The organism is Mycobacterium sp. D16Q13 (assembly GCF_002013375.1).
Taxonomy (GTDB): Bacteria; Actinomycetota; Actinomycetes; order Mycobacteriales; family Mycobacteriaceae; genus Mycobacterium.
In genome coordinates this window covers 114,351-229,693 of sequence record NZ_MAEW01000014.1, presented here as the reverse complement: position 1 = coordinate 229,693, position 115,343 = coordinate 114,351, and the positions used below count along the sequence as shown (strand labels likewise).

The window sequence follows — 115,343 nt, the reverse complement described above, 5'->3', positions numbered from 1 at the left end:
AGATGTCCTGACCCTCGAAATAGATGGACCCGGCGCTGAGCGGGACCAGACCGGAGATGGCACGCATGGTGGTCGACTTACCGGCGCCGTTGGAACCGAGCAGGGTGACCAGCTCACCCTCCCGAACGTCCAGGGACAACGTGCGAACCGCCTGGATCGGGCCATAGTGGACCCCGACGTTGGTGAGTTTCAGCTGTACGGGAGGCACTTACCTCTCGCTTTCAGTATCGGGCGCGGCCGAGTCGAGCCAACCGGGTCCGTGGAATTCCTCATCGGCCACTCCTAGGTACGCCTCGATCACCGCCGGGTCGTTTCTGACCTCGGCGGGCAGGCCGTCGGCGATCTTCCTGCCGAACTCGAGTACAACGATGCGATCGGTGACGCCCATGACCAGCTTCATATCGTGCTCGATAAGCAGGACCGTGTACCCGTAATCGCGGATGCGCTGAATCAGCTCGATCAGTGATTCCTTCTCACTGGGAGTGAACCCGGCGGCAGGCTCATCCAGACAGAGCAGCTTGGGCTCGGTGGCCAGCGCCCGCGCGATCTCAAGTCTGCGCTGACTGCCGTACGGGAGGTCTTTGGCCTTGATGTCGGCGACATCGGCGATGCCGACGAAGTCGAGCAGCCCCAGTCCCACGTCGACGGCATAGTGTTCCTCGCGCCGGTGCCGTGGTGTGCGCAGTAGCGCGCCCAGCACCGAGGTCTTGTGCCGGGCGTCGGTACCTACCGCGACATTCTCCAGGGCCGTCATCTCGCCGAACAGACGGATGTTCTGGAAAGTCCGGGCGATGCCGCGCCGGGTGATCTGGTGTCGCCGCATTCTGCGCAGCGGTTTCCCGTCGAACACGATGCTGCCCGATGTCGGCTTGTACACGCCCGTGATGGCGTTGAAGCAGGTCGTCTTGCCGGCACCGTTCGGGCCGACCAGACCGAGGATCTCGCCACGCCGGATATCGAAGCTCACCCCGTCGAGGGCTTGCAGGCCACCGAATTTGAGCGTCAGTCCCTTGACCTCGAGCAGCACCTCGGCCTCGGCGGAATCAGTCTCGTCGTCAGGATCCTCGGCCAGGTCCACCGCGGTTTCGGATCCGGTGAGCTCGACACCCTCCGGCTCATCCTCAGGACTGACCTTCTCGTGCTTGGTCATACCGGAGCCTCGGCTTCCTCGGGCTTCTTCGCGCCAATTCGCTCAGATGCCTTGCGCCAGTATGCCATCAGCTTCTGCTGCGCTGGGAACAAGCCCTGCGGCCGGAAAATCATCAGCACAACCAGCGCCAATCCGAAGAACAGATACTTCAGATTCCCGAGGTCCACGCCCTGCACTTGCACGCCGAGAAGACGGTTCGGCAGGTACACGATGATGAACGCGCCGAAGATCACACCGAGCTTGTTGCCCTGCCCACCCAGTACGACGGCGCACAGGAACAGCATCGAGTTGATGATGTTGAAGGTGGGCGAGGCCACGTACTGGACCTGGCCCGCATACAGAGCACCGGACAATCCACCGATGCTGGCACCAATCACGAAGGCCCACAACTTGAACCGAAACGTCGGAACCCCCATCATCTCGGCGGCATCCTCGTCCTCCCGAATAGCCACCCACGAGCGGCCAACTCGGCTGCGCTCAAGATTGCCCATCAGTATCAGCACCACCGCGATCAGGCAGAGCCCGAGCCAGTACCACCACACGCCATAGTTGAGGTGGCCACCCGAATTGCCGCTGGAGAAGACACCGCCACGGACGTACTGCTCCCCCACATGCGGATACGCGATCTTGTGCAGGCCCCGTGGTCCGTTGGTGACCTCCAGATTGTCGGCGAGCAGCCGGATGATCTCGCCGAATCCCAGCGTGACGATGGCCAGATAGTCACCCCGTAGCCGGAGCGTGGGTGTGCCCAGCACGAGGCCGAAGAAGGCGGTGATCGCGACGGCGATCGGCAGACAGGACAACCATGCCCAGCTCGAACTGAAGAAGGCCGATGTCCCCATCCGATTCCACGGACTGTCGGGACTCGTGAGCAACGCGACCGTGTACGCGCCGATGGCGTAGAAGCCGACATACCCAAGATCAAGCAACCCTGCTTGCCCTACAACGACATTCAGGCCTATCGCAATCAGCGCTACCATCGCGAACTGCGCCATCACCGGGCCGAAGGCCGTGTTGGGGGTGTCCAGTAACGGGATCTTCCATACCGGCAGCAGCGCCATGAGCGCGAAACCGATGGCCCCGTACGCCCACTGGACAGGGCGTGCCAGCTCGGACCACCACCGGCGTATCGAGTCACCGGGCGCGAGTGCGCGTGCGGCCGTCATGCCTTCGCCCGCCCGAGGCTCTCACCGAGAATGCCGGTGGGACGGAACATGAGTACCAGCACCAGTAGGACGAATGCCACCACGTCGCGCCATTGTGTGCCGAACACCGCTTGCCCGTAGTTCTCCATCACGCCCAGCAGCAGGCCGCCCAGCAGCGCACCCCGCAGGTTGCCGATACCGCCGAGCACTGCGGCAGAGAATGCCTTGATACCCAACAGGAATCCGCCTGAGTAGATGATGCCCTGCGGCACCTTCAGCGTGTAGAGGAGCGCGGCCGCCCCGGCCAATAGACCACCGATGACGAATGTCGTCATGATGATGCGTTCACGCGATACGCCCATCAGCGTCGCCGTTGTCGGATCCTGCGCGACCGCGCGAATACCACGCCCGAACTTGGTGTGGTTGATCGCGATGTCGGTTAAGAGGGCCAGCACCAGGGCCGCCGCCACCACCACGATGGTGACGTTGGTGAGCGTGGCCTGGAAAGGAATGTGACGGCCGCCGATGTCAAAGGGGCCAAAGGTCCAGACTGGCCTGGGCGTCACCAGGCGGATCGGCTGCTGTGCATTGCTGCCGCCGTATCTCTTCAAGATTTTCGGCAGCACGAAATGCACGAATTCCTGGATGACGAAGGACATTCCGATGGCGGTGATGAGGAACGTCAGTGGCCGCGCGCCGCGGCGCCGCAGCGGGCGGTAGGCGACCGCTTCTAGTCCTAGCGCCGTGGTGGCCGACACCAGCATCGCGACGAGCATCGCAATACCGAGGTACAGCACAGTGAGCGATACGCCCTTGTTATAGGCATTGCCGCCGGGCGTGAAGCCGAGTACGACATCCAGGGCGAAGTACGCCCCGAACATGCCCAGCATGAAGACCTCGGAGTGCGCGAAGTTGATGAGGCGTAACACCCCGAAGACGAGCGTGTAGCCCACCGCGACCAAGGCGTAGATGGCGCCCCACGCCAAACCGTCGATCGTCAGCTGACCGATGCTGTTCCACAGTCCGTGCAGATCGAATGAAATTGTGCTGGCCTGCACACCTGTCTGTGCCATCCACCCCGAAATCATTTGCGGCTGAGCCTAGTCCCCTCGTATGTCCTATGTGACCTTATACACCCAGATAAGCGTCGAGGTTAGCTCTCCGTTCTCGTTCCACTTGTACTCACGCGCCACACCCTGCCCCTGGTAGTTCCGCACCCAATCAACCAAACCGGCCCGCGTGGTCCTTCCGGCGTCAATACCCTTGACCAAGATCGTCGCAAGGTCATACCCCTCGGTGCTGTACGTCCCGGGCTCCTGCGAGAACTTGGCGGTGTACTCCTTGGCGAAGGTGTCCGAAGCAGGCCCGCACGGGCAGGACAGCAGCGCGTCCTTGGCCGAGTCACCGGCCTGCTTGACGAACTCCATATCCTTGGTGCCGTCCGCGGACACGAATGTGGCGGTCACCCCGGCGTTGCGCAACTGCTGCACCAAGGGGGCCGCTTCGGCGTAGTAACCGCCGAAGAAGACCGCGTCCGGTGTGGCGCTCTTGAGCTGAGAGACCGCCGCGGAGAAATCCTTGTCCCCCTTCTTCACCGAGGCGTTGCACTCGGTTCCGAGCGTCCCGCGCACCGCGTTGGCAAGCCCGGAACCGTAGTCGGTGCTGTCGTCGACCACGCAGATCTTCTTGTACCCAAGCGTCTTCTTGAGGTAGTTGGCAACGGCCGGGCCCTGCACCCCATCGTTGGCCAGGCCGCGGAAGAACGTCTTCCAGCCCTGCTGGGTGAGTGTCACGTTAGTGGCCGAGGCCGTCGTCGAGACCAGACCGGCCTCACTGAAGATCTGGCCTGTCGACTTGGTCTCCCCGGAGAAACCCGGCCCGATCAGTCCAATGATGGTCGGGTCGCCGATGATTTGCGGAGCAATGTTGCTCGCATTCTGTGGCAGCCCCTCGGTATCGAACTCGCGGAGTTTGATCTGGCAGCCGGGATTAGCGGCGTTGTGCTTGTCGATGGCCAGTTTTGCCCCGTCGAGGATGTTGATTCCCAACGCCGCGTCCGGGCCGTTGAGGGCACCGGCCATCGCCAGGGAAATGTTGGCGCACTGCGCCTTTCCATCACCGGCAGGATCGGCTGCCGACTTCGCGTTGGACGCGGGGACCTCCGAGCCATCCTGAGCGATCTGCACCAACGGCGAGATCTTCAGGCTGGTCTGGTTTGAATCGTCCGACTGAGTACCGGCATGACAACTGGCCAGGGCGAGGGTCACCGCGCCCAGCATGATCAGACTCGCGCGTGCACGCACGATTACCTCCGGATGGCTGGGGCTGACAGGGCGAAACAAAAACGCTGATCAGAAAACATAGTCAACCGCGGGGCAACGCGCAGTGCTTACTCGAGTTTCAGCTCGGCGCGTCGGTGTCGAGCGTTTCCAGTACCACCTCGGCAACGCGCTTCATGGTGGTCCGACGGTCCATCGCGGCGCGCTGGATCCATTTGAACGCCTCGGGTTCGGTGAGGCCCTGGGTCGACTGCAGGACGCCCTTGGCGCGCTCGACAAGCTTGCGGGTCTCCAGCCGGTCCGCCAGGGTCTGAACTTCCTTCTCCAGGGCGGTGAGCTCGCCAAAACGGCTCACGGCGACCTCGATGGCGGGCACCAGGTCAGTCTTGGAGAACGGCTTCACCAGGTAGGCCATGGCGCCGGCGTCGCGGGCCTTCTCGACGAGGTCGCGCTGGCTGAACGCGGTGAGGATCACGATGGGGGCGATGCGCTTGGCGGCGATCTCCGAGGCGGCGTCGATGCCATCCCGGCGCGGCATCTTCACGTCCATGATCACCAGATCCGGTTTGAGCTCCTCGGCCAGGTCGACGGCTTCCTGCCCGTCCCCGGCCTGACCCACCACGTCATAGCCCTCCTCGTGGAGCATCTCGACCAGGTCGAGGCGGATGAGAGCTTCGTCTTCGGCGACGAGCACGCGGCGCGCGGGGGCCGCCGGTTCGGTGTTCTGAGGGCCGGTCATGGCGACCATTGTGACGCATGTGGTCGCATGTACGGCGATACCCTGGTGAAAGTGATCTACCCCATCCCTTAAGGTTGGAGATCGCGCGACTGGCCGCCGGCCACCAAAACGGCAGTAGCGCCAGGCCCTCGTATCCCAACTGGCAGAGGAAACGGATTCAAAACCCGTGCAGTGTGAGTTCGAATCTCACCGAGGGCACCACGAACTACCGGCATCATGCTTTGATTCCCCGCATGAACCGAGCAACTGTCGGTGTGCTGACTCTTATGGTGTGCGCTTCCGCGGTCGCGGCGTGCCAGACATCCTCTGGCATCACTCGGATACCGGAGACATCGTCGTCAACGGCCACCACGAAGACCTTCGCCGCGTCGACTATCCCCAGGTCCACATCCATCTCCCCCACTACCGGTGCCGACGCGGATGACCCGGCCAAGCGCATCCGCGATACATTCCGAAGCCTGCAAAACCCCGTCGTCGCCGCGACGAAAGACGGCACCGGCAGCTATGAGATCGCGGTACCTCCCCAACCGTCAGCGTCAGGTCCTGCGGCCTACATCGCGGCGCTGTGCACCGGGGGCCCGGCAGTCAACATCTCGCTCGACGGCGCTCCGGTGCCCGGCGGCGGCATCTGTGGAGACGATCCCGGTAAGCCCGGAATTATTGTGATGCTTCTCGCTGTCAGCGCCGACCCGTCAGCCCCCCACACCATCACGGTGCAGGGAGCCGCCGGACAGCGCAGCTGGGTGTCGATGGCCTACGGCCAGATGTACTGACCCCTGCAGCGCAACGCCTAGCCGACGTCGGTGCAGGTGACTCCTGGGTTCTCACAATCGGCGCCGGTCTGTCCGGGCGCGCTGACCCAGCCGCCATCGTCGTCATGTCCCGGAGCGATATTGGATTCGGGTGGGTTGTTGTCGGAACCACAGACCACCCAGGCGTTCTCGCACTGAGCTCCCGCGCCGCCGGGCAGGTAGCCCCAACCGCTGTTTCCGTCGTTGCCCGGCTGATCGACCAAAGATCCGTGCGACGGCGAGTTCGGCGAGCCCGGAACCGGAGGTGCCGGAGACGGATCAGCTGACGCCACCACAGCCCCGAATCCGACAAAGGCAGCAGCCAGGACGCCAGCCGCAGGCGCCACAACAAGACGAGTGAATGAGTTCATGGGCACCTCTTCAACGGGCGGACAAATACAGGACAAATGTACTCCCACACACAGCTTTTGCAGATGATCTTGGTAGGAACCGCACACCATGTCTAACCCCTGCCGATGCCGCACGTGACGCCTCCTCACGTGCTACTACTGGCAATCATGACCCTCGCAACACTCGTCGACATCCACGAGATCACCGAGCTGAAGTACCGCTATGCACGCACCCTCGACAACAAGTTGTGGGACGAGTTCGCCGACACCCTCACCGAGGATGTTCAGGCGACGTACGGCACCGCGGTGCATGGTGCGCCCCTCGAGTTCACGTCGCGCACTGGCGTTGTCGACTACATGCGGTCATCGCTGACCACCGACATCACCAGCGTGCACACCATGAGTCATCCCGAGATCCAGGTCGACGGCGACACCGCGAGCGGCAGTTGGGCCATGAGCGATGTCGTCATCGTTCCGGCGCATAGCGTCCTGATCACCGGTACCTCGTATTACACCGACCGCTACCGCCGTGATGCGGACGGTAGATGGCGGATCAGTTACATCTCCTATTACCGCCTCTACGAGGCGATGCAGAACACCAAGGACATCGGCTTCAACCTGATTGCGAACCGCTGGTCGCAGTAGCGCCGAGAACCGGGTACCCTATCGCCGGGTCTGGAGACATCCGTACTCCACATAGCTGGCTAAGGAGGGACCGGTGCGCTGCCGCCTGTGTGACTCGACGGAGCTGCTCAGCGTCGTCGATCTGGGTGCCACCCCGCCCTGCCAGAAGTTTCTGCACGCCGATGAGCTGGATCTGCCGGAGCCCACCTACCCCCTGCATCTGAGGCTGTGCCGGAACTGCATGTTGCTGCAAATTCCTGCTCTGATTAGCCCCGAGGACAACTTCACCGAGTACGCATATTTTTCGTCGTACTCCGACAGCTGGGTCGACCACGCGCGTACATATGTCAGCAACTCCATTGCACGCCTGGGGCTTTCCCCGGACAGCGCCGACGACTTCGTTATCGAGGTGGCGAGCAACGACGGCTACCTGCTTCAGCATGCGGTCGCCGCGGGAATCCGCTGCCTCGGTATCGAGCCCTCGGTGAATGTCGGGCACGCCGCGCGAGAGAAGGGCGTTCCGACGCTGACGGCCTTCCTCGACGAGGACACCGCCGCCCGCGTTCGCGCCGAACACGGGCCGGCCCGCCTCGTCGCCGCGAACAATGTGTACGCGCACATCCCCGATCTTCGTGGGTTCACCCGTGCGCTGCGCGGACTGGTCGCCGACGACGGTTGGGTGAGCATCGAGGTGCACCATGCGCTGAACCTCATCGAGCTTGGCCAGTTCGACACCATCTACCACGAGCACTTCCAGTACTACACCGTGTTGGCTGCCCAAAGAGCGCTTGCCGTAGGCGATCTCGAAGTGGTCGATGTCGAACTCCTTGATACGCACGGTGGCTCGATAAGGGTCTGGGCGCGCCCTCGCGAGTGCCGGCCCGAGATCGCACCATCGGTCGCTGAAGTCTTGGAACTGGAACGGCAGGCAGGCCTGCACGAACTGTCTGGCTATGAACGATTCCGCGCGACAACCGAGCGAATCCGCCTGGAACTTCTGCAGTTTCTCCTTACCTGTAAGGCCGAGGGCAAGACCGTCGTCGGTTACGGCGCACCCGGCAAGGGCAATACCTTGCTGAACTACTGCGGCATCCGCACCGACATTCTGGCCTATACCGTCGACCGGAATCCGTACAAGCAAGGCATGTTCAGTCCCGGCACCCGCATCCCGGTGTACTCCCCCGAGCGCATCGACGAAGACAAACCCGATGTGGTGCTTGTGCTCCCGTGGAATCTGGAAGCCGAGATCACCAGTCAATTGCGCCATGTCGGCGAATGGGGCGGAAAGCTGGTCTATCCGCTGCCCCAGCTGCATGTGGTGGAACCGCACGTTGAGCCCGAAGGAGCATCGGTATGAAGGTCGTGCTTTTCTGTGGCGGCTTTGGAATGCGCATGCGCAACGACGCCGGCGACGTGATTCCCAAGCCTCTCCAGATGGTCGGGCCGCGGCCGCTCATCTGGCATGTGATGAAATACTATGCGTACCACGGACATAAAGAATTCATCCTGTGTCTGGGTTACGGCGCCGAAGCGATCAAGGACTTCTTTCTCGGCTACAATGAGGCACAGTCCAACGATTTCGTCCTGGCGGAAGGTCAGGTGCGGCTGTTGAAATCGGATATCGCCGATTGGACGATTACGTTCGCGGACACCGGCGCCGAGTCGCCCATCGGTGAACGGCTCCGACGCGTCCGCCACCACCTGGGCGACGATCGCTACTTCCTGGCCAACTACGCCGACGTTCTGACCAACGCTCCCCTTGATGATCTAGTGGCCAAGTTCCGGGATTCCGGAGCTGCCGCGTCCATGCTTCTGGTTCCGCCGCAATCGTCCTTCCACACCGTGGATGTGAATGAGGGCGGCTCCATCACCGATATCACTGCGGTCTCCAAACTCGACATGTGGGAGAACGGCGGCTACTTCGTGCTCTCCCAAGATGTCTTCGACTATCTGCCTGCGGGCGGCGACCTGGTCGAGGACGCCTGTGGGTCGCTGGCCAAAGAGGGCAGGATGTTCGGCTACAAGTTCAACGGATTCTGGAAGCCGGCCGACACGTTCAAGGAACGTGCCGAACTGGACGAGGGTTATCGCAAGGGTGTGCGCCCGTGGATGGTCTGGGAGCAGGAGCCCGCCACCACGTGATTGAACTCGGCACCGGATCCGTTGATGACATCGCGCTACTGGCGGCCCATTGCGACGATATCGCGATTGGCATGGGCGGCACGCTACTGACTATGGCCACGCGCCGGCCCGGCTTGCGCGTGCGGGCCCTCGTGCTGACCGGCGGCGGAACCGAACGGGAGTCCGAGGAGCGGGCCGCGCTGGCGGCGCTGTGTCCCGGCGCCGAGGTCACCGTCAACGTGCTCGACTTTCCCGACGGACGGGCTCCCGCGCACTGGAACCAGATCAAGGACGCCCTGGCCGCATTTCGCCGTGAGTCCGCGGCCTCGGTGGTCTTCGCTCCGCAGCGCCACGACGCCCATCAGGACCACCGGCTGCTGGCGACCCTGGCGCCCACCGAGTTTCGCGACCATCTGGTCCTCGGCTACGAGATCATCAAATGGGAGACGGACACCCCGACACCCACCGTCTTTCAGCCACTCAGTGATGAGATCGCCCACAGCAAGGCCGATCTCATCTACACGCACTATCCGTCTCAGCGACCGCATGACTGGTTTGATCACGAGACCTTTCTCGCGTTGGCACGAGTGCGCGGTGTGCAGTGCCGCCACCGGTACGCCGAAGCGTTCGTACTGGAAAAAGCAACGATCTCTCTAGGAGCAACGCAGTGAAGGTTCTCGTCACCGGTCATCAGGGTTATCTCGGCACCGTCATGTCGCAGATGGCCGCCGAGGCCGGTCACGACGTTATCGGCCTGGACTCGGGGCTCTTCGCAGAGTGCGTCTTGGGCCCGGCACTGGTGGATCCGCCGTCGATTGCCGTCGACCTCCGCGACGTCACGGTCGATCAGCTGGCTGGTTTCGATGCGGTGATTCACCTGGCAGCGCTCTCGAACGATCCCCTCGGCGCGCTGGCGCCGGACCTTACCTACGACATCAACCACCACGCCTCCGTGCGGCTGGCGCGGCTGGCCAAGGATGCCGGAGTGAGCCGCTATCTCTACGCCTCGACATGTTCGGTGTACGGGTCGGCGGGCGATGATCTGGTCACCGAGAACGCTCCCCTGAAGCCCTTGACTCCGTACGCGGAGAGCAAGGTTCGCGTCGAGGATGATGTCGCCGCTATCGCCGACTCCAACTTCTCGCCGGTGTTCCTGCGCAACGCAACGGCATTCGGTTACTCACCGCGACTTCGCGCCGACATCGTGCTGAACAACCTGGTCGGCAACGCCGTTCTCACCGGCGAGGTCCGCGTCCTTTCCGACGGAACACCTTGGCGTCCTTTGGTACACGCCCGCGACATCGGCGCCGCATTCCTGGAATGCCTCACCGCTCCTCAGGACGTGATTCATTGCGCGGCATTCAACGTCGGCACCGAGGAGAACAACCAGACGGTCGCAAAGATCGCGGAAGCGGCCGTGTCCGCCGTACCCAACTCGACGCTGACCATCACCGGAGAGACGGGCGCGGATCCCCGCTCCTATCGCGTCGACTTCTCCGCGATACGGACAGCACTGCCCGGTTACCACGCGCAATGGTCCATCGAGGCAGGCGCCAAGGAGCTCTACGAGCAGTGCGTCGCCGGCCATCTCACCGAATCGATGTTCCGGCAATCCTTCACCCGGCTCGCCCATCTGAAGAACCTGCGTGAATCGGGAGCAGTTGACGACACTCTGCGACCGGTCACCCGGTGAACCGGTCAGCGTCCGGTCAACGCGGCCCAGCTGCCGGCGGCAGCATCTTTGGCGCTGATGACGGTGACCGGAAGCGGCCAGTCGATGCCGAGCTGGGGATCGTCATGGGCGACCGAGACATCCTCAGCGGGGTCGTGCGGCCGGTCGATGCGATAACAGAGGTCGGCCCACTCTGTCAGCGCTTGATGGCCATGCAATATGCCGGCCGGGACGAATAGGTGCCCAAGGGTGGAATCGTCGAGAGTGAAGCTCTGCCAACGTCCGAAGGTCGGTGAGTGGTGTCGCGCGTCGACCAGCACATCGAAGACGGCGCCGCGCGCACAGCGGATGAGCTTGCTCTCCCCATTGCCGGAACGTCCGTGTAGACCGCGCAATACGCCCTGGCGCGAACGTGACTGGGAATCCTGCAGAAAGTCGGCGGCCCGCACCGCCGCTCCGGCAGCACGCTGGTACTCGTCGAAAATCGCGGCGTCGAATGTCCGGGTGAAGAACCCGCGGTCGTCCTGGTGTGGCGTGGGCTCCATCAGCAGTACGCCGTCAATTTCGGTGGTGTGGATGCGCACTCCGCCATACTGCCGTACCGCGCAAAGATTGTGGTGCCAACGGTGATCAGGTGTCGTTATTGCCAGGGCCACGCGCTGCACCGGGTGTTGGACCTGGGCGCCGTACCAGCCGCCGATCACTTCCCCTCCGCCTCCAGCACACCCGCGACGGACACGGTGCATCCACTGGCGATGATGCTGTGCACGGACTGTGCGCTCGCACAACTCGAGATCGACGATACCGACACCGAGGAGCCGCGGGCCGTCGAGCCGCAAGCCCTGCGGGACCAGGCCGCCGACGCGGTTGCCCGAGCGGAGGCCGCCGGCCTCCTCACCGGACGCGCCGTGTACGAGTTCGCCAGCCCTCATGGCGGCAGCTGGCTGAACCTGCTGTTTCCCAAAGGGTTTGAGATCGCATCTGCTGAGCCCGCAGATCTGGTGCTGGACAGCTTCGGCATGATGCACGATAAGGATCAGGCCAAAGCGATCGGCCTGCGCGCCCGCCGCACCAGCGCAGAGGGTGTGCTGCTTCTGCAATTCCATTCGATAGAGACGATCTTGAGTCTGGGTCAGTGGAACTCGCTGCGGCACGGACATTTTGCGTACTACTCGCTGACCGTGCTGCGCCGAATGCTTGCTGATGTGGGTATGTCCGTCGTAGCCGTATGGGAGTTCGACTTGTACGGCGGCACCCTGATGGTGGCCGCGCGGCATGGTGGGCACCCGGCTCCGCCTTCCGTGGAACGGGTTCTGGCACGGGAGAAGGCACACGGCGCCGAGAATTCAGGCGGCTTCGCCCAGCTGCAGCACGCGGTGGACGAGCAGGTGCAGCGGCTCACCCGCTGGCTTGAAGAACGACACGAGTCCGGACAGACGGTGTATGCGTATGGGGCGCCGTCGCGCGCGGTCGCGCTGTTTCACCGGGCGGGATTGACGACGGACTCGGTGGTGGCGGTCGCCGACGCATCTGTAGCCAAACAGGGGCGACGTATGCCCGGAACCGATATCCCGATCGTGTCCCCCGCCGATCTGGTGGCTGCCGACCCCGCCCACGTGCTGCTTACCCTGCCGGATCTATATGCGGAAGTGCGCCTGCGCTTTCCGGAGCTGGAGGGCCGTTGGGCGACTGGGCTGTGTTAATGCAGTAGCGCGGTCGCCAGCGCCGGGCTGAACTGTCCCCCGGGCGCGTCGGGCGCGGCGCCACAGGGGCCATTTGAGCTGCCCGGCGCGAGAATCCAGAGGTTCATGTCCAGACCGTCGGGGCGCCCCAGCACCGCAGGCGGTGTCCCGAGCACACGGCCAGCGGGGTTGCACCAGTCGAAGTTCCAGTCCGGGTTGCCGTTCTGCGAGGTGTCGACCACATAGCGTGGATCAGGGATACCGAACCACTGTTGCAACGCCGCCCTGATGCGTTGCGCGTACGCGGTGATCTCGGAGGTGGGGGCGAACGATGAGACGTTGACGGAGTACCCCACGTGATCGGAGACGCCGACCTTGGCGAGCAGTGCCGCCATGCGCTCCGGCGTCACCGAACCCGATGAGGTTCCGGCGTCGATGTAGACGCGCGTGTTGGCGTTCCGCGCCGAGAAGGTATCCACCACATACCGGAGGGAGCCGATCCGATCGCCAAAATCAGTGCCCTCCAGGGATTGTCGATCGGCGAACCACAGGGCGTCGGGCTCGACGATCAGCACCAGCCGTGCGTCGCCCACGCGCGCGGACACCCGGTCGACCCATGCCCGGTACACCTGGGGCGTGACTGCGTGGTGCGGTCCCGAGAAGCCGTCATCGCGATCGGGAATGTTGTACAGCACCAATTGCGCGGTGCCACCGGCATCGCGGGCCCGCGTGACGATGTCTGCGATGTTTCGGCTGTCGTCCTCGTCATTGCCGGTCGCCCACATCGCGATCGGGTACCGGGCGATCCGATCCCGGATTGCCCCGGCGCGCGTGTCATCGAGGTGGTCGCGTACCCACCACTGCACGTCGAGGGCACCCGGCACCAGCGGGCCGGTATCGAGTCGGTGCGCCGCAGTGTCCGCGGCGCTGCGATGTTCGAACTTGCTGGAGTCGCGTGTCAGCACCATCGCAGCTATCAGGCTCAACACCGCGAGCGCCGCCGCGCACAGCCACCGTGGACGGCTGTCTCGCACTGCTGCCGCTCCGGTCACAGCGGGGAACGATACAGACCCATTGAGCTCTACACTTGGCCCGTGCCCAACACCGATCCAGCGCCCGCGCCCGTGCGCGTCCTGGCCATTGGACCGGCCCCGGCAAGTCCCGAAAGCCGCGGCGGTATGGCAACCGTCATGGCGCATATGGCGGCGTTGACTGACCCCGCGGTGATGGTGCGGGTGGTGCCCACCTATGTGGACGCCGCGCGGTGGCGTTGGTTGTGGGTGGGCGTGCGCGGAATGATCGTGTCGTCATGGTTCGTCCTCACCGGGCACATCGACGTCCTCCACGTCCATCTCGGTCACGGCGGCAGCGTCGCCCGCAAAGCAGTGCCGCTATGGGCCGCGCGCCTTCGGGGGGTACCGGCACTCATCCATGCGCACAGCTTCGACTTCGCCGGGTGGTACCGCGAGCAGCGGGCCGCGGTGCAACGTGGCGTGCGATGGGGACTACGCGCCGATCAGTGGATCATTCTTGGACGTGACCTGGCCGATGAGTACACGGCCTGTCTGCAGCTCGATCCCTCTCGGGTGTCTGTACTGCGGAACCCGGTGCGCATCCCCGAACAGACCGCGATCTCACCCGGCGGCATCCTGACGGCGGTAAGCCTGGGCAGGCTCGGTCGACGCAAGGGCACATACGACATCATCCGGGCGACATCGGCGCTCGCACCTGAGATTCGCGCAGCACTGCATATCCACCTTGCCGGCGACGGCGAAGTGGAACAGGCGCGCACCGCGGTCACTTCGGCCGGTGTCGCGGATGTGATCACCGTGCACGGCTGGCTGGATGCGGCGTCGGGTGCCGAATTGCTCAGTGGTGCGGACATCTTCGTACTCCCGAGCTATGCGGAGGGCCTGCCGATGGCGCTGCTGGAGGCCATGGCCTCGGCGGTCGCGGTGATCACCTCGCCGGTCGGATCGATTGCCGAGGTCGTGCGCGACGGAGAGAACGGCCTGCTGGTAGCGCCCGGCGATATCGATGCCCTGGCCGCGGCCCTCAGTCGGCTGACCACAGATCAGCAGGAGCGCCGCAGGCTGGCGGCCGCCGGGCGTGAGACGGTGCGCGGTCTCGACATCGCAGACTGGGAGGCGCAGCTAGTGCGGATGTGGAAGTCGCTCGCAGATCGCTAAGAGCTTGGCCGCCGCGTGATCTGCGGTGAAGTTCCGCGCGTAATGCTCCCGCGCCGCCCCGCCGAGGCCTGCGGCAACCGCGGGATCGGCGTGCCGGTCGAACGCCGCGGTGAGACCGGGGGCGTCATCACGATCCAAGGCGACCTCACCGGGCGGCTGAAACTCGGCCAAGGCACCCTCGGTAGAGACGATGACGTTCACGCCCAGCTGCATCGAGAGCGTCTGTACCCCGCTCTGCGAGGCCTGCCGATAGTGCACAACCGAGGCCTTGGCTTGGGAAAGCGGTTGCAGCACATCGCTGTAGCTATATGGACCACGAATCCAGTGCACCGACTCCGGCAGGGTGCCCCTGATGTCTCCGTCGCCGATCAGCACGAGATGATCGCCGCGCCATGCCGGACCCGCGACGTGAGCCTCCCACGCGCGCAGGATGAGGTCGACGTTCTTGTATCCGTTGAGACGCCCGATCAGGACGAAGTCCCGACGTCCGCTGGCCGGAGTGAGGGGTGGTACACGGTGCGGATCAAGATCACTGGTGAGCGGAACCACGCCGACCCGCGATGAAGCGTGCGGGGTGATGTGCTGCGCCACGTAGTGGCTGAACGCCACGCGATGCGCCGCGGTCGCCTCCCATCGGCGAAACGCCGCACGCCGCCATCGAGATACCGCCTCGGACGCGTCGTGTGGCCGATCGTCGTGAATCAGCAGCACCCGCGGCCGGCTGGCGCCAAGTATCTGCCAACGCGGATCACGGACCAGCTCGGTGATCACCACATCGGGTTGGAAAGCCCGGACTTTCGGCACCGCGCGCACCCAGGACGCCCACCCTCCCGGATCCTTGAGCGAGGGCTCGAGCACCAACTCATAGTCCCGTGCCGGCCCGGACTCGGGATGCTGGTCGGAGGTCACCAACAGCACCGAAGCGCCCTGACCGCGCAGGGCCTCGGCATGCACGCGTGCCAATGGCCGCATCCACGGCGACAGCCACAGGATTCTCATCTGATCTCAGTCCTTGAGCGCCGCGGTAAAGGCCTGCTCGTACGAGTCCGCCATAGTCTCGATCGTGTACAGATCGCGCATGCGCTCGAAACCATTGCGCCCCATTGCCGTCAAACGTTCGGGGGCGGCAAGGACGTCTCTGAGCGCTGCGCGCCACGACGGTACGTCGATCGGGTCGACCACCAGGCCACTGTCGTTGTCGAGCATGTCGGGGACCGAGCACACCGCGGAGCCGATGACCGGTACGGCGCGCGCCATCGCTTCGAGGATCACCAGTGGAAAGGCCTCGCTTCGGCTGGGCACGCAGAGCACATCGCAATCGGCCAACGCATGCTCGGGTCCTGGAGACCAACCCCTCCACCGCACACGGTCACGGACCGCCTCGGGAGTGAGCGCTTCCAGACGTTCGCGGTCGGGTCCATCTCCGAAAATGGAAAGCTGCCAATCGTATTCGGCCAATCCACTCAGTGCCTCCACCAGCAGATGCGGGTTCTTGTGTTCGACGATGCGGGACAGCATCACGAAACGCAACGGGCTGCTCGGCACCGGACGCCCGGGCGCGCTCTCGGGAAGTTCTCGGCGGCTGACCACCCCGTTGGGTGCGGTGAAGAAACGTGTACCCACCCGTTGATGTGCCGACACCTCCTCCCAGTGCCGCCGCGATAGCGCGATAAAGCCGTCGGCCCGGCTCATTGCCGCCGCCAGTGGCGCCGAGTATGTTCCGGTTTTCAGCTCAGGCGGGATGTGGGCCGCCACAAGCCATCTGCGTTGCCGTCCGGCTGCGCGCCAGAGAGTCGCCGATCCGGTCTCGGTGTTGGTATCCCCCGATACCAGGATGGCAGGTCCGGGGGCGGTCTCAAAGGCGGGACACCACCAAGGCTGGCGGACCACCCGCACAGTCGGCGGGATATCGGCCACCAACGGACCGAGTCGCTGCATGCACGCGATGGTTACGGAGTAGCCGCGCCTGTCCAGTTCGGTGGCCAGCAATACATGCTGGCGTTCGGCTCCCCCGTACACCAACCGATTCGTGGTCAGGATTATCTGCGGGCGTGCCCCACCGGTTCTGATCCGCGTGGTGCGCGCGCGCCGGGCCCCGGGCTGTATCCGGTCCAGCACGGATGTTCCGGCCAGGTAAAGATCGGCCGTGCGCACTCCCCTCGAGTGTTCGAGTGTCAACGCGATATTGGCCCGCAGTAGATCGTCGGAACGGATGCCGCGCTGCCGATCTCCGGCGACGGTCCCTTTGGCGCTGTGCGTGACACCGGGTTCATCGACAAGAATCAGCCGCCATCCCGCTGACCGAGCACGGAGCTGCCAATCGGCTTCCTCGCCGTACAGGAAGAACTCCTCATCGAAGCCGCCGATCTCATTCCAGGTCCGCCGGTTGACCAAGAGGCAGGCACCCGTGAGGTATCCGTCGACGTCAGTGGGGCGCGTTCGGTACAGCTCCGAGACCGCGCGGCCGCGCAATGCCGGCGCGTAGCCCGCGCGTGACACCAGTGCCCGCAGCAAGGTGGGAGCGCGATGTCCGTTATCCCACAGGGACTCGCCGGGAAGCGGGGTGGCGGACGCTATTGGCGGTGCGGCAGCGGCCACCCCCGCATCGAGCGTGACCCGGGCACGAGTCTGCGTGAGCGGCCCCGTCACGATGGCATCGGGGTTGAGCAACAGCAGATGTGCTCCCGGCGCGAAGTCGGCCAATCTGTTGACGGCGGCGGCGAATCCCAGATTGTGACCCGTGCCGTGCCAGTGCACATCTGGGTACATCGCCCGCACCGTGTCCATTCCCGGGTAGTCCGGTCCGGAGTTGTCCCACACGTGCACCGGCAGATCGCCGAGATGTTCGTGACAGGAGCGCAGGCAGTCCTCGAGCAGATCCGGACGGCGGTACGCCACGATGCACACCGCGATACCCCCGTGCACCTCACTGACCCGAGGAGCCGGCAAGTAGGCCCGGTTGAGCTCCTTGTGTCTTTTCCTAGCCATGTCGATCACCCATCAGAGCTCTCCTTGCGGAGTACTTCCCGGACATCTCGCAGGTGCACGGGTCCCACCCACAGGTTCGTCACCGCGTACACACCGGCGGCGATGGCGGCGGCGATCAACTCGTGCATCCACTGCGCGCAAAGCAGGAGTGTGCCAACTGCCGCTAGCGTCGGTATGGCCAACCGCAACAGGAACATCCACGGCGTGCGATAGCCCGTACAGGTCGTCAGTCTGGTGGTGGCGGCGACCAAGCCCACCACCTCGCTGGTCACCAGCGCGATCGCCGCGCCCAGGGAACCCAGGTATGGGATGAGCAGGATATTGAGAACGATGTTGCCGGCCAGATTGAAGACATTGAGGCGCAGCAGAAACGATTGATGATGCGCTGCGAACAGCGCCTGACTGACGGTGCCGGTCAGAAACGTCAGGCCGACCGCGACCAGGAGTAACGGCATCACCAGATTCGATTTGTCCACGAACTGTTCGGTACCCAGGAGTGCGACCAGATCGCGGCCCACGAAGAAGCCGACGACTGCGATCGGCACCGCGATGGCCAGCATCAACCCCATGGAACGCTCGATGAACGCCGCGAAGCGCCCACGCGATGAGGCAAACAGTCCCGTCATCGTGGACAGGGTGGCGCCCAGGAAGAAGTTCCCCACCAGCGACAGGGTGAACGCGGTCTGGTAGGCCAAGCCATACCGGCCGACTTCGGCGGGTGTGCTCATGAGGCTGAGTATCACGCCATCAATACGCCAGTAGAGGACGCCGATAATGAGCACCATCGTCTGGGGCAGGCTTTCGCGTACGAGGACCCAGGTCTCTTTCGCCGACACGACGATTCGCAGCGGGGTGATCCGATGTGCCGCGATGCCTTGTATCAACAGCAGTATGGCCGGTGCCGCCACCTGGGGCAGCGCGTACCAAACATGATCCGCACCAACGGTTACCAGGATGATCGTGACGATGAGCATCGCGACCCGGGATAGCGTGTCCGCCAGTGCCACCGCCGAGAACCGGACCGCGGACATGAATATCGGGTTGAGACAGCTCGACAGTGTTGTCAGCGTGAGGCTCACACTGACAATCAGCAGCATCGACTGCACCTCTGGCTGATCCGCGTAGATCAGCCAACCCGATACGGCGGCCACGGCGGCAAGCGGAAGGCAATAGCTGAGGGAGAAGGCAAGATTGATACCGACCAGCCGCTGCAAGCTTCCGGTACCCGCAGAGACCCGTCGGACGATCACCACGCCGATACCCAGCTCAGTCAGGCTGGTCCACAGTCCGATGAAGAAGATCGCGGAATTGAGATGCCCGTAGGACTCTGGCCCCAGCGCACGGGTGGTCAGTGCGATCGCGACGATGGAGACGATCGTCCCCAGCACCCGACCGCCCAGTTGCCATGCGACAGCGCTGGCAATTCGCCGTCCAGATGCCGGCTCGGTTACCGGGGATCCATCGGCATGCTCCGGCGTCATGTGCTACCTTGCGCCGACACGGGATGGGAACAATGCAACGACGACTCCACGCGTATGTGGCTTTGCCACACGGCGTTTCGGCTTCGCAATGGGAGGTCCGGAACCGTGCCGATGAGGTGCCGGACCGGGCGCCTTACGGACTGCATCGGTTGGCCAACTACGGCGTGACCCCGACGTTCAGCGAGTTCTCGTTTGGGCGCCGCCTCGAACGCGTGGCCGGCCACATTCGTTATCGCACCGGTGATCTGGAAATCCTGGAGGTCGTGGCTGACAGAGCGGCACGACGTGCGAGCGATGTCGTCTTCTGTTACGACGAACGCACCGGTGTACCCGCCGCGGCCGCTGCGGCTATCGGGATGAGCCCGCCGGTGGTGACCGGAGTCGGATGGCTCACTGAGCCCGCAGACTCTCCGCCGGTTCATCGCGGGCTGGCGCGCCACACGCTGGCCCGTAGCGCAGCGGTGTTTTCGCAGTCCCCCCCTCAGGTCGAACTGCTTGCCCGCGCCTGGGGCGTCGACGATTCGCGGCTGTACTTCGCACCCGTGGGGATCGATACCGATTTCTATCGCGTACAACCATGGGAGGGCACCGCCACTCCCCTGGTCGTCAGCGCGGGCGAGGACGTCCACCGGGATCACGCCCTGCTTGTCCAGGCGGTTCTGACCGCCCGTGAACGTTGCCCGAGCCTGTCGCTCGAGTTGGCTACCGCGCTGCCGGTCAGTGCGCCACCCGGCGTGGTCACGCTGCATACCGAGCGTCTCTACGGACGAATGCGCGATCTGTACCGCCGATCCACCGTGGTGGCCATCGCGGTACGCCCCAATGTGATCACCGGTTCGGGCCTGACGGTCGCCCTTGAGGCCATGGCCAGCGGGCGCCCGGTGGTTATGACGGACAATCCGGGGATATCGCATTACGTCCGGCACAACGTCGACGGAATCCTGGTGCCGCCCGGTGACCCCGACACCTTCGCCCGGGCGATCGCCGAGCTGGCATGCGATCCCGACCGCGCCCGCGCCCTCGGAGAGGCGGGGGCGCAGCGGGCGCGGGCGGAGTTCAGCTCCGAACGAATGGCTGAGCATTTTGCGAGCATTATGCATGGGGTTTAGCTACGACGCGTGCCAGGACCGTGCGGGCTCGACTGAGGCTCGCCGTAACCGCAGGACGGACGCCGGCCCCTGCACCAGGTACCGCCGCGCCATGCGCCGCGGTTCGCGGCCCAGCCGATAGGACCACTCGAGTCCGCAGCGCTGCATCCATTCCGGTGCCCGCGTGACGGCGCCGGCAAGAAAGTCCGCGGATGCGCCGAAGGCCAGCAGGATCACCGCACCGGTGGTCACTCCGTGGCGTGCAATCCACAGCTCCTGCAGAGGTTTTCCGAGCCCCACCACCAGCACATCGGCGCCCGCGGCAGCGATGTCACGTGCCAGGTCGTCGCTGCGACCCGGGTCCGTGAGGTCGCAGCGATCGGGCGCCCACCACCCGGCGATGTCAAGGCCCGGATAACGCTCGTCGAGCACCGCGCGCAGCCGGTCATGCGTCTGCGGCAGTCCACCCAGAAAGCCCACGCGCTTACCAGTACGTCTTGCCTGTTCGAGAACCAGCGGCAGCAGGTCGGCTCCGGTGATCCGCGGCCAGTTCCGCCGTGTCTTGAGGCGGGCACGCGCGACGATCGGTGCGCCGTCGGCAAGCATCAACCAATCCAGCCGCGGGCCGAGCTCCGCACAGTCCGGGTTTGCGCGACCAGCGCCAAAGTGATGCAGATGGTCCAAGTTCACCGAACCGACCACCAGCGGACGGTCGGCACGCGCGGCGGCACGCTGCGCGACGGCGGCGAGGACATCCCGGACGGAGCAAAGATCCACCGTCACCTGGGAGATCGTCACCCTCACCGGCGAGTCCAGCGCTTCTGTCGACACGGCGGACAGCCTAGCGCCGTTGATTCCTTACGTCGGGCAAGTGTGGGTTATCCTCGTGACCAATAACGCTGGTTATGGGACGGCGCGCCTGCTGCGATAGTCCGGACGATAGCGAGAGTCGGAGCCCCCGTGAACGTCAACGACCTGGTCAGGCGGATCTTGAACCGGCGAATCGCACTGCTCCTCGTAGCAGTGTTGGTGTGCGGTGCGGGGGCCTACGGGTACACCACGGGAGTCACCGTCCGCGCGTCCACGGCTTCGGCCGTCGTCATACCCCCTCCGACATACTCGTCAACGGGTGACACCCTGGGCGCGAACCCCATGCTGAATCTCTCGCCGGAGAAGGCGCAGCTCGCCGGCATCCTTGCCACCTCCATGTCCAGCCAGACCGCGCAGGCCGCCCTTGCGGCGGCCGCGCCGGGGGTGGACTACAAGGTTTCCAACACCATTGACCTGGGGCCGAGCAATCAACAACCGTCGCCTCAAGTGTCGATTCTGGTGCTGTGCAGCGCCACGTCCGACTGTCAGGCAGGTGCGGCGGCGCTCCTGGACGTTGCGCGCGACAATCTGGTGAAGCTCCAGGTGGGTGCGTCCGTCTCGCCCGAGAACTGGGCCAGCCTCACGGTTCTGCAAGAACCCACCGCGCCCGTCGTGATGTCCAACAGCGCGGTGAAGTCGGCGGGCTCTATGGCGGTCGCGGCGCTCCTGGCGGGACTCATCGTGCTCCTGGTGTACGACGCACTTGCGGCCCGTCGTCGCAAAGAAAAGTCTGCCGATGCTCCGGCCAAGACCAAGGCGCGGGCGAAGACTTCGACGGCAGGCGCAGCGGACGAGCAGCCCGCCGCGGCCACCGCGATCGAGGAACCAGCGCCGGTGGCCGCGAGTGACAACGGGCACGACGTGGCAAATAAGCCGACGCCCATGATCATCGACGATGACTTGGATAACGTCGAGATCGACGACGAGGCACTCGCTCAAGCGGTGCTGAACTGGACTCCGCCCCGACTCACCGATTTCCGCAGCTGGCGTGACGACAAGCCCTCCTCAGACCGATAACCCACCCGCCGTCGCGTCTGGCCGAGGGCCGGACGCCGTCAGGTTCACCGCCGCGGCATTGATCGTGCTGCTGAGCACCCGGCAGGTCTACGCGGTCTACGCGTTGAAGGGACTGAGCCCCGCCCAGGTCGCGCTGATTCTCACCGGGGCACTGGGCGCCTATTGGGTGCTGTCGGGGCATCGTCTTACCCTCGGCGCACGAGGGCTCTCGGTCGCGATCCTGGCCTCGCTGCTGACAACGGTGGTGTCGTTCAATGTCGTCACCACGCGCGTCCTGCCGCATCTCGCTTTGATTCAGGCCGGACAGGGTATTGCCGCATTCGCGGTGACGGTGACCGCTCTAATGGGCTTCGTCTTTCTCTTCGCCGCCCATCCCGAGAGCTCCGCGCGCACCATCGAGATCTTGTTGAAGGCGCTTGTCATCGGCGGTGCCATCACGGCGGCCCTGGCCCTGGTGCAGTTCGCCACCGGCCTCGATGTCGCAGCCATGATCCGGATTCCCGGCATCATGAAGTTCGGCGATACGGGTGTCGCACACGGGATTGTCCGTGAGGGCGTCGTCCGCGCGCAGGGCGCTGCCGCCCATGCTCTGGAACTCAGTGCCGTACTGACCACCATCGCCCCCATTGGGGTGGCACTCGTGTACAGCGCCAAGGCGGCCGGCCGAAGGACCTGGCCATGGGCCCTGCTGACCATCGTGGTGATCGCGGGCTCGGTGGTGACGGTTTCCCGATCGGCCTTCATCGGATTGGCGGCGGCCATTCTCGTGATGTCGTGGCGTTGGCCGGTTGCCCGCCTCGCCGGGTTGCTGTGCGCCGCTGTGGGTGCGGCCGCAGTCGCCGCGGTGAGCGGACTCGGTGTCTTCGACGCGATCATCAGTACCTTCATGGGCAGCGCTGACGATCCGTCGCTGCAATCGCGCGCCCGCGGAATCGACTACGTGATGTCACATTGGACAGAGCACTTCTGGCTGGGGCAAGGATCGTTCACGTATCCGCTCGGGGCCGAGCAGCCGGTTCTCGACAATGAATACCTCAGCCGCCTCATCGAGGGTGGCATTTTGGGCCTGCTGTCCCTGGTTGTCTTGATGATTACGGCGATCATCTACGCCGCCGGCGCACGCAATCGCTGCCGCGACGCGCCCACCACGGAGTTGATCAACGGCGTGCTGGGCGGACTCGTCGCGCTCACGGTGGTCGGCTCGGTCCTGGATGTATCCGCTTTCCAACAAATTTCGATGATTCGGTGGCTGTTGATCGTGCTCGCCGGTGGGGCGTGGGCGCTGGTCAGACGCGACCAGGAAGTAGCGACGTGACGCACCAGGGATTCGATCAGTCGAACGCATGGCAGGCCCGGCTGCACCACGCGGTACCGGGAGGTGCGCACACCTACGCACGGGGCGCCGACCAGTACCCCTTGGGCATGGCCCCTGTGCTGACCCGCGGATCGGGCGCACGTGTGTGGGACGTCGACGGCAACTCCTATGTCGAGTACGGCATGGGGCTGCGCGCCATAACCCTTGGGCATGGTTATGCCCCCGTCGTCGAGTCCGTTCGCGAAACCCTGTACCGGGGAGTGAGTTTCAGCCGCCCCACGGTGCTCGAGGCCGAAGCCGCCGAGGATTTTCTGCGCACAGTGCCGACCGCCGATATGGTCAAGTTCGCCAAGAACGGGTCGGATGTGACCACCGCGGCGATCCGCCTGGCCCGCGCTGTGACCGGACGTACCGTAGTCGCGGCATGCCAACAACCCTTCTTCTCGACCGACGACTGGTTCATCGGCACCACCGAGATGAACGCGGGCATCCCGAAAGCTGCGACGGATGACATAGTCAGGTTCAACTACAACGATCTGTCAACCCTGACAACCCTTTTCGATCAGTATCAGGGCCAGATAGCCTGCGTCATCATGGAGGCCGCCAGCGCGGCAGCCGAGCCCGAGCCCGGATTCCTGGAATCCGTGCGGGCACTCTGCACCGACCACGGTGCGCTCCTGGTGTTCGACGAAATCATCACCGGATTCCGGTGGTCTCGTGCGGGTGCGCAGGCTGTCTACGGGGTCACCCCGGACCTGTCGTGCTGGGGCAAGGCGATGGGTAATGGTTTCGCGATCGCCGCACTCGCCGGAAAACGGGACTACATGGAACGCGGTGGACTGCGCACCGACGATCCCCGGACGTTTCTGCTATCCACCACCAACGGACCGGAAGCGGTGGGACTGGCCGCGTTTCGCGCGGTGGTGCGGTCCTATGCCGACGATGCCCCGGTCCGCGCGATGGAGGCCGCGGGCCGCAATCTTGCCGAGGGTGTCGCCAGTATCGCTACGGAACTTGGTGTGGGCGAGCATATCCGGACCGTCGGCAGGTCTTCGTGTCTCACTTTCACGAGCCTCGATCCGGACGGACAGCCGTCGCAGGACTATCGCGCGCTGCTGTTGCAGGAACTGCTGTGTCGTGGCGTATTGGGGCAGTCCTTTGTGATCTCCGCCGCACACACACCGTCCGATATCGCATCGACCCTGGACGCGGTGCGGGGCGCCGCCGAGATGTACCGGCGAGCCCTCGATGCGGGCAGTACCGACGGATTCCTGGTGGGACCGGCCGTCGCGCCGGCATTGCGCTCACACGCAGCACCGCGGCGGATCCCCTAACGTCGTCCTTCTTGCGGGTTCACGCGTTTACCGCCCCGCGTTCGTCTCGTTGGCGTATTAGTAAATGTGGCCCGTATCGCGTTGATCTTAGATAGCAACTACTACTACGCTGCGTCGTAGGAGGTGGCGATGAACGCCCTGGATGTATCCCGATGGCAATTCGGCATCACCACCGTGTACCACTTCATCTTGGTGCCGTTGACCATTGGGCTCGCACCGCTTCTGGCCATCATGCAGACGGCGTGGGTTGTCACCGGCAATAACGCCTGGTACCGCCTCACCCGGTTCTTCGGCAAGCTGTTCCTCATCAACTTCGCATTGGGTGTCGCCACCGGCATCGTGCAGGAATTCCAGTTCGGGATGAACTGGAGCGAATACTCCCGCTTCGTGGGTGACGTGTTTGGCGCTCCCCTCGCTCTCGAAGGGCTCGTGGCCTTCTTCCTGGAGTCAACTTTCCTGGGTTTGTGGATATTTGGCTGGACGCGCCTACCCAAGCTGGTGCACCTGGGGTGCATCTGGATGGTGGCGATCGGAGTCAATGCCTCGGCCTTCTTCATCATTGCTGCCAACTCGTTCATGCAGCATCCGGTGGGTGCCATCTACAACCCGGAGACCGGCCGGGCCGAGCTGACCAGCATCACCGAGCTCCTCACCAACAACACGGCGTTGGCCGCCTTCCCGCATACCGTCGCCGGATCCTTGCTCACGGCTGGAACATTCGTCGCCGGCATCTGTGGCTGGTGGATGGTCCGCTCACACAAGCTCGGCACTCTGGAGGACGCGCGCACGATGTACCGGCCCGCAGCGATCGGCGCGTGTGCGGTCATGATCCTGTCCGGAGTCGCCCTGGCGTTCACCGGTGACGTCCAGGGCAAGCTGATGTTCCAGCAGCAGCCCATGAAGATGGCCTCGGCCGAATCCCTGTGTTACACCGAGAAAGACCCCAAGTTCTCGGTGTTGACCGTGGGTACCCACAACAACTGCGCCAGCGTCACACACGCCATCTCCGTGCCCTATGTCCTGCCGTTCCTGGCCGAGGGAAAGTTCAGCGACGTCACCCTCAAGGGCGTGGAAGACCTGCAGAAGGAATACGAGCAGAAATTCGGTCCGCGTAACTATCGCCCGAATCTCTTTGTCACCTACTGGGCCTTTCGCGCGATGATCGGGCTGGCCGCGGGATCCGCCGTGCTGGCACTGGCCGGACTCTGGGTCACCCGGCGCGGACGGATCCCGAGTCAGCGTTGGTTCGCCTGGCTCTCAATTCTGGCTGTTCCGACTCCCTTCCTGGCCAACAGCGCCGGGTGGGTATTCACCGAGATGGGACGACAGCCCTGGGTGGTTGCCCCCAATCCCACAGGAGTCGAACAAATCCGGCTTACCGTGGACTTGGCGGTATCCCATCACTCGGCGGCGACGGTGTGGCTGTCTCTCATCACGTTCACCCTGCTCTACGGCGCACTGGGGGTGGTGTGGTTCTGGCTCATCCGCCGATACACCATCGAGGGGCCCCTGGAACACGACACCGAGCCCGCCGCACCCGTCACCGGTGACGACAGCCTCAAACCGCTGTCCTTCGCCTACTAGTCCAACCAGTCGCGTAAGGAGGCTCCGAACATGAATCCGACGACATTGCAACAGTTCTGGTTTATCGTCGTGGCGGCGTTATTTCTCGGCTTCCTCGTACTCGAAGGTTTTGACTTCGGTGTCGGTATGCTCATGCATCCGCTCGGCCGCGGTGACGATCGTCGGCGCCGCGCCGTCCTGAACACCATCGGGCCGGTATGGGACGGCAATGAGGTCTGGCTCATCACCGCGGGCGGCGCGATGTTCGCAGCCTTCCCGCACTGGTATGCGACGGTGTTCTCCGGCCTGTACCTTCCGCTGCTGCTGATTCTTGTGGCCATGATCGTCCGGATCGTCGCCATCGAATGGCGGGGAAAGATCGACGACCCCCGTTGGCGCGCCCGTTGCGACCTCGGGATAGCCATTGGATCGTGGATACCCGCCCTGCTATGGGGTGTGGCGTTCTCATCGCTGCTCGCCGGGCTCCCGGTGGACAGCGCCAAGCAGCTCACCCTCACCCTCGGCGATGTGCTTCGACCGTATGTGCTGTTGGGTGGCGTTGTTTTCGTGGCGCTCTTCGCCTTTCACGGTGCACTGTTCATCTCGCTCAAGACCGCGGGCGCGGTCCGCGAGGACGCCGTCTCGATTGCCCGCAGATTGGCGATACCCGTCATTGTCGCGGCCGGTGGTTACGGACTATGGACACAGCTCGCCTACGGTAAGAGCTGGACGTGGATCGCGCTCGCGATCGCCGCGGTGTCGCTGGTGGGTGCGGCATTGTCCTCGCGAATCTCCCGTGACGGCTGGGCATTTGCTTGTACATGCCTGACGGTGGTCGCTGTCGTCACCCTGCTGTTTGGCTCCCTCTACCCCAACCTCATTGTCTCCAGCCTCGACCCGGCCTACAACCTGACGGTGACATCGGCATCGTCCAGCCCGTACACGCTCCGCGTCATGAGCTGGGCGGCGGCGGTCACCGCTCCGGTTGTGTTGATCTACCAAGGCTGGACATATTGGGTGTTCCGGCAGCGCATCTCGGCCGACCAGATCCCAGATCCGGTCGGGCTCCCCGTGCGATGACGGCATCGCGCAGTGCCCCGGTCGATCCACGACTGTGGCGCCGCAGCGCCCCCGCCCGCCGCTACCTGATCCTGACAGTGCTCTGCGAGCTGGTGATGACGGCCTGCACGCTCACGATCGCGGTGGTCCTGGCGCATGCCCTTGCCCGGCTGATCACCGATTCGGCGTCTCGCGACATGGCACACATGGGGCAACCGCTCAGCATCCTCGTCGTGCTCTGGATCCTTCGGGCCGCAGCCCAGGGTGTACAGACCCGGTTCAGCGAACGGGGCGCCACCGGTGTCATCGCTGACCTCGACGACCAGTTGTTGGCGACCATGGCCGAGGCACAACCGCGTGAGCTAGAGCGGTATCGGGACGCGGCTATGACGGTGCTGACCCGGGGACTGGACGACCTGCGCCCCTACTTCGCCGGGTACTTGCCCGCGGTCCTGAGTGCCGCGATCGTGACACCCGCCGCCGCTGTGGTGATCGCGTTATCCGATATCCGATCGGCCATCATCGTCACCATTACGCTGCCGCTCATACCGATCTTCATGATTCTCATCGGCCTGCTCACCCGAGATCGGGCCGAGGCGGCGCTGAACGCCTCGACAGCCGTCACCGGTCAGATTCTCGATGTGATAGCGGGTATCCCGACTCTTCGTGCACTCGGGCGTACCGCGACGCCGCTGCGCCGGATCACCGAACTCGGTGCCGCGCAGCGCCGTTCCGTCATGGCTACGTTGCGGGTGGCGTTCTTGTCGGCGATGGTGCTCGAAATGATCGCGACCCTCAGCGTCGCGCTCATCGCGGTGAGCATTGGCATGCGCTTGGTCTTCGGGCACCTCGATCTCACCACCGCGCTGACCGTACTGATTTTGGCGCCCGAGGTGTACTGGCCGTTGCGGCGCGTTGGAGTCCAGTTCCACAGTGCCGCCGATGGTAAGGCCGCCGCGGACAAGACCTTCGAACTCCTCGACAGCATCAGACCCGTGGATGTCGCTGGCGGAACGATCACTCCGCGCCGGCAACCGGTGATCGGGCTTGAGGCCGTCAGCGTGCCAGACCGAAGCGGTTATGCACCATGGGAATTGACCGCGACGATCCGCCCCCGCGCCGTCACGGTACTCACCGGCCATAACGGAGCCGGAAAGTCGACGGTGCTACACGCGATCACGGGCCTCACTCCACCCAGGCACGGTCGCGTTCTGGTGGATGGGGCATCGCTTGACCAGATCCAGCGCGACATGTGGTGGTCGATGATCGGATGGTTGCCGCAACGCCCGGTACTGATACCCGGCACCGTCCGTGAGAATCTCGAAATGTTCGGGCCGCTGGACGATCTCGAATCCGCGCTTGCCGACAGCCAGTTCGACAGCACACTGCGGACACTGCGAGACGGATTGGATACCCGCCTCGGTGCGGGCGGTGCCGGACTGTCACTGGGTGAACGCCAGCGGCTGTGCCTGGCCCGTGCGCTGGGCACCAATCGGCCGGTCTTGTTACTCGATGAACCCACCGCGCACCTCGACGCCGATACAGAGGCCTCCGTGCTGGCCGCACTGGTTGCCCGCGCCCGGCGGGGCGCCACCGTGGTGCTGGTGGGCCATCGAGCGCCTGTCCTGGCTGCCGCCGACGAAGTATTCACCGTGCAGGCAAGACATGCTGCGCACCTCTGATCCGTTACGGCACTGGCTGATCGCGCTGCGGGTACGGCCGGTGCGGTTGGCCATCGCCGTGACCTATGGCGTCTTGGCACTGGGGAGTGCGCTGGCACTGGCCGGTTTGTCGGCGTGGTTGATCACCCGGGCTTGGCAGATGCCACCGGTTCTCGATCTGTCCGTTGCCGTCGTCGCGGTGCGCGCCCTGGGTATTTCGCGTGGCATCTGGCGGTACTGCGAACGGCTCGCGGGTCACGATATGGCGCTGCGAGGTGCCGGCACAGTCCGTGCGCATGTATACGCACGCCTGGTCGACGGCTCGGCCGGACCGCTGCGCAAGGGTGCGGTGCTCGATCGTATCGGCGCAGATATCGACGAGCTGGCCGAGATAGTCGTACGCAGCATCATCCCGGTCGCGGTAGCCGGGGTACTCGGGGTCGCGGCCACCGTGGCGGTCGCGCTGATATCGATACCCGCCGCAGCCATCTTGGCGTGTGCCCTCCTGGTCGCCGATGTCCTGGCACCGGCATTGGCCTCCCGCGCATCCGGTGCACGGGAGACACGCGGCGCCCGCGCTCGCGCCTTGCAAGCTGAGACGACGGTCGAGATCCTCGATCATGCCCCCGAACTGCGAGTGGGCGGCCTTCTCCCCCGTCAGCTTGAAGTAGCGCGTCAGCGCCGCAGAGACTGGGCTGCGGCTCAGGACGCCGCCACCGCTCCTGCCGCATGGTCGGTGGCGGCACCCACCCTGGCCATGGGAGCTGCCGTGGTCGGGGCGCTGGCGGCGGCGGTCGAGCTCGCCGGGCATATCGCACCAACCACCCTCGCCATCCTGGTGCTGTTGCCGCTCGCCGCCTTCGAGGCCTCCACCGCGCTGCCCGCGGCGGCCATCGGGATTGCCCGTTCACGGGCATCGGCGCGACACCTGCACGAGCTGGCGGCCGGAGCGATCGATGCTCCGGCGCCTGTTGATGTGATGCCCACAGCCGGCGCGGCGGGCACATCGCTCGAATGCACCGAACTGTGTTGGCGGACCGGCCATTCGACATCGGGCCCACTATCATTCCGTGTGGCAGCGGGTACGAAGATGGCGATCACCGGTGCCAGCGGTATCGGCAAGACATCCCTGCTGATGACGCTGGCAGGGCTCGCGCCGGCGGCCTCTGGTGCCATCCGGGTTGATGGCAACGCACTCGGGGACCTTCCATCTACTGAGCTGCCCTCGCTCATCAGGTTTTTCGCCGAGGACGCGCACCTGTTCGCCACCACGGTCCGCGACAACCTTCTTATCGCTCGGGGCGATGCGACCGACGGCGAACTGGTAGACGCGTTGTCCGAGGTCGGCCTTGGCCCCTGGATCGAGTCGTTGCCGCACGGGCTGGACACGGTATTGACCGCAGGTGCGGCCTCGGTGTCGGGCGGGCAACGCCGACGGATGCTACTCGCCAGGGCTCTGTTGTCCAAGGTGCCCGTGCTGCTGTTGGACGAACCCACCGAACATCTCGATGGCCACGCCGCTGAGGCGTTCCTGCGGGAGTTGTTAGACGTCAAGAGCTCACTGCTGGCGGGCCGAACAGTCCTGGTGGCGACCCACCATCTACCCGATTCAGTGACCTGCCTGCGCATCCAACTCGGCGATACAGTGCAGGTATGACGGAAACGCCGCCTCCGCCCCCGCCGTACCACCCGTACCAGCCGCCCGGCGGATACCCGCCCCCTGCTTACCCGTACCCGTACGGGGCGCCCGGGATGCCGGTTCCCCCACCGGCTCCCAAGAATGGCTTCGGTGTGGGAGCACTGGTCGTGGGAATCATCGCCATCCTCTTGTCATGCACCGTCTTCGGCGGATTTATCGGCGGCCTTGTGGCGGTTGGTCTCGGCATCGTGGGCGTACGCCGGGTCAGGCGCGCGGAGGCCGATAACCGTGGCGTGGCGATCTCGGGCATCGTGCTCGGGAGCCTGGCCATACTGCTGTCCACGCTGGTTGTGGTGTTCACTCTGGTTTTCATGAAGTCAGCCGGTTTGAGCGACTTCATCACGTGCGTCTCTGATGCGAAGGGCGATCAGGCCAAGGCGGCCCAATGCCAGAACGCTTTCGAAAATCGAATGAACCAGAAGGCCGGTACCCCCGAGCCGTAATCCCTACCGCGTGGGCGGATCGGCAGGCAGCACGTGCTCGCCAGCGCGGTCGGTGGCCAGGCTCAGCGATGAGATGTACTGCTTTTCACCGTTGGGACCTGGCTTGGCCGAGGCGAGCATGTCGGGACGCTCAAACTCGATACCGCTGACCGCGCAAGGAAGCAACTCATCCGACGGGTTTCCGTACTCGTCGTACATCGGCAGGTCGATACCGTCATCGGTGCGACGCAGGTAGTACTTACCGCGCGTGGCCACCGCGAGGATCGGCGGCAGCACAAAGGCGATCACTACTGCCACGATCGGCGAGTAGGGGCGGATCGCCTCTCCGAATACTCCGAAGAAGACCAGAATCGAGATGCCTGCCGAGAGCAGCATCGAGACGAATCCGACCGGATTGACGTTGTAGAGCATGCCGCGCCGGAATTCGGGTTCCATGGGCGAGATCTTGAGCAGGTATTTGTTGATCGCGATATCGGTCGCCACCGTCACCACCCAGGCCATGCCACAGTTGGCATAGAACCCGAGGATGGTGTTCAGGAAGTCGAACATGTTGGCTTCCATCAGCACCAGCGCGATCACCAGGTTGAACACCACGAAGATCAATCGGCCCGGGTAGTGCTTGGTAATGCGGGTGAACGAGTTGGTCCAGGCCAGCGAGCCCGAATAGGCGTTGGTGACGTTGATCTTGATCTGGCTGATCACGACCAGAATCACGGCCAGCGTGATGGCGAGCCAGTGCGGCATCATGTTCTGGTAGATCTCCAGGAACTGGTGCACGGGCTGGTTGGCCACCGCGGCACCGCCCGCCACGTTGGCGATCAGATACACCGCCAGGAAGAGGCCGATCACCTGCTTGATGGCCCCGAACAGCACCCAGCCAGGCCCCGCCAACAACATCGCCGTCCACCAGCGGCGGCTGTTCTCCGGTGTCTTGGGCGGCATGAAGCGCAGGTAGTCGATCTGCTCGGCGATCTGCGCTATCAGGGACAGGCACACACCGGCGGCGAGCATGATCGACCCCAGATTGACCCCCTGCGCCTCCTTGCCTCCGTAGGCGAAGAAGGTTCCGATTGAATCCGGGTGGCGCACCACGAGATACACGAACGGGATGACCATCATGACGAGCCACAACGGGGTGGTCCACACCTGGAGCACCGACAGCGCCTTCATCCCGTAGATGACCAGCGGAATGATGATGATGGTGGAGGCCGCATATCCGATGGGCAGCGGTATGCCGAGTCCGAGCTTGAGGCCCTGGGCCATGATCGAGCCCTCGAGCGCGAAGAATATGAACGTGAACGTCGCATAGATGATGTTCGTGACGATGCTGCCGTAGTAGCCGAATCCGCTTCCGCGCGTGATTAAATCAAGATCAATGTTGTAGCGGGCCGCGTAGTAGGACACGGGGATCCCGGTCAGGATGATGATGACCGCGAAAACCCCTATGCCCCACAATGCATTTCCGGTGCCATAGGAGATTCCGATATTGGCACCGATCGCGAAGTCCGCCAGGTAGGCGATGCCGCCGAGAGCGGTCACCCCCACCACCGCCGGGCTCCACCGGCGGAAACGCCGCGGGGCGAATCGAAGGGTGTAGTCCTCCAACGTCTCCCGCAGGGCCGCGCTCTCTGCGGCGTCGTGGGTGGACGGAGCAGACGAAACGGGTGCGGATGCAGTCGTATCGAGAGTGTCGGTCACGCGGACAGCCTGTCGATCACCCAAGTCGTGCGCGTTTTCCCAACGTTAATGTCCTGTTACGCAGGCGCCTCAGCTGGTGTTTTGGGGCGCAACCGTGGGTTGAATTCCAGGCTCAGCAACGCGAATGCGACCAGCGGCAACGTGGACATTTGTACGAGCACGTAGCGCCGGTCACCCAGCGCGTGGAATTTGCGCAGGTAACGGTATAGGGACTCCAGTGCGATCAGCGGGTCGAGCACATGAATCGCCGAGTAGCAGAGCTCCTGTACCCGGGTGCGGTCCTTCTCAGCGAAGATCTCCGGGAATGCCGCGAACGCCAGCGACAGGCGGCGGGCTCCTTCGGTCTTCGCGGCCGTGATCATGTCGATAGTCAGTCGCTCGTCGATGCCGTTGGGGGCGCCAGGGCGCCGCCATGGCACATCGAGCGAGACATCGGTGCCGCCCCCGGTGGTGGCGTATCGGTGAAATCCCTGCACCGCACCGAGATCGTCGCGAGCGATGATCAACCGGATGCCGGGATATCGGCCGAGTAACGCGCCATCGAGGATCATCGAGAACCCGCGCTCGAATCGGCCTCCATGCGAAAGTTCCATCACCTGTTGAAGTTCAGCGCGCAGTGCACCGTCGAGACGACGCTCATCGACGATCTCGGTGGTGATCCCCGAGTTGTGCGTGCGCTGCATGCCCTGGCGCAGGTTCCGATACTTGCGCCCCACCATGTCGAAGGTCTGCACGTCAACGACGACATCGCGACCCACCGCGACGGCGTGTAGCGGATGGCCCACGGTGCGCGCGTCGCCCCAGAGCGGCAGGCGGCGTTCACTGCACCCCAGCACGGCGATGCGCCAGCCGTGCGAGCGACACATGGCCGCAAATTCCCGCACCAGGGACGGGAAACCGGATTCATCTCCGATCGGATCTCCCCCCACCACGGCGAAACCGGCGCGTGTCCGATACGCGATCGCCGCCGTGCGATCGGTATTGAAGTAATAGGACTTGAGCGAGTGCATGGCAAAGGCGGCTAACGGGTCGTCACTGGTCCTGGCTACCAGGGCGCTGACCTGGGGCAACGCTTCGGGCTGCGCCGGTGCCGATGTCGGCCACATCAAGATGAGTCCGGCGGCGATGACCAGCGCATCGCCGGTGCGCTCGAACTGCAGGATGCTGGCCCCCAGCGCGATCAGAACAGCTGCCGCCGACCACGCCGCGTGGCCGTAGGTGACCGGCCGGCCCAGGAAGATGCCACGGGCGATGAACCCGACGCAGAACAGAACGGTGAGGGGCCAAAGGATTTCGTCGAAATCGGGTTGCACCGGGTATCCGGAATGGGCAACCAATAGCACCAGCCATCCCGCGACAAATAAAACCGCGGCGGCACTTACGAAGCGTGCTCGCCGCGAATCACTGTGAACTGCAACGCGTTCGGCAATGCGCACATGAGTGGTAACGGCTGACGGTTCGAGCATTCCGCCACCTCCCACAGTCGCCCTGTTCGGACCTTAAGGATACTCCCGTGGCTACCAGCGGTCCGAGGGATCGCTCTTTCCGATGGCAAACCAGAGAATGGGGCCGAAGATCGGGAACACGAGCACGATGATGGCCCACGGCAGCTTCTCGCCGTTGGGCTTCACCGGGTCTTTGATAATGGAAATGATGGTGACGACAGTGAGAACCAGCACCAGCAGAGAAAGAATTCGAATCATGACCGCCCCGGAAAGTATTTGATAATGCCTTCCTGGATAGTACTGGCCAGCAACGCTCCTTCGCGATCGAAATAGCGTCCCGCCCCCATCCCGCGGCCTGCCGAGGCTACCGGTGACTCGGTGGCGTAGAGCACCCAGTCATCGAACCGCAGTGGACGATGAAACCACACACTGTGGTTGATGGTGGCCGCGAAGATCCGGTCGTAACCCCAGGACAGCCCATGGGTGGTGATGATCGAATCCAGCACCGTGGTGTCCGAGGAGTAGACCAGTGCCGCACTGTGCAGCACCGGATCATCGGGCAGCGGCGAGTGAGTCTTCATCCAGACCCGATTATGTTCCAGCCGTTCAGATTTCGCCTTGAGTACCCATGCGGGGTCATTGTCGTACCGCCACTCGATGGGTTTGAGGGCGGCCACGAACATCGGCACAGTTTCCTCGTAACCGACCAGGTGCTCGTCGATGCTCGGCAGTGTTTCCGGGTTGGCCACCACGGGCGGCTTTACCGCGTGTTCCAGCCCCGGAGAGTCCTTCAGATACGACACCAACGCCGAGGACAACAAGAGGTCCCCCTGGACCGCGTCGATGCGGCGATTGGCGAAACTGCGCTCGTCCCGCAGCCGGAGTACCCGGAATTCGATGTCCTGTGCTGGGTCGCCACCGTTGATGAAATGGGTCGAGACGGCCGCCAGTGAAAGCTTCTCCGACACGGTGCGGCCGGAGGCCACGACGGACTGCGCCATCAACTGTCCGCCGAAGGTACGGGGCGGATTGACCGTGGGATGACCACCGATGAACACGTCGGTCTCGGGGTTCTTCAGCTCCAGCAGCGCGAGTAGCTGTGCGAAATCAGGTGCGTTGCTGATGCTGATCCTCTTCCCTAGTGGTCGTCCTCGCCGATCCGGTGCACGTGGATCAGATTGGTCGAGCCTACTGTCCCCGGCGGAGCACCCGCGACGATCACCACCAGATCTCCCCGCTGATAGCGCTCCATCGCCAGCAATGCCGTATCCACCTGCTGAATCATGCCGTCGGTGGTATCCATGACCGGGACGATGAAGGTTTCGGTTCCCCAGGTGAGCGCCAGCTGGCTACGCACCTCGGGCAGCGGGGTGAACGCCAGCACTGGCAGCGGGGTGTGCAGCCGCGCCAGCCGCCGCACCGTGTCACCGGACTGCGTGAACGCCACGAGCGCCTTCGCGTTCAGGCGTTCGCCAATATCGCGCGCGGCGTACGAAATGACGCCACGTTTCGTGCGGGGCACGTGGGTCAACGGAGGTGCGCTGACCGAATGGCTCTCGATCGCGGACACGATGCGGGCCATCGTCCGCACCGCCTCCATGGGGTACTTGCCGACAGAGGTCTCCCCCGACAACATCACGGCATCCGCGCCATCGAGAACCGCGTTAGCGACATCCGAGGCCTCGGCACGTGTCGGCCGCGAGTTCTCGATCATCGACTCGAGCATCTGAGTCGCCACGATGACCGGACGGGCGTTCTCGCGCGCGATCTGGATCGCGCGCTTCTGCACAATCGGCACATCTTCGAGTGGCAGCTCGACACCGAGGTCGCCCCGGGCGACCATGATCGCGTCGAATGCCAGCACGATGGCCTCAAGGTTGGCGACGGCCTCGGGCTTTTCCAGCTTGGCGATCACCGGCACACGACGTCCGACACGGTCCATGATGGCGTGCACGAGTTCGACATCGCCGGGTGACCGCACAAACGACAGCGCGATGAGGTCGACCCCGAGGCGCAGTGCGAATTCAAGGTCTGCGATGTCCTTTTCGGACAGGGCCGGCACCGAGACGTTCATCCCGGGTAGCGACAAACCCTTGTTGTTGCTGACCGGACCGCCCTCGGTGACCAGGCAGACCACGTCGTTGCCTTCGATGGCGGTGACGGTCAAGCCGACCTTGCCGTCATCGACCAGAAGCCTGTCGCCCACGGCAGCATCGGCAGCCAACTGCTTGTACGTGGTGGAGACTCGATCGGGGGTCCCCACCACGTCCTCGACGGTGATCCTGACCAGTTCGCCAGTGGCCCAGTGAGCGGATCCGGTGGCGAACCGGCCCAGCCGGATCTTGGGGCCCTGCAGGTCCGCCAGAACACCGACCGCGCGCCCGGACTCGTCGGATGCCTTACGCACCCAGCGGTAGTTCTGCTCATGGTCTGCGTGCTCGCCGTGGCTGAAATTGAGTCGCGCGACGTCCATCCCGGATTCGACGAGCTCGCGCACAAGCTCAGCCGAACCGGTCGCAGGACCGAGGGTGCAAACAATCTTTCCGCGTCTCGTCACGACTTTTGAGCATAGTCGTGGTGGTACCTACTCACGAGTCAGTGCGGGCACGATTCACTCACCGGTTACCTTCGCCGGTTTACGTTGTCAGGAGGCCAATTTCAGACCGATGATGCCGGCGACGATCAATCCCAGGCTGAGCAGTCGCCAGACGTTGGCCGAATCACCGAACAACACGATGCCCAGGATCGCAGTGCCGACGGCACCGACACCCACCCAGATCGCGTATGCGGTGCCTACCGGCAGGCTCTTCATCGCGAGGCCGAGCAGCGCGATGCTGACGATCATCGATCCGACGGTGCCAACTGTTGGCCACAGGCGGGTGAACCCCTCCGTGTATTTCAGGCCGATTGCCCAGCCCACCTCGAGCAGACCCGCGAGAAGAAGGACCAGCCAAACCATGAGAGATACCTCCACATTTCGGTGAGGCCGTCCCCTGGCGAAGAATTACCGGGCCGTCCCGGTCATCACCATTGTCTCACACCCGCCGGGCTAGTCCCGGAGCTGGCGACCTGCCTTGTCGCTGACCTTGCCGCCGAAAATCAGGACCGCATCGACAATCCCCCAGACAATCGCGACGATGCCGAACGTCACCAAACCGATCAGCAGCTGGACAACACCCAGCAGTGTCTGACCCAGGTAGATGCGGCCGAAGCCCAGAAATCCGACCAGGCCCAGTAATTGCAACAGGCCGGCGACCAGCTTCGACTTATCGGAGTACGGCGCACCGGTGGCCGGATCGCGCCCGTAGGGCGCGGCGGGATCCACATAGGGCGGCGGATACGGAATGCCAGGCGGTGGGGGCACCGGCGGAGGTGTTCCGAAAGGAGGCGGAGTGCTCTCGGTCATTTCTCCACAATGCCAGAGTTCTCACTGGATTCGTCGGCAGATTCCTCCGCGGTGTCTTCCACCGGGTCCTTCGCGACGTCTTCTCCCGCGGTATCCACGTCCTCGGGGACTCCGTCGGTGACCTCGGTAGCGTCTTCGGCCTGCGCGGGGGTGCCGCCCAGGGTCGCCGGGTCCTCACGGCCCTTGGGCGCCAGGAGGATGTACGCAATCGCACCGAGGAACACCACGGTTGAGGTGAACGAGTTGACGCGAATCCCACCGAACTGTGTCGCTGGATCCACGCGCATCAACTCGACCCAGAAGCGTCCCACACAGTACGCCGCGACATACATCGCGAACAGGCGTCCATGCCCGATCTTGAAGCGCCGGTCGACGACGATCAGCAATGCGAAAACGAGGACATTCCACAACAATTCGTACAAAAAGGTGGGGTGCACAACCTGGGCGACCTCGCCGGTGGACACGCCGTTGAGGTTGAGGACGTCAACCGTGCCGTCGGCGGAACGCCGGTAGAACAGCTCCAGCCCCCACGGCAGCGTGGTGGGGCCACCGGTGAGCTCCTGGTTGAAGTAGTTACCGAATCTGCCTATGGCCTGGGCCAGCACGATTCCGGGTGCGATCGCGTCGCCGAACGCAGGCAAGGAAATTCCCCGACGGCGGCAGGCAATCCAGGCGCCGACGCCTCCGAGGGCGACGGCGCCCCAGATGCCGAGACCGCCTTCCCAGACGGCTATCGCCTTGCCCAGCCCCTTACCGTGCGGACCGAAGTAAGTCTGCCAGTCGGTCATCACGTGATAGAGACGTCCACCGACCAGCCCAAAAGGCACTGCCCACAAGGCGATGTCGTAGATGACGCCACGTTCGCCGCCGCGCTGTTCCCATCGACGATCGCCGATGACCAGCGCGACGATGATGCCCGCAATGATGCACAGTGCGTAGGCGCGGATCGGGATCGGTCCCAGATGCCAGACCCCTTGGGGCGGGCTGGGGATGTACGCCAGATTCACGACTGTCACAGTGTTGTCCTTGTTGTCCCCGAGGTCGACCTCGGGCCGATGCCCTGCCGCACTCCGGTAGCCAATTCTTCAGTCAGGGTACGCACGGCGGTCGCGCCTTGTGGGGCGGCCGCCACCAGGGCCGAGCCGACGATGACACCGTCGGCGTACGCGGCTATCTCGGCCGCTTGCGCGCCGGATCGCACGCCAAGGCCGACACCCACGGGGATATCGGAGACTTCGCGAACCCTGCTGACCAGGGCGGGAGCCGCGTTCGAGACCGCATCGCGGGCGCCGGTGACACCCATCGTGGAGGCCGCATAGACGAATCCCCGGCATGCGCCGATCGTCATCTCTAGCCTCTCCGGCGTGGACGAGGGCGCGACCAGAAAGATGCGATCGAGGTCATGCGCGTCCGAGGCGGCGATCCAATCCTGCGCCTCGTCGGGGATCAGATCGGGAGTAATGATCCCGAGCCCCCCCGCCGCCGCGAGGTCACGCGAGAACGCGTCAACTCCGTACCGCAGCACCGGATTCCAGTACGACATGACGACAGCGTGCCCGCCGGCCTCGGTAATGGCGCGGACGGTGGTGAAGACGTCGGCTACCCGAACTCCGTTGGTCAGCGCGGTTTCCGCAGCGGCCGCGATCATCGGGCCGTCCATCATCGGGTCCGAGTAGGCGATCCCGACCTCGATGATGTCGCATCCACCCCGCACCAGCGTGGTCATGAGTTCGATCGAGGTGTCCAGGTCGGGATACCCATTGGGCAGGTACCCGATCAACGCGGCGCGCCCCTCGGCGCGGCACGTGCCGAAGACTTCGGTCAGGCGGCCGGGCTGCGTCATGGCCTAGTTCCATCCTGGTCGGTGCCGTTCTTGTCCAAGAGGTCGAACCACTTGGCCGCGGTCTCCACGTCCTTATCGCCGCGACCCGACAGGTTCACCACGATGAGTGCGCCCGCGCCCAACTCGGCTCCGAGTTTGAGTGCGCCGGCGACCGCATGCGCCGATTCGATCGCCGGGATGATTCCTTCAGCGCGCGAGATCAGCAGGAAGGCGTCCATGGCCTCGCTGTCGGTGACCGGACGGTAGTCGGCACGGCCGGTTTCGCGCAGCCAGGCATGTTCCGGACCCACCCCTGGGTAATCCAGACCCGCTGAAATCGAATGCGATTCGATGGTTTGACCGTCTTCGTCCTGCAGCAGATAGGAGTAGGAACCTTGGAAAGCGCCCGGTGTCCCGCCAGTGAATGTGGCGGCGTGCCTTCCAGTTTCGACACCATCGCCGGCAGCCTCGTATCCGATCAACCGGACTGCCGGGTCGTCGATGAAGGCATGGAAGAGACCGATCGCGTTCGAGCCGCCGCCGACGCAGGCCACCACCGCGTCGGGCAATCTGCCCACCTGATCCAGTACCTGCGCCCGCGCCTCCATACCGATGATGCGCTGGAAATCGCGGACCATCACCGGGAAGGGATGGGGACCTGCGGCGGTACCGAAGCAGTAGTAGGTGTTGTGCGCATTGGTCACCCAGTCGCGCATGGCGTCGTTGATGGCGTCCTTGAGGGTTTTCGACCCCGACTCCACGGACACCACGGTTGAACCCAGCAGCCGCATCCGCGCGACGTTGAGCGCCTGGCGCGCGGTATCGACGGCCCCCATGTAGATCACGCATTCCAGACCCAGAAGCGCACATGCGGTGGCGGTGGCGACGCCGTGCTGCCCCGCACCAGTTTCCGCGATGACACGGGTCTTACCCATCCTCTTGGCCAGGAGAACCTGACCGAGAACGTTGTTGATCTTGTGGGAGCCTGTGTGGTTCAGGTCTTCTCGCTTGAGCAGGATTCGCGCTCCGCCCGCATGGGTACTGAGGCGCTCGGCCTCGTAAAGCGGCGACGGGCGGCCCACGTAATGCGTCTGCAACCGATCGAGCTCGTCAAGGAATGAGCGGTCGGATCTGACCTTCTCGTACGCGGCGGTGACTTCCTCGATGACGGCCATGAGCGCCTCGGCCACATAGCGGCCGCCATAGGGACCGAAATGCCCTCGACCATCGGGATCATGTGCGGTGGTCTCGGCGATCGCAGCGCTCATCTGCGGTAGGCCGGTGTTCTTCATGTTGGAGCCGCTTGCGCGAAGACCGTCAGACATCGACTAGCGAGCCGGTTTGGGGCAGGACGGGTGCGTACCCGCAGTCACCAAATCAGCGACGGCTCCCCGCGGATCGCCACTGGTCACCAATCCCTCGCCGACCAGGACTGCGTCGGCACCGGCGCCGGCGTAGGCCAGCAGATCGGCGGTCCCGCGAATGCCGGACTCGGCGATACGGATTACGCCGCTGGGCAGTCCGGGTGCGATGCGCGAGAAGCAATCCCGGTCGATCTCAAGAGTTTTCAGATCGCGCGCGTTGACACCGATGACGGAGGCGCCAGCAGACAGCGCACGATCGGCCTCTTCCTCGGTGTGCACTTCCACCAGCGCGGTCATCCCGAGGGACTCGGTGCGGTCGAGCAGGGAAACGAGTGTGTTCTGTTCGAGCGCCGCGACGATCAGCAGGATCAGGTCGGCGCCATGGGCGCGCGCCTCGTGAATCTGATACGGACCAACCACAAAGTCCTTGCGCAGCACCGGAACTGATACCGCGGCACGTACGGAGTCAAGATCATCGAGGCTTCCATGGAACCGCCGCCCCTCGGTGAGCACGCTGATGATCCGAGCTCCGCCGTCCTCGTAGGCCTTGGCGAGCTCGGCGGGATCACTGATATCTGCGAGCGCACCACGCGACGGGCTGGCCCGCTTGACCTCAGCGATCACGGCGATACCCGGCACCCGCAGGGCGGCCATGACATCGAGTGGCTTGGGCGCGGCCTTGGCTGCCGCCTTGACTGTGGCGAGATCGACAACGGCTTCGCGAGCCGCGACATCAGCGCGCACGCCATCGAGGATCGAATCGAGTACGGTTCCCGAACTCATGACCTCGACGATTCCCTTCTTGCGGCGCCCCCGCGCCTGCGCACTCGAACTTCACAGAGGGTAGCCGCTGTGGGGTCGCACACGAAAACCGGGTCAGGTGGGGCTGGATGAACCCTCGGCCGGGCCGAGGGTGGGGTCGTTTCCGTCGTCCAGGCTGTCCCACATCACCCGCTCGCTCTGCGTCTTATCTCCCGGATCGGTGCCGTCAGTGCGCCGGGCGGCCGGGGTCTGGTACTTCGTGTCCACGGCTCCCCGTGCGGCCCGCAGGAGCGTGATGGCGGCCAGTACCGCCACGACGGCGGCAATGACCGTGGTCGTGGCGCCAGCGGCGAGCCGATCGGCGCCGATCAAGGTGGATACCGGCACGTTCTTGACCTCCGCCGCGCGGGGTCCGGCGTCGCGAATGGCCCAGAGGCTGACACCCAGGTAGGCCGCGCCGGCCCCGATGATCGCCACGAGACCAGCCAAGATCCGCAGTGCCCATCCGCGGATGGCGAGGGTGGCGATGGCCGCCGCGACCAAGGCGACCGCCAGCGGAAACAGGGCGGCCGACCAGTCGGCGCCCGACACCAGAATGGTTCGGGGCTCCCCTAAACCGTCGAACGACCTCAGGCGGACCCAGGTGAGCTTCGATGCCCCCCACAACCCGCCAGCGGCGATCAGGAGCAGTCCGGCCCCCGTGAGAAGACGCTTCCGGCCCGGATTCGGCGTGGCCGGATCAGACATCGGCAGCGCCCGTGAGGGTTTCGGCGGCCGCGATCGCGTTGAGCACCGCGGTGGCCTTGTTCCGCGCCTCGTTGTATTCGTACTCGCCTGTGGAGTCGGCCACCACACCGCCGCCGGCCTGCACGTAGGCATGACCGTCCTTGAACAGCGCGGTTCGGATCGCGATGGCGAAATCGGCATTTCCGGCGAAGTCCAGGTACCCCAGCACTCCCCCGTAGAGGCCGCGGCGAGTGAGCTCGACTTCCTCGATGAGCTCCATCGCGCGCACCTTGGGCGCACCCGACAGCGTTCCTGCGGGGAAGCACGCGGTGATGGCGTCCAGTGCGGTCTTACCGTCCGCGAGTAGTCCAGACACCGTCGACACCAGATGCATGACGTGGCTGTAGCGCTCGATGTGGCTGTAATCGCTGACCTTCACGGTGCCCGGGGTGCAGACGCGTCCAAGATCGTTACGGCCCAGATCGACCAGCATGAGGTGCTCAGAGAGTTCCTTCTCGTCCGCGAGCAGATCCTTGGCCAGCAGGGTGTCTTCCTCGTCGGTGGCGCCACGCCAGCGCGTTCCGGCGATCGGATGGGTGGTGGCCACTCCGTCCTTCACCGTGACGAGCGCCTCCGGGCTCGATCCGACGACCGAAAACGCCGTCCCACCATCGGAATCCGGCGCGTGAAGCAGATACATATAGGGGCTGGGATTGGTGACCCGCAGAATCCGGTACACCTCCAGCGGGTCGACATCGGTCTCCATTTCGAAGCGCATGCTCGGCACCACCTGAAATGCCTCACCTGCCTCGATATCGCCAACCAGCTTGTCGACGATGGCGCTGTACTCCTCCACCGTGCGCTGGCTGCGATACGCGGGTGCCGGACGGTCGAAGTGGGCGACCGTGGAGGGCAGCGGCTGACCGAGCGCAGCCGTCATGACGTCCAGTCGCGCGACCGCACCGTCATAGGCCTCGGCGACACGTTCTGGGGTGTCATCCCAATTCACCGCATTCGCGATGAGCGTGATGGTGCCCTCGTGGTGGTCGACGGCCGCCATATCGGTGGCGAGCAGGAGCAACAGATCCGGCAGCCCCAGATCATCGGTCGTCCGCTGCGGAAGCCGCTCCAGCCGGCGGACGATGTCGTAGGCCAGGAAGCCGACCATGCCGCCGGACAGCGGCGGCAGGTCCGATAGCGCCTCGCCTGCCAGCAGGTCCATCGTGGCCCGCAACGCATCGAGGGGATCGCCCCCTACGGGTGCTCCCTCGGGGGTGGCCCCCAGCCAAGCGGCCTGACCGTCCCGGACGGTCAGTGCAGACGGAGATCCGGCGCCGATGAACGACCAGCGCGACCATGACCGACCGTTCTCCGCCGATTCGAGCAGGAAGGTGCCGGGGCGATTGGCGCCCAACTTACGGTAGGCGGACAGCGGCGTCTCGCTGTCCGCCAGCACTTTTCGAGTCACCGGCACCACCCGGTGTGCCGCCGCCAGGGCGTTGAACTCTTCCCTGGTCGTGGTCGCGGCGCCACTGACGGTGCTATGCATGGAAGCTATTCTCCCAGACCCCCGCCAGCCGACTGGGTCGCGTTGCCGACGCGGATGGGCCGGGCCGGATTGGGCTGACCCTGATTGGCCTAGCCCTCGTAGGCCCGCAGGGACTCCACCAGGCGTTCCAGCCCTCCCACCACGGCGTCACGATCGTCGCCGAGTCCGGCGAGAGCCGCGGACTGGATGAGCAACCGCTCAGGGAAGTGCTCATCAACCACTGCGCGCCCGCTATCGGTCATGCTGATGATGACCGCTCGCCGGTCGTTGACGCTGGCCTCCCGAGTCACATATCCACGCTCCTCGAGCTTGCGCAGCGTTCGGCTCACCCACGCCTGCGATACACCAAGCTCTTCGGCGATGTGACGAGCGATGACGGGACCTTTGCGATATCGCAGCACGATCAGAATGTCGTGTTCGGGCTCCGGGATGGAAGCCGATGTGCACAGAGGTTCTATCGCACGCGCGAGCAGACCCGAGGCGCGCTTCAACAAGCCGATGATCTCCATGGAGGCCGTGTCGAGATCGGGCCTGTTCTGCGACCAATCGCGCACGGTGATCGAGCTCTCCTTGACCACCATCGCGTCCCTTCTTGAATCCTCTCGACCGCAGGATGTGCACGTGCCGACCTAAGGCTATCGAACTCTGCCCGTGCTGCCCGCAGGCTCGGCAACATCGGCGACAACCCGTTCGGCGCGGTCTGCGTCACACTCACTAGACACCAATTACTTAACTTATATAGTATTCGTCACGCATCCGTTCAGGACTTTGCCTGCGCTGTGACGACAGATCCGGGAACGAGCGACATGGAACGTCAACGGGTCAACGATGACCGGCGCATTCTTGCAGTAGAACATTGGTATAACTGCGAACACACGCCGCCATGTCCGCATGCCCGAAGGCCATATCTCAGGGACTGAAAGGGTTAGCTATGAGCATCTCCAGGAGCCGTCGCGTGCTGAACAAGACCTGGTTGCCGCTCCTCGCCGTGGCGATACTCCTCACCGCAGGGCTGGCTATCAAGTTCGCGCATGGCGTCTTCGGCTCACAGGACCGCACACGCAGCCCCGGGGGAAATTTCGCCGTCGTCCAGTTCAATCCCAAGAACATCGTCTACGAGGTGTTTGGCGACTACGGCGGCTGGGCGCGGGTGAGCTACTGGGATACCAACAACAGACCCGTCGATGTCCAGCCCACCGCGTTGCCGTGGACACATACGGAGACGACCGTCTTGACGACCGCGACCGGCGACATCACCGCACAGGTGGCGGGCCGAAATGTCGGCTGCCGCATCACCGTTGACGGCTTAGTGCGCTCGGAGCACACCGCAACCGGCGAGCACGCCGGCGTCTGGTGCCAGGTGCTGTCCGCATGAGCGCACATTCCACACAGAAGCCGTGGTTCGCCAGGACGATTCGCAGGTTCGCCATACTTGTGGTGCTGGCCTGGGCCGCATTCACCGTCGTGATCAACACCGTGGTTCCGCAGCTCGAACCCGTCACCGACGCGAACCAGGGCCCGCTGGTTCCGCTCGACGCGCCGTCGTCTAAGGCTCTGATTCACATTGGTGAATCGTTCCAGGAATCGGACAGCAACAGTCTGGCGATGGTCATCCTGGAGGGTGATCACAAGCTCAACGATGCCGACCACGCGTTCTACAACACCGTGGCCAGCAAGCTGGAGAACGACAAGAAGCACGTCCAATACGTGATGAATCTGTGGGGCCAGGGCACGACCGCCGCGGGCGTGCAGAGCTCCGATGGGCAGGCCGCCTACACCCTCGTGCGGGTCGCCGGCGACCAGGGTTCGACGGTCTCCGACGAATCCATCCGTGCCGTCCGCGAACTAGTCGCCGAGGTCCAGCCCCCCAACGGAGTCAAGGTGTACGTCTCCGGCTCGGCCCCACTATCCACAGACATGCTTCAGGTGGGCAACCAAAGCATGATCCGCCTGATGTACGTGACGATCGCCATCATCACGGTGATGCTGCTCATCGTCTACCGATCCGTCGCTACCGCCCTCCTGACGCTGTTGGTGGTGATGGTCGAGTTGTCCTGCGGGCGTGGCGTTGTCGCGTTCCTCGCCTATCACAAGCTCATCGGCATCTCGGTTTTCGCGTCGAACATCCTGGTGTCGTTGATCCTTGGCGCCGGGACCGACTATGCGATCTTCTTGATCGGCAGGTACCAAGAGGCGCGCCACGCGGGCGAGGATCGGGAGACGGCGTATTACTCCGCGGTGAAAGGCGTCTCGCACGTCATCCTCGGCTCCGGCTTGGCCATCGCGGGTGCCACATTCTGCCTGCAGTTCACACGCCTCAACTACTTCAATACCATGGGCATCCCGTGTGCGGCGGCAACACTCGTCGCCGTCGCGGCATCCCTCACCTTTGGGCCCGCGGTACTGGCGCTGGGCAGCCGCTTCGGGGTCTTCGATCCGAAAGTCAAGGCAAGTGCGGGTATTTGGCGCAAGGTCGGCACCGTCACCGTGCGCTGGCCAGGCCGGATTCTCGTGGTGAGCAGTGTTGTGGTGCTGATCGGATCGATCACGCTGCCGTCGTACCGTCCCAACTACAACGACCGGATCTACATCGCCGACGACGTCCCGGCGAATCAGGGATACGCCGCAGCGGACAGGCACTTTCCAGTGAGCAAGCTCAACAGCGACATGCTCATGATCGAATCCGATCACGACATGCGGAACTCGACGGACATGATCGCGCTGGACAAGGTGGCGCGCGAGGTCTTCCACACGCCCGGCGTCGCCATGATTCAGAGCGTCACCAGGCCACTGGGCACGCCGCTGGAGCATTCGTCCTTCACGTACACGATGGGGACCATGGGAACCAAGATCAACGAGATACTCCCGTTTCTTACGGACCTCACCGATCGATTCACCCAAATGGCCGATATCACCGACCGGATGGCCGCCCTGATGCGCCAGCAGCAGGAACTCACCGGACAGCAAGCAGGATCGGCGCATATCTCCCTCAAAGGCGCACAGGAGTTGAAAGACGTCACGGTGAGCATGCGGGACACCCTCGGCAATTTCGACGATCAGTTCCGGCCGCTGCGCAATTACTTCTACTGGGAACCGCACTGCGCCGATATCCCGATGTGCTGGGCGATGAGATCGCTGTTCGATATGACCGACCAGGTCGACTCGATGACCGATGCGGTGGACGACAGCCTCAAGGCGGCCGTGATCCAGGACGCGGTCACTCCGCAACTGGTCGAGGTCATCGGCAGAAGCGCCGCCGAACTGGACAACATGAGAAAGGTGGTGCTCACCGAGCAGAGCACCATGCGGCCGATGCTCACCCAGATGAATGAGCTGGGCCGCCAGATGATGGACCTCGGATACGCATTCGACAGTTCCAAGAACGACGAGTTCTTCTACCTGCCCCCGGATGCCTTCGACAATCCGTATTTCCAGATCGACCTGAAGTACTTCGTTTCACCGGACGGGAAATCCGCCCGCTACATGATCTACCACGACGGCGAGGCGCTGAGCGAGGAAGGCATCGACCACGCGCAGGCCTATCTGCCAGCGGCCAAGGAGGCTCTTAAAGGAACGACGCTGGCCGGATCACGGGTCTATCTGGGCGGTGCGGCGGCGACGTACTGGGACATCCAGGACGCCACCAAGACCGACCTCCTGATTGCGGCCATCGCGGCGTTCGCGCTGATCTTCCTGGTCATGCTGTTGATCACCAGGAGTGTGGTGGCGGCACTGGTCATCATTGGCACGGTGGCGTTCTCCTACTCGGGCGCCTTCGGCCTCTCGGTACTGGTCTGGCAGCACTTCCTGGGCATACCGCTGAGCTGGCTGAATCTGCCCATCACCTTCATCATCCTGGTGGCCGTGGGGTCGGACTACAACCTGTTGCTCATCGCCCGCTATCTGGAGGAAAGCAAGGCGGGGCTCAATACGGGTCTGATTCGCGCGGTGGCCAACTCCGGCAAGGTCGTCACCACCGCGGGCATCGTGTTCGCGACCACGATGATGGCCATGCTGTCCAGCGATCTGCTGTCGGTGGGCCAGCTCGGTTCCATCATCGGCCTTGGCCTGCTGTTGGACACCCTCATCGTGCGGTCGTTCATCACCCCCGCCATTGCCCGGTTGCTCGGGCCGTTGTTCTGGTGGCCACGGGTGATCCGGTCACGCCCGCTGCCCGCCCGCTGATGTGACAGCACGCCTGGGACCGCATGTGCGGCCCGGGCGTGCCGGTGGGGGCACTCGGGTGCGAGCACGGAGTCCTCGGCACACCATGCCGAGAGTGCCGAGGAAACCTGGCGCGCCAGCGCAATTCCCAGTGAAACTCCCATACCGCGCCGCCCGGCAGGAACACCGTCACGTTCGTCGATGGCACGTCGCACCTCATCACGTCGAGCCGATACGCGGGCCCGTCCGGCCGCGTCTCCCGGGCCTTCATGTTATCGAACACCCGTTCGATAACGCAACGCCTCTACCGTGAAGCGGTGGCTGAGGAGTGCTTGTTCTGCGGGATCGTCTCCGGTGTCGTACCCGGCGTGCGCGTCGCAGAGGACGCGAAAACCTATGCGTTCATGGATATCAACCCCGGTGCGGACGGACATCTCCTGGTGGTTCCGAAGCGGCACAGCAAGGATCTCCTTGAGATACCGGCCGATGATCTGAGCGCTGTCGCGTTAACTGCCCAACGGATAGCCAAAGCGGTCGTCACCGAACTCGGGGCCGACGGGGTGAACCTCCTGAATTGCTGCGGCGCGCACGCATGGCAGACGGAGTTTCATTTTCACCTCCACGTGATCCCCCGGTACATCGACAAGTCCAAAGACCGGCTGGGACTGCCCTGGGCGCCCGGTGTCCGTGGTGACATGCGCACAATCACCGCCCTGGGAAACCGGCTGTCCGACGCGCTGGCGTAGCGTTCGACTCATGAAACCTGGTGATCGTGTCGCCGACTTCGAACTTCCGGACCAGACCGGAACAACCCGCAGCCTCTCCTCACTCCTGGCCGACGGACCCGTCGTGCTGTTCTTCTATCCCGCCGCGAATACGCCCGGCTGCACCGCCGAGGCCTGCCATTTCCGGGACTTAGCAAGCGAATTCAAAGAAGTGGGCGCCTCGCGCGTCGGCATCAGCGTCGACTCGGTCGAAAAGCAGGCCGACTTCGCCGACAAGCGCAAGTTCGACTACCCACTGCTCTCGGACAAGGGCGGGGCGGTCTCCACCGCATTCGGCGTCAAGCGCGGACTGCTGGGCAAGCTGGCGCCCGTGAAGCGGACCACGTTCATCATCGACACCGACAAGACGGTGCTTGAGGTGTTCGCCAGCGAGCTCAACATGAACGCGCACGCGGATAAGGCCCTAGAGTTCCTCCGCGCACGCAGCTAGCACGCGCAACCTAGAGCTCTTCACCCAAGAGCTCGTCGGCGTCAAAGCAGCTGTGCGCGCCGGTGTGGCACGCCGGCCCGGTCTGATCGACTTCGAGCACCAGTGTGTCGCCGTCACAGTCGAGCCGCACCGCGTGCACGTACTGGGTGTGACCCGATGTCTCGCCCTTGACCCACAGGCGCTGACGCGACCGCGAGAAGTAGGTACCGCGCCGCGTCGCAAGCGTCTGTGCCAGGGCCTCGTCATTCATCCAGGCGACCATCAACACCGTGCCTGTGCCGTGCTCCTGCACCACCGCCGTCACCAGACCGGCAGAGTCACGCTTCAAGCGGTCGGCAATGGCCGGATCGAGGTCGCTCATCGCACGGTGATCCCTTCTGCGGCCATAGCCGCTTTCACCTCGCCGATGGTCAGCTCGCGGAAATGGAACACGCTGGCCGCCAGCACCGCGTCGGCCCCGGCTTTGACCGCGGGCGCGAAATGCTGAACCGCGCCAGCCCCACCACTGGCGATCACCGGAACGTCGACCGCCGCACGCGCGGCCGTGATCATCGCAAGATCGAACCCCGCCTTGGTGCCGTCGGCATCCATGGAGTTGAGCAGGATTTCCCCCACTCCCAATTCGGCTCCGCGCGTTGTCCATTCGATGGCGTCGATCCCAGTGCCCGTGCGGCCGCCATGAGTGGTGACTTCCCATCCCGACGGCGTCAGCGGGTCACCCTCGCGGACCCGGCGCGCGTCCACACTCAGCACGATGCACTGCGATCCGAACCGCTGCGCCAGCTCGGCCAGCAGTTCCGGGCGCGCGATCGCCGCGGTGTTGACGCCTACCTTGTCCGCACCGGCGCGCAGCAGCACGTTGACGTCTTCCACCGATCGCACACCGCCGCCCACCGTCAGCGGAATGAACACCTGCTCAGCGGTGCGCCGCACCACATCCAGCATCGTCGCCCGACCCGAGGACGAGGCCGTGACGTCGAGGAAGGTGAGTTCGTCCACGCCCTCGGCGTCATACGCGGCGGCTAGCTCCACCGGATCTCCTGCATCACGCAGGTTTTCGAAATTCACACCCTTGACCACTCGACCGTCGTCGACATCGAGGCAGGCGATGACACGGGTAGCAACACTCATCGGTAGTCCTCCGGATCCCCGACCTCGGCCAGTACTTCCAGAATCTGTTGGTGCACGCCGGGCGCGGCCACCAGCACCGACGGCGATTCGGGGGTCCAGGGATTGCCACCGAGGTCCGTCGCGTGACCGCCCGCGGCCTGAACCAATGCGATACCGGCGGCGTGATCCCACACATGTGCGCCGAAACTCACCGCACCACCCAGGATTCCGCCCGCGGTGAACGCTAAATCGATACCGGTGCTGCCATGCATACGCAGTCGTGACGTGATGCGGCTCAGCTTCTCCAGCACCGTCAGCCGATAGCGCCCCGGCACCCGGCCCTTCCAGTCCACATTGAAGGTGCCCAGCCCCACCGCCACATCTGCGAGATCGACGCGGGGCAACGGCGGCATCGGCACGCCGTTGCGCACCAAGGGGCCACCCGCGAAGCCGGTGTACTTGTCCCCCATGAACGGCAACCAGGTCAGGCCCGCGACCGGTTCTCCGTCGGAGAGCAGCCCCAGCAGAATTGCCGCCATCGGCGAACCCGCCGCGTAGTTCACCGTGCCGTCGATCGGGTCGACCACCCAGACCAGCCCGGAATCCACTGCCGGACCCCCGAATTCCTCACCGTGCACACCGATTCCGGTGCGCTCGGTGAGTGCCTGCACCACCATTCGCTCGATGGCCAGATCCTCCTCGGTGGCGAAGTCCTTACCGCCCTTGAAGACGACACCATCGGCCCCGTGCCCGGCCACGAAACGCTGCGCCGCCACGTCCAAAATCATGGACGCCTCGGAGATCAGCGCAGTCAGCTCCGCAGTAGTAGGCATGTCAGGAAACGGCAGCCAATGCGTCGGGCAGGGTGAAACGGCCGGCGTAAAGCGCCTTTCCGACGATCGCACCCTCGATACCGGCGCCGGTCAGTTCTGCGATGGCACGCAGGTCGTCCAGGCTCGAAACCCCGCCCGATGCGATGACGGGTGCGTTCGCGACACCCGCGACCTGTGCCAGCAGTTCGAGGTTCGGCCCGGTCAGGGTGCCATCCTTGGTGACGTCGGTAACCACGTAACGCGAGCATCCCTGCGCCCGAAGACGTTCCAGCACCTCCCAGAGGTCACCGCCGTCACTGACCCAGCCACGGCCGCGCAGTCGGTGCTCGCCGTCCACAATTTCGACATCGAGCCCCACCGCGACCCGTTCACCGTGCCGGGCGATCGCCGAAGCGCACCATTCCGGGTCCTCGAGCGCGGCAGTACCGAGATTGACTCGGGCACAACCGGTTGCGAGCGCTGCCGTCAACGATTCGTCGTCCCGGATGCCGCCGGAGAGCTCCACCTTCACATCTAGCTCGCCCACCACCTGTGCCAACAACTCGCGGTTGGAACCGCGTCCGAAGGCGGCGTCCAGGTCCACCAGGTGCACCCACTCGGCACCGTCGTTCTGCCACGCCAGCGCCGCATCACGCGGTGAGCCGTAGGTGGTTTCGCTGCCCGCCTTGCCCTGCACCAGGCGTACGGCCTGGCCGTCGGCGACATCGACCGCTGGTAATAGAACGAGACTCAAGAGATTCCCTTCACCCAATTGCTCAACAACACGGCCCCCGCGTCACCACTCTTCTCCGGATGGAACTGTGTGGCCGCGAGTGCCCCATTCTCCACCGCCGCGATAAACGGCACGTGATGGGTCGCCCATGTCACCAGCGGCTTCGCGATGGGTGACTCGGCGGGCGTTTCCAGCTCCCATTTCTGCACCGCGTAGGAATGCACGAAGTAAAAGCGCGTGTCGGCATCCAGCCCGGCGAACAGGTCCGACCCGGCCGGCGCATCGACGGTGTTCCAGCCCATGTGCGGGATCACCGGTGCGTCCAGACGGCTGACCACTCCGGGCCACTGCCCGCATCCCGCGGTGTCGACACCGAATTCAATGCCGTGACTGAACAGGATCTGCATGCCGACGCAAATACCCAGCACCGGGCGGCCACCGGAGAGCCGAACGTCGATGATGCGCTCGCCGTCGATGCCGCGCAGCCCGTCCATACACGCCGCAAAGGCGCCTACCCCGGGGACGACCAGACCATCGGCATTAAGCGCCGCGTTGGCATCGGCGGTCACCGTGACGTCGGCGCCGACCCTTTCCAGCGCACGCTGCGCGGATCTGAGATTGCCCGAACCGTAGTCGAGGACAACGACTTTGGGTCCAGCACCGGTCACAGGCTGCCCTTGGTCGACGGCACACCGGTGACCCGCGGATCGGGCTCGACAGCCTGGCGCAGCGCTCTGGCCACGGCCTTGTACTGTGCCTCGGTGATGTGGTGCGGGTCGCGCCCGTACAAGGTGCGCACATGCAGCGCGATGCGCGCGTTGAGCGCCAACGACTCGAACACGTGCGCATTGATGACGGTGTGGTACGGAACCGAAGAGCCCGCGATCGTGGTGTGCAGCAGGTGGTCCGGCTCGCCGGTGTGCACACAGTACGGGCGGCCCGATACGTCCACCGCGGCGTGGGCCAGGGTTTCGTCCATCGGGATAAAGGCGTCCCCGAACCTGCGGATTCCCTTCTTGTCCCCCAGCGCCTCGGCGAGTGCCTGCCCGAGCGTGATGGCGGTGTCCTCCACCGTGTGATGCGCCTCGATCTCGGTATCACCCTTGGCGGTGATCGTGAGATCGAAACTGGCGTGCGTCCCCAGCGCGGTGAGCATGTGGTCGAAGAACGGTACCCCGGTATCGATGTGCACCTGGCCAGTGCCATCCAGATTCAGTTCCACCACGATGTCCGACTCGCGGGTGGCCCGGGCCACTCGTGCCACCCGGTTCCACGCGGATGCTGTCATGAGGGCGCACCTTTCTCTAGGTCCGTCGCGGCCAGTGTGTCGCTGACCTTCAAGAACACGTCATTCTCGCTCGCCAGCCCGATGGTGACGCGCAAATACCCCGGAATGCCGACATCCCGGATAAGAACGCCCGCATCGAGATACCGCTGCCAGCTCGCCGCCGAATCGACAAACCTGCCGAACAGCACAAAGTTCGCGTCACTGGGAACAACCCGGAATCCGCTGGCCGACAGCGCCGCCGACACCCTGATGCGTTCGGCGACCAACGTCGCGACGCTACCGAGGGTCTCCGCGCGGTGTTTCACCGCCGCGCGAGCGGCGGCCTGGGTGAGCACCGACAGGTGGTACGGCAGCCGCACCAAGAGCAGAGCGTCGATAACAGCGGGCGCCGCCACCAGGTATCCCAGCCGTCCGCCCGCGAAGGCGAAGGCCTTGCTCATAGTGCGGCTCACGATCAGCTTCGCGGGATACTCGTCCACGAGGGTGATTCCACTAGGCGCCGCCGAAAATTCGCCGTATGCCTCGTCCAGGATCACAACTCCCGGAGCCGCGTCGAGGATCTGGCGCAGGTCCTCCAACGGAACAGACTGTCCCGTCGGGTTGTTGGGGCTTGTCACGAAGACGACGTCGGGCTGGCGCTCCCTGATCGCCGCGACCGCCGTGCGGAGATCCAGCGAGAAATCCTCCGAGCGCTGAGCCTGCAGCCATTCGGTCTGGGTTCCATCGGAAATGATCGGGTGCATCGAGTAGGACGGCGTGAATCCCAGCGCGCTACGGCCCGGCCCACCGAATGCCTGCAGCAGCTGCTGCAGTATCTCGTTGGAACCGTTTGCCGCCCAGACATTCTCGGCGCCTACGGGTACACCGGTCTGCTCAGCCAAGTAGGCCGCGAGATCAGTACGCAAGGCCACCGCATCGCGGTCCGGGTAGCGATGCAGTTCCGCCGCCACCCATCGGACCGAGTCCGCCACATCGTTGATGAGACCGGCCGACGGTTCGTGCGGGTTCTCGTTGGTGTTCAGCCGCACCGGCACGGTCAGCTGCGGTGCGCCATACGGACTCTTGCCGCGCAGGCTGTCGCGCAGCGGCAGGTCCTCGAGTCGGGCCGCGCCGCCGATCAGACCGCTCATGACCGCTCGAACCTGCGACGAACCGCCTCACCGTGCGCGGGCAGATTCTCTGCGTTGGCCAGCGTGATCACGTGCCCGGACACCTCTTTGAGAGCGGCCTCGGTGTAATCCACGATGTGGATACCGCGCAGGAAGGTCTGCACGGACAGCCCACTGGAATGCCGGGCACATCCGGCGGTGGGCAGCACGTGATTGGATCCCGCGCAGTAGTCGCCGAGGCTCACCGGTGACCATGGCCCCAGGAAGATCGCACCGGCATTGCGAACGCGCGCGGCCACCGGCACCGGATCGGCCGTCTGGATTTCCAAGTGCTCGGCCGCGTAGGCATTCACAACCTTGATTCCCGCGCTGAGGTCGTCGACGAGAACGATTCCGGATTGAGCACCGGTCAGCGCCGCGGTGACGCGTTCGGCGTGCACCGTCGTCTCCAGCTGTGCGGCAGTCTCCTTCACCACCGCGTCGGCTAGCTTCTCGCTCGTGGTGACGAGCACGCTCGCTGCCAGCACATCGTGTTCGGCCTGGCTGATCAGGTCGGCGGCCACGTGTACCGGATCGGCTGTCTCATCGGCGAGGACTGCGATTTCCGTGGGGCCGGCCTCGGCATCGATGCCTACCAGCGATCGGCACAGCCGCTTGGCCGCGGTCACGTAGATATTGCCGGGCCCGGTGATCATGTCGACCGATGCGAGCTCGGCACCGTCGGTATCGGTACCACCGTGCGCCAACAGCGCGACACCCTGTGCACCACCCACCGCCCAGATCTCTTCGACGCCGAGCAGCTGTGCGGCCGCGAGAATCGTCGGGTGAGGCAGTCCACCGAACTGGGCCTGCGGTGGTGACGCGATGACGAGCGATCCCACCCCGGCGGTCTGTGCCGGGACGACGTTCATCACGACGCTCGACGGGTACACGGCGTTACCGCCCGGAACGTACAAGCCCACGCGCTCGACGGCTACCCAACGTTCGGTCACGGTGGCGCCGTCCGCAACGGTGGTCACCGTGTCCTGGCGGCGCTGATCGGCGTGCACCGCACGCGCTCGCAGAATGGCCACTTCGAGCGCGTCGCGCACCGCCGGGTCCAGCTCCGCGAGGGCGCGCTGCAGCTCGGCAGCCGGAACACGGACGGTCGCCGGGCGCACGCCATCGAACTGGGCGCTGAATTCCAGCGCGGCCTCGGCGCCGCGGTCCCTGACCGCCTCCACGACAGGCCGTACCGTCGGCAGCACGGCATCGACGTCGGTCCCGCCCCGCGGAAGGGCAGAGCGCAGATGGGACGGGGACAGGTTCGCACCACGCATGTCGATACGGCGCAGCAGCGATGAGCCGCTCGCGCGAAGAGCATCTGATGAGGTGGGTCCGTCGCTCACCCCACCATTCTCCCAGAGCTGCTCAACACCATTTACCACGCAGTCACCGGTTGTGTGTGACGCACGTCTAACTAGACTCGTCGGCAGGAAGACCGTACCGACCCACAACGATCGGATCATCGATGTCAGCAAACAATCAGCCCGGCGTGCCCATGCTCATGCCCGACTGGCTTGAGCGAGCTCAGATCAAGTTCATGAACCCATTCATGGCCCGTATCGCGCGCTTTTTACCGTCGTTCGCTACCGTTACGCACTTCGGCCGCACGTCAGGCACCAAGTACGAAACCACCGTGAACGCATTCCGCAAAGGCGATGTCATCTCCATCGGGCTGATTCACGGTAAAACCAACTGGACCAAGAACGTGATCGCTGCAGGCGGTGCCGACATCAAGCTCTTTCGCGGCAAGCAGATCCATGTGATCAACCCGCGCATCGTGGAGCAAGGCCAGGGAGATCCGGCGCTGACCCGCTCGACCCGGCAAGTCAACAAGCTCGCAGGGGTCTTCGTCGCCGATATCGCGAAGTAACTCCCGTGTTGGATGCCCCCGGCTTCGATCGTCTGGTTCGGGGGCGATCGGCGATACAGCTCCAGCGGCGCGCGTTGGGCGCCCAGGTGTACGGATCGATGGGAATCGAGCGGTGAATTCGGTGCGCTCGCCCCGCAATCCGGTCTCCGGGAACGTCACGTTCCTGGAATGAGGAACTCCTGTTCGGGGCGCCCCGCCGTGCCGTAGCGCAACCGCATCTCCACATCCGAGGCACCCACCAGCGAGGCGAGATAACGTTGCGCGGTCGCGCGTGAGATCCCCACTACCACGGCAACTTCCGCCGACGACATCGGTGAGGGCGCATCCCGGATGGCCTGCAGCACGATCTGCTTGGTGGGCGACGACGGTGTCGCCGAACGTGGCGCGCCCGCGCTCGGGCGTAAGGCGTCCAACGCGGCGTCGACCTCTGCGGTGCTGAGTTCGTCGCTGTGCAGGATCTTGCGGTAACGCGCGTAGGCGGTGAGCCGGGCCACCAGCGCGGCATGAGCGAACGGCTTCACCAGGTAGCTGACCGCGCCGGCGATCAGCGCCTGCCGGATTCTGTCGCCCTCGGCCGCCGCCGACAGAACCATGGCATCGCAACGCAACGCGCGCACGAAATCGACACCGGACCCGTCAGGCAGGTACACGTCGACCAGAGCGAGATCGATCGAGGCGGCGCTGACCGCGTCGTGTGCCGCAGTGATGCTGTTTACGGTTGCCACCACCGTGAAACCGGGAACGGCATCGACAATCCCGGCGTGCAAGTTGGCCACCCGGAAGTCATCGTCGACTATCAGCACGTTGATCGTGGATTCATTCATTCCGGTTCCTTCCCTTCGATGTCCGCCATGACCGACGGCATCCGCGCGATGAACTCCGCACCCGCGAGCCCGGGCCCCGCACCCGCTGCCGTAGCCAGCCTCACGTCGCCGCCGAGCCCCCGCGCGATCTGTCGCGCCAGCGCCAGACCGACTCCGCGGCCGCCCGGAGCCGCCGCGTCCTTCTTGGTCGAGATCCCTTCTGCGAAAAGACCATCCGTCATGGATTCGGCTACCCCGTCACCACTGTCGGCCACGGTGATGTGCAGTGTTGAACCGTCCTGTACCACCCCCACCTCGACCCGCCGGTGTGGATCCGAGCCGGCCCGCGCCGCGTCGATCGCGTTATCGATCAGGTTGCCCAACACGGTGGTGACATCCACCAGATGCATGAGAGTGCCCGATACCCAGGTGTTGTCTCCCAGCGTCAGGGTGACGCCCGCTTCTCGCGCGTTCGCGCTCTTCGCGGCGATGAAGGCCTGAAGATAGGGATCTCCCAGTGTTTCGATATCCGGGAGTGCCGCGCCCAGCGGGCCGCTGCCGAGGAGCTCGTCCAGGAAATGCGCGGCCTCCTGAGTCCGGTTGGTGTGCACCAGCCCGCTCAGTAGATGCAAGCGGTTCGCGAACTCATGCCGCTGCGCCCGCAGCACGGCGCTCATCGACTGCACCGCGTCCAATTGCCGAGTCAGCGATTCGACATCCGTTCGATCGCGCACGGTCAGCACCGCTCCTAGCGCGCGGCCTTCCCGACTGACCGGACGCGCCGTGATCACCACAACTCGCTCGCCCACTGTCGCCATCACCGGCACCGCGGACATATCCCGCAGTACCGACAGAACCCTTGGCGTCAAACCGATATCGCTGACCTGCCGCCCCGCCACATCGCCCAGCCCCAGCAGCCGCACAGCCTCGTCGTTGACCACGGTGGTTCTTCCGTCGACATCAACGCCCAGCACCCCCTCCCCGATGCCATGCAGCACCGCGGCCTGTTCGCGCACCAACTCGGCCAGCTCGGCGGGCTCCAGTCCGAGCGTGAGTCCTCGCCACCGGCGGGACAACAACATCGAGCCCGCGATACCGAACAGAAATGCCGCGCCCACGATCCATCCCGCGATTCGCAGGTCGGACATCAAACGATCGCGTACCGCGGCAGTCGACACTCCCACGCTCACCTCCCCCACCACGGTCGATGAATCAGCCTGCCGTACCGGAACTTTGGCTCTGACTGAGCCGCCCAACGTACCGGTTTCCTCTACGACGACATCGCGTCCGGCGAGGGCGCCGGAGGGGTCGGTGCTGACGGGGTGACCCAGTCGCTCCTGTGTGGGATGGGCCAACCGGATCCCATGCTCATCGGTGATCACCACAAACAAGGCGTCGTTGCGCACCTGCACCGCGGTCGCGATGCGTTGCAACTGCCCGTCCGAAAGCTCGTTCGTGAGACCTGAACCCGGAGTGAGCGTGCCCCGCGCGTAGTCGGTGACCCGGGCACGCACCTCTGGCATGGCCGCGACAGTGCCCGCGATCGCCAGCGCCCGCTGTCCGTACTCGGAGGAAAGCCGCCTATCGCCCACCACAGCGAGGATCGCGAACGCCAATCCCAGGGCCAGGAAAACCACCGCAACCTGCAGAAGAAGCACTTGCGTGCGCAATCGCAGCACTGTGCGCTTCCTGGAATCCATGTGCCAGAGCGTAAGCAGGCCGTGCGCAGAATGCGCAAAACTGACGAAATCCGCGATTTGCGCGGGTAGTGCGCACAAGCAGAGAACTGTGACACCCACCACTTATCTTCAGTCTCCAGCAGCTAGCGAAGGAGACGTGCAATGGCGCATCCACTCATCCAACTTCGGGGAGCAACCAAACGGTTCCCCTCGAATCGAGGCGACGGTATCCACACCGCGGTCCGCGATCTGGATATCAACATCAACCCCGGGGAATTCGTCGCGGTTGTCGGCCCCACCGGATGCGGCAAGTCCACCACCTTGTCCTTGGTATCCGGGCTCGAACCGCCGTCCGCCGGACGTGTCCTGGTTCGCGGCGAGGATGTGAACGGCATTCCGGCAGGTATCGGATACATGTTCCAGCAGGACGCGGTGCTGCCCTGGAAGAGCGTCATTGACAACGTCGCCCTGGGTCCGATCTACCGAGGAGCGAGTAAGACCGAGGCCCACGAGAAGGCTGCCCACTGGGTGCGAACCGTCGGCCTCGCGGGATTCGAGAAGTACTACCCGCATCAGCTCTCCGGCGGTATGCGCAAGCGTGTGGCACTGGCGCAGACGCTGGTCAACGAGCCCGAGATTCTGCTCATGGACGAACCGTTCAGCGCACTCGATGTGCAGACCCGCCAGCTCATGCAGGACGAACTGCTGCGGGTGTGGTCCGGTACAGGGGCGGCGGTCATCTTTGTCACCCACGATCTGGAGGAAGCGATCGCGCTGGCGGACCGCGTCGTGGTGATGACAGCGAGCCCTGCCACCGTATGCGGGGACTTTCCGGTCACCCTGCCCCGCCCCCGCGATGTCGAGGAGGTACGGCTCACCGACGAATTCCGCACCATTTACCGCGAAATCTGGGAAACACTGCGCGATCAGGTCGAGGCCGCCCGCGCGAAGGGAGAGTCTCGTGTCGCATGATCTGTTGATTCAGCCGATTCCACCGGTCGCCGAAACCGACGAAGAGATCCTGCAACGCGCGCGCAAAAGCAAGCGCCGCACCATGACCCGAATCTGGGGGCTACGAACCGCTCTTGTGGTGATCTGGCTGGCCTCGTGGGAGGTCGCGGCCACCGTCTGGCTGGATCCGTTTTTTTACTCGAAGCCCTCGCTGATCTGGGCACGGTTGGCCGAATGGTTCACCATCGGAACCCAATTCGGATCGATATGGCTGCAGATCTTCACCACCGTCGAAGAGGCCGTACTGGGCTTCCTGATCGGCACCGTCGCCGGAGTGACCTTGGGTGTGCTCCTCGGTCGCAGCCGTTACTGGTCGGAAGTGCTGGCCCCGTTCATCAAGGCGCTCAACGCCGTTCCGCGCATCGTGCTCGCCTCATTGTTCATCATCTGGTTCGGCCTGGGGCTCAGCTCCAAGGTCGCCACCGTGGTGGTCCTGGTGTTCTTCGCGGTGTTCTTCAACGCGTTCACCGGCGCGCGTGAGGTGGATGGGAACGTGATCAACAACGCCCGGATTCTCGGCGCCAGCCCTACCCGCATCCTCACCTCGATTGTGCTGCCCAGCGCGACCAGCTGGATCCTGTCGAGCTTGCACACCGCATTCGGGTTCGCGCTGATCGGCGCCGTCGTCGGTGAATACGCCGGTGCGAGCAAGGGTTTGGGACTATTGATCAGCAACGCCCAGGGCACGTTCGATTCCGCGGGCATCTATGCCGGAATGATCATCATCACGGTGGTGGCCCTGCTCGCCGAATGGCTCATCGGTATCGCCGAATCCCGGCTGCTCACATGGCGGCCGTCACAGTCGAGCTCGGGCCACGGGATCTGACGATGAAAAGACTCCCGCTCGCCGTCATTCTCGTCATCGCCGTCTTCCTCGGCGCCGGATGCCGTGACTCCCGGCATATCCCGATGGCCAACGGCAGACCGCAGGTCACCATCATGGTCGGCGGCCTGGAAAAGATCATCTACCTGCCGGCGATGCTCACCCAGCAGCTTGGCCACTTCGCGAACAACGACATCGATGTCACGCTGCTCAGCGAGCAGTCCGGCGCTACCGCGGAGACCGCGCTGCTCACCGGCGATGTGCAGGCGGTTGTTGGGTTCTACGACCACACCATCGACCTGCAGGCCAAGGAACAGTGCATTACCTCTGTAGTCCAGATGGCGGACGTTCCGGGCGAGGTGGAGCTGGTGTCGGCCAAGGACACCGCGACCATCGCTTCCCCCGCCGACTTCCGCGGCAAGAACCTCGGAGTCACCTCGCTGGGGTCATCCACAGACTTCCTGACACAGGCGCTGGCCGGCCAGGCCGGACTGCGGACTGCCGACTACAACCGTGTGAAGGTCGGTGCCGGCCAAACATTCATCGCCGGAATGAACCACGACGGCATCGATGCGGGCATGACCACCGATCCAACGGTGGCGCAGATGGTGAACTCGGGCCAGGCCAAAGTTCTCGTCGACCTGCGCACCGAATCCGGAACGCGCCAGGCGCTAGGCGGGCTGTACCCGTCGACCTCGCTCTACATGCGCTGTGACACCGTGAAGGCGCATCCCGACATCGTCCAAAAGCTCGTCACGTCGTTCGTCCAAACGCTGCGCTGGATCAAGCTGCATTCGCCCGCCCAGATCGCCGACAAGATGCCACCTCAATACGCGGGCGCAAACAAAGACCTCTACTTGCAGTCGATTGCCGACTCCATCGGAATGTTCAACGGCGACGGGATCATGAAATCCGATGGCGCACAGAACGCATTGCGCATCCTTGGCATGTACTCGAAGAACGTGGCACCCGTAAAGCAACGGATCGACATCAACGCGACGTACACAACGGAGTTCGCGCGGGCCGCGTTGCGCGACTGAGATTACATATCCAAACCGATGTCGAGCACCCGGGCGGAATGCGTCAGCGCACCGACCGCAAAGTAGTCGACACCCGTCTTGGCGTACGCCGCGGCCGTTTCGAGCGTAAGTCCTCCCGAGGACTCCAGCTTGAGCTGGGGAGCCTGAGCATCGCGGCGCTGCACGGCAACCTGGGTCTGCCAGACGGGGAAGTTGTCCAGAAGTACCAGCTCGGCACCCTCGGCCATGACCTCGTCGAGCTGTTCGAGCGAGTCGACCTCGACCTCACATTCGATGTTCGGTGCCGCCGCCCGGACCGCGCGCAGCGCGGCCACCACCGAACCGGCGGCCACCACGTGATTGTCTTTGATCAGTGCGGCATCGCCGAGACCGAGGCGGTGGTTCACGCCGCCTCCGGCACGAACCGCATACTTCTGCAGGAGTCGTAGTCCCGGCAGGGTTTTGCGGGTGTCGCGGATCTGCACGTGAGTACCGTCGACCGCGTCCACCCAGGCAGCCGTCGTGGTCGCGATGCCCGAGAGATGACACACGAGGTTCAGCATGGTGCGCTCGGCGGTCAGCAGATCGCGTGTGGGGGCGGTCACCGTGAGCAGCGCCGTCCCGGTACCGACCCGAGTGCCGTCAGTGAGACGATTCTCCACGCGGTAATTCCCGGCGCCCACCACCGCGTCGAGAACGATGAGGGCGATATCAACTCCAGCGATCACACCGCCGGATCGCGTCACCATCGCGGCGGTGCATTCGGCGTCGCCGGGCACGGTGGCCTGACTCGTGAGATCGGGGCCATAGCGCAGGTCTTCTTCGAGAGCACGCTGGACCACCGAACGTGCCTCGGCGAGTTCGGTTTCCGTCAGGTTCGTGGTCAACATGGCACCCCAGACGGTAGCGCAACCTCGCATCCGTCGGCGTCCCGGCGCACCGGAAGACTGATGGCAAAATCGGGGTCGGTGCCGGGCCAATCCGAGCGGGCATGGCAGCCGCGGGATTCGGTGCGCGCCGCCGCCGCGGCGACCACGGCGGCAGCGGTGAGGGTCAGCGCGGCGTCTTCCACCTCGAGCGGAGTCGATGTCGGCACCGCGGCGCACGAACGCAGCTCGTCATCAAGCTTTGCGAGCCCCTCGGCATCACGCAGTACGGATGCCCAACGGCTCATCGCGGCCTGAAGCCGCCGACGGTCGAGACGCGGTTGCGCATCATGATGCTCCCCGCCCATGGCCGACCGCCCAGTCACCTGCGCGGCAGCCTCGCCCGCACGCCTGCCCACTACGAGGCCTTCCAATAAACTATTGGAAGCCAGCCGGTTTGCCCCGTGCATCCCGGTACGCGCGACCTCGCCCGCGGCGAACAAACCAGCGATCTCCGTCCGGCCATAGGGATCGGTGACGACCCCGCCACAGCTGTAATGCGCCCCGGGTACCACGGGGATGAGCTGAGCCGTCGGATCGATACCCGCCGCCGCACAGGCGGCGGTGATGGTGGGGAATCGGCCCGCGAAATTGTCGATCGTGCGCGCGTCGAGATAGACGCACTGATCTCCGGTCTCGCGCAGCCTGCGGGCGATCGCTCCGGCCACGATGTCGCGCGGCGCCAGATCGCCCATGGGATGTACTCCGGAAGTGACCGAATCCCCACGGGCGTCAACAAGAGTGGCTCCCTCGCCGCGGACCGCCTCACTGATGAGGGGCCGGCACCCGCTGGCCTGCGCGGCATGCAGCATGGTCGGATGAAACTGGATGAACTCGATATCGGCTACCGGCACACCCGCGCGCAAGGCCAGTGCGACTCCGTCTCCGGTTGAGCCCTCTGGATTGGTGGTGGCCGAATACAGATGCCCGAGGCCGCCGGTAGCCAGAATCACGGCCCCGGTACGGATCACGCCCAAGCCGTCAGCGTTTCGGACGACCACACCGCCTACGCCGTCCGGCCCGATGAGGACGTCGTGCACCACATGACTCCGACGGATATCGAGCATCGCCGCGGCGTGATCGAGTGCCCGCTGCACTTCCGCACCGGTCGCATCGCCGCCGGCATGGATTATCCGGCGGGTGCTGTGTCCGCCCTCGCGTGTCAATGCCCATTGTCCGGAATGTGTTTCGTCGAATCGGGCGCCGTCGGCCACCAGATCGCGCACCGCGCGATAACCATCCGACACGATGGAGACCACCGCATCGACATCGCACAGACCGGCCCCGGCGCTCAGCGTGTCACGGACATGAGCCTGTACCGAATCGTCCGTGTCGGGCAGTACGACCGCGATACCGCCCTGGGCGAAATGCGTCGCGGTAGAGCCGATCTTACTGAGTACCAAGACCTTTCGCCCGCGTCGGTGCGCGGCGAGCGCAGCCGCCAATCCGGCGACACCCGCACCGACGACAACCACATCTGCATCAGTGCTCCAGGTGGCTCCCGCGGGCAGCGTCATTCTCCGCCGCCGGGCTGTCCGATCTCGATCATCCGCTGCACACTTCGCCGCGCCAACCGCGCGGTTTCCGGGTCCACATGCACCTCATCGCGACCCTCCACGAGGCAGCGCAGCATCGCCGCAGGGGTGATCATCTTCATGTATGTGCACGAGGCTCGGTCGTTGACCGCCAGGAAGTTCACGTCGGGCGCCGCCTTACGCAGCTGGTGCAGCATGCCGACCTCAGTGGCCACCAGCACCTCCCGCGCGCGCGTTTCGCGAGCCGCGTCGAGCATTCCGCCCGTCGAGAGGATCTTCACCCGATCGTCGGGCACGGCACCCTCGCCGGCGAGGTACAGAGCCGATGTCGCGCACCCGCATTCGGGGTGCACGAACAGCTCGGCATCCGGGTGTGAACGTGCCTGCCCGGCAAGTTCCTCACCGTTGATTCCGGCGTGCACGTGGCACTCGCCCGCCCAGATCTGCAGATTCTGGCGACCCGTCACCCGCTTGACGTGTGCGCCGAGGAACTGATCCGGGCAAAACAGCACCTCACGGTCCGGGTCGATCGACGCGACGACGTCGACGGCATTCGAGGAGGTGCAGCAGATGTCGGTGAGCGCCTTCACGGCCGCGGTGGTGTTGACGTACGAGACCACGACCGCGTCGGGAAATTCGGCCTTCCATTCCCGCAGATCGTCGGCGGTAATGGAATCGGCGAGCGAGCATCCGGCGCGCTGATCCGGGATGAGCACCGTCTTGTCCGGACTGAGGATCTTGGCCGTCTCGGCCATGAAATGAACACCGCAGAACACGATGGTGTCCTCGGGCGCCTCGGCGGCAATGCGGGAGAGCGCCAGCGAGTCGCCAACGTGGTCCGCCACGTCCTGGATCGCCGGAAGCTGATAGTTATGCGCGAGCAGTGTGGCGCCGCGCTGATCGGCCAACCGGCGCACCTGCTCGGCCCAACGGGCGTCGCCCTCCACACCGGTGTATCCACCGGGGCCGTCGATCACGCCGTCAAGTAACACGTCAGCTGCCGTCATGGCCGCCTCCTCGCGCCCTCGGGTCTCGGTCGGCTTTCGGGCTGCGTTTGGCCAACCGAGGTTTTCGACTTATGATCGAAAACATGGTCCATACTAGCACCGAGCACGAGGTGTTAGCCGTGGTGTTCCAAGTGCGTCACTTCAGCGACACCACAACCAGCACGAATAGCCCTGCGCGCGTGCCTGAGCTCGCCGTGCTGCTGTGGCAGCGCGCACTCGAACCGCACCACGGCGCGTGGGCTCTCCCCGGTGGCCAAGTCCGGGCCGACGAGGACCTCCCCTCCTCCATCCGCCGGCAGCTCGCCGAGAAGGTGGACGTGCGTGAGTTGGCACACCTTGAACAGCTGGCCGTGTTCTCCGCGCCGAACCGCGTGCCTGGCCCACGCACCATCGCCTCGACGTTTCTCGGGCTCGTCCCCTTCCCCGCCACCCCCGAGCTGCCCGCCGACACCCAGTGGCACCGCGTGAGCGACCTACCCGCGATGGCCTTCGATCACCACGTGATGGTCGCGCACGCACACACCCGCCTGGTTGCCAAGATGTCCTACACAAACATCGGATTTGCTTTGGCACCACAGCAATTCACACTCTCAACGCTCCGTGACATCTACTGCGCGACGCTGGGATATCCCGTCGACGCCACCAACCTGCAACGTGTGCTGGTGCGGCGCGGAGTGCTCACACCGACCGGGACCACCGTGCGATCCGGCCGCAGCGGTGGCCGACCCGCGGCGCTCTACCGATTCACCGACGACCGGTACCGGGTCACCGACGAGTTTGCCGCACTGCGCCCTCCGGGATGAGAGGACTAGCCTCTTAGAGTCTCCTTAGGGTATGAATGCCGGGGACCTTGAAGGGAGCGCAGGCATGGCACCCCACGACCTGGCTATATCCGATGACGTCAAGTGGATCGGCGAACCGGCTCATCAGGACATTGAGCGCGGCGCTCGCCCGCTGCTGCCCACCGAGGATCCGTTCTACCTCCCGCCTCTCGGCTTCGAACACGCCGCGCCGGGCACCGTGCTGCGCACCCGGGATGTCGAAATGGCGTTCCTGGGCGTGATCCCCCAGCGTTTTACCGCGACACAGCTGCTGTACCGCAGCAATGACCTCCATCAGCGCGCCGACGCCGCGGTCACCACGGTGCTCACGCCCACCGGCACCGACCCGGCGGCAGCGGTTCCGATCGTGTCGTATCAATGCGCCATCGACGCCGTCACGGATCGCTGCTTTCCCTCATACGCCCTGCGGCGGGGCGCACACGCGCTCGGCTCCTTCGCGCAGTTCGAACTGCTGCTGATCGCGGCGCTCCTTGCCCAGGGCTGGGCCGTGTCCATACCCGATCACGAAGGCGTCGACGGCATCTGGGGAGCCCCGGAGGAGCCGGGATACCGGACGCTCGACGGACTTCGGGCAGCCCTGAACTGCGACAGGCTGGGACTGTCGCGGCATGCGCCTATCGGGCTATGGGGTTACTCCGGCGGAGGTCTCGCCACCGCGTGGACGGCGGAGGTCAGCGCGGACTACGCACCCGAGCTCACCATCGCCGGCGCGGTGCTCGGATCCCCCGTGGGCGACCTGGGACATACCTTCCGGCGACTCAACGGCGGACTGTTCGCCGCCCTGCCCGGCCTGGTTGTTGCCGCCCTATCGCATGTGTACCCCGGCCTTGAGCGCGTCATCGAGGAGCGCGCGACACCCCAGGGCAAGGAATGTCTGGGACGGCTCGAAGACATGCCGACCTTGCGGGCCATTGTCGCCATGGCCTTCAAGGACATGGATGATCTGGTGGACCAGCCACTGGACCAACTCCTCGAGACACCCGAGGTGCAGCACGTCTTCGACAGCATCAAACTCGGCAAGACGGTCCCCACCCCGCCCGTCCTGATCGTTCAGGCCGTGCACGACCAGATCATCTCGACCTCATGCATCGACGAACTGGCCGACAACTACCGCGGCGGTGGCGCCCATGTCACCTATCACCGCGATCTGCTCAACGAGCACCTGCTGCTGCATCCCATGTCCGCACCGATGTCGATGGCATGGCTGGGCGCACGTTTCAGCGGCCAGGCACTGCCGACGGCGCCGCGCCGTACGAGCTGGCCGCTGGCGTTCAAGCCCTCGACCTATCTCGGACTGCTCAAGCTCGGCTGGGTGAGCGCCAAGGTCGTGGGCGGACGTCCCCTCTAAGGACGCTCAGCTGTTCAGCGCGGCGATGGCGGCGTCCACCGCAGCCCTTTTTACCTGTCGATGCGACCGATCCGCGTATTCGATGGTGCAGTCCGACAAGCCGCCCAGGGCCACGGTTGCCCGGATCATCTGCACCCCTGACGGTTTCGCGCCCGCGAGCAAAGCGATCAGCTTGCGCCGCCATTCGATCATCCATTCACCCAGCTCGAACTGCCCCATGGTGGCCAGATCGCGCACGATGATCCCCATGACAACGCGGTGCGACCACAACACGTCGAAGTAGTCCTCGAGTAGTTGGCGGGTATCCCGAGAGCCGCTGGTAGCCAGAAACGCCTCCAGATCGTCCACCATCGGCTGCACGATGCTGCGCACCAGATCATCTCGCGACGAAAAATGGTAGTAGAGAGCGGGCTTCGTGATCTCCAGCTGGGCGGCGATGTCCTGCAGGCTGGTATTGCGCAGCCCATGTTCGGCGAAGAGATCCCGTGCTACCGCCTGGATGCGCTCCCTGGTGTTCGTCGCGCCGGGCGCCTCGGTGGCCATCGCCCGATAGTAGTCCCTGACTTTTCGGTCGGTAAGCAGTAAGCTCAATCTACTTACCGACCGTTAAGTAAGGAGATGGCATGCGAGTGCTCGTTTCGGGGGCAAGTGTCTCGGGCCCCACACTGGCCTACTGGCTCGCGCGCTATGGATTTGACGTCACGGTGGTCGAACGCTCCCCGGCTCCGCGCAAATCGGGGGGTCATGCCGTCGACCTGTTCAAGCCCGCGATGGACATCGTCGAGAAGATGGGGGTTCTCGACGAGATCGAGGCGCACAAGGTGGGCACCGACCTCCTATCGATCCGCCGCGAGGGCAAGCCCGGCCTGGTGGACCTCCCCGAGGCGCTGATCTTCTCGGCCGTGTCGCAGCGCCATGTCGAGATCATGCGCGACGATCTCAGCGAGATCCTCTATGACGCCAGCTCCCCCACCGCGGAGTACATCTTCGGAGACTCCATCACGGCGCTCACCGAAGACGACACGGGGGTGCATGCGACCTTCGAGCATGGCTCCGAGCGCCGGTTCGACCTCGTTGTCGGCGCCGATGGCTTGCACTCGAATGTTCGTGGGCTGGTGTTCGGTCCCGAGTCTGGCTATTCACACTGGCTGGGCGAGTACCTCGCGGTCGCATCGATACCCAACTACCTCGATCTGGCCGACCGCGCGGTGATGTTCCCGAGGGTCGACCGAATGGCGGGCATGTACAGCGCCGCTCAGCTCCCGGATGCGCGGGCGTTCTTCCTTTTCCGTACTCCCGAGCCACTGGACTATCACCACCGCGACATACCACGGCAAAAAGAACTCTTGCGGGACGTATACGCCGACTTCGGCTGGGAGGTGCCCCCATGCTCGCGGAGGTCGACGCGACCGACACCTTCTACATGGACTCCATTACCCAGCTGCGGATGACCACCTGGTCGAAGGGCCGCATCACGCTCGTCGGTGACGCCGGATACTGCCCCGGCCCGGCCGTCGGCGGAAGTACCAGCCTCGCCGTCGTGGGGGCGTACGTGCTCGCCGGGGAAATAGCGACCGCCGCAGGTGATCACACCCGCGCCTACCGCGCCTGCGAAGCGGCCCTGGGCGAGTACGTGCGCCGCAGCCGCAGCCTGGCTCTCACCGCGTCGGACACTCTGGTGCCCAAGAGCCGTGTCGGTTTGTGGACTCTTGTTCACGGCGCACGAATCCTTGGCTATTTGCCATCACCACTGGCTCGCGTTGTCTCCCGGATGGTCGCGGTGCGCGCACTCAATATCCACGACACCTTCGCCATCCGCGACTACCTGGGACTCGTCTGCCCCTAACTCATTAGCCAGGGTCCGGATCGGAAAGCGCGAGAACGTCTTTGGAGACGACGATTGCCGCGTTGCTGGACGGCACCGCCTCGTTGGAGTGGCCCGTTCACGCGTGAGCACCCCGTACGCTGACGTCCGGGTCGCTTCGAATCAGACAGAGGAGTGAGATGGACCGAACCGTCAGTCCCTTGTTCAAGACGGGTATGGCCGCTATCACCGCGACCGCCTTGGTCGTCGCTCCTACGGTGGTTCCGCGCACACCGCAGGCCCACTCATTACCCGATATCCGAACTGCCTCAGTTCGCCTGAGCTCGTTCGCATTCACGCCAGCGGCCAGCAACGCTCCGCTGAGCACGTTGCCTGCATTGAAGTTCCCGCTGCCAGCGGCGGCACCGGGGGCGTCGAGCGTAACGCTCAGTCCGCTTCGAATCGCGCCGATCGCCCGCCCCGGTCTCTCCGTGCAGCCGCGCTCGGCAACCGCCGAACCCCTCGCACCCACCGCCGCGCCGTCTCGGTCCAGCGCTCCCGCTGCGGCGGCCGCCGGACCCGCCGTGGCGAACTCCATCACCAACGGCATCGACCAGGCCTACCAATTCATCCAGTACTGGGTGGATTACGGCGTGGACCTCGCGCAGTGGGGCGCCGGATTCGTTCCCGTGATCGGCGGACTTGTCAGCGCGCAGATCGGCATCGTCTACGACAATCTCATTCGTCCGATAGCCAACAGCTTTGTCTACAACCTCGTCGACCCAATCATCAACGACCCCAGCTTCTCCAACATCGTCAACTCCTTCGGGCGATTCGGCGGCGACATTGTCAACTCCGTCATCAATTTCGCCTGGGCAGAAGCACGCTACTTCCTGCCGCCGTTGCCTCCCCTTCCTGGCGTGGCCCTACTAGCGGCGCCGGATGCCACCAGCGCGCTACCCACCTCCGCCCACGAGGCATTGGCGCCCTTCACCAAGGCGTTCAAGGATGCGGAAGCACACTTCGCGGAGGCACTGGGCCTGACGAAAGTCGATCAGAAGCTGACGAGCCTCGAAAAGACCGGCACCGCAGTGGAAACCACCGCGGGTACCGCGAAGGAGACCGTCCCGGGCACCGCTGTCGATACCCGGGAAACCAAGGACGCCAAGGGTCCTCAGGTACCGGGTCCGCAGGAAGCTGCCGAGAGCACGACGCCCGCCAAGGACAACGCCGTCGCCGTCGTCGACAAGGAAAAGAAGACCGACGCGAAGGCCGCGACCGATACCCAGGAGACGGCGACGGCAGGCAGCAAGGAATCGCCCAGGGATTCTCTCAAAGATTCCGTACCCATCGGTACGGTGACCGACACTCAGGGAACTTCTGGCGAAGCAGCCAAGGAGACCACGCAGGCGAAAGACACCGAGAGTGTCAAGGATTCGGCGAAGAACGACAAGTCGCCCACCGCGGCGACGACCAAGGATCAGGCGGACAAGCCGGTCAAGCAGAAGGTTCCCACGGCCAGCACCACCGAACACGGCACCATTAGCGCACAAGGCACCGTCCGCGGTCCCATTTCGCAGTCGACCACCGGACAAGCGGGGGCGTCCACGTCGGGCGCCAAGAGCCCAGACAACAAGACATCCGCTACCACGTCGACGGACGCCAAGGCCCCCGATACCAAGACAAAGGCTGCGGAGACTCAAGCGTCGGGCACCAAGGGTTCGGAGACGAAGACCTCCGGCACGAAGTCATCCGAATCCCAGAGTTCCGGATCCAAGTCGCCGAGCGCCTCTTCGACACACGACTCAACGAGCAAGTCCTCGGGATCGGGGAACGGCCCGTCGTCATCCGGCGGCGGGAATTCGAAATCGGGCGGCGGCAGCCACGATTAGGCGTCGCGCGTCTCGCCACTGTTGACAGCGGTCGGCGAGAAGTGCTGGAGCAAGAAATCGTTGAGGCGACGGGTGGGCGCCGCGCGGGTCGTGGTGCCCCAGGCGAGGGCAATGGAACGGTGGTGGCCTCTGCCCGCGAGCGGAATTTCGCGGATACCGGGCGGCCTGCGGTCATCATGAGGCAGGAGCGCGATGCCAAGACCGCGGCTGATGAGTTCGCGGATCGTGCCGAACTCGGTGACTTCAATGGCGATGTTTGGGCTGTATCCCGCTTCGCGGCACCACGTCTCGGTGAGCTGCCGGAGGTTGTAGCTGGGCGGGTTGGCGATGAACGTCTCGCCGGCCAGCTCGTCCAGATGTAGTTCGGCCGCCGCGGCGAGCCGGTGGTGCGCGGGTACTGCGACCTGAATCTGTTGGATACCGATCGTGGTGTGGTGCAGGCGCTCTGGCGCTGGGATTACGACAGCGAGGTCGAGATGGCCGGTCATCAGCTCGGCGCCCAGTTGGGATCCGTGCGCCTGCTTGAGGAGCACCCGGATGCCCGGATTCCGATGCCGGAAGGCGGCGAGCAGATCTGGGATATGGCCCGAGCCCATGGTGAGCGGGAATCCGAAACGCACCGTGCCGTGCTCTGGGTCCGCGTCGCCGGTGAGCTCGGCGAGTGTGCGATCGAGCTCGGCGAGAGGTTCACGCGCGCGGGCAGCCAGTCGTCGCGCCTCAGGAGTCAGCCGCACCGTCCTACCGTCGTGAATGAGCAGTGGCACCCCGAGCGCCGACTGCAGCGCGTGAATCCGCCGACTCATCGATGACTGTGGAATGTCCAGCGCGAGAGCGGCCTGCGTCATGTGCCCGTCGTGGGCGGACAGTTCCACCAGCGCCCGCAGTTGGGGAGCCAGCTGGGATGTCCATCGATCCATTATCGGATGATACTCCCGCAATCATTCATTGGACGGAATGAATGATTGCGGCGGATGGTGGACGATATGAGCACATTCTCGAAGACGCCAGGCCCCTCTCCTGACGATGCCGACGTGGTGTTGATCGGCGGCGGCATCATGTCCGCCACCTTGGGTTCGATGCTGTCGGTGCTGGAACCCGAGTGGCGAATTGTGCTGCTGGAGAGGGCCGATGCGCTCGCCACCGAGAGCAGCGATGCGTGGAACAACGCCGGTACCGGGCACAGCGGATTCTGCGAGCTCAACTACATGCCAGACCCCGGGGACGCCACGAAGCCCGCGGCGATAGCTCGCCAGTTCCACCTGAGCCGTCAGTGGTGGTCCTACCTCGCCGACAAGGGGCTGCTGCAACCCGATGCGTTCATTCACGCCGCCGCGCACATGGATGTCGTGTTCGGTCAGCGCGATGTCGACTATCTACGGCGTCGCTACGACACGCTGTCCACAGAGCCGATGTTCGCCGGAATGCGGTTCAGCGATGCCCCGGGCACCATCGAGTGCTGGGCGCCGCTGGTGATGCGCGGCCGCACGCCCGATGAGCCCGTCGCCGCTACCCTGCACCCCGACGGAACAGATATCGACTTCGGCGCCCTCACTCATGCGCTGACGCGCATCGTCACCGAGCGCGGCGGTCAGGTCCGCCTCGGCCATGAGGTGCACACACTCAACCGGACCAGCGACGGATCATGGGTAGTGCGCGGGACAAATCCTCAGGGCCACTTCACCATACGAGCGCGCAGCGTGTTCGTCGGCGCCGGCGGGCACGCACTGCGGCTGCTGCAACGGGCGCACCTCCCCGAGGTGCGTGGTTACGCCGTCCTGCCCGTCGGCGCCGCCTTCTTGCGCTGCGAGGATCCCGGCGTGGCCGATCAGCACGCGACCAAGGTGTATGGCCAAGCGCCCGTGGGTGCGCCACCGATGTCGGTACCGCACTTGGACAAACGCCTGGTTCGCGGCCGGCCGTACCTGATGTTCGGACCGTATGCGACCTTCAGCACCAAGCTGCTCAAACACGGCCGATGGGTGGACTTCTTCACCACGGTGCGGTGGCACAACGTACACGTGATCGCGGCCGCGCTCATCCAGAACCTCGCGCTCATCAGATACCTGATCGGCCAGGTAATAGCGGGTCCGCGACAACGCTTTTCACAGCTGCGCCGGTACTACCCCGCCGCCAGGCCTGGCGATTGGGAACTTGTCCCCGCGGGTCAACGGGCGCAGCTCATTACGCCCGACCCTCGACGCGTGGGTGTGCTTCAGCAAGGCACCGAACTCGTGATCAGTGCCGACGGCACCATCGCGGGGCTACTCGGCGCCTCCCCGGGCGCGTCCACCGCAGTCCCGATCATGCTCGACGCCCTCCAACGCTGCTTTCCCGAGCGATGGCACACCTCGTGGCAGACAACGATGGTCGGCGCGATTCCCGGCGCCGGGAACGTCAGCTGGGATCACGCGGCGGTGGCGAGCTCCGTGCGGGTGACCGCGTGCTCGCTGGGGCTCGAGGAGGCTACGCCGTCGAACTAGCGCCTTCCACAGGCGGAACGGTCGCGGGCGCCCGGTAGACGGGGACCTTCACCGGCGGCCAGGCATCGAGATCATCACGGGCACAGGCGACTACACAGAACATGTACGTGACCGCCGCCAGACACGGCGCCAGCGCGAGCGTGACCGCGATCTGGGCCGGCGTGTGACCGTAGAACACCGCGGGCGCCTCCACGACATACTTGATGCGATGCCCCTCATCGAGCTGGGCACCCGCGATATCCAGTACGCCATAACGGATCCGGACCAGTACCGCTCCGACACCCGCCGCTATTGCCGAGCCCGCCAGGGCACCTAAGGTGAGCGCGCCCACCATCATCGGGCCACGGTGCGACCGCCATTGCCAGGCTGCGGCAGACACGATCACCGCAACCACCGTGACCATCCCGATCAGCATGGTGGTCGCGATGAAGTAGTTGTCGGCCTCATTACCCAGGTGCACAAACACCCGGCCGTTATCGCGCGTATCGGCGATGGCTCCGTGCACACCCGGCGCGATGACGCCCCACAACGCTCCCACCAACGCCCCGGCGGCAGCGAGCCCGCCAAGCACGATCGCGGCCGCGCGAAGATGGGAAAAGCGCGGCGGTGCAACCTGATCCACGACATCCGAGGTCGCGCTCATCGGAACCAACGGCTCTTCGCTCGCGCTCATCGGAACCAACGGCTCTTCGCTCGCGCTCATCGCTGCTCAAGCTGCTTGGAGTCCGCCTCGCCATGTCGCGAGCATTTTGCGTGCCAGCCGTCCGGGCGCACCTGCACGATCATCCGCCGCCCACATGCCGCACAAAACCGCGGCGGCTCCAAGCCCAGTTGTGCCGCTGTCGGCACAAACAGTCCAGTCGACCCGTCCATCGATTCGCCGGTGTACACGTTGTACTTACCGGCGGCTACCGGTTCTGTACCCATCACGTACAGGCTATTGGTCACAGGCTGCTGTTGAGTGCCTTGATCGGCATCTGCAGATCGACCAGCAGTTCCAGGTCCGCCTCGGCCGGACGGCCCAGTGTCGTCAGGTAGTTGCCGACGATGACGGCATTGATACCGCCCAGAATGCCCTGCTTGGCGCCCAGATCACCCAGGGTGATCTCGCGTCCGCCGGCGAAGCGCAGCATCGTGCGCGGCAGCGCGAGACGGAATGCCGCCACGGCACGCAGTGCGTCCGCGGCGGGGAGCACCTCGAGGTCGCCGAAGGGCGTTCCGGGGCGGGGGTTCAGGAAGTTCAGCGGAACCTCATCGGGTTCGAGCTCGGCCAGGTTCGCGGCGAATTCTGCGCGCTGCTCCAGCGTCTCGCCCATGCCGAGGATGCCGCCGCAGCAGACCTCCATGCCCGCCTCGCGAACCATCCTGAGGGTGTCCCAACGCTCCTCCCAGCTGTGAGTGGTCACCACATTGGGGAAATGCGACTTGGCGGTTTCGAGGTTGTGGTTGTACCGGTGCACACCCATCGCCGAGAGGCGGTCGACCTGCTCCTGGGTCAGCATGCCCAGCGAGCAGGCGATCTGAATGTCGACCTCATTGCGGATGGCCTCGATACCGGCCGCGACCTGAGCAAGCAGGCGCTCGTCGGGACCGCGCACGGCCGCCACGATGCAGAACTCGGTGGCACCGGACTTCGCGGTCTGTTTGGCGGCCTCGACCAGGCTCGGGATATCGAGCCAGGCGCTGCGCACAGGGGACGCGAACAGACCGGACTGTGAACAGAAATGGCAGTCCTCGGGGCAGCCACCGGTCTTGAGGCTGATGATGCCCTCGACCTCGACCTCCGGGCCGCACCACTGCATCCGAACCTCGTGCGCGAGCGCCAGCAGCTCTTCCAGGCGGTCGTCGGGGAGCTGTAGCACCCGCAGCACCTGATCCTGGGTGAGGCCTACCCCCTGCTCGAGCACCTGCTCACGGGCGATGGCCAGTACGTCGCGATCCGTGTCGCCCGCGGTGGTTGCTTCGGCTGCCTGAGTCACGCAGCACTCCTCACAGTGTCTTGTCTTTATGTCTTGTCTCTGACCGTCCCAATCCTGAACGGTGTTCAGGTTAGAGTATTGCCATCACCGAGCCAAACAAGGGGCGCACTGCCCCGCTTAACCGACACGACCTGGTGCGCCGGGCCACCGCGATTCTGGACGACTACGGAATCGCGGATCTGACGATGCGCCGGCTCGCCCGCGAACTCGATATCGCACCGAGCGCGCTGTACTGGCACTTCGCGAACAAACAGCAGCTGCTCGGCGCGGTGGCCGATCATGTGTTGGCGCCGTTGGCGGAAACCGATTGTCGTGATGTGCCGTGGCAGCAGCGCGTCGATTTCCTGTGCTCCGCGCTGCGCGACGCACTGCTCTCCCACAAGGACGGCGCGGAGTTGGTGTCGGCGAGCTTCGCCTCGGGCCAAACCTCCCACATGATCACAGTGCTCAATCGCCTGGCCGAGGCCGCTGTCACCTCGGGATTAGGTGCGGTACCCGCCGCACTGGCCGCCCGCAGCATCGTCTATTACGTGCTGGGTTATGTCGCCGACGAACAGTCTCGGCTGCAGTGGGACTCTGCCGGCGCACTGGAAGATGGCCAGTCATACCTCGCCGACGGCGCGGCGCTGGCCGATCCCACCGCGCAGTTCGGCTTCGGAGTGCGCCTGCTTGTGGACGGGATCGACCATTTGGCCCGCCAGTCCAGCCCCATCAGCTAGCGGCCACCAGCTCAGACACCCACTGCGGGTCGAAAAGCGCCACGCTCAGCTCGGCGAACACCGCGGGCATCAGCCGCGGCGCCCCCTCGGGAATCACCGCGCGCACCGGCGTCTTGAACTGATTCGCCAGTTCCTCACGGTTGAGTCGCTGCGGCAGGTCCGGCTCTGCCGGGAAACTCCCCACCACCAACCCGGCACAGGGAACTGACTGCGCCGCAAGGGCTTCCAGCGTGAGGGCGGTGTGATTCAGGGTGCCCAGGTCGGCGGTCGTCACCACCAGCACCGGCGCGTCGAGAACAATCGCCAGATCACGCAGCGTCTTACCACCCGCGGCCAGCTCCACCAGCAGACCTCCGGCTCCCTCAACCAGTGTCAATGCCCCGGGGCGATCGAGGGCGAAGATCGACGTGGCCATCTGGACGTCGTCGAGCAAGGCCAGACCGGCCCGCGACGCCGCCGCCACGGGAGCCAGCGGTTCGGGATAACGCGCCAAGGTCTCGACGCGTGTCACTCCGGACAGGCGGGCAACCTCATCGGCGTCACGGTCCTCACCGGTCTGCACCGGTTTGCATACCGTCACGTCGATGCCCTGACTCACCGCGGCCGCGGCCAGCGCCGCCGTTGCCACCGTCTTGCCCACTCCCGTTGATGTTCCGGTGACCAGGAGGATCGTCACCGGCGGGCCAGCGCCAATACTCCGGCGAGCACCTCACGCACGCGATCCATATCGGCGCCGGTAAGCGAGGCCCGGGCCGTTAGGCGTAGCAGTGACTGCCCCTCGGGGACCGACGGCGGACGGAAACAGCCCACCCGCACCCCCTGATCCAGGCATGCCTTGGCAGCGTTGAACGCGATCGTCGGGTCACCGAGTACCACCGGCACCACCGCGGACTCGGGCGTGTCCGCCACACCACACCACTGACCCAGCGTCGCCGCGTGGTCGAGCACCGCGCGGACCCGTTCCGGTTCGTCGGCCATGAGCCGCAGCGCCGCCAACGCCGACCCGACCGCGGCAGGAGCGAGCCCGGTGTCGAAGATGAACGGCCGGGCGGCATCGATGAGGTGTGCCCGGACCGCCTCTGATCCCAGCACCGCCCCACCCTGGCTGCCCAGAGCCTTGGACAGTGTGACGGTGACGACGAGATCGTCGAAGCCGGCGAGACCGACTTCGGAGACCAGACCGCGCCCCCCGACCCCGCGTACGCCGAGTCCATGCGCCTCGTCGACAAGTAACACAGCTCCATGACTACGGCAGACCCGGTGCAGCTCGGTCAGTGGCGCGAGCGCACCATCGGCGCTGAAAACCGCGTCGGTGAGAACCAGTGCGCGTTCTTCGGGACGCTGCGCCAGAGCCGCCGCCACCGCCTGGGTGTCGCGATACGGAGTCACGACCACCCGTGCCCGCGATAGGCGGCACGCGTCGATCAGCGAGGCATGGGTGCGCGCATCGGAGACGATGAGCGTTCCGGGACCGGAAAGCGCGACGACCGCTCCGAGATTGGCGGTATAGCCCGAGGAGAACACCAGCGCCGAGGGCGCGCCCATAAAGGTCGCCAGCTCGCGCTCCAGCTCTTCATGCAGCTCGGTATTGCCGGTGACCAGGCGTGAACCGGTGGATCCGGCACCCCACATCCGCAGCGCCTCGACGCCGGCCTCGATGACCTGCGGATGGCACGCGAGGCCCAGATAGTCGTTGGACGCCAGATCGATCTCGGGCTCGGCGGCGCTGCGGGTACGAAGCCGGCGGCGCAGTCCGGCAGCCTCCCGTTGACGCTCGACCTCACCCAACCAGGCAAGCGGTGATGATGCCTCGCCCACCGGCGCCTCCTCTCCTGAACGGTGTTCAGGTTAGCGCACGGCCGATGCGGCTCCTACCGCCGTCGCCGCGCTCACCATCGCGCGCGTGATTCGGTGGATCTCACCCTGATCGCAGATGTACGGCGGCATGGTGTAAATCAAGGTCCGGAAGGGGCGCAGCCATACGCCTTCGTCCAATGCCGCGTTGGTAGCGACGCGCATACCGTCCGCGCCCAACGGGTGTTCCATGTCGATGACGCCAATGGCACCACACACGCGCACGTCGGCGACCCCGTCGAGGGCTGCGGCGGGTGCCAGGCCCGCGCGTAATCCCCCGGATATCTCCGCGATCCGTGACTTCCAGTCCCCGGAGAGCAGTAGTTCGATCGAGGCGACCGCCACCGCACATGCCAACGGATTGGCCATGAAGGTCGGGCCGTGCATGAGTGCGCCCGCCGTGCCGTCACTGATGGTGCGCGCGATCTTGGCGGTACACAGGGTGGCGGCCAAAGTGAGATAACCACCGGTCATGGCCTTGCCGACGCACATGATGTCGGGGCTCACCCCGGCATGATCGGCGGCGAACAGCTCACCGGTGCGTCCGAAGCCCGTCGCGATCTCATCGAAGATCAGCAGCACACCGTGCCTGTCACACATGGCGCGCAGCTCTGCCAGGTAGCGCGGATCGTGGAACCGCATACCCCCGGCACCCTGCACTACCGGTTCCACAATGACGGCCGCGAGTTCGGCGGCATGCTCCGACAGCTCTGCCTCGAAACGCTGGGTGTACTCCTCGTCGTACGCGCTGGGGACCCGCTCGGCGAAGACCTGTTTGGCCAGCACATCGGTCCATAACGAGTGCATGCCGCCCTCGGGGTCACACACGCTCATCGGGGTGAAGGTGTCCCCGTGGTAGCCGCCACGCCAGGTCATCAGTCGATGTTTGGCAGGCAGTCCCAGGCTGCGCCAGTACTGCAGCGCCATCTTGATCGCCACCTCTACCGATACGGACCCTGAGTCGGAGAAGAACACCGTTTCCAGACCGGGCGGGGTCAGCTCCACCAGCAGCTGCGCGAGCCGCGCCGCAGGCTCGTGGGTTAGCCCACCGAACATGACGTGGCTCATCGACGCCACCTGCTCGGTCACCGCGCGATCCAGTTCGGGGTGACCGTGGCCGTGAATGCACGACCACCACGAGCTCATCGCGTCGAGCACCTCCGCGGGACGGCCGTCGCGCACCACGGTGATGTTCGGGCCACTGGCACCGGTCACCACCAGCGGCCGCTGGGTTGTGTCGGGATCGCCGATGCCGCTGTACGGATGCCACACATGCGCGGCATCGACCGCTTCGATCTCATCCGGTGTCAACCTCGGCACAGTCGTCGAGCCTGTCACAGACCCTCGGTACGGAGCCATTCGCCTCACGCGCACACGCCGTTGGCGCGCACCTGCGGAGACTCTCGGCAACCATGGGTACATTGGGGGCGAAAATGTTCTTCGTCTCAGCAACCAAGCCTATGACCAATCCCGGGGTGCCACCCGCCCCGGCGGTCGACGCCACCCCAAAACTGAAGAGCGACAAGGGGTTTTACCGCCATGACCTCGATGGTTTGCGCGGTATCGCCATTTTTCTGGTCGCGGTGTTTCACGTGTGGTTCGGCCGGGTGTCGGGCGGAGTTGATGTCTTCTTAACCCTTTCGGGCTTTTTTTACGGCAGCAAGCTACTTCGCACAGCGACCACACAGGGAGCATCCCTCAACCCGATACCGGTACTGAAACGACTGGTTCGACGGTTGCTCCCCGCGCTGGTTCTCGTCTTGGCGGCTTGCGCCGTCCTCACTGTCCTGGTGCAGCCGGAAACTCGGTGGGAAACGTTCGCCGAGCAGAGCCTGGCCAGCCTGGGCTATTACCAGAACTGGGAGCTCGCCAATACCGCAGCCGACTATCTGGCGGCCAGCGAGTCGGTGAGCCCGCTGCAGCATCTCTGGTCGATGTCGGTGCAGGGGCAGTTCTACGTCGGCTTCCTGGCCTTGGTGTACCTACTGGCCGTTCTTCTGCGCAAACCACTCGGCCGGCACATGCGCCCCGTTCTCATCGCCGTCATCGCGGGCCTGACCGCCACATCCTTCGGATACGCGATCTACGCCCACCTCGACTTCCAGTCGATCGCCTACTACAACACGTTCGCGCGTGCCTGGGAGCTGCTGCTCGGTGTGCTGGTGGGCGCGTTGGTGGCGGGGACGCGCTGGCCGATGTGGCTTCGCCAGGTGCTCGGCCTCATCGCCGTGGCGGCGATTCTGTCCTGCGGTGCGCTCATCAACGGTGTGCGCGAGTTCCCAGGCCCGCTGGCGCTGGTGCCCGTCGTCGCCACCCTCGTCCTCATCTTGTCGGCGGCAAACCTGCCCACCGACACCCCACAACCGATCGCCAACCGATTCCTCGCCACCAGGCCGCTGGTTGAGCTGGGGTCGCTGGCCTACTCGCTGTATCTGTGGCACTGGCCGCTGCTGGTCTATTGGTTGGTCTACAGCGGACAACCCAAGGTCTCGTTGTGGGAGGGTGCCGCCATTCTGGGCATCTCCCTGGCGCTGGCCTACCTGACCAACAAATACGTTGAGACTCCCCTGCGGTACCCCCGGCTACTCCCAGAATCCTCCACGCTGTGGACCAGGCTGCGGCGCCCCACCCTGGCGCTGGGCACAGCGATCGTGGTGACGGCGGTCGCGCTGACCGCCACCTCGTTCACCTGGCTCGAACACGTCACCGTGCAGCGATCCAACGGCAAGGAGCTGTCCGGCCTGCGTCCACGGGACTACCCGGGCGCGGGAGCCCTGCTGTACGGCGACCGCGTGCCCGATCTGCCGATGCGGCCCACCACGCTGGAGGCCTCCGACGATCTACCGATGACCACTGAACAGGACTGCATCAGTGATTTCCGGAATCGGGCGGTCATCTCCTGTACCTACGGCAATCCGCACGCGACGCGCACCATCGCGCTGGCCGGTGGGTCACACGCCGAGCACTGGATCACCGCGCTCGACATCCTGGGCCGCCAGCACAACTTCAAGATCACCACATACCTCAAGATGGGCTGCCCGCTCAGCACCGAAGAGGTCCCTCGTATCGCCGGGTCGAACGACCCCTACCCCGATTGCAAGAAGTGGGTCGACGAGGTGATGTCACGGTTGATCAAGGAACACCCCGATTACGTGTTCACCACCACCACCCGCCCCCGCTCGGCCCTGGGCACTGGTGATGTGATGCCCGATAGCTATATGGGCATCTGGACGGCGTTCGATGAGGCTGGAATCCCTGTTCTCGGCATGCGCGATACCCCGTGGCTGATCGACAAGGACGGCACCACCTACACCGCGGCCGACTGCATCTCCGCAGGCGGAAACTCCGACTCATGCGCCATGGATCGCAATCGCGCGCTCGACGACGCCAATCCCACACTCGCCATCGCGAACCAGTTCCCGCTACTGAAGATCCTCGACATGACCAAGGCCGTGTGCCGTCCCGACAAATGCCGCGTGGTGGAAGGAAACGTGTTGGTGTATCACGATTCTCACCACATCTCGGCGACCTATATGCGGACCATGGCCAAGGAACTGGGACGGCAGATCGCGCTCGCGACCGGGTGGTGGCGGACGGCCCCGCCGGGCAAGTGAGCCGCGCGGTCCCGACCCCGGACCGATAGGGTCTATCAGCATGACCCTGCCACCACTTCAGGTATGGCCGGGCAACCCATATCCACTGGGTGCCACCTACGACGGAGCCGGTACCAACTTCTCACTGTTCTCCGAGGTGGCCACGGCCGTCGAGCTGTGCCTCATCGCCAAGGACGGCACGGAAAGCCGAGTGCCACTCGATGAGGTCGACGGGTACGTGTGGCACTGCTATCTGCCGACCATCTCCCCCGGCCAGCGTTACGGATTCCGGGTACACGGTCCCTGGGAGCCTGAGGCCGGGCACCGCTGCGACCCCAACAAGCTGCTCCTCGACCCGTACGGCAAGGCCTTTCACGGCGAGTTCGGCTACACCCCCGAGGCGGATCCGCCGCTGCTGTCCTACCAGACCGATCCACTGGACACCGAGGCACTAGTCGCGCGAGACTCGCTGGGCCACACCATGACCTCCGTCGTCATCAACCCGTATTTTGACTGGGGTTCGGATCGTCGCCCGCGCACCCCGTACCACGAGACGGTCATCTACGAAGCCCATGTCAAGGGCATGACACAGACTCATCCAGGGGTTCCCGAGGAGCTCAGAGGCACCTACGCCGGCCTGGCGCATCCGGTCGTCATCGAGCACCTGCGTTCCCTCGGTGTCACCGCCATTGAACTGATGCCCGTGCACCAGTTCTTCCAAGACAGCCGGCTGATTGCCCTCGGGTTGCGAAACTATTGGGGGTACAACACCTTCGGATTCCTGGCTCCGCATGCGGGGTACGCGTCGTCGCCGCACGCGGGCGGCGCCGTCGCCGAATTCAAGGCAATGGTTCGCGCTCTGCACGAGGCGGGTATCGAGGTCATCCTCGACGTCGTCTACAACCACACGGCCGAGGGCGATCACATCGGCCCAACCCTGAGTTTCCGCGGCATCGATAATCGCGCCTACTACAAACTCAACGACGACAACCTCGCGCGCTACACCGACTACACCGGGACGGGAAACAGTCTCAACGCTCGCCACCCGCACACGTTGCAGCTCATCATGGACTCGCTGCGCTACTGGGTCACCGAAATGCATGTCGACGGATTCCGGTTCGACCTGGCCTCAACCCTGGCCCGCGAGTTGCATGACGTCGATCGCCTGTCCGCCTTTTTCGACCTGGTGCAGCAAGACCCGATCGTCAGTCAGGTCAAACTGATCGCCGAGCCCTGGGATATCGGCGAGGGCGGATACCAGGTTGGCAACTTCCCCGGACTGTGGACCGAATGGAACGGCAAGTTCCGCGACACCGTCCGCGATTACTGGCGTGGAGAGCCCGCCACCCTCGGCGAATTCGCCTCGCGCCTCACCGGCTCCTCAGATCTCTACGAGGCGACCGGGCGCCGTCCCAGTGCAAGCATCAACTTCGTCACCGCGCACGACGGCTTCACCCTGCGAGACCTGGTCTCGTACAACGAGAAACACAATGAGGCCAATGGTGAGGACAACCGGGACGGAGAAACCCACAACCGCTCGTGGAACTGCGGTGTGGAGGGTCCCACCGATGATCCGGAGATTCTGGCGCTGCGTGCCCGCCAGATGCGCAACATTTTCGCGACCCTGGTGCTGAGCCAGGGCACGCCGATGCTCTCGCACGGCGACGAGATCGGCCGCACCCAGCAGGGCAATAACAATGTGTACTGCCAGGATTCGACGCTGTCGTGGATGGACTGGGAGCTGGCTGAGACAAATTCCGACCTGCTGCAGTTCGCCAGAACGGTGATCGCGCTGCGTAAACAGCACCCGGTGTTCCGCCGCCGCCGCTTCTTCGCCGGACGGCCGATTCGCGAGGGCGAGGAAGTACGCGACATCGCGTGGCTGACACCCGCGGGCGAGGAAATGACCACCGCCGACTGGGACAGCGGTTTCGGCAAGAGTCTGGCCGTCTTCCTCAACGGCGATGCGATCCCCGAACCCAACGCGCGCGGGGAACGCGTCTCCGGAGACTCATTCCTGCTGTGCTTCAACGCCTATGACGCGCCACTGGATTTCGTGACGCCCGACGGCGACTACGCGACGCAATGGACCGCGGTACTCGACACCGGCGAACCGGACGGCCAGTGCTCGGCCGTGGTTGACGCCGGCAAGGCCGTGCGCGTGCAGGACCGCGCCCTGGTCGTGCTGCGCAAGAGCGGATAGCCAGCGCTACGTCAGATAGCGGAACGCCGCCGAATCCGGTTCCAGCCGTTCGATATCGAGGTCCGACGCGTACATCCGATCCAGCAAGCCCGCGAGATCGTCGGCATTGCTGAGCTCGATGCCCACCAGGGCCGCACCCATCTCGCGGTTGTTCCGCTTGACGTACTCGAACAGCGTGATGTCGTCGTTGGGCCCGAGTATGTCCCCCAGGAATCGGCGCAACGCACCCGGCTCCTGCGGGAAGTCGACGAGGAAGTAGTGCTTGAGTCCCAGGTGCACCAACGAGCGCTCCAGGATCTCGCCGTACCGCGAAACATCGTTGTTGCCACCGGAAATCAGGCAGACGACCGTCTCCCCCGGAGTCAGGACCAGTTCTGACAACGCGGCGACCGACAGGGCACCTGCGGGCTCGGCGATGATGCCCTCGTTCTGATAGAGCTCGAGCATCGCCGTGCAGGCCGCGCCTTCGTCAACGGTCATCAAGGTGAGCGCTTCACCTGCCGCGGCCAGTAGTCCGTATGGAACCGCTCCGGCAACCTGTACAGCGCAGCCGTCCACAAAGGGGTCAACATGGTCGAGCGGGACCGGCCCACCCGCCCGCATGGCGGCCGCCATACATGCGGCGCCCGCCGGCTCAACACCGACGACCCGCACCTGCGGCGCCCGCTCCCGCAGGTACGTCACGATTCCGGAGATACACCCACCGCCGCCGACAGGGACCACCACAACGTCCGGATGAACGTCAAGCTGGTCCAAGATCTCGGCGGCAATGGTGCCCTGCCCGGCGATGGTCCGCGGATCGTCGAATGCCGGGACCAGGGTGGCACCGGTACGTTCGGCATCGGCCTTGGCTGCCGCAGCCGCCTCGTCGTAACCATGCCCCACCGCGATGAGCTCCACAAATCCGTTGCCGTGGTAGATGATTCGCTGGCGCTTCTGCTTAGGAGTCTTACTGGGGATGTACACACGACCATGCACGCCCATCGACTTGCACGCCAGCGCGAATCCCTGCGCGTGGTTGCCCGCGCTGGAGCACACCACACCGGCGGCCTTCTCCTCGTCGCTGAGCTGCATCAAGAGATTGAAGGCGCCGCGCAGTTTGTACGACCGAACCGACTGCAGATCTTCGCGTTTGAGATACACGTTGGCGCCGGTGAGCGCGGAAAGCCGATCGGCGTGCTGGACGGGAGTCGGGTGCACCACCTCGTCGATGCGTTTGGCCGCCGCATCGATATCGCTGGCAGTGACGGCCTGGGCCGTGCTCAAGAGACTCGCGTCAGCACGAAAACCGGGATCTGACGGTCGGTCTTGGTCTGGTATTCCGCATACGGCGGGTACGCCTCCACGGCACGGTCCCACCATGGCGCCTTCTCGTCGCCGAAGACCTCGCGGGCATGGTAGTCCTTGGTGATACTGCCGTCCTGCAGCTCGACGAGCGGGTTCTCTTTCACGTTGTAGTACCACACGGGGTTCTTGGGTGCGCCGCCCAGCGAGGCGACGATGGCGTACTCGCCGTCGTGCTCCACCCGCATGAGTGCGATCTTGCGCAGCTTGCCGGACTTGGCGCCCAGCGTGGTCAGCAAGATGACCGGCATGTCCGCGATGGTGATGCCGTCGGTGGTCCCGCTCTCGATAATCCTGGCCACCTGCTTCTGCGACCAATCGAGTCCACTGGGTTCGTATTCACCGGTTAATGGCATGCCGACAACTCTATCGCTCCATCTATAGGGGAATCACGCCGATAACGAGAACGCCGGGGGGCCCGCCAGCACCCGACTGCCCCCGCGACTTTGTTCTATCACCCATGACCGGAGTGTTCGGTTGACCGAACTTCCCCGTTAGGCATATCCTCTATTTATGACAACCTTCGAGCGCGCGGCACATGGGGTGCGGTCGGTGGATGTCGCGGGCGCGGCATGGGCCCCCTACAAGCTGCTGGCCCTCGGGGTCGGCACGGCAGTCTTCGTGGCCGCGCTCTTGCTGGTGGCGTCAATGTCGACCGCAGTACTCTCCGCCAGTGCCGTGGCCAGCATGGTCTGGCTCGCGGGCTCGCTCATTCACTGAGCGGAACCTCTCCACGGGGTGTAATACATCCCCATGTCTTCGCCAAGTGAATCGGCTGCCGAACGCCCTGTCGGGCAGCGCATGGAACGGCTTGCCCACGAGGTGACCGATGACGTGCTGGCCGCCGAAAGACATCTGCCGTCCTGGCTGCGCCCGGGTGCCCCCGAAAGCCGAATACCGGTTCTCGTCGCTCTCCTGGCGGCGATCGGCCTGCAGCTGGCCATCCCCGCACAGTTCAATCTGACGCCGCGCTGGCCATTGCCCGCTCTTGAGTTCGCGCTGCTGCTCGTTCTGGTGATCCTCAACCCGATAAAGTTCACGCGGTCAACGACTCTCGGGCGTTGGGCGACCTATCTGCTGATCGCTGCCATTACCGCCGACAACACCATCTCGGCGGCACTGCTGGATTACAAGATCGTGACGGGGCAGATGGGTGACAACCCGCGCGTGCTCCTCGGCAGTGGTCTGGCGATCTTCATCACCAACGTCATCGTATTCGGTATGTGGTACTGGGAGTTTGACCGTGGCGGCCCCTTCGCCCGCCGCACCCCCGAACGCCCGCATCCTGACTTCATGTTTCCCCAGATGGCCAATCCCGAACTCGCGCCGCCGGATTGGCGGCCGAAATTCCCCGATTACCTGTACGTGAGCTTCACCAACGTCGTCGCGTTCTCCCCCACCGACACCATGCCGCTCTCGCGGTGGGCCAAGATGCTGATGACGCTGCAATCAATCGTGGCGCTATCCACAGTGGCACTGGTGCTCGCCCGCGCCGTGAACATTCTGGGCTAGCCGTGATCTCACAGGACTCCGTCCCGACATCGGACGACCCCGGCACCCTCAACCGGGTTCTTCACCTGGCCACGATGATCGCGGTGAACGCGATTCCACTTACCGGCTGGTTCGTGGGCGGCTGGTCGGCTGGCACAACGCTCGCGGTCTACTGGTTCGAGACCGTGGTGGCATCGATGTTCGTCGCACTCCGGGCCCTGCTGCACAAGCGGTGGAGTCCGCGCCGCGGACACTTCCGGTACGAGGCACCCGGGCCGGACCGGAGCTACTCACGCACCTCTTTCGTCAAGGGATTCCTGTTCACGACGCTCGTGTTCTCGGCGGCGCATGGGTTCTTTCTCGCGGTCATCATTTTTCTGCTCACCCACAACGGCAAGGCCGCACTGATCGGTATCGACTGGCACAGTGTGGGATTCGGGTGCCTCCAGGTGCTCATCGCGCTGGCCGTCGACTTTCTGGTGGATCTCCCCTCCCTGCGCCGATGGTCCTTCTGGCAGCTGGAAGTGATGGCGAGTCGCGGATTCATGCGAGTTGCCGTCGTGCATCTCACTCTGATCTTCGGGATGTTCGCGGTCGCTGTCACCGACGCACCGTCAGCACTGTTCGGGGTGTTCGTCGTCCTGAAGACCATGTATTCGCTCAGCGTCACCTTCCCGCAATGGGAGCCCGCTACCCCGCCCCGCTGGCTCAGTGGTGCGATGAATCGGATCCCGAGCGCACGTCCAGGACTGACTTTCGAGCAGCAATGGGTCAAAGACCGCAAGGACGAGACCGCACGCCGAAAGAAGAACGAAGAGCCGTGGACGGGGAAGCGGCGCTAACCGCTGGTCAGATCGGGTCGCTGCTGGAGTAGGTGTCGTTCGACTCCGGGCGCGCACCATAGCGCTGGGCATAGGTCTCGTGCTTGCGCGCGTGCTTCTCGCGGTTCCCGATGTCGGCGAGCTTGGGATCCAGATCGTGCTGGGCCAACCGGTAACGGCGCCAAATCTTGTTGAGAGCGTGCGTCATCAGGATCGCCCAGACGTAGATGGGCAGGGTGATCGCGACGTGCAGGAGCAATCCACCCGGTAGGAGCCAAAACGGAGCCAAGATGAAATGCGGCGGGATCACGTATCGGATCATGTGCCGCCGAATGGCCCCGGGACCGGACAGATCGTTGGCCACCCAGTCCCGCATCGAGTCGGGCAATCGCCTTCCGTAGGCGTAGGTGATGTACTGCCCTGCGGTGGGCCGATCGGTCGTCATACCAACTCCTGCGCGTCTGAGGCAGCGCTTCGCTGAAGGGGCCGGTAATACAGCCCCTGCTGAATACCGCTAGGGCCCCGACGAGCGCCGTCAGGAACTATAGACGCGCCCCTGTCCCGCGGTGTTGTCGGGTTGCTAATCTATGCAAGTTGTTGTGTGGTGAGGTGGACTTGAGATGGATGCACGTCAGCCGCTGTATCGGATGAAGGCGGATTTCTTCAAGACGTTGGGACATCCCGTGCGGATACGTGTGCTGGAACTGCTCAGCGAACGCGATCGGGCCGTCTCGGAGATGTTGCCCGAAGTAGGTATCGAGGCAGCGAATCTGTCGCAGCAGTTGGCCGTGCTCCGGCGTGCCGGCCTGGTGACAGCCCGTCGCGAAGGACTCTCCGTGCTGTACACGTTGACATCACCACGAGTGGCGGAGCTGCTGGCCACCGCGCGCAAGATCTTGACCGGCGTGGTCGCCGATCAAGCCGAATGGCTCGATCCCGTCTCCGCGGAGGTCGCGCAGAGCCGCCGTGGAGAACTAGCCGCCCAGGCAGCCCGGCCCGAGTAACGCCTTGAGATCCCCCATCAGGGCCGACGACGGCGTCACCCGAAGCGACTGATCGAGCTCCAGCGTGGTGACGCGCTCCCCACTGATCAAACGCAGATGGACCTGGTTGGTACCGGGATGCCGCGCCAGCACTTGCTTGAGTGCGGTGACCTTGTCGATGGTGCACTGCCTGGTCGGCAACGTGACGGCGACCGGACGGTCGTCGGATGCTTGCGAGAAGTCGGGCACCACAAGGTCATTGGCGATCAGGGAGATTCTGTCATCGCGTATCGCCACCTTCGCGTTCACCAGAACCACCGCGTCGTCGGCTATCTCGGCGCCGTAGACCGAGTAGGCCTGCGGGAAGAAGAGCACCTCGATACCACCCGTGAGGTCCTCCAGCTGCGCGGACGCCCAGGGCATGCCGTTCTTGTTCACGCGACGATTGACCGAGGCGAGAATCCCGCCCACACGCACCTGGGTGTCGTTGGCGATATCGCCTTCGAGGATCGTGGGAATCTGGGTGTCCGTTTGGCGACCCAGCAGGTGTGCCACCCCATTGAGTGGATGCCCGGATACGTACAGGCCCAGCATTTCTCGCTCGAGGGCGAGCTTGTGCTTCTCTTCCCATTCGTCGTCCGGCACCTTGATGGCGAAGACGTTGGCCGCGTCGGCGTCGTCGTCGCCCGCACCGCCGAAGAGATCGAACTGCCCCATCGCTTCGGCCTTCTTGGTGCCCAGCACCGAGTCGACGGCATCGGACTGGACGAGGAACAGCCCCTTGCGGGAATGCCCTAGCGAGTCAAAGGCCCCCGCCTTCACCAGCGATTCCGTGACCTTCTTATTGCAGGCCGCGATGTCAATCTTGTGCAGGTAGTCGGAGAAGTCGGTGAAGGCACCCTTCGATTCTCGGGTCGCGATGAGCGACTGCACCACATTGGCGCCGACATTGCGGACACCGCCGAGGCCGTAGCGGATGTCCGCGCCCACCGATGCGAAGTTGTGCACCGACTCGTTGACGTCTGGGGGCAGCACCGTGATGCCCAGACGACGGCAGTCGGCGAGGTAGACGGCGGCCTTGTCCTTGTCGTCGCCGACGGAGGTGAGCAGGCCGGCCATGTATTCGCCCGGGTAATTGGCCTTGAGATAGGCGGTCCAGAACGACACCAATCCGTACCCGGCGGCATGCGATTTGTTGAATGCGTACCCGGCGAACGGAAGAATGGTGTCCCACAACGCCTTAACGGCCTTTTCGGAGAAGCCGTTGTTGGTCATGCCTTCGTAGAAGCCCTTGTACTCAGCCTCCAGGACCTCGAGCTTCTTCTTACCCATGGCCTTGCGCAGCGCATCGGCCTTACCCATCGAGTACGAGGCGACCTTCTGGGCGATGAACATGATCTGCTCTTGGTAGACGATCAGACCGTAGGTCTCCGAGAGGATGTCCTTGAGGGGCTCTTCCAGCTCGGGGTGAATCGGCTTGATCGGCTGGCGACCATTCTTGCGGTCGGCGTAGTCGTTGTGCGCGTTCATGCCCATCGGGCCGGGGCGGTATAGCGCCAGCACGGCCACGATGTCGTTGAAACCGGTGGGCTGCATGCGGCGCAGCAGATCCCGCATGGGCCCGCCGTCGAGCTGGAACACACCGAGGGTGTCACCGCGGGACAGTAATTCGTAGGTGGCCGGATCTTCCAGCGGCAGATGATCCAGGTCCAGGTCGATGCCCCGGTTGGCCTTGATGTTGTCCAGCGCATCACCAATGACGGTGAGGTTGCGCAACCCCAGGAAGTCCATCTTCAGCAGGCCAATGGCCTCACACGACGGGTAGTCCCAGCCGGTGATGATGGCGCCGTCCTGCGCGCGCCGCCACAGCGGAATCGCCTCGGTGAGTGGCTCCGAGCTCATGATGACCGCGCACGCGTGCACACCGGCGTTACGGATCAGCCCTTCCAGGCCGCGTGCGGTCTGGAAGATGGTGCGCACGTCCGGATCGGTGTCGATCAAGGTGCGAACCTCGGCGGCTTCCTTGTACCGCTCATGTTCCGGGTCGGTGATACCCCACACCGGGATGTCCTTGGCCATGATCGGCGGTGGCAGCGCCTTGGTGATGCGGTCGGCGATGGCGAAACCTGGCTGCCCGTAGTGGATACGTGCCGAGTCCTTCAGCGCCGCCTTGGTCTTGATCGTGCCGAAGGTGATGACCTGTGCCACCCGGTCACTGCCCCATTTATCGGTGGCATACCGAACCATCTCGCCGCGGCGACGGTCGTCGAAGTCGATATCGATATCGGGTGCCGACGGCCGCTCCGGATTGAGGAAGCGCTCGAACAGCAGCCCGTGCGGGATCGGGTCGATATTGGTGATGCCGAGCGCGTAGGCGACCAGCGATCCGGCCGCCGATCCACGGCCCGGGCCAACCCTGATACCGACTTCCTTGGCATGTGTGACGAGGTCGCCGACGACGAGAAAGTATGCGGGAAAGCCCTTTTGCTTGATGACGTCAAGCTCGTAGTGCGCACGGGTGAAATACTCGTCGGGCACTCCGCCGGCAATGCCATGGAAGCGACGCTCCAGCCCGCGGTCGACTTCCTTACGCAGCCAGGAGTCTTGGTCTTCACCTTCCGGCACCGGAAACACCGGCATGCGGTCCTTGAAGCTCCAGACATCCTCATACGACTGCACCCGCTCCGCAATCAGCAGGGTGTTGTCACACGCGCCCGGGACGGAGTCGTCCCACAAGTCACGCATCTCGGAGGCCGGCTTCAGGAAGTAGCCGTCACCGTCGAACTTGAAACGCGTGGGGTCCGACATCGTCTTGCCGGTCTGCACGCACAGCAACGCCTCGTGATTATGCGCATGGTCCTTGGTGACGTAGTGACAGTCGTTGGTGGCCAAGGGCGGTATGCCGAGCTTCTTGCCCACCTCCAGCAGGCCCTCGCGCACCCGGCGCTCGATGGACAGCCCGTGATCCATCAGCTCCAGGAAGAAGTTGTCCTTACCGAAGATCTCCTGCCACTTAGCCGCAGCAGCAAGCGCCTCGTCTTCTTGTCCCAGCCGTAGCCGGGTCTGCACTTCACCCGACGGACATCCGGTGGTGGCGATGATGCCGCTCGCGTGTTCGGCGATGAGCTCGGCGTCCATCCGGGCCCACTTGCCGAGCTGACCCTCGAACGAGGCCAGGGAGGACAGCTTGAACAGGTTGCGCAGGCCCGTCGCATTCTCGGCGACCATCGTCATATGGGTGTACGAACCCGAACCGGACACGTCATCGGACTTCTGTCCCGGATCACCCCAGAAGACGCGCTTGGTGTCGAACCGCGAGGCGGGTGCGATGTAGGCCTCGATGCCGATGATGGGCTTGACCCCGGTGGCCGTGGCCACGTTGTAGAACTCGCTCGCGCCGTACATGTTTCCGTGGTCGGTCATGCCGACCGCCGACATGCCCAGGCGCTCCACCTCCGCGAGCATCGGCTTGATCTTCGCGGCACCATCGAGCATCGAGTACTCGGTGTGGTTGTGCAGGTGCACGAACGAAGAATTCGAGGAGCTCACACGTGCCTTTCGTACCGACCCACGATGGGGGCGTCAATCGCTAGAGGGGTCAGTTTATGGCGAGGGTCCGACAGTCTCGGGCGTGTCGGGGGTGTGTCGCCTGGCTCATCCAGCTACCCGAATCACAACGGTCACAAAAGCCCCGCCAGCAACGGTGAGAACCTACGATAACACCATAGCTGGAAGCCCGGCTCGGCCCGCGCGGTGTCGCCGCGCACCCCGCACATCACCTCAACGGATTTGTCGACGAGCCCCGGGGCGGTGGTGGCACCCACCGCAGCACTCGGTCCATCTGTCGTAGGGACATACCCCGCGTGGTCCGCATCGCCACATCACGCAGTGGAGTTAACAACGGATGCGACACGAGCCCCATGGCGCCGAGCCGGCGAGAATCGCGTGCGATCCGCTGCGTTCGGCGTCGGCGCAGCCTGTCGTATGCCCGCATGTCTGGGTAGACCCGGGCCAGGGTGACGGCATCCTCCAGCGCCTGGCACGCTCCCTGCCCGATGTTGGGCGTCATCGCGTGCGCCGCATCGCCCAAAAGCGCAACCTTGCCTTTTACGAAGGTTTCGAGGTTGGGCAGGTCATAACTGTCATGCTGCAGAACGCCTTCAGGACCGACCGAATCCAGGAGGTGGGCCACCGGCGCCGGGAATTGCCGAAAGGGGTCGAGGGACAGGTTCGGATTGCCCGGCTCGGCCGGTTGGAATCCATAGCAATAGGCACGCCCACCGGACATCGGGAAGTAGCCGAAACGGGCCCGGTCGCCCCATAGCTCAAGTTGGGACCGCGGCTGCTGGTCACCGAGCGGAACCGTGACGAATCGGGTGATGGAGTAGCCGGTGTATCGCGGCGGCCGCGCCTCCGGCCAGAGCGCTCGGCGCGTGACGCTGTGGAGCCCGTCGGCGCCAATCACCAGGTCGAAGAGGTGGCGTTCGCCGTCGGCGACGACCTCGCCGTCGAGTCCGACTCCGGTCACCTTGGTGCCCAACGCCGTTTTCTCGGGTGGCACAGCCCGCGCCAGGATCCCGACGAGTTCCTTGCGATGGACCACGCAGGTATCCCCGAACGCCTCGAAGTACCGCGCGCCGGGCTCGAACAGCCGTTCCCCGGCCCGGGTGAGAAATGCTCCGCTGCAGTGGTGGACCCCATGTGCGCGCACTTCCGCGCCAAGACCGAGCTCGTCGAGCGCACGCATCGCGTTGGGCCACACACTAATACCGCAGCCGACCTCGGTGAACCGCTCACGCTGCTCAAAGAGCGTCACCTCGTGGCCCGCCTGGCTCAGACTGATCGTCGCGGTCAGTCCCCCGAGCCCGCCCCCGATGACCGCAATGCGCACAACGCGACGCTAGCCCGCTGCGCCGCGATTGTGCCCCGACGATGTTCGGTGTGTGTCAGGTCGTGGCGAGCTGTGTCCGGTGCGCCCTGAGCACGGTGTCGACCGTGAAGATCGTCAGCGCCGCCCAGATCAGCGCGAAGCCCACCCAGCGTTCCGGCGGCATCGCCTCATGCTTGACCAGCACACCCCACAGCATCTGCAGCGTTGGCGTTAGGTACTGCAGGAGTCCGAGAGTCACCAGCGGAATGCGTTGTGCCGCAGTACCAAACAACAGCAACGGCAGCGCCGTCACCACACCGCTGAGCACCATCAGCGCGGTGTGGCCGTGGGTGTAGCCGAGGAAATGCTGCTGACCGTTGACACCGAGGAACACCAGGTAGACGAGGGCGAATGGCGCCGCGACGATGCCCTCGGCGGTCAGGCTCACGCGTGGATCGACGGTCACCGTCTTTTTGATGGCTCCGTATCCGGCGAACGAAACGGCCAGTATCAATGTGATGACCGGCAGCTGCCCGTAGTTCACCGTGAGCACCGCTACCGCGATGAACGCCAGCACCAGCGCCAGGAGCTGCCATCTACTGAGCGGTTCCCGAAAGATCAGGACACCCAACAGCACCGTCACCAACGGATTGATGAAGTATCCGAGTGCGGCGTCGAGCACGTGCCCGGAGTTGACGGCATAGATGTAGACACCCCAGTTGAGGGCGATGAGAACTGAGGCGCCGACAAGGAGGCCCCAGTTGTGCCTTCCCATCGTGATGAGGTCACGTAACCGCCGGGAGACGGCGACGACGATCACCATCAGCAGCAGTGTCCAGATCATCCGGTGCGCCAGGATCTCCAGCGCGCTCGCCGGCTCCAGCAGGGGGAAGAATGCCGGAAACAATCCCCACATCACATAGGCGCCCGCACCGAACAGGTATCCGGACTTCAGGCGGTTCTGGTCAGGCGTCGTGACGGCCCCACTCATCGCAGGATGTCGAGTGCGTGCGCCAGATCCTCCGGGTACTCGCTGGTGATCTCCATCCAGCGGCCGTCTCCCGGGTGGGTGAAGGCCAGCGATTTGGCATGCAGCCATTGACGTTCCAGCCCAAGCTTGGCGGCCAGCGTCGGATCCGCGCCATAGGTCAGATCGCCACAGCAGGGGTGTTTGATGGCCGAGAAATGCACCCGGATCTGGTGGGTGCGACCGGTCTCCAGGTGCACGTCCAGCAGGCTGGCCGCCACAAACGCCTCAAGGGTGTCGTAGTGGGTGATGGAATGGCGTCCGTCTTCGACGACGGCGAATTTCCAGTCGTGACCCCGATGCCGCCCGATCGGGGCGTCGATGGTGCCGCTGGACGGGTCCGGGTGTCCTTGGACAAGAGCGTGATAACGCTTTTCGACGCGCCGGTACTTGAAGGCGCGTTTGAGCTCGGTATAGGCCTTCTCCGACAGCGCCACGACCATGACCCCGGATGTCCCGACGTCCAGGCGGTGCACGATTCCCTTGCGTTCGGGCACACCGGATGTGGTCATCCGGAAACCGGCGGCCGCGAGCCCGCCGAGCACGGTGGGACCAGACCAGCCGACAGAGGCGTGGGCCGCGACGCCCGCGGGTTTGTCGACGGCCACCAAATCGTCATCGGCGTACAGGATCTTCATGCCCTCGATGGCCTCGACCCGATTCTCCGGCGGGGCCTTGGGCTCGGGGAGCGTCACTTCCAGCCAGGTACCTGCGGTGAGTTTCTCGGACTTGGCGACCACGACACCATCCAGAAGCACGGCACCCTCTTCGGCGAGGGTGGCCGCAGCCGTGCGGGACAAGCCGAGCAGGCGCGCCAGCCCGGCGTCCACGCGCATACCGGCGAGGCCGTCGGGCACCGGCAGGGAACGCGAGGTCATGACGGCTTGGTCTGGGAAGTTTGCGCGTCGGCGTTCTCGGTGTCCACCTGGTCGCTCTGATCCTCGGCCGGGCGCTCGCCCGCCGCGCTCACCTCGCTCGATGCTCCGCGCGTCGAGCGCTCGTCGCTGTCGTAGTCGTATCCGAACAGCGAGAGCGCGACCAGCAGAATCGCTCCACCCACCACCGCGGGGTCGGCGACGTTGAAGACCGGCCACCACCCCACCGACAGGAAGTCGACCACATGGCCGCGTAGTGGTCCGGGGCCCCGGAAAAACCTATCGATGAGATTGCCCAGCGCACCGCCGAGAATCATGCCCAGACCGATGGCCCACCATGTGGAGACCAACCGGCGGCCGATCAGCAGGATTCCCACGACGACCGACATCGCGATGAGGGTCAGCACCCAGGTGTAGCCGGTGGCAAAGGAGAACGCGGCACCGGAGTTGCGTACCAGCGTCCAGGTGACGGTGTCGCCAATGATCGGTACCGGCTTGCCCGGCTGCAGCAGTTTGACGGCAAGGACCTTGGTGACGACATCCACCGCGAGCACCACCGCCGCCACGATGAGCAGCAGTTTTATCCGCCGCTTGGGCTTCGGGGCGGTCTCGGGCTCGTCACTCACGTCACCCATCATCCCCTACTCAGGGGGGCACGCCACGCACCCTGTCTGCGATGATCGCCGCTGTGCCCGATGTTGTTCGCCCCAGAGGCTCGTCACCGACCCTTGTGCTGTTGACCACCGGCGGAACCATCGCGACCGCGGTAGGCAGTGATGGCATCGCCCGCCACCGCAGTTCGGGAGACGACCTGCTCGCCGCCGCGGGACACGGCAATGTCGCCGTCCACGATCTGATGGCCGTCGACAGCGCGGAAATGACCCCGCAGCGCTGGCAACAGATCGCCGCCGCGATCCGCGGACATATCGCAAGCGGGGCCACCGGGGTTGTCCTCGCGCACGGCACGGACACGTTGGAAGAGACCGCGCTCTGGCTCGCGCTGACGTGCGCGGTGCCGGTACCCGTCGTTCTCACCGGGGCGCAGCGCAGTGGCGACCACCCAGAATCCGACGGGCCGGGCAATCTGCGGGATGCGTTGACGGTGGCCGCGAGCGGTGAGGATCTGGGTGTGGTGGTGTGTTTCGCCGGACAGGTGTATCCGGCGCTGGGCATCCGCAAGGTCGATCTGGCAGCGCCCGCCGGCTTCGCCGGTGTCGCCCCCATCGGTCATGTGCGCGACGGCGTGTTCGTACAGAGCGGCGATGCACCCTCACCGTTCCTCGGCACCGTGACCCGCGCCGCGTTACCCCGCGTCGACATCGTGAGCCTCTACCCCGGGGCCGACGGGGCGGCCGTCGACTCCTACGTGCGCGCCGGCGCACAGGGCCTGGTACTGGAATCGATGGGCGCCGGTAACGCCAATGACGTTGTCATCGAATCTGTTTCGCGTCAGATTGAGAATGGAATCCGGGTCCTTGTCACCACCCGGGTACCGGGTGGTGCGCTGGCGCCCGGCTACGCGCCGGGGCAGAAACTGGTAGATGCCGGTGGGGTGATGGTGCCCCGGCTTCGATCCGGGCAAGCCCGCGTGCTGTTGATGGCGGCCCTGGCCACCGGATCAGATCTCGTCTCCGTCGTGGAGCGGCTCGGCTGACTCACCCGGCCAGTCCAGACTCGCCACCGGGTCAGCGCGGGTGACACCCGGGTCGTCGACGCCGAAGGTGCGCGCGATGCCGGGTCCGCTGCTTCGCGTCTCGAATCTCACGGTCATGACGCCATGTCCGGTGCCCTGAATCCAGCCGTGGCCATACTCGGGATGGAGGACGTCGTCACCGATACCCCAGCTCGTGGCGCTCGGCTCGGGCGCCGCGGCGGACGGGGCCTCGTCGGTCTCGGCCACCGATTCGGTCTGGTCCAGATCCGGAAACAGTGAGGTCTGCTGAACGTCGGAGAATCCCGAGAATCCCACGCCGACCAGGCGAATGGGGCCAATCTCGACGGGGTCCAGGAGCAACCGGCGTGCCGCCGACATCAGCACGGCACGTTCGGTGGTGGCATAGGGCAGCGTCGCCGACCTGGTCAGGATGCTCATGTCCGAGCGGCGCAGCTTCACGGTGACGGTGCGTACGCCGCGACCGTGCTTGATGAGCCGCCGATGTGCGTGCGCTCCGATCGGTTCGATGGCCTCACGTAGTTGATCGAGAGTGGTCAGGTCATCGGCAAAGGTGGATTCCGCGCTGATCTGTTTCGTTTCGGCACGTTCGGCCACGGGGCGTTCATCGACACCACGTGCGAGCTGGTGCAGGGCGGGGCCGATCGTGCCGCCCAGCACCGAGGCCACCTCGCTGGTCTGCAACGCCGCTAGCTGACCAATGGTATTGATTCCCAAACGATTCAGACGTTCCTCCGCCACGGGCCCGATCCCCCACAATTTGCGCACCGGGAGATCGGCGAGCAACGAGCCTTGTTCCTCGGGCGGGATGATCCGCACCCCGTCGGGTTTGGCCAATCCCGATGCGATCTTGGCAAGCTGCTTCCCAGACCCTGCCCCGACCGACGCGGTGAGCCCGGTTTCGGCGAGCACCCGTGAACGAAGCTCGCCGATGTACTCCGCCACGGTTTCGGTTGTGGCCCCGGACAGTTCAACGGGCTCGCCGAAGGCCTCGTCGAAGGACAGCTGTTCGAGTACCGGGATCATCGAACGCACCGTCGCGAACACCCGCCGGCTGGCGACGCCGTACACCGCGCCACGAGGCGGCAGAACCACGACGTTGATGCCGACCAGTCGTCGCGCCTGATGCATGGGCATCGCCGAGCGGGCACCGAAAACGCGGGCCTCATAGCTCGCCCCGGCCACCACTCCCCGGCCTCCGGTACCGCCCACGAGGACCGGACGATCCCGCAGGGTTGGCCGGGTCAGCTGCTCGACCGAGGCGAAGAAGGCGTCCATGTCGAGGTGCAGAACCCATCGACCGGCAGCACACACGCGATCATCGTATGGCGCAGGTCGGACGCCACCCTGCGGGGCGACACCGATCGAGCTCAGCATGCCGAGTGGACACCATGACCTGGGTGCGTGGCCGAACCCCGACAAGAGATGGCCGAATCACGCTACTCGGACAGCCGTATCGTCCCTAGCCTGGTCTCATGGCAATGAATTTGGTGCACCGTTGGTGTTGTAGCTCGGAGATGTGGGCACGTAAGACCGAGTCGCAGCTCCTCCCGTGGGCGCTGCAGGGGGTCGAGCTTGGCGAGGACACCCTGGAAATCGGTCCTGGCTATGGCGCGAATCTGCGGGTGCTGACCACACGCACCCCCCGGCTCACCGCGGTGGAGATCGACGAGACCATGGCGTCGCGGCTGCAACGGCTCTACGGCGATCAAGCAACGGTGATCCAGGGTGACGGCACCCAGCTCGGTTTCGACAACGACCGCTTCAGCTCCGTGGTGTGCTTCACCATGCTGCACCACGTCCCGACACCCGATCTTCAGGATGAGCTGTTCGCACAGGCACATCGGGTGCTGGCCCCGGGCGGTGTTTTCGCCGGCAGCGACGGTGTGCATTCCGCGTTCTTCCGGCTGCTGCACATTGGCGACACCTACAACCCGGTGCCCACCACGTCGCTACCGGATCGCCTGCGCGCAGTGGGTTTCACCGACATCGAGCATCACCTCGACGGGGGTAACCAGCGCTGGCGCGCGGTGAAGGCCGCGTAGGCCCGGCGCTAACCCACCGCCTTTTTCAAGGACACCCGGACCCCGTCGCCGATATCGGTGGCGGGCGTCTGGGCGTTCTGGCCGGCTTCGCCGATTTCCAGTGTCGTGGCCAGGATTTCGCCGGCGATGAGGTCGCGGTGACGTTCCGCCCAGGGACGACGGTCCTCGGGTACATCGAGGATGACCTCGATACGGTCGGACACCTCCAGACCTGTCGACTTGCGAAGATCCTGAAGCTCTCGGATGAGATCGCGCGCCCATCCCTCGGCCTCCAGCTCCTCGGTGACGGTGTCATCCAGGATGACCAGTCCCCCGCCCTCGGGAAGCGCCGCCGTGGAATCCGGCTCCGCGGCCACCAGTTTCGAATCGAACTCGCCCTCCCGCAGGGTGATCCCGGCAGCGACAACGGTGCCATCTGCCTGCTGAGCCCAGTCGCCGGCCTTGACCGCACGGATGACCGTTTGCACCTCCTTGCCCAGCCTCGGGCCCGCGGCACGTGCGTTGACGGTCAATTCGAACTTGCCGTAGCCAGCGATATCATCAGTCAGTTCCACAGATTTCACGTTCAGCTCATCGGCGATAAGGGCCGCGTAGGGCTCCAACCGCTTCGGGTCGGGCACCGCGACCGTCAGTTTGAGCAGCGGCAGGCGCACCCGCAGCTTCTTGGCCTTACGCAACGACGAGCCCGTCGATGCGACCTTGCGCACCTCATCCATGGCGGCCACCAGATCGGGATCCGCAGGCAGCGCCGATTCGGGCACCCAATCCGTGAGGTGCACGGACCGCTCCCCCGTCAGTCCCTTCCAAATCACCTCGGTGGTCATCGGCAACAGCGGTGCGGCCAGGCGGCACGTCGTCTCCAGCACGGTGTGCAAGGTGTCGATAGCATCCGCGTCCTCGTCCCAGAACCGCGAACGTGACCGGCGCACATACCAATTGGTCAGTGCATCGGTGAATTGACGCAGCTGTTCACACGCTCCCGAAACGTCGCAGATATCCATCGACGCGGTGAGGTCATCGCGAAGCTGCGCCAGTTTGGCCAGGATGTACTTGTCGAGCACCTGCGTCGAATCGGTGCGCCACGTGCCAGGTCTGGACGCATACAGCTGCAGGAAGCTCCATGCGTTCCACAGCGGCAGGATCACCTGCCGGACGCCCTCGCGAATGCCCTGCTCGGTGACGATCAGGTTGCCGCCGCGCAGGATCGGCGACGCCATGAGGAACCACCGCATCGCATCGGAGCCGTCACGATCGAATACCTCGTTGACATCCGGGTAGTTACGCAACGACTTGCTCATCTTCTGGCCGTCGTTGCCCAGCACGATGCCGTGCGACACACAGGTTCTGAACGCGGGCCGGTCGAAGATCGCGGTCGCCAGCACGTGCATGACGTAGAACCAGCCGCGAGTCTGACCGATGTACTCGACGATGAAATCGGCCGGGAAATGGTTTTCGAACCACTCAGCGTTCTCGAACGGATAGTGCACCTGCGCGTATGGCATGGAGCCCGAGTCGAACCAGACATCGAAGATGTCCGAGATGCGCCGCATGGTGGACTTGCCGGTCGGGTCGTCCGGATTGGGCCGGGTCAGCTCATCGATATACGGCCGGTGCAGGTTCGTCGGACGAACCCCGAAGTCGCGTTCCAGCTCGTCCAGACTTCCGTACACGTCGATGCGCGGATATGCCGGATCGTCGGACTTCCACACCGGGATCGGAGTGCCCCAGTATCGGTTTCGAGACACCGACCAATCGCGTGCACCTTCCAGCCACTTGCCGAACTGACCGTGCTTGACGTGCTCGGGGTACCAGGTGATCTGCTCGTTGAGCTCCACCATCCGGTCCCGGAACTCGGTCACCTTGATGAACCAGGACGACACCGCACGGTAGATCAACGGGTTTCGGCAGCGCCAGCAGTGCGGGTACGAGTGGTCGTAGGTTTCGTGCCGCAACAGCACGGCGCCGTTGGCGGCAGCGGAACCGGTGCCGTTCTTGAGGTCCTTGATGATCTGCGCGTTGGCATCGAACACCTGCTGACCCACGTAATCAGGCACGGTGGCGTCGAATCGGCCCTTCGAATCGACAGGGGTGACGGGGGTGATCCCTGCCTTGTCGGTGACGTTCTTGTCTTCTTCACCGTAGGCCGGGGCCATGTGCACGATGCCGGTGCCGTCCTCGGTAGTGACGTAGTCACCCGAGAGCACCGTGAAGGCGTTCGGCGACGCGTCCTGCTGGAAGTACGGGAACGGCGGCAGGTACCGCATGCCCAACAACTCGGCGCCGGTGTAGGTGTCCAGCACTGTGGGCTCTTCACCAAGCTCACGGGCGTAGGACCCGACCCGCGCCTGCGCGAGCAGGTAACGGTCGGCGGTGCCGTCGCGGCCTTCGGCCGCAACCACCGCATAAGTCACCTCGGGGTTGACCGCGACCGCCAGGTTCGACGGTAGCGTCCAGGGGGTTGTGGTCCAGATCAGCAGGCGGGCACCGTCGAGCACCGCCCACCGGCTGTCCGCATTGCCGGCGATCCGGTATCCCACGGTGACCGCGGGATCCTGACGGCTCTGATACACGTCGTCGTCCATGCGCAGTTCGTGATTGGACAGCGGTGTCTCGTCGCGCCAGCAGTACGGCAGTACGCGGTATCCCTCGTACGCCAATCCCTTGTCCCACAACTGCTTGAACGCCCAGATGACCGACTCCATAAAGGTCGGGTCGAGCGTCTTGTAGTCGTTGTCAAAGTCCACCCAGCGCGCCTGCCGGGTGACGTAGTCGCGCCATTCCTTGGTGTAGCGCAGCACCGACTCGCGGCAGGCATCGTTGAACTCGGCGATGCCCATGTCGTCGATCTGCGATTTGTCGGTGATACCAAGCTGACGCTCAACCTCCAGCTCGGCGGGCAAACCGTGTGTGTCCCAGCCAAATCGGCGGTCCACCTGGTACCCGCGCATGGTCTGATAGCGCGGCACGATGTCCTTGACGTACCCGGTGAGCAAGTGCCCGTAGTGCGGCAGCCCGTTGGCGAACGGAGGACCGTCGTAGAAGACGTATTCCGGAGACCCCGCACGGTTGGCGATGCTGGCACGGAAGGTGTTGTCCGAGTCCCAATAGCGCAGCACCTGCTCCTCGAGCGCAGGGAGATTCGGCGATCCGGTGCGCTGATCGGCGCCGAGATCGGTGCGCGGGTACGCGTCCGGTCGCTCGCCCTGATGCTCTTCGCCCGAGGGGCTCATCGCGGTCTCCCTGTGCTCGCTGGCACGGGGACGATGGGACGCCGTCGGCGTACCTCCGCGGTACCACCCCGCTTGCCCCACGCTGTCGGGGCCTCTCGCAACGGCTGTAACGGGCCTGCCCGTCCGGTTCTACTGGGTTATCCACGCTGGGCACGGAGCTTTTCTTCCGGAGACTCCCCGGTGATGGCCGGATCGGTGTCTATGACGCCAATTCTATTCGGGTGCGTTGATATGGCCAAACCGGTTTCGGAGCACCATCACTGCGGCCAGTACCAGGGCAATCGTCAACAACGCGCCCACAAAGAGCACCGTCAATCCCCAGCCACCTGCTTGGTAAGCCAGACCGCCTGCGGCCCCGGCCACCGAACTGCCGAGGTAGTAAGTGAACAGGTACAGCGCGGACGCCTCGGCGCGGTCGCGCTGCACGACGGCGCCCACCCACCCGCTCGCGACGGTATGGGCGGCAAAGAAGCCCGCGGTGAACACACCCACGCCGATGATCACCGCGCCGAGTGAATCCGGGATGGTCAGCGCGAGTCCGATGGCCGTGACGGCGACCGCCCCGATGAGAACCAGCCCCCGACCGCGGCGGTCCGCCAGCCGTCCGGCCACTGCCGAGGACACCGTCCCCGCGAGATACAGCAGGAACAGCAGTCCGGCGATAGCCGTCGGAAGCCCGAACGGAGGCGCCACCAGGCGGTAGCCCAGATAGTTGTACACGGTGACGAACCCGCCCATGAGCAGGAAAGCAAGCCCGAACATGATGAGCAGAACCGGGTTACGCAGGTGCGTGCCGAGAATCCTCATCGTGGTGCCGACCCTGACCCGCTTGGGCACGAAGAACTGCGACCGCGGAAGCAGCATCGCGAAAAGCACCGTGCACACCAACGTCATCGCACCACTGCCCAGTAGCGCTATCCGCCAATTGCTTACATCGAGCACCGAGGACGCCACCAGCCGTCCGGCGAGTCCACCGACCGTGGTGCCCGCGATGTATCTGCCCATCGCCGAACCCAGGGAGCCCGGGTGCACCTCTTCAGCCAGAAATGCCATTGCCACTGCCGGAATTCCAGCCAGCGCGACACCTTCCGCCGCGCGGCCGATCAACAACACCGCGAAGGTGGGGCTGGCCGGTAGCAGCAGCCCGATGATCGTCGTCGCCATCGCCGAGACCAGCATGACCCGGGTGCGCCCGTACCGTTCCGAGAGTGCGCTCGCCGGAATGATCGACAACGCAAGCATTCCCGTGGTCACGGAGACAGTCAGCGCGGCGGCGGCGGGGCTCACCCCGAAATCCGCGGAGAGCGCCGGAAGCACCGCCTGCGTGCCATAGAGAGCGGCGAAGGTCGCGAGCCCGGCGGCGAACAGCGCGCCGGTCAGACGCCGATATCCGGCAGTGCCCGTTTCATGGGGCACCGGATCTGCGGCGCAGATAGCCGGACTGCTCTGGGTGCGCGGAGCCATCGTCATGGATCTAGATGCTCCCCCCGACCCGGCATATCGCGGAAATGAGTGATTCAGCGATCTATAATTTATTTCTGACATATAGCGAGGTGGAAGCATGGCGGATGGTGATTACGAGTGGTACATCACACTCGCTGAGCGGCAGAACGTCACCGCGGCCGCCGAGCAGCTCCAACTCGCCCAGCCCACGCTCACCCGGATGCTGGCCAGATTGGAGCGTCGCCTTGGCGTGCAACTGTTCGACCGGCACGGTAAGCGGCTCACACTGAACCCGTCCGGACGGATCTTCTACCAGCACGCCCGGCGCGCTCAGATGGAACTGGACTCTGCTCGTCGCACCATCAACGACCTCGCCAATCCCGCCGAAGGTGAGATCCGCCTCGGATTCCTGCACACCTTCGGCCCCACACTCGTCGCCCGCCTGATCGCAGGCTTCGCCGCGGCGTCGCCGCACGTACGGTTCGTGCTCGAGCAGGGCGCCGCCGGCAGCCTCGACGACCTCGTCGCCAACGGCGATCTTGACGTCGCAATCGTCTCTCCGCGCCCTCGCCGCGCAAATCTCGGGTGGCGCAACCTCTTCCGGCAGCGTCTCGGTGTCGCCGTACCCACAAACCATCGGCTCACACAGGCCGAAGACGTGTCGATGGCCGACCTTGCCGATGAACCCTTCATCGGGATGCATCCGGGATTCGGCATGCGCCGACTCCTCGAAGAGTTGTGCGCCGCCGCGCAATTCCAGCCACGCATCGTGCTCGAATCGAGCGATCTGACGACGGTGGCGGGCTTGGTAGCCGCGGGCCTGGGCATCGCGGTGCTCCCCGTGGACGCCACCACCTACCCGCCCGACCTCAGGATGTTGCGCCTCGTCGACGCCGACGCGCACCGGGACGTCGGCATCATCTGGAGCTCCGGGCAGCCACTTTCGCGCCCGGTCCGGGATTTCATATCCCACGCCATTGCCTCGACGTAGGCCACAATCATCCTCATGTCTGCCGATGTGCCGCCCGCGCACGGGATCGCCCAGGCGATAGCGCAGATCGACACCGCCGGCGACGAGGCCGAGTTCTGCACCGCAGTGGGTGCGGCGCGGATGGTGATAGCCCTCGAGGTGCGGGTGCGCACACCGGAGGCGGTCCTCGCCGCTGCCTGGTCCGAAGCGTTGCGGCACAGCATCCGCACGGCCGCACGACTCGTCACCGGTGGGGTGGATCCGGGCTGGACCTGGTTTGTTTCGGGAAGCGTGGCCCGAGGCGAGGCCGCACCCGGTTCCGATATCGAGACGCTGCTCGCCATCGACGACGCGGTCGATGCCGACGGTAAGACTCACCTGATGGAGCTGGCCGCGCAGGTGCACGCGATGCTCGAACGCGGCGGCATCGGGAGCGATTCCAATGGCGTGCTGGCGAGCCGCGGCCGATTCTGCCGCCGTACCTCCAACTGGTTCGAAGGAATCGAACGCTGGTGCGCCAACCCGCCCGAAGATCGCGGCGTTGTGATGGCGGGTCTGATGGCCGACTCGCACGGGGTAGGCGCGGGATCGTTGTTGTCTGACAACGCTCTTCGCACCAAGAATGCCCGCTGCGCACAGCGCCACTACCCCATCCGGCTTGCCATGCTTCAGGATGCGGTGGCCGTGCGCGCCGGATTCCCTTCGCGGTTGAGGATATTCGCGACACAATCAGACACCGTCGATCTCAAGATCGCGGCGATCGATCCAGTGGTCAAGATCGCGCGCTGGGCAGCACTGTCCGCCGGAGCCGATGCACTCTCGACACCCGAGCGCCTCGACGCCGCCACGGCAGCCAACATCCTGGACGCCGACGACGCCACGACACTGCGGGATTGCTTCGCGTGGCTTCTTCGATTTCGGTGGCGGTCTCGGGCCACCGCGTGGCAGGACGGAGAGCACATGTCCGACACCGTCTCGCTGTCTGCCCTTGCCCCGCAGGAACGTGCGACGCTGCGCTCCGTCGCGCGCGAGATCGCCGGCATCCGCCGCAAGCTGATCTACCTGTCGTCGACATCCTCATTCAGATAGTCGGTCGTACCAGCGCATGGCCCAGCGAGCATCTCCCAGGGCCGTGTGCCGCTGCCCGGCACTGGGGGTCTTCACCCCGAATTGCAGCGAAAGGTTCGAGTAATCGGCATCCGGTATCAACCCGCGTTCACGGATCCGTGCCGCCGTGACGGCGACCACGTCGACCAGAGCCGGATTCCACGCTGGGCTGACTCCGTGGGCAAGGAACATCCGCGTCAGGCACTCGGCGTCGAATTGAGGTATGACCCCGACGATGGTGGCTCCCGCCGTCCATTCCTCAACGAGCGAAACAGCTTCCGCCGCGCGAAGAACGCGAGGGAACTGCAGCGGCCTCAAGCGCACTTGCGGGTGCCGCTTGTGGAAACCGCTAATCTCAAGGCCCGCGGGATCCGCCGATTCCAGGTCCAAGTCCTGGACGTCCACGCACAAGTGCAGCTGACGCTGACCGGCCTCGGTGCGTCGGATGATCGCCACTTCCCACGGCTGGCGCTCACGGTGCAGCCCTGTGGTCTCCGTATCGAGAAAGACCAACGGAGTTGAAGGTCTGTCGGATTCACCAGCATCGCCACCCATGCGAGGCGCCTACGAGCTCAGGTTGAGTAGCCGCTCGGCCGCCAGCGCAGGCGTCAGGGTGCCCTCACGCACCTGCTGCTCGATATCCGCGCGCGCGGACTTCACATCCGGTGCGTTGAGCACCCGATCCAGTACCGCGTCACGCACCATTGCCCACATCCAGTCCACTTGCTGGCGGCGGCGTTTGGCCTCAAACTCCCCCGCCTCGGTCAGCACCGCGCGATGCTTCAGCACCGTGTCCCACATCTCGGAGACCCCGCTATTCTCCAGCGCACTCATGGTGAGAACCGGTGGGCGCCATAGGGTGTCGTGCGGGTAGATCAGGCGCAGCGCACCCGACAACTCCCGCGCCGCCTTCTGCGCCTCGATGGCATGCGCACCATCGGCCTTGTTCACCACCACGATGTCGGCGAGCTCAAGCACACCCTTCTTGATGCCCTGCAGCTGATCTCCGGTGCGCGCCAGCGTCAGGAAGACAAAGGTGTCGACCATGTTCGCGACGGTGACCTCGGACTGCCCCACGCCGACGGTCTCGATCAGGATGACGTCGAACCCGGCCGATTCCAGCAGCACCACCGTCTCCCGGGTCGCCCGGGCGACCCCGCCAAGCGTGCCCGAGGTCGGCGACGGCCGGATGTAGGCATCGGGATGTACCGACAGCCGGCCCATCCGGGTCTTATCGCCCAGAATCGATCCGCCGGTACGCGTCGACGACGGATCGACCGCCAGCACGGCCACCCGATGCCCCTGCTCAATGAGGTACATACCGAGGGCCTCGATGGTGGTGGACTTTCCCACCCCGGGCACACCGGTAATACCCACACGCAGGGCGTTCCCGCCGTCGGGAGACAGGTCCAACAGCAGCTGCTGGGCCCGTGCACGGTGATCCCCGCGCGTCGACTCGACCAGCGTGATCGCTCTGGCGAGCGCCGAACGATCCCCTGATCGGATCAGAGCCGCCAGATCATCAGGTGACTGTTTTTCCGGCATCAGACGAGGTCGTAACCGAGCCGCTCAGCCAGCTTGTGCAACAAGCCAATCGCGGCCTCGGAGATGACTGTTCCCGGAGGGAAGATGGCCGCCGCTCCCGCCTCGTACAGTTCGTCGAAATCTCCGGGCGGGATGACACCGCCGACGACGATCATGATGTCGGGACGCCCGACATCCGCCAACGCCTGTCGCAACGCGGGCACCAACGTCAGGTGACCCGCGGCCAGCGAGGACACCCCGACAACATGCACGTCATTGTCGGCCGCCTGGCGTGCGACCTCTTCCGGTGTCTGGAACAGCGGACCCACGTCGACGTCGAAACCGATATCGGCGAAGGCCGTTGCGATCACCTTCTGCCCGCGGTCGTGGCCGTCCTGGCCCATCTTGGCGACCAGCACACGCGGCCGGCGGCCATCGGCGTCGGCGAACTTCTGCACCAGCTCTGTCGCTTGCGTCACGCTGCTAACGGCGCCGTCCCTTCCCACCTCGTCGCGGTATACCCCGCTGATGGTACGGATTTCGGCCTGATGACGACCATAGACCTTCTCCAGCGCGTCGGAGATCTCCCCGACGGTTGCCTTGTGGCGAGCGGCATTGATGGCCAGCGCCATCAGGTTGTTACCCAACCCGTCTTCCCCGGCACGGCTGGAATCGGCTGCCGCCCTAGTCAGTTCTTCGAGTGCACGTTGCACTGCGTCGTTATCGCGCTCGGCGCGCAACTGCTGCAACTTGGCGAGCTGTTCGGTGCGCACCCGCGAGTTCTCGACCTTGAGGACCTCGATCTCCTGGTCCTCGGTCACCTGGTACTTGTTGACGCCGATCACCGGCTGACGGCCCGAGTCGATACGTGCCTGGGTACGTGCGGCGGCCTCTTCGATGCGAAGCTTCGGAATGCCCTGATCGATGGCCTGCGCCATTCCGCCGGCCTCGGTGACCTCCCGAATGTGCTCGCGGGCACGGGATGCGAGCTGATGCGTCAGCCATTCGACGTAGTACGAGCCACCCCACGGGTCTATCGGCCGACAGGTACCCGACTCCTGCTGGATCAGCAGCTGAGTGTTGCGCGCGATACGCGCCGAGAAGTCGGTGGGCAACGCCAGCGCCTCGTCCAGGGCGTTGGTGTGCAACGACTGGGTGTGTCCCTGGGTTGCGGCCATCGCCTCGATACAGGTGCGCGCCACGTTGTTGAATACATCTTGCGCGGTCAGCGACCAGCCGGAAGTCTGCGAATGCGTACGCAGGGACTGCGATTTGGCGCTCTTCGGATCGAACTGCGCGACCAGCTCGCTCCACAGCAGACGCCCGGCCCTCAGCTTGGCAACCTCCATGAAGAAGTTCATGCCGATGGCCCAGAAGAATGACAGGCGCGGAGCGAAGACGTCGATATCCAGGCCGCCCTCCAGCCCTGCCTTGATGTACTCGACACCATCGGCGAGGGTGTATGCCAGCTCGAGATCGGCTGTGGCACCGGCCTCTTGGATGTGATAGCCCGAGATTGAAATCGAGTTGAACTTGGGCATCTTGGCACTGGTGTAGGAGAAGATGTCCGAGATGATCCGCATCGACGGCTTCGGCGGGTAGATGTAGGTGTTGCGGACCATGAACTCTTTGAGGATGTCGTTCTGGATGGTCCCGGCCAACTGTTGTGGCGACACACCCTGTTCTTCGGCGGCCACCACATAAAGCGCCAGAATCGGGAGCACCGCGCCGTTCATCGTCATCGACACCGACACCGAGCCCAGATCGATGCCGTCGAAGAGCTGACGCATATCGAGAATGGAATCGATGGCCACACCAGCCATTCCGACGTCGCCCTGCACCCGCGGATGATCCGAGTCGTATCCGCGGTGGGTCGCCAGGTCGAAGGCCACTGACAGGCCCTTCTGACCCGCGGCGAGGTTACGACGATAGAAGGCGTTGGATTCGGCGGCCGTGGAGAAGCCCGCGTACTGGCGGATGGTCCACGGCTGATTGACGTACATCGTCGGGTAGGGCCCGCGCAGGAATGGCACCTGGCCCGGGAACGTATCCAGCGGATATCCCTCGGCCCGCACGGCTTCTCGGTCCGCAGCGGTGTAGACCGGCTTGACGGTGATCGCCTCGGGTGTCTCCCAGTCGAGCTGCTCGCGGGTGTATCCGTGCGCGCCCGCAGCCTCTGCCACGGCGGCCTCTACGGCCGCGGCATCTGGGGCGATCGACACGCGCTCACCGTGTAGCGGCACGTCGGCGAAACTGCCCAGGGTGCCGGCAGATACCGAACGATCCGTGAGGTCAGTCATGTCACGCCCCCAACTTGGTCAAGATGGCCGAAAGAGCTTCGACAGCATTGATTTTCATGGTCAGGTAGCCATCAGGGCGCGACGTCTCCGCGACCTCCCCTACTGACTTCTCGGGCCCCGCGAGATAGACGTCGGTGACCCCCGCCGCCCTCACCGCATCGACAACGGCACCGACCTCGGCCGCGTACCGGGCATCCGTTCCACACATGACGACGACACGCGCTCCCGAATCCGCGACCGCAGCGGCGACCGTTCCGGCATCGAGCACGCCGGGGTTGACGGCCTCGATGCCGCCAGAGGCCAGCAGGTTCGAGGCGAATGTGGTGCGCACGTTGTGCTCGGCCAGCGGACCGAGCGGAATCAGTAATGCGGCCGGACGCGCACCCGATGCGGCCAGTGCGGCATCCGAGCGGTCCCGCAGGGCCTCGAAATCGGCCGCGTACCGGTAACCCTCTGCAGGCTGTGGCGGCAGCGGTACCTCTGCCAGGTTAGGGAACTCGTTGACTCCCGTCACCGAGGTACGCCGATGCGCGATGTCCTCGGCACGCTGTGCGCGCGTCGCGGCGATACGCTCCCGAATCAGATCGGCGGACGCCTCGAATCCTCCTGCGCCCTCGATCTCGGTGAACAGCGACCACGCCTGCTGGGCAAGGGTTTCCGTGAGATCCTCGATGTACCAGGAGCCGCCGCCCGGGTCGAGCACCCGACCGACATGAGACTCCTCGATGAGCAGCAGCTGCGTGTTCCGGGCGATCCGCGCGGAGAACGCCGGCGATACCGCATCCAGTCCGCCGGCAATCGCGTCATCGAACCTGCGTACCCGCACGCTGTCCGCACCACCCACTCCGGCACCGAAGGCGGCCAGCGTAGTGCGCAGCATGTTCACCCACGGATCGCGCTGGGCCATCATCGGTTCGGAAGTCACCGCATGCATGAGGGCGCCGCCACTTTCTGGCGCGCCCGCGACCTCGGCCACGCGGGCCCAGAGCACCCTGGCGGCGCGGAACTTGGCGATCGACAGGAACTGATCGTCGGTGGCGGCGAAGCGGAAACTGATCTGCCGCAGCGCTTCCGCGATACCCAGACCCGCATTCTGCAGCAGCCGCAGGTAGGCGACCCCGGCGGCTACCGCGACCGCGAGTTCCTGGCTGTCGCTGGAACCCAGCTCGTGCGCAATCGTGCCGTCGACGGTGATCGCGTGGATCTGCTCGGCCCGTGCGCTCCCACGCTCGGCCAACACCACCGTCTCATCGGTCGATACGCCCGACCGGCCCGCGAACGCATCACCGAGCGGATCAGCACCGAGATCGACGACAACCCCGGCGGTGTTTCCCTCGTAACTATCCAGGACGGCGAAAATCGCCTGTGCCACCCCGGTCAACTCGGCGCCGGCTTCCACCTGGAGGGGAGCTAGGTCGAGATACACCCCCTGCAGTGCGCGTCCCACCGCCTCTGGTGTCAGACCTGCCAGCACGATGGCGCTGGTCCCCTGCTCGAGCGCATCGAGAATGGCCTCGTTCACGAGGGCAGCATCGGTGCCGATCGCGCCATCGAAACGCTCAGCGACCTTCCACCCGCTGTTCACATCGCGCCGCGGGTCACCACCGCGCACAAAGGGCCACTGTCCGGGTAGCGACGACTCGGGAAGCTCGTCGAGTGCTGTGTACAGCGGGCGGATCGCTATCCCGTCATATGTCGGCGAATCGAGCAGTCGCTCGGGGTCGGCGGGCAGATCCTCGACCGCCTTACGGGTCGACTTGGCCAAGACTCCGGCGACGTTCTTCTGCCACCGCGCGAAGTCACGTCGAATCTCGGGCACCTCAACAGTCACCAAACTGCTCCCTGCTGCTCGTCGTCGAGCGACATATATGGCACTCCATGCCGAAATGCCTATCACACTTAGTCATCAGGCTAAATGACGCCATCGACTACTGCCCAGTACGGGGGCGTGGCCGCCGCTGCACCCGTGTCCTGTCCCCTTCGTTCATCCGGGCTCCGTAGGCTTGACGATCATGGGATTCCGGCAGGTCTGGGGCGCGGGCGTCGCGATGGCGCGACGGATCCCGCGACGTCAGCTGCTGTGGACCGGTGTGGCCGTTCTCATCGTGGGCGCGGCCCTGCTGTTTCTTCCGCTGCCGACCGCCCTCCAGATGAGGGATTGGGCTGGTGAGCTCGGCCCATGGTTCCCGCTCGCCTTCCTGGCCGCGCACACCATCGTGACGGTGCTGCCCTTCCCGCGCACCGCCTTCACCCTCGCTGCCGGGCTGCTCTTCGGAACGCAGCTCGGTGTCCTGCTGGCGGTCGTCGCAAGCACCGCGAGCGCCGTCTTGGCGCTCTGGGGGGTGCGCGCGCTGGGGTGGAAGCTCAGCGCGCTGCATCACCGCCCGGCGGTGAAGAGCGTTGACGAGCAGTTACGCCGTCGCGGATGGATCGCGGTGATGTCGATGCGGCTCATCCCGGCGGTACCGTTCTCGGTCCTCAACTACGCGGCGGGCGCCTCGGCCGTACGCGTGGTGCCCTACACACTGGCCACCTTCGTCGGTCTGCTCCCCGGCACTCTGGCTGTCGTCGTGCTCGGTGACGCACTCACCGGTCACATCAGCGGCACACTCTTCGCGGTCTCGTTGGCGACATCAGTGGTCGGCATTCTGGGCATCCTCTACGAGATCCGCCGCTACAAGCGCACCCACACCGAGATCGCCAGTCCTGAGACCTCCGACGAACCCGAACGGGTCGGCGGCTAGGCGGTAGGTTTCCGCTCCTCGAATCCCTTGCCCGCGAGGACGGCGAACCACACCAACAGGCTCGCCGCCGGCAGCGCGTGGAGCACCTTGTCGCGCACCCGTATATGCGCCCCGACCGCGAGTGTGAAGTAGATGGTGAGCATGAACGTGGTCAATCGGCCCAGCGCCGCCCACCGAATACCGCCGATGAGCCCCGCTGCCGACGCCAACTTGACGACCGGCAGGACCCACCAGATCCGTTGCGGCAAACCCACTTTCTCCAACGACTCTTTGATGGGCCTCATCGGACGAACGCAGACCGCGGCGTCAGCGGCCTGGATGACCGCTAGGGCGCTCAACACTTTCGGATTAGCCAAAAGCCGCTCTGTCATGACGATTTCGCCGCCAATCCCCTGGCGGCCAAGACGCCGTATGTGGTGAGCAGTGTCGAGGCCGACATCGCGTTCAGACCGATGTCACGTGCCCGCACGTGCGCGCCGACCGCGAGACTGAAGTAGACGGTGAGCATGATCAGTGTGAGCTTCGCCAGCCAGGGGAACCGGATTCCGCCTATCAGTCCCAGCGCGGATGCGGCCTTGATCGGCGCGAAGATCCATCGGTTGTGTTGCGGATAATGCACGTCGTCAAGACATTTAGCCACATAGGGAACCGGCTGGACGCAGAGGACCGCATCCACAGCCTGGAAGGAACCCAGCAAAGCGAGGACTCGGGGAGATATGAAAGCGTCATTGCTCATAGCCTCAGTGAACCACTACTACACCACGTCGTCGATAGGTCTGCCGATTCTGCCTAGTGAGGAGCGTGCGCTCCGAGAGAAGCGGAAATGACCGCCAGCGGCGAGTGGGCCAGTTGCATGTTGGCGCGCTCCTGCGGGGTCAACTGATGGCGCTCCCAGAAACGTCGTAACGCGCGAATACTCATGCTTTCATTGGACGCGGTCGCGCCGAGACAGTCCAGCGCGACCGCGTATTCCCAACGATTTCATTACGCATTGCCAAAGGTAGTGTCGCTCAACTCCCGTGCGCGAGTTGAATTGCCTTCACCACCAACAGAATGGCGCCCACAACCAGATACCCCCTAAGCGCGAGCATCCCCAGTTTGGTGCCCGGACTCCAAGAGACCGGTTCGAGCAATGCCAGCGGCGGCATGCGCCAGGTCCGCGGGTCAACGCCCTCGAGGGCCTTGTTCATCGCGGCGACCGCCGGATCAGCGCGTTGTCTCCCCGATGCCCACCACAGACCAATCCCGACCAGCGCCGCGAGTATCGCGACGCCTACGGCCAGGTCACCGGCGACCTGTACGACGTCCAGATCCGGGAACAGCGTCGTAGCCATCAAGATGCCGGAAAGGAACAGCAGCACACCGACGATGAGTCCGGCCACAACGTTGAGCCACCCCTTGTTGACCCACGGCCCCAACACCGCCTTGTCATTGCACAACAACAGCAGGAACACACTTGCGCTGGGCAAGAGCAGGCCGGCCAGTGCTTGCACCGCGGTAGTCATGAGCCCGAGCGGGGCATTCGGGATCAACACGATGGCCGCTCCCACACCGACCATCACCGTGTACGACAGATAGAACGGTTTGGCGTCCTTGAAGTTGCGGTGCAGAGAGTGCTTGAGCCCAAAGGTGTCACCGAACGCGTAACTGGTGGCCAGGGTGACTGCGGCCGCTCCGATGATGGACGCATCCAGCAGGACGATGGCAAAAATCTTGCCCAACAACGGCTGAACCTGCCCCAGCCAGTCGGCGATCATCCCCGCATCGCCAGCGTCGCCCCATTTGTCCGGGCCCGAGTTGCCAGTCGCACGGGCCGCATAATCGGCCGTCATGACCAGGGCGGCGGCGCCGATCACTACGACGAGTGATCCGATGACGGTGTCGGCGCGTTCGTACCCGATGAACCGCGGCGTGATGCGCTTGTCCACGATGTTGGACTGCTGGAAGAACAACTGCCACGGCGCGACGGTGGTGCCCACCATCGCGATGATCAGTAGCACAGCACCCGAACTGATTCCGCCGTCGACGCCCGGCACCACGAAACCGTGGGCGGCCCTTCCCCACTGCGGATCTGACATCAAAAACATGGGGATCTGCAGCAGTGTGATCACAATGAACACGAACATGGCGCGCTCCCACCGGCGGAAGCTACCGGTGGCCATGATGAGAATCAGCGCGATTGCGGCGAGGGGCACCGTGTAGTACTTCGAGACTCCCAGGTACTCCGAAGCCAGTGCGACACCGATGAATTCGGTGACAAGAGTCAGGAAGTTCAGGATGAACAAGTCGCCCACGGAGAACCAGCCCCAACCACGACCGAACCGTTCGTTGATCAGCCGTGCATGTCCGACTCCGGTGACCGCTCCGAGACGAACCACCATCTCCTGGTTGACGATAAGAACAGGGATGAGCAACAAGAGCACCCACAGCAAGCTGTACCCATAGCTCTGACCGGCCTGCGCGTACGTCGCAACACCACCCGCATCGTTGTCGCCGACCATGACGATGATGCCCGGCCCCAAGATGGCGGCCATCGTCGCCATCCGCGTTTTGAAGGTGCGTGCCTGGCCAGGATCGCTCACACTGATCTTGCCGAACGCACCTTCGATATCACCCAGATGGGCCGAATCAAGGACGGCGCTCCTTGGCTGGGCCGTAACTACTTGTGCCGCAGCACCAACGCGGTTGTCCGGGCTTTCCGTGGAGGCGTCGACGATTCCGTTTTCGCTCATGGCGTGGCTCCGTCCTGGCTCGACGCGACCTGGCGTACCGGACGCGGGGCGGGCTCACGACGACGCCAGTCTTCCGGGATAAGCGCGGCCAGCACATCGTCATAGGTCACGACGCCGAGCACCTTGTCTCCCTCGTCTACAACGGGAATCAAGGCAAGGTTGTAGTCGGCCATGAGCAGTGCGACGTCGGTCAGGTCAGCCTCCGGGGCGACGCGCACCGGATCGTCGTCCATGATCGATTGCACGGCAGCATCAGGACCGGCCTGCAAA

At 64.6% G+C, this 115,343-nt stretch carries 107 protein-coding genes, 1 tRNA gene and 2 pseudogenes (2 of these 110 cut by a window edge); 43 read left to right on the top strand and 67 right to left on the bottom strand.

Annotated features, from left to right (window positions below):
- The 6 genes from B4400_RS16420 to B4400_RS16395 all read right to left on the bottom strand — a co-directional run.
- Nucleotides 1-208, bottom strand: the beginning of a protein-coding gene (locus B4400_RS16420; RefSeq protein WP_078312496.1) for an ABC transporter ATP-binding protein. The gene continues 518 nt to the left of window position 1, outside the view; the window shows 208 of its 726 coding nt (coding positions 1-208); the start codon lies at nucleotides 206-208; its stop codon lies beyond the left edge, outside the window.
- Complete coding sequence (locus tag B4400_RS16415; RefSeq protein WP_139361437.1) at nucleotides 209-1,150, bottom strand: ABC transporter ATP-binding protein; 942 nt, start codon at nucleotides 1,148-1,150, stop codon at nucleotides 209-211.
- Complete coding sequence (locus B4400_RS16410; protein ID WP_078312495.1) at nucleotides 1,147-2,316, bottom strand: branched-chain amino acid ABC transporter permease; 1,170 nt, start codon at nucleotides 2,314-2,316, stop codon at nucleotides 1,147-1,149. The genes B4400_RS16415 and B4400_RS16410 overlap by 4 nt, the downstream gene beginning before the upstream one ends.
- Entirely contained in the window at nucleotides 2,313-3,383 is a 1,071-nt protein-coding gene (locus tag B4400_RS16405) for a branched-chain amino acid ABC transporter permease (RefSeq protein ID WP_078312494.1), read from the bottom strand. Before B4400_RS16405 ends, B4400_RS16410 begins: the two co-directional genes overlap by 4 nt.
- A gap of 30 nt (nucleotides 3,384-3,413) precedes the next feature.
- Complete coding sequence (locus tag B4400_RS16400; RefSeq protein ID WP_139361436.1) at nucleotides 3,414-4,598, bottom strand: branched-chain amino acid ABC transporter substrate-binding protein; 1,185 nt, start codon at nucleotides 4,596-4,598, stop codon at nucleotides 3,414-3,416.
- Nucleotides 4,599-4,695: 97 nt separating this feature from the next.
- Nucleotides 4,696-5,313, bottom strand: coding sequence for an ANTAR domain-containing response regulator (locus B4400_RS16395; protein ID WP_078288248.1), 618 nt, complete (start codon nucleotides 5,311-5,313; stop codon nucleotides 4,696-4,698).
- A gap of 124 nt (nucleotides 5,314-5,437) precedes the next feature.
- Here B4400_RS16395 and B4400_RS16390 point away from each other — a divergent pair.
- A tRNA-Leu gene (locus B4400_RS16390) sits at nucleotides 5,438-5,514 on the top strand.
- Between the two features lie 32 nt (nucleotides 5,515-5,546).
- Nucleotides 5,547-6,086 (top strand): hypothetical protein, encoded by a 540-nt coding sequence (locus tag B4400_RS16385; RefSeq protein ID WP_139361435.1) that lies wholly within the window; start codon nucleotides 5,547-5,549, stop codon nucleotides 6,084-6,086.
- Between the two features lie 17 nt (nucleotides 6,087-6,103).
- On the opposite strand, the gene B4400_RS16380 is transcribed toward B4400_RS16385, so the two are convergent.
- Nucleotides 6,104-6,475, bottom strand: a complete 372-nt coding sequence (locus tag B4400_RS16380) for a hypothetical protein (RefSeq protein WP_078312492.1) — start codon at nucleotides 6,473-6,475, stop codon at nucleotides 6,104-6,106.
- A gap of 147 nt (nucleotides 6,476-6,622) precedes the next feature.
- Between B4400_RS16380 and B4400_RS16375 the strand changes: the two genes are divergently transcribed.
- From B4400_RS16375 to B4400_RS16355, 5 genes are all read left to right on the top strand, one after another.
- On the top strand, nucleotides 6,623-7,099 hold the full coding sequence (locus B4400_RS16375; RefSeq protein WP_078312556.1) for a nuclear transport factor 2 family protein: 477 nt from the start codon (nucleotides 6,623-6,625) through the stop codon (nucleotides 7,097-7,099).
- Between the two features lie 73 nt (nucleotides 7,100-7,172).
- Entirely contained in the window at nucleotides 7,173-8,435 is a 1,263-nt protein-coding gene (locus B4400_RS16370; protein ID WP_078312491.1) for a class I SAM-dependent methyltransferase, read from the top strand.
- On the top strand, nucleotides 8,432-9,220 hold the full coding sequence (locus tag B4400_RS16365) for a glycosyltransferase family protein (RefSeq protein ID WP_078312490.1): 789 nt from the start codon (nucleotides 8,432-8,434) through the stop codon (nucleotides 9,218-9,220). The genes B4400_RS16370 and B4400_RS16365 overlap by 4 nt, the downstream gene beginning before the upstream one ends.
- On the top strand, nucleotides 9,217-9,870 hold the full coding sequence (locus B4400_RS16360) for a PIG-L deacetylase family protein (RefSeq protein WP_078312489.1): 654 nt from the start codon (nucleotides 9,217-9,219) through the stop codon (nucleotides 9,868-9,870). Before B4400_RS16365 ends, B4400_RS16360 begins: the two co-directional genes overlap by 4 nt.
- Complete coding sequence (locus tag B4400_RS16355; RefSeq protein ID WP_078312488.1) at nucleotides 9,867-10,892, top strand: NAD-dependent epimerase/dehydratase family protein; 1,026 nt, start codon at nucleotides 9,867-9,869, stop codon at nucleotides 10,890-10,892. The genes B4400_RS16360 and B4400_RS16355 overlap by 4 nt, the downstream gene beginning before the upstream one ends.
- A gap of 5 nt (nucleotides 10,893-10,897) precedes the next feature.
- Here B4400_RS16355 and B4400_RS16350 read toward each other — a convergent pair whose 3' ends face one another.
- Nucleotides 10,898-11,455, bottom strand: coding sequence for a dTDP-4-dehydrorhamnose 3,5-epimerase family protein (locus tag B4400_RS16350; protein WP_078312487.1), 558 nt, complete (start codon nucleotides 11,453-11,455; stop codon nucleotides 10,898-10,900).
- Here B4400_RS16350 and B4400_RS16345 point away from each other — a divergent pair.
- Nucleotides 11,444-12,574, top strand: a complete 1,131-nt coding sequence (locus B4400_RS16345) for a class I SAM-dependent methyltransferase (RefSeq protein ID WP_286151405.1) — start codon at nucleotides 11,444-11,446, stop codon at nucleotides 12,572-12,574. The two genes, B4400_RS16350 and B4400_RS16345, sit on opposite strands and share 12 nt — an antisense overlap.
- Here B4400_RS16345 and B4400_RS16340 read toward each other — a convergent pair.
- Entirely contained in the window at nucleotides 12,571-13,605 is a 1,035-nt protein-coding gene (locus tag B4400_RS16340; protein ID WP_170915028.1) for a glycoside hydrolase family 6 protein, read from the bottom strand. The genes B4400_RS16345 and B4400_RS16340 overlap by 4 nt on opposite strands.
- A gap of 42 nt (nucleotides 13,606-13,647) precedes the next feature.
- On the opposite strand from B4400_RS16340, the gene B4400_RS16335 reads away from it, so the two are divergent.
- Entirely contained in the window at nucleotides 13,648-14,742 is a 1,095-nt protein-coding gene (locus tag B4400_RS16335) for a glycosyltransferase family 4 protein (protein ID WP_170915027.1), read from the top strand.
- Here B4400_RS16335 and B4400_RS16330 read toward each other — a convergent pair.
- The 3 genes from B4400_RS16330 to B4400_RS16320 are packed head-to-tail and all read right to left on the bottom strand — an operon-like array spanning nucleotide 14,707 to nucleotide 19,211.
- Nucleotides 14,707-15,735 carry a glycosyltransferase family 4 protein gene (locus B4400_RS16330; protein ID WP_078312553.1) on the bottom strand — a complete coding sequence of 343 codons (1,029 nt, stop codon included), beginning with the start codon at nucleotides 15,733-15,735 and terminating at the stop codon, nucleotides 14,707-14,709. The genes B4400_RS16335 and B4400_RS16330 overlap by 36 nt on opposite strands.
- Before the next feature lie 12 nt (nucleotides 15,736-15,747).
- Nucleotides 15,748-17,730: a glycosyltransferase gene (locus B4400_RS16325; protein ID WP_078312551.1), complete on the bottom strand. Its 1,983-nt coding sequence runs from the start codon at nucleotides 17,728-17,730 to the stop codon at nucleotides 15,748-15,750.
- A gap of 5 nt (nucleotides 17,731-17,735) precedes the next feature.
- Nucleotides 17,736-19,211, bottom strand: coding sequence for a flippase (locus tag B4400_RS16320; RefSeq protein WP_078312486.1), 1,476 nt, complete (start codon nucleotides 19,209-19,211; stop codon nucleotides 17,736-17,738).
- Nucleotides 19,212-19,243: 32 nt separating this feature from the next.
- Between B4400_RS16320 and B4400_RS16315 the strand changes: the two genes are divergently transcribed.
- Nucleotides 19,244-20,320 (top strand): glycosyltransferase family 4 protein, encoded by a 1,077-nt coding sequence (locus B4400_RS16315; RefSeq protein WP_078312485.1) that lies wholly within the window; start codon nucleotides 19,244-19,246, stop codon nucleotides 20,318-20,320.
- On the opposite strand, the gene B4400_RS16310 is transcribed toward B4400_RS16315, so the two are convergent.
- The gene (locus tag B4400_RS16310; protein ID WP_078312484.1) at nucleotides 20,321-21,130 is read right to left on the bottom strand and encodes a WecB/TagA/CpsF family glycosyltransferase; all 810 of its coding nucleotides are present in this window, start codon (nucleotides 21,128-21,130) and stop codon (nucleotides 20,321-20,323) included.
- Between the two features lie 129 nt (nucleotides 21,131-21,259).
- On the opposite strand from B4400_RS16310, the gene B4400_RS16305 reads away from it, so the two are divergent.
- From B4400_RS16305 to B4400_RS16270, 8 genes are all read left to right on the top strand, one after another.
- A complete protein-coding gene (locus tag B4400_RS16305) occupies nucleotides 21,260-22,186 on the top strand; it encodes a hypothetical protein (RefSeq protein WP_078312483.1) in 927 nt (308 codons plus the stop codon).
- Entirely contained in the window at nucleotides 22,158-23,501 is a 1,344-nt protein-coding gene (locus tag B4400_RS16300; RefSeq protein ID WP_078312482.1) for an O-antigen ligase family protein, read from the top strand. Before B4400_RS16305 ends, B4400_RS16300 begins: the two co-directional genes overlap by 29 nt.
- On the top strand, nucleotides 23,498-24,835 hold the full coding sequence (locus B4400_RS16295; RefSeq protein WP_139361432.1) for a glutamate-1-semialdehyde 2,1-aminomutase: 1,338 nt from the start codon (nucleotides 23,498-23,500) through the stop codon (nucleotides 24,833-24,835). Before B4400_RS16300 ends, B4400_RS16295 begins: the two co-directional genes overlap by 4 nt.
- 129 nt (nucleotides 24,836-24,964) lie before the next feature.
- Nucleotides 24,965-26,419, top strand: a complete 1,455-nt coding sequence (locus B4400_RS16290; protein WP_078312480.1) for a cytochrome ubiquinol oxidase subunit I — start codon at nucleotides 24,965-24,967, stop codon at nucleotides 26,417-26,419.
- Nucleotides 26,420-26,449: 30 nt separating this feature from the next.
- A complete protein-coding gene (cydB, locus tag B4400_RS16285) occupies nucleotides 26,450-27,478 on the top strand; it encodes a cytochrome d ubiquinol oxidase subunit II (protein ID WP_078312479.1) in 1,029 nt (342 codons plus the stop codon).
- Nucleotides 27,475-29,139: a thiol reductant ABC exporter subunit CydD gene (gene cydD, locus B4400_RS16280; RefSeq protein WP_078312478.1), complete on the top strand. Its 1,665-nt coding sequence runs from the start codon at nucleotides 27,475-27,477 to the stop codon at nucleotides 29,137-29,139. Before cydB ends, cydD begins: the two co-directional genes overlap by 4 nt.
- Entirely contained in the window at nucleotides 29,123-30,775 is a 1,653-nt protein-coding gene (gene cydC / locus B4400_RS16275; RefSeq protein WP_078312477.1) for a thiol reductant ABC exporter subunit CydC, read from the top strand. Before cydD ends, cydC begins: the two co-directional genes overlap by 17 nt.
- Nucleotides 30,772-31,260, top strand: a complete 489-nt coding sequence (locus tag B4400_RS16270) for a DUF4190 domain-containing protein (RefSeq protein ID WP_078356029.1) — start codon at nucleotides 30,772-30,774, stop codon at nucleotides 31,258-31,260. The genes cydC and B4400_RS16270 overlap by 4 nt, the downstream gene beginning before the upstream one ends.
- Nucleotides 31,261-31,263: 3 nt before the next feature.
- Here B4400_RS16270 and B4400_RS16265 read toward each other — a convergent pair whose 3' ends face one another.
- From B4400_RS16265 to B4400_RS16200, 14 genes and pseudogenes are all read right to left on the bottom strand, one after another.
- Entirely contained in the window at nucleotides 31,264-32,958 is a 1,695-nt protein-coding gene (locus B4400_RS16265; RefSeq protein ID WP_078312066.1) for a purine-cytosine permease family protein, read from the bottom strand.
- A 56-nt stretch (nucleotides 32,959-33,014) separates the two neighbouring features.
- Nucleotides 33,015-34,424, bottom strand: a complete 1,410-nt coding sequence (locus B4400_RS16260) for a bifunctional lysylphosphatidylglycerol flippase/synthetase MprF (RefSeq protein WP_078312065.1) — start codon at nucleotides 34,422-34,424, stop codon at nucleotides 33,015-33,017.
- Between the two features lie 51 nt (nucleotides 34,425-34,475).
- Nucleotides 34,476-34,661 (bottom strand): PLD nuclease N-terminal domain-containing protein, encoded by a 186-nt coding sequence (locus B4400_RS16255; protein WP_030097729.1) that lies wholly within the window; start codon nucleotides 34,659-34,661, stop codon nucleotides 34,476-34,478.
- The gene (locus tag B4400_RS16250) at nucleotides 34,658-35,527 is read right to left on the bottom strand and encodes an acyl-CoA thioesterase II (RefSeq protein WP_176112821.1); all 870 of its coding nucleotides are present in this window, start codon (nucleotides 35,525-35,527) and stop codon (nucleotides 34,658-34,660) included. Before B4400_RS16250 ends, B4400_RS16255 begins: the two co-directional genes overlap by 4 nt.
- A gap of 14 nt (nucleotides 35,528-35,541) precedes the next feature.
- Nucleotides 35,542-36,960: a pyruvate kinase gene (pyk, locus tag B4400_RS16245; protein WP_078312063.1), complete on the bottom strand. Its 1,419-nt coding sequence runs from the start codon at nucleotides 36,958-36,960 to the stop codon at nucleotides 35,542-35,544.
- Between the two features lie 87 nt (nucleotides 36,961-37,047).
- Nucleotides 37,048-37,362 carry a quaternary ammonium compound efflux SMR transporter SugE gene (sugE, locus tag B4400_RS16240; protein ID WP_078288120.1) on the bottom strand — a complete coding sequence of 105 codons (315 nt, stop codon included), beginning with the start codon at nucleotides 37,360-37,362 and terminating at the stop codon, nucleotides 37,048-37,050.
- A gap of 90 nt (nucleotides 37,363-37,452) precedes the next feature.
- Nucleotides 37,453-37,809 (bottom strand): NINE protein, encoded by a 357-nt coding sequence (locus B4400_RS16235; RefSeq protein ID WP_078312062.1) that lies wholly within the window; start codon nucleotides 37,807-37,809, stop codon nucleotides 37,453-37,455.
- Between the two features lie 136 nt (nucleotides 37,810-37,945).
- A pseudogene (lgt, locus tag B4400_RS16230) lies at nucleotides 37,946-38,825 on the bottom strand (prolipoprotein diacylglyceryl transferase); the annotation flags it as partial.
- Entirely contained in the window at nucleotides 38,822-39,652 is an 831-nt protein-coding gene (gene trpA / locus B4400_RS16225; RefSeq protein ID WP_078312060.1) for a tryptophan synthase subunit alpha, read from the bottom strand. The pseudogene lgt and the gene trpA, both read right to left, overlap by 4 nt.
- Nucleotides 39,649-40,923 (bottom strand): tryptophan synthase subunit beta, encoded by a 1,275-nt coding sequence (trpB, locus tag B4400_RS16220; protein WP_078312059.1) that lies wholly within the window; start codon nucleotides 40,921-40,923, stop codon nucleotides 39,649-39,651. The genes trpA and trpB overlap by 4 nt, the downstream gene beginning before the upstream one ends.
- 36 nt (nucleotides 40,924-40,959) lie before the next feature.
- Nucleotides 40,960-41,778, bottom strand: coding sequence for an indole-3-glycerol phosphate synthase TrpC (trpC, locus tag B4400_RS16215; RefSeq protein ID WP_078288115.1), 819 nt, complete (start codon nucleotides 41,776-41,778; stop codon nucleotides 40,960-40,962).
- A 93-nt stretch (nucleotides 41,779-41,871) separates the two neighbouring features.
- Nucleotides 41,872-42,504 carry a TIGR02234 family membrane protein gene (locus B4400_RS16210; RefSeq protein ID WP_078312058.1) on the bottom strand — a complete coding sequence of 211 codons (633 nt, stop codon included), beginning with the start codon at nucleotides 42,502-42,504 and terminating at the stop codon, nucleotides 41,872-41,874.
- Nucleotides 42,497-44,032, bottom strand: coding sequence for an anthranilate synthase component I (locus tag B4400_RS16205; protein WP_078312057.1), 1,536 nt, complete (start codon nucleotides 44,030-44,032; stop codon nucleotides 42,497-42,499). The genes B4400_RS16210 and B4400_RS16205 overlap by 8 nt, the downstream gene beginning before the upstream one ends.
- An 89-nt stretch (nucleotides 44,033-44,121) precedes the next feature.
- Nucleotides 44,122-44,613, bottom strand: a complete 492-nt coding sequence (locus B4400_RS16200) for a MarR family winged helix-turn-helix transcriptional regulator (protein ID WP_078312056.1) — start codon at nucleotides 44,611-44,613, stop codon at nucleotides 44,122-44,124.
- 350 nt (nucleotides 44,614-44,963) lie between these two features.
- On the opposite strand from B4400_RS16200, the gene B4400_RS16195 reads away from it, so the two are divergent.
- From B4400_RS16195 to B4400_RS16180, 4 genes are all read left to right on the top strand, one after another.
- Nucleotides 44,964-45,407 carry an MmpS family transport accessory protein gene (locus B4400_RS16195; RefSeq protein WP_078312055.1) on the top strand — a complete coding sequence of 148 codons (444 nt, stop codon included), beginning with the start codon at nucleotides 44,964-44,966 and terminating at the stop codon, nucleotides 45,405-45,407.
- On the top strand, nucleotides 45,404-48,217 hold the full coding sequence (locus B4400_RS16190) for an MMPL/RND family transporter (protein ID WP_078312054.1): 2,814 nt from the start codon (nucleotides 45,404-45,406) through the stop codon (nucleotides 48,215-48,217). The genes B4400_RS16195 and B4400_RS16190 overlap by 4 nt, the downstream gene beginning before the upstream one ends.
- Before the next feature lie 296 nt (nucleotides 48,218-48,513).
- Entirely contained in the window at nucleotides 48,514-48,942 is a 429-nt protein-coding gene (locus B4400_RS16185) for an HIT family protein (RefSeq protein WP_078312053.1), read from the top strand.
- Nucleotides 48,943-48,952: 10 nt separating this feature from the next.
- A complete protein-coding gene (locus B4400_RS16180; protein ID WP_078312052.1) occupies nucleotides 48,953-49,411 on the top strand; it encodes a peroxiredoxin in 459 nt (152 codons plus the stop codon).
- A 10-nt stretch (nucleotides 49,412-49,421) separates the two neighbouring features.
- Here the strand turns inward: B4400_RS16180 and hisI are convergent, their stop codons facing one another.
- From hisI to hisD, 8 genes are read right to left on the bottom strand one after another with little or no spacing between them, the layout of a single operon-like run.
- Nucleotides 49,422-49,772, bottom strand: coding sequence for a phosphoribosyl-AMP cyclohydrolase (gene hisI, locus B4400_RS16175; RefSeq protein ID WP_078312051.1), 351 nt, complete (start codon nucleotides 49,770-49,772; stop codon nucleotides 49,422-49,424).
- Entirely contained in the window at nucleotides 49,769-50,542 is a 774-nt protein-coding gene (hisF, locus tag B4400_RS16170; protein WP_078312050.1) for an imidazole glycerol phosphate synthase subunit HisF, read from the bottom strand. Before hisF ends, hisI begins: the two co-directional genes overlap by 4 nt.
- Nucleotides 50,539-51,354: an inositol monophosphatase family protein gene (locus B4400_RS16165; RefSeq protein ID WP_078312049.1), complete on the bottom strand. Its 816-nt coding sequence runs from the start codon at nucleotides 51,352-51,354 to the stop codon at nucleotides 50,539-50,541. Before B4400_RS16165 ends, hisF begins: the two co-directional genes overlap by 4 nt.
- Before the next feature lies 1 nt (nucleotide 51,355).
- A complete protein-coding gene (gene priA / locus B4400_RS16160; protein WP_078312048.1) occupies nucleotides 51,356-52,087 on the bottom strand; it encodes a bifunctional 1-(5-phosphoribosyl)-5-((5-phosphoribosylamino)methylideneamino)imidazole-4-carboxamide isomerase/phosphoribosylanthranilate isomerase PriA in 732 nt (243 codons plus the stop codon).
- Nucleotides 52,084-52,734: an imidazole glycerol phosphate synthase subunit HisH gene (hisH, locus tag B4400_RS16155; RefSeq protein WP_078312047.1), complete on the bottom strand. Its 651-nt coding sequence runs from the start codon at nucleotides 52,732-52,734 to the stop codon at nucleotides 52,084-52,086. Before hisH ends, priA begins: the two co-directional genes overlap by 4 nt.
- Nucleotides 52,731-53,354, bottom strand: coding sequence for an imidazoleglycerol-phosphate dehydratase HisB (hisB, locus tag B4400_RS16150; RefSeq protein ID WP_057969050.1), 624 nt, complete (start codon nucleotides 53,352-53,354; stop codon nucleotides 52,731-52,733). The genes hisH and hisB overlap by 4 nt, the downstream gene beginning before the upstream one ends.
- Nucleotides 53,351-54,484 carry a histidinol-phosphate transaminase gene (locus tag B4400_RS16145; protein WP_078312046.1) on the bottom strand — a complete coding sequence of 378 codons (1,134 nt, stop codon included), beginning with the start codon at nucleotides 54,482-54,484 and terminating at the stop codon, nucleotides 53,351-53,353. The genes hisB and B4400_RS16145 overlap by 4 nt, the downstream gene beginning before the upstream one ends.
- A complete protein-coding gene (gene hisD, locus B4400_RS16140; protein ID WP_170915035.1) occupies nucleotides 54,481-55,800 on the bottom strand; it encodes a histidinol dehydrogenase in 1,320 nt (439 codons plus the stop codon). Before hisD ends, B4400_RS16145 begins: the two co-directional genes overlap by 4 nt.
- Nucleotides 55,801-56,003: 203 nt before the next feature.
- Between hisD and B4400_RS16135 the strand changes: the two genes are divergently transcribed.
- Entirely contained in the window at nucleotides 56,004-56,378 is a 375-nt protein-coding gene (locus tag B4400_RS16135) for a nitroreductase family deazaflavin-dependent oxidoreductase (RefSeq protein WP_078288099.1), read from the top strand.
- Nucleotides 56,379-56,533: 155 nt separating this feature from the next.
- Here B4400_RS16135 and B4400_RS16130 read toward each other — a convergent pair whose 3' ends face one another.
- Both B4400_RS16130 and B4400_RS16125 read right to left on the bottom strand, forming a co-directional pair.
- A complete protein-coding gene (locus tag B4400_RS16130) occupies nucleotides 56,534-57,202 on the bottom strand; it encodes a response regulator (protein WP_078312045.1) in 669 nt (222 codons plus the stop codon).
- A complete protein-coding gene (locus B4400_RS16125; protein WP_170915026.1) occupies nucleotides 57,199-58,881 on the bottom strand; it encodes an ATP-binding protein in 1,683 nt (560 codons plus the stop codon). The genes B4400_RS16130 and B4400_RS16125 overlap by 4 nt, the downstream gene beginning before the upstream one ends.
- Nucleotides 58,882-59,022: 141 nt before the next feature.
- On the opposite strand from B4400_RS16125, the gene B4400_RS16120 reads away from it, so the two are divergent.
- From B4400_RS16120 to B4400_RS16110, 3 genes are read left to right on the top strand one after another with little or no spacing between them, the layout of a single operon-like run.
- Nucleotides 59,023-59,832 carry an ABC transporter ATP-binding protein gene (locus B4400_RS16120; protein ID WP_139361431.1) on the top strand — a complete coding sequence of 270 codons (810 nt, stop codon included), beginning with the start codon at nucleotides 59,023-59,025 and terminating at the stop codon, nucleotides 59,830-59,832.
- Nucleotides 59,822-60,697, top strand: a complete 876-nt coding sequence (locus B4400_RS16115; RefSeq protein ID WP_286142109.1) for an ABC transporter permease — start codon at nucleotides 59,822-59,824, stop codon at nucleotides 60,695-60,697. Before B4400_RS16120 ends, B4400_RS16115 begins: the two co-directional genes overlap by 11 nt.
- A gap of 2 nt (nucleotides 60,698-60,699) precedes the next feature.
- The gene (locus B4400_RS16110) at nucleotides 60,700-61,734 is read left to right on the top strand and encodes an ABC transporter substrate-binding protein (RefSeq protein ID WP_078312086.1); all 1,035 of its coding nucleotides are present in this window, start codon (nucleotides 60,700-60,702) and stop codon (nucleotides 61,732-61,734) included.
- A gap of 2 nt (nucleotides 61,735-61,736) precedes the next feature.
- Here B4400_RS16110 and nadC read toward each other — a convergent pair whose 3' ends face one another.
- The 3 genes from nadC to nadA are packed head-to-tail and all read right to left on the bottom strand — an operon-like array spanning nucleotide 61,737 to nucleotide 65,181.
- Nucleotides 61,737-62,603, bottom strand: a complete 867-nt coding sequence (gene nadC / locus B4400_RS16105) for a carboxylating nicotinate-nucleotide diphosphorylase (RefSeq protein ID WP_078312043.1) — start codon at nucleotides 62,601-62,603, stop codon at nucleotides 61,737-61,739.
- Nucleotides 62,597-64,156, bottom strand: a complete 1,560-nt coding sequence (locus B4400_RS16100; RefSeq protein WP_078312042.1) for an L-aspartate oxidase — start codon at nucleotides 64,154-64,156, stop codon at nucleotides 62,597-62,599. Before B4400_RS16100 ends, nadC begins: the two co-directional genes overlap by 7 nt.
- Nucleotides 64,153-65,181, bottom strand: a complete 1,029-nt coding sequence (gene nadA / locus B4400_RS16095; protein ID WP_078312041.1) for a quinolinate synthase NadA — start codon at nucleotides 65,179-65,181, stop codon at nucleotides 64,153-64,155. Before nadA ends, B4400_RS16100 begins: the two co-directional genes overlap by 4 nt.
- A gap of 83 nt (nucleotides 65,182-65,264) precedes the next feature.
- On the opposite strand from nadA, the gene B4400_RS16090 reads away from it, so the two are divergent.
- Both B4400_RS16090 and B4400_RS16085 read left to right on the top strand, forming a co-directional pair.
- Entirely contained in the window at nucleotides 65,265-65,984 is a 720-nt protein-coding gene (locus B4400_RS16090; RefSeq protein ID WP_078312085.1) for an NUDIX hydrolase, read from the top strand.
- 64 nt (nucleotides 65,985-66,048) lie between these two features.
- Entirely contained in the window at nucleotides 66,049-67,371 is a 1,323-nt protein-coding gene (locus tag B4400_RS16085; RefSeq protein WP_078312040.1) for a lipase family protein, read from the top strand.
- 6 nt (nucleotides 67,372-67,377) lie between these two features.
- Here the strand turns inward: B4400_RS16085 and B4400_RS16080 are convergent, their stop codons facing one another.
- Complete coding sequence (locus B4400_RS16080; protein WP_078312039.1) at nucleotides 67,378-67,914, bottom strand: TetR/AcrR family transcriptional regulator; 537 nt, start codon at nucleotides 67,912-67,914, stop codon at nucleotides 67,378-67,380.
- Between the two features lie 80 nt (nucleotides 67,915-67,994).
- Here B4400_RS16080 and B4400_RS16075 point away from each other — a divergent pair.
- Both B4400_RS16075 and B4400_RS16070 read left to right on the top strand, forming a co-directional pair.
- A pseudogene (locus tag B4400_RS16075) lies at nucleotides 67,995-69,217 on the top strand (FAD-dependent monooxygenase).
- A 158-nt stretch (nucleotides 69,218-69,375) separates the two neighbouring features.
- Nucleotides 69,376-71,067 carry a hypothetical protein gene (locus B4400_RS16070; protein ID WP_078312038.1) on the top strand — a complete coding sequence of 564 codons (1,692 nt, stop codon included), beginning with the start codon at nucleotides 69,376-69,378 and terminating at the stop codon, nucleotides 71,065-71,067.
- On the opposite strand, the gene B4400_RS16065 is transcribed toward B4400_RS16070, so the two are convergent.
- Complete coding sequence (locus B4400_RS16065) at nucleotides 71,064-71,984, bottom strand: LysR family transcriptional regulator (protein WP_078312037.1); 921 nt, start codon at nucleotides 71,982-71,984, stop codon at nucleotides 71,064-71,066. The genes B4400_RS16070 and B4400_RS16065 overlap by 4 nt on opposite strands.
- A gap of 66 nt (nucleotides 71,985-72,050) precedes the next feature.
- On the opposite strand from B4400_RS16065, the gene B4400_RS16060 reads away from it, so the two are divergent.
- Nucleotides 72,051-73,547, top strand: a complete 1,497-nt coding sequence (locus B4400_RS16060; protein WP_078312084.1) for a malate:quinone oxidoreductase — start codon at nucleotides 72,051-72,053, stop codon at nucleotides 73,545-73,547.
- Here B4400_RS16060 and B4400_RS16055 read toward each other — a convergent pair.
- The 3 genes from B4400_RS16055 to bioB are packed head-to-tail and all read right to left on the bottom strand — an operon-like array spanning nucleotide 73,531 to nucleotide 75,526.
- On the bottom strand, nucleotides 73,531-74,250 hold the full coding sequence (locus B4400_RS16055; RefSeq protein WP_078312036.1) for a DUF2567 domain-containing protein: 720 nt from the start codon (nucleotides 74,248-74,250) through the stop codon (nucleotides 73,531-73,533). The two genes, B4400_RS16060 and B4400_RS16055, sit on opposite strands and share 17 nt — an antisense overlap.
- Entirely contained in the window at nucleotides 74,247-74,474 is a 228-nt protein-coding gene (gene bsaP, locus B4400_RS16050; RefSeq protein WP_139360283.1) for a biotin synthase auxiliary protein BsaP, read from the bottom strand. Before bsaP ends, B4400_RS16055 begins: the two co-directional genes overlap by 4 nt.
- A gap of 17 nt (nucleotides 74,475-74,491) precedes the next feature.
- Nucleotides 74,492-75,526 (bottom strand): biotin synthase BioB, encoded by a 1,035-nt coding sequence (bioB, locus tag B4400_RS16045; RefSeq protein ID WP_078288089.1) that lies wholly within the window; start codon nucleotides 75,524-75,526, stop codon nucleotides 74,492-74,494.
- A gap of 77 nt (nucleotides 75,527-75,603) precedes the next feature.
- Between bioB and B4400_RS16040 the strand changes: the two genes are divergently transcribed.
- Entirely contained in the window at nucleotides 75,604-76,245 is a 642-nt protein-coding gene (locus tag B4400_RS16040) for a TetR family transcriptional regulator (RefSeq protein WP_078312035.1), read from the top strand.
- On the opposite strand, the gene bioD is transcribed toward B4400_RS16040, so the two are convergent.
- From bioD to B4400_RS16025, 3 genes are read right to left on the bottom strand one after another with little or no spacing between them, the layout of a single operon-like run.
- Entirely contained in the window at nucleotides 76,238-76,921 is a 684-nt protein-coding gene (bioD, locus tag B4400_RS16035; protein ID WP_078312034.1) for a dethiobiotin synthase, read from the bottom strand. The genes B4400_RS16040 and bioD overlap by 8 nt on opposite strands.
- A complete protein-coding gene (locus B4400_RS16030) occupies nucleotides 76,918-78,063 on the bottom strand; it encodes an 8-amino-7-oxononanoate synthase (RefSeq protein ID WP_078312033.1) in 1,146 nt (381 codons plus the stop codon). The genes bioD and B4400_RS16030 overlap by 4 nt, the downstream gene beginning before the upstream one ends.
- Before the next feature lie 30 nt (nucleotides 78,064-78,093).
- The gene (locus B4400_RS16025; protein WP_078312083.1) at nucleotides 78,094-79,410 is read right to left on the bottom strand and encodes an adenosylmethionine--8-amino-7-oxononanoate transaminase; all 1,317 of its coding nucleotides are present in this window, start codon (nucleotides 79,408-79,410) and stop codon (nucleotides 78,094-78,096) included.
- A gap of 122 nt (nucleotides 79,411-79,532) precedes the next feature.
- Between B4400_RS16025 and sucT the strand changes: the two genes are divergently transcribed.
- A complete protein-coding gene (sucT, locus tag B4400_RS16020) occupies nucleotides 79,533-81,713 on the top strand; it encodes an acetyltransferase SucT (RefSeq protein ID WP_078312032.1) in 2,181 nt (726 codons plus the stop codon).
- A gap of 40 nt (nucleotides 81,714-81,753) precedes the next feature.
- Nucleotides 81,754-83,895, top strand: coding sequence for a glycogen debranching protein GlgX (gene glgX / locus B4400_RS16015; protein ID WP_078312031.1), 2,142 nt, complete (start codon nucleotides 81,754-81,756; stop codon nucleotides 83,893-83,895).
- A gap of 6 nt (nucleotides 83,896-83,901) precedes the next feature.
- Here glgX and ilvA read toward each other — a convergent pair whose 3' ends face one another.
- Together ilvA and B4400_RS16005 are read right to left on the bottom strand one after the other, a co-directional pair.
- Complete coding sequence (ilvA, locus tag B4400_RS16010) at nucleotides 83,902-85,161, bottom strand: threonine ammonia-lyase IlvA (protein WP_078312030.1); 1,260 nt, start codon at nucleotides 85,159-85,161, stop codon at nucleotides 83,902-83,904.
- Nucleotides 85,158-85,595 (bottom strand): nitroreductase family deazaflavin-dependent oxidoreductase, encoded by a 438-nt coding sequence (locus B4400_RS16005; RefSeq protein WP_078312029.1) that lies wholly within the window; start codon nucleotides 85,593-85,595, stop codon nucleotides 85,158-85,160. The genes ilvA and B4400_RS16005 overlap by 4 nt, the downstream gene beginning before the upstream one ends.
- Nucleotides 85,596-85,752: 157 nt before the next feature.
- Between B4400_RS16005 and B4400_RS16000 the strand changes: the two genes are divergently transcribed.
- From B4400_RS16000 to B4400_RS15990, 3 genes are read left to right on the top strand one after another with little or no spacing between them, the layout of a single operon-like run.
- Nucleotides 85,753-85,959 carry a hypothetical protein gene (locus tag B4400_RS16000; RefSeq protein ID WP_078312028.1) on the top strand — a complete coding sequence of 69 codons (207 nt, stop codon included), beginning with the start codon at nucleotides 85,753-85,755 and terminating at the stop codon, nucleotides 85,957-85,959.
- A 33-nt stretch (nucleotides 85,960-85,992) separates the two neighbouring features.
- Nucleotides 85,993-86,751: a hypothetical protein gene (locus B4400_RS15995; RefSeq protein ID WP_078312027.1), complete on the top strand. Its 759-nt coding sequence runs from the start codon at nucleotides 85,993-85,995 to the stop codon at nucleotides 86,749-86,751.
- A gap of 2 nt (nucleotides 86,752-86,753) precedes the next feature.
- Nucleotides 86,754-87,572 (top strand): DUF6498-containing protein, encoded by an 819-nt coding sequence (locus tag B4400_RS15990; protein ID WP_078312026.1) that lies wholly within the window; start codon nucleotides 86,754-86,756, stop codon nucleotides 87,570-87,572.
- Between the two features lie 7 nt (nucleotides 87,573-87,579).
- On the opposite strand, the gene B4400_RS15985 is transcribed toward B4400_RS15990, so the two are convergent.
- Entirely contained in the window at nucleotides 87,580-87,996 is a 417-nt protein-coding gene (locus B4400_RS15985) for a DUF5313 domain-containing protein (protein WP_078295613.1), read from the bottom strand.
- Nucleotides 87,997-88,171: 175 nt separating this feature from the next.
- Between B4400_RS15985 and B4400_RS15980 the strand changes: the two genes are divergently transcribed.
- On the top strand, nucleotides 88,172-88,555 hold the full coding sequence (locus B4400_RS15980) for an ArsR/SmtB family transcription factor (protein ID WP_078312025.1): 384 nt from the start codon (nucleotides 88,172-88,174) through the stop codon (nucleotides 88,553-88,555).
- Here B4400_RS15980 and dnaE read toward each other — a convergent pair.
- From dnaE to lspA, 5 genes are all read right to left on the bottom strand, one after another.
- Entirely contained in the window at nucleotides 88,526-92,083 is a 3,558-nt protein-coding gene (dnaE, locus tag B4400_RS15975) for a DNA polymerase III subunit alpha (protein ID WP_078312024.1), read from the bottom strand. The genes B4400_RS15980 and dnaE overlap by 30 nt on opposite strands.
- Nucleotides 92,084-92,309: 226 nt before the next feature.
- Nucleotides 92,310-93,425: an FAD-dependent monooxygenase gene (locus B4400_RS15970; RefSeq protein WP_078312023.1), complete on the bottom strand. Its 1,116-nt coding sequence runs from the start codon at nucleotides 93,423-93,425 to the stop codon at nucleotides 92,310-92,312.
- Nucleotides 93,426-93,480: 55 nt separating this feature from the next.
- Nucleotides 93,481-94,395 (bottom strand): EamA family transporter RarD, encoded by a 915-nt coding sequence (gene rarD / locus B4400_RS15965; protein ID WP_078312022.1) that lies wholly within the window; start codon nucleotides 94,393-94,395, stop codon nucleotides 93,481-93,483.
- Nucleotides 94,392-95,309, bottom strand: a complete 918-nt coding sequence (locus tag B4400_RS15960) for an RluA family pseudouridine synthase (RefSeq protein ID WP_078312021.1) — start codon at nucleotides 95,307-95,309, stop codon at nucleotides 94,392-94,394. The genes rarD and B4400_RS15960 overlap by 4 nt, the downstream gene beginning before the upstream one ends.
- A complete protein-coding gene (gene lspA, locus B4400_RS15955) occupies nucleotides 95,306-95,944 on the bottom strand; it encodes a signal peptidase II (RefSeq protein WP_078312020.1) in 639 nt (212 codons plus the stop codon). Before lspA ends, B4400_RS15960 begins: the two co-directional genes overlap by 4 nt.
- A gap of 98 nt (nucleotides 95,945-96,042) precedes the next feature.
- Here lspA and B4400_RS15950 point away from each other — a divergent pair, with 98 nt between their 5' ends.
- Nucleotides 96,043-96,960 carry an asparaginase gene (locus B4400_RS15950; protein WP_176112820.1) on the top strand — a complete coding sequence of 306 codons (918 nt, stop codon included), beginning with the start codon at nucleotides 96,043-96,045 and terminating at the stop codon, nucleotides 96,958-96,960.
- On the opposite strand, the gene B4400_RS15945 is transcribed toward B4400_RS15950, so the two are convergent.
- Nucleotides 96,925-98,292, bottom strand: coding sequence for a DNA polymerase IV (locus tag B4400_RS15945; RefSeq protein WP_078312082.1), 1,368 nt, complete (start codon nucleotides 98,290-98,292; stop codon nucleotides 96,925-96,927). The two genes, B4400_RS15950 and B4400_RS15945, sit on opposite strands and share 36 nt — an antisense overlap.
- 161 nt (nucleotides 98,293-98,453) lie before the next feature.
- Between B4400_RS15945 and B4400_RS15940 the strand changes: the two genes are divergently transcribed.
- Complete coding sequence (locus B4400_RS15940) at nucleotides 98,454-99,023, top strand: class I SAM-dependent methyltransferase (RefSeq protein WP_212566656.1); 570 nt, start codon at nucleotides 98,454-98,456, stop codon at nucleotides 99,021-99,023.
- Between the two features lie 8 nt (nucleotides 99,024-99,031).
- Here the strand turns inward: B4400_RS15940 and ileS are convergent, their stop codons facing one another.
- Both ileS and B4400_RS15930 read right to left on the bottom strand, forming a co-directional pair.
- Nucleotides 99,032-102,253, bottom strand: coding sequence for an isoleucine--tRNA ligase (ileS, locus tag B4400_RS15935; RefSeq protein WP_078312017.1), 3,222 nt, complete (start codon nucleotides 102,251-102,253; stop codon nucleotides 99,032-99,034).
- A 213-nt stretch (nucleotides 102,254-102,466) separates the two neighbouring features.
- The gene (locus B4400_RS15930; protein WP_078312016.1) at nucleotides 102,467-103,723 is read right to left on the bottom strand and encodes an MFS transporter; all 1,257 of its coding nucleotides are present in this window, start codon (nucleotides 103,721-103,723) and stop codon (nucleotides 102,467-102,469) included.
- Nucleotides 103,724-103,814: 91 nt separating this feature from the next.
- Here B4400_RS15930 and B4400_RS15925 point away from each other — a divergent pair, with 91 nt between their 5' ends.
- Nucleotides 103,815-104,687 carry a LysR family transcriptional regulator gene (locus B4400_RS15925; protein ID WP_078312015.1) on the top strand — a complete coding sequence of 291 codons (873 nt, stop codon included), beginning with the start codon at nucleotides 103,815-103,817 and terminating at the stop codon, nucleotides 104,685-104,687.
- A gap of 15 nt (nucleotides 104,688-104,702) precedes the next feature.
- A complete protein-coding gene (locus B4400_RS15920) occupies nucleotides 104,703-105,755 on the top strand; it encodes a putative nucleotidyltransferase substrate binding domain-containing protein (protein WP_078312014.1) in 1,053 nt (350 codons plus the stop codon).
- Here B4400_RS15920 and B4400_RS15915 read toward each other — a convergent pair.
- The 4 genes from B4400_RS15915 to mutA are packed head-to-tail and all read right to left on the bottom strand — an operon-like array spanning nucleotide 105,744 to nucleotide 111,428.
- Nucleotides 105,744-106,328: a 3'-5' exonuclease family protein gene (locus tag B4400_RS15915; protein ID WP_078312013.1), complete on the bottom strand. Its 585-nt coding sequence runs from the start codon at nucleotides 106,326-106,328 to the stop codon at nucleotides 105,744-105,746. The two genes, B4400_RS15920 and B4400_RS15915, sit on opposite strands and share 12 nt — an antisense overlap.
- 9 nt (nucleotides 106,329-106,337) lie before the next feature.
- Nucleotides 106,338-107,318 (bottom strand): methylmalonyl Co-A mutase-associated GTPase MeaB, encoded by a 981-nt coding sequence (gene meaB / locus B4400_RS15910; RefSeq protein WP_078312012.1) that lies wholly within the window; start codon nucleotides 107,316-107,318, stop codon nucleotides 106,338-106,340.
- Complete coding sequence (gene scpA / locus B4400_RS15905) at nucleotides 107,318-109,597, bottom strand: methylmalonyl-CoA mutase (protein WP_078312011.1); 2,280 nt, start codon at nucleotides 109,595-109,597, stop codon at nucleotides 107,318-107,320. The genes meaB and scpA overlap by 1 nt, the downstream gene beginning before the upstream one ends.
- A gap of 1 nt (nucleotide 109,598) precedes the next feature.
- Entirely contained in the window at nucleotides 109,599-111,428 is a 1,830-nt protein-coding gene (mutA, locus tag B4400_RS15900) for a methylmalonyl-CoA mutase small subunit (protein ID WP_078312010.1), read from the bottom strand.
- A 181-nt stretch (nucleotides 111,429-111,609) separates the two neighbouring features.
- Between mutA and B4400_RS15895 the strand changes: the two genes are divergently transcribed.
- Nucleotides 111,610-112,341, top strand: a complete 732-nt coding sequence (locus B4400_RS15895) for a TVP38/TMEM64 family protein (RefSeq protein WP_078312009.1) — start codon at nucleotides 111,610-111,612, stop codon at nucleotides 112,339-112,341.
- Here B4400_RS15895 and B4400_RS15890 read toward each other — a convergent pair.
- From B4400_RS15890 to B4400_RS15875, 4 genes are all read right to left on the bottom strand, one after another.
- Complete coding sequence (locus B4400_RS15890) at nucleotides 112,338-112,712, bottom strand: DoxX family protein (protein ID WP_078312008.1); 375 nt, start codon at nucleotides 112,710-112,712, stop codon at nucleotides 112,338-112,340. The two genes, B4400_RS15895 and B4400_RS15890, sit on opposite strands and share 4 nt — an antisense overlap.
- A complete protein-coding gene (locus B4400_RS15885; protein WP_078312007.1) occupies nucleotides 112,709-113,077 on the bottom strand; it encodes a DoxX family protein in 369 nt (122 codons plus the stop codon). The genes B4400_RS15890 and B4400_RS15885 overlap by 4 nt, the downstream gene beginning before the upstream one ends.
- Nucleotides 113,078-113,351: 274 nt before the next feature.
- Nucleotides 113,352-115,073: an Nramp family divalent metal transporter gene (locus B4400_RS15880; protein WP_078312006.1), complete on the bottom strand. Its 1,722-nt coding sequence runs from the start codon at nucleotides 115,071-115,073 to the stop codon at nucleotides 113,352-113,354.
- Nucleotides 115,070-115,343, bottom strand: the 3' portion of a protein-coding gene (locus B4400_RS15875; RefSeq protein WP_078312005.1) for a magnesium transporter MgtE N-terminal domain-containing protein. Its footprint extends 1,031 nt past the window's final position; the window shows 274 of its 1,305 coding nt (coding positions 1,032-1,305); its start codon lies beyond the right edge, outside the window; it ends in the stop codon at nucleotides 115,070-115,072. The genes B4400_RS15880 and B4400_RS15875 overlap by 4 nt, the downstream gene beginning before the upstream one ends.

Coding starts and splice junctions, on each gene's coding strand:
- B4400_RS15920 (WP_078312014.1), top strand. CDS start 104,703: ATGTCTGCCGATGTGCCGCCCGCGCACGGGATCGCCCAGGCGATAGCG.
- B4400_RS16190 (WP_078312054.1), top strand. CDS start 45,404: ATGAGCGCACATTCCACACAGAAGCCGTGGTTCGCCAGGACGATTCGC.
- scpA (WP_078312011.1), bottom strand. CDS start 109,597: ATGACTGACCTCACGGATCGTTCGGTATCTGCCGGCACCCTGGGCAGT.
- B4400_RS15895 (WP_078312009.1), top strand. CDS start 111,610: ATGGGATTCCGGCAGGTCTGGGGCGCGGGCGTCGCGATGGCGCGACGG.
- B4400_RS16165 (WP_078312049.1), bottom strand. CDS start 51,354: ATGCCTACTACTGCGGAGCTGACTGCGCTGATCTCCGAGGCGTCCATG.
- B4400_RS15915 (WP_078312013.1), bottom strand. CDS start 106,328: ATGGGTGGCGATGCTGGTGAATCCGACAGACCTTCAACTCCGTTGGTC.
- sugE (WP_078288120.1), bottom strand. CDS start 37,362: ATGGTTTGGCTGGTCCTTCTTCTCGCGGGTCTGCTCGAGGTGGGCTGG.
- B4400_RS16055 (WP_078312036.1), bottom strand. CDS start 74,250: ATGAGCGCGAGCGAAGAGCCGTTGGTTCCGATGAGCGCGAGCGAAGAG.
- B4400_RS15960 (WP_078312021.1), bottom strand. CDS start 95,309: ATGACCTCGCGTTCCCTGCCGGTGCCCGACGGCCTCGCCGGTATGCGC.
- B4400_RS16070 (WP_078312038.1), top strand. CDS start 69,376: ATGGACCGAACCGTCAGTCCCTTGTTCAAGACGGGTATGGCCGCTATC.
- meaB (WP_078312012.1), bottom strand. CDS start 107,318: ATGCCGGAAAAACAGTCACCTGATGATCTGGCGGCTCTGATCCGATCA.
- B4400_RS16065 (WP_078312037.1), bottom strand. CDS start 71,984: ATGGATCGATGGACATCCCAGCTGGCTCCCCAACTGCGGGCGCTGGTG.
- cydD (WP_078312478.1), top strand. CDS start 27,475: ATGACGGCATCGCGCAGTGCCCCGGTCGATCCACGACTGTGGCGCCGC.
- B4400_RS16270 (WP_078356029.1), top strand. CDS start 30,772: ATGACGGAAACGCCGCCTCCGCCCCCGCCGTACCACCCGTACCAGCCG.
- hisI (WP_078312051.1), bottom strand. CDS start 49,772: ATGAGCGACCTCGATCCGGCCATTGCCGACCGCTTGAAGCGTGACTCT.
- B4400_RS16085 (WP_078312040.1), top strand. CDS start 66,049: ATGGCACCCCACGACCTGGCTATATCCGATGACGTCAAGTGGATCGGC.
- B4400_RS15985 (WP_078295613.1), bottom strand. CDS start 87,996: ATGACGACCGATCGGCCCACCGCAGGGCAGTACATCACCTACGCCTAC.
- hisB (WP_057969050.1), bottom strand. CDS start 53,354: ATGACAGCATCCGCGTGGAACCGGGTGGCACGAGTGGCCCGGGCCACC.
- B4400_RS16325 (WP_078312551.1), bottom strand. CDS start 17,730: ATGGCTAGGAAAAGACACAAGGAGCTCAACCGGGCCTACTTGCCGGCT.
- B4400_RS16375 (WP_078312556.1), top strand. CDS start 6,623: ATGACCCTCGCAACACTCGTCGACATCCACGAGATCACCGAGCTGAAG.
- sucT (WP_078312032.1), top strand. CDS start 79,533: ATGTTCTTCGTCTCAGCAACCAAGCCTATGACCAATCCCGGGGTGCCA.
- B4400_RS16290 (WP_078312480.1), top strand. CDS start 24,965: ATGAACGCCCTGGATGTATCCCGATGGCAATTCGGCATCACCACCGTG.
- B4400_RS16385 (WP_139361435.1), top strand. CDS start 5,547: ATGAACCGAGCAACTGTCGGTGTGCTGACTCTTATGGTGTGCGCTTCC.
- glgX (WP_078312031.1), top strand. CDS start 81,754: ATGACCCTGCCACCACTTCAGGTATGGCCGGGCAACCCATATCCACTG.
- trpC (WP_078288115.1), bottom strand. CDS start 41,778: ATGAGTTCGGGAACCGTACTCGATTCGATCCTCGATGGCGTGCGCGCT.
- B4400_RS16260 (WP_078312065.1), bottom strand. CDS start 34,424: ATGCTCGAACCGTCAGCCGTTACCACTCATGTGCGCATTGCCGAACGC.
- B4400_RS16380 (WP_078312492.1), bottom strand. CDS start 6,475: ATGAACTCATTCACTCGTCTTGTTGTGGCGCCTGCGGCTGGCGTCCTG.
- lspA (WP_078312020.1), bottom strand. CDS start 95,944: ATGATGGGTGACGTGAGTGACGAGCCCGAGACCGCCCCGAAGCCCAAG.
- rarD (WP_078312022.1), bottom strand. CDS start 94,395: ATGAGTGGGGCCGTCACGACGCCTGACCAGAACCGCCTGAAGTCCGGA.
- B4400_RS16405 (WP_078312494.1), bottom strand. CDS start 3,383: ATGATTTCGGGGTGGATGGCACAGACAGGTGTGCAGGCCAGCACAATT.
- B4400_RS16000 (WP_078312028.1), top strand. CDS start 85,753: ATGACAACCTTCGAGCGCGCGGCACATGGGGTGCGGTCGGTGGATGTC.
- B4400_RS16205 (WP_078312057.1), bottom strand. CDS start 44,032: ATGCATAGCACCGTCAGTGGCGCCGCGACCACGACCAGGGAAGAGTTC.
- B4400_RS16005 (WP_078312029.1), bottom strand. CDS start 85,595: ATGCCATTAACCGGTGAATACGAACCCAGTGGACTCGATTGGTCGCAG.
- B4400_RS16145 (WP_078312046.1), bottom strand. CDS start 54,484: ATGAGCGGTCTGATCGGCGGCGCGGCCCGACTCGAGGACCTGCCGCTG.
- trpB (WP_078312059.1), bottom strand. CDS start 40,923: ATGAAGAACACCGGCCTACCGCAGATGAGCGCTGCGATCGCCGAGACC.
- trpA (WP_078312060.1), bottom strand. CDS start 39,652: ATGACGCAGCCCGGCCGCCTGACCGAAGTCTTCGGCACGTGCCGCGCC.
- B4400_RS16320 (WP_078312486.1), bottom strand. CDS start 19,211: ATGACGCCGGAGCATGCCGATGGATCCCCGGTAACCGAGCCGGCATCT.
- B4400_RS15930 (WP_078312016.1), bottom strand. CDS start 103,723: ATGACGATGGCTCCGCGCACCCAGAGCAGTCCGGCTATCTGCGCCGCA.
- B4400_RS16395 (WP_078288248.1), bottom strand. CDS start 5,313: ATGACCGGCCCTCAGAACACCGAACCGGCGGCCCCCGCGCGCCGCGTG.
- cydC (WP_078312477.1), top strand. CDS start 29,123: ATGCTGCGCACCTCTGATCCGTTACGGCACTGGCTGATCGCGCTGCGG.
- hisF (WP_078312050.1), bottom strand. CDS start 50,542: ATGAGTGTTGCTACCCGTGTCATCGCCTGCCTCGATGTCGACGACGGT.
- nadC (WP_078312043.1), bottom strand. CDS start 62,603: ATGTTGACCACGAACCTGACGGAAACCGAACTCGCCGAGGCACGTTCG.
- B4400_RS16415 (WP_139361437.1), bottom strand. CDS start 1,150: ATGACCAAGCACGAGAAGGTCAGTCCTGAGGATGAGCCGGAGGGTGTC.
- B4400_RS16060 (WP_078312084.1), top strand. CDS start 72,051: ATGAGCACATTCTCGAAGACGCCAGGCCCCTCTCCTGACGATGCCGAC.
- B4400_RS16125 (WP_170915026.1), bottom strand. CDS start 58,881: ATGGATTCCAGGAAGCGCACAGTGCTGCGATTGCGCACGCAAGTGCTT.
- B4400_RS15940 (WP_212566656.1), top strand. CDS start 98,454: ATGGCAATGAATTTGGTGCACCGTTGGTGTTGTAGCTCGGAGATGTGG.
- B4400_RS15885 (WP_078312007.1), bottom strand. CDS start 113,077: ATGAGCAATGACGCTTTCATATCTCCCCGAGTCCTCGCTTTGCTGGGT.
- B4400_RS16365 (WP_078312490.1), top strand. CDS start 8,432: ATGAAGGTCGTGCTTTTCTGTGGCGGCTTTGGAATGCGCATGCGCAAC.
- B4400_RS16130 (WP_078312045.1), bottom strand. CDS start 57,202: ATGAATGAATCCACGATCAACGTGCTGATAGTCGACGATGACTTCCGG.
- B4400_RS15925 (WP_078312015.1), top strand. CDS start 103,815: ATGGCGGATGGTGATTACGAGTGGTACATCACACTCGCTGAGCGGCAG.
- B4400_RS16195 (WP_078312055.1), top strand. CDS start 44,964: ATGAGCATCTCCAGGAGCCGTCGCGTGCTGAACAAGACCTGGTTGCCG.
- B4400_RS15890 (WP_078312008.1), bottom strand. CDS start 112,712: ATGACAGAGCGGCTTTTGGCTAATCCGAAAGTGTTGAGCGCCCTAGCG.
- B4400_RS16090 (WP_078312085.1), top strand. CDS start 65,265: ATGGTCCATACTAGCACCGAGCACGAGGTGTTAGCCGTGGTGTTCCAA.
- B4400_RS16120 (WP_139361431.1), top strand. CDS start 59,023: ATGGCGCATCCACTCATCCAACTTCGGGGAGCAACCAAACGGTTCCCC.
- B4400_RS15995 (WP_078312027.1), top strand. CDS start 85,993: ATGTCTTCGCCAAGTGAATCGGCTGCCGAACGCCCTGTCGGGCAGCGC.
- B4400_RS15880 (WP_078312006.1), bottom strand. CDS start 115,073: ATGAGCGAAAACGGAATCGTCGACGCCTCCACGGAAAGCCCGGACAAC.
- B4400_RS16080 (WP_078312039.1), bottom strand. CDS start 67,914: ATGGCCACCGAGGCGCCCGGCGCGACGAACACCAGGGAGCGCATCCAG.
- cydB (WP_078312479.1), top strand. CDS start 26,450: ATGAATCCGACGACATTGCAACAGTTCTGGTTTATCGTCGTGGCGGCG.
- B4400_RS16180 (WP_078312052.1), top strand. CDS start 48,953: ATGAAACCTGGTGATCGTGTCGCCGACTTCGAACTTCCGGACCAGACC.
- B4400_RS16100 (WP_078312042.1), bottom strand. CDS start 64,156: ATGACGCTGCCCGCGGGAGCCACCTGGAGCACTGATGCAGATGTGGTT.
- B4400_RS16200 (WP_078312056.1), bottom strand. CDS start 44,613: ATGGTGGTCAAGGAGAGCTCGATCACCGTGCGCGATTGGTCGCAGAAC.
- B4400_RS16135 (WP_078288099.1), top strand. CDS start 56,004: ATGCTCATGCCCGACTGGCTTGAGCGAGCTCAGATCAAGTTCATGAAC.
- B4400_RS16255 (WP_030097729.1), bottom strand. CDS start 34,661: ATGATTCGAATTCTTTCTCTGCTGGTGCTGGTTCTCACTGTCGTCACC.
- B4400_RS16110 (WP_078312086.1), top strand. CDS start 60,700: ATGAAAAGACTCCCGCTCGCCGTCATTCTCGTCATCGCCGTCTTCCTC.
- B4400_RS15980 (WP_078312025.1), top strand. CDS start 88,172: ATGGATGCACGTCAGCCGCTGTATCGGATGAAGGCGGATTTCTTCAAG.
- bsaP (WP_139360283.1), bottom strand. CDS start 74,474: ATGGGTACAGAACCGGTAGCCGCCGGTAAGTACAACGTGTACACCGGC.
- B4400_RS16210 (WP_078312058.1), bottom strand. CDS start 42,504: ATGTCTGATCCGGCCACGCCGAATCCGGGCCGGAAGCGTCTTCTCACG.
- B4400_RS16235 (WP_078312062.1), bottom strand. CDS start 37,809: ATGACCGAGAGCACTCCGCCTCCTTTCGGAACACCTCCGCCGGTGCCC.
- B4400_RS16410 (WP_078312495.1), bottom strand. CDS start 2,316: ATGACGGCCGCACGCGCACTCGCGCCCGGTGACTCGATACGCCGGTGG.
- ileS (WP_078312017.1), bottom strand. CDS start 102,253: ATGAGCCCCTCGGGCGAAGAGCATCAGGGCGAGCGACCGGACGCGTAC.
- nadA (WP_078312041.1), bottom strand. CDS start 65,181: ATGACGGCAGCTGACGTGTTACTTGACGGCGTGATCGACGGCCCCGGT.
- B4400_RS16315 (WP_078312485.1), top strand. CDS start 19,244: ATGCAACGACGACTCCACGCGTATGTGGCTTTGCCACACGGCGTTTCG.